Origin of the sequence: Kitasatospora sp. LaBMicrA B282 (genome assembly GCF_050325825.1) — a bacterium.
Lineage (GTDB): Bacteria > Actinomycetota > Actinomycetes > Streptomycetales > Streptomycetaceae > Kitasatospora.
In genome coordinates, this window is the sequence record NZ_JBNQTI010000005.1 from 1 (window position 1) to 115,343 (window position 115,343).

88 protein-coding genes and 3 pseudogenes (1 of these 91 running past the window's edge) are annotated in these 115,343 nt (G+C 72.4%); 45 read left to right on the forward strand and 46 right to left on the reverse strand.

Annotated features, from left to right (window positions below):
* Positions 1–248: 248 nt before the first annotated feature.
* On the reverse strand, positions 249–1,286 hold the full coding sequence (locus tag ACQRUO_RS02490) for a lactonase family protein (RefSeq protein WP_428313997.1): 1,038 nt from the start codon (positions 1,284–1,286) through the stop codon (positions 249–251).
* A 260-nt stretch (positions 1,287–1,546) separates the two neighbouring features.
* On the opposite strand from ACQRUO_RS02490, the gene ACQRUO_RS02495 reads away from it, so the two are divergent.
* Together ACQRUO_RS02495 and ACQRUO_RS02500 are read left to right on the forward strand one after the other, a co-directional pair.
* Entirely contained in the window at positions 1,547–1,912 is a 366-nt protein-coding gene (locus ACQRUO_RS02495; protein WP_428313998.1) for a hypothetical protein, read from the forward strand.
* A 247-nt stretch (positions 1,913–2,159) separates the two neighbouring features.
* Positions 2,160–2,657 carry a methylated-DNA--[protein]-cysteine S-methyltransferase gene (locus ACQRUO_RS02500; protein ID WP_428313999.1) on the forward strand — a complete coding sequence of 166 codons (498 nt, stop codon included), beginning with the start codon at positions 2,160–2,162 and terminating at the stop codon, positions 2,655–2,657.
* A gap of 66 nt (positions 2,658–2,723) precedes the next feature.
* Here ACQRUO_RS02500 and ACQRUO_RS02505 read toward each other — a convergent pair whose 3' ends face one another.
* Positions 2,724–3,917 carry a cytochrome P450 family protein gene (locus ACQRUO_RS02505; protein ID WP_428314000.1) on the reverse strand — a complete coding sequence of 398 codons (1,194 nt, stop codon included), beginning with the start codon at positions 3,915–3,917 and terminating at the stop codon, positions 2,724–2,726.
* A 331-nt stretch (positions 3,918–4,248) separates the two neighbouring features.
* Here ACQRUO_RS02505 and ACQRUO_RS02510 point away from each other — a divergent pair, with 331 nt between their 5' ends.
* Positions 4,249–5,781 carry a multicopper oxidase family protein gene (locus ACQRUO_RS02510; protein WP_428314001.1) on the forward strand — a complete coding sequence of 511 codons (1,533 nt, stop codon included), beginning with the start codon at positions 4,249–4,251 and terminating at the stop codon, positions 5,779–5,781.
* Positions 5,782–6,162: 381 nt separating this feature from the next.
* Here the strand turns inward: ACQRUO_RS02510 and ACQRUO_RS02515 are convergent.
* The 3 genes and pseudogenes from ACQRUO_RS02515 to ACQRUO_RS02525 form a co-directional block, all read right to left on the reverse strand.
* A pseudogene (locus ACQRUO_RS02515) lies at positions 6,163–6,905 on the reverse strand (IS630 family transposase); the annotation flags it as partial.
* An 83-nt stretch (positions 6,906–6,988) separates the two neighbouring features.
* Positions 6,989–7,861 (reverse strand): IS3 family transposase, encoded by an 873-nt coding sequence (locus ACQRUO_RS02520; RefSeq protein ID WP_428314002.1) that lies wholly within the window; start codon positions 7,859–7,861, stop codon positions 6,989–6,991.
* Entirely contained in the window at positions 7,791–8,090 is a 300-nt protein-coding gene (locus ACQRUO_RS02525) for a transposase (RefSeq protein ID WP_428314003.1), read from the reverse strand. The genes ACQRUO_RS02520 and ACQRUO_RS02525 overlap by 71 nt, the downstream gene beginning before the upstream one ends.
* A 482-nt stretch (positions 8,091–8,572) precedes the next feature.
* Between ACQRUO_RS02525 and ACQRUO_RS02530 the strand changes: the two genes are divergently transcribed.
* Genes ACQRUO_RS02530 through ACQRUO_RS02545 form a run of 4 tightly spaced genes read left to right on the forward strand, consistent with a single transcriptional unit; the run spans position 8,573 to position 13,021 of the window.
* The gene (locus ACQRUO_RS02530; protein WP_428314004.1) at positions 8,573–10,012 is read left to right on the forward strand and encodes a prenyltransferase/squalene oxidase repeat-containing protein; all 1,440 of its coding nucleotides are present in this window, start codon (positions 8,573–8,575) and stop codon (positions 10,010–10,012) included.
* Complete coding sequence (uppS, locus tag ACQRUO_RS02535) at positions 10,009–10,701, forward strand: polyprenyl diphosphate synthase (protein WP_428314005.1); 693 nt, start codon at positions 10,009–10,011, stop codon at positions 10,699–10,701. Before ACQRUO_RS02530 ends, uppS begins: the two co-directional genes overlap by 4 nt.
* Entirely contained in the window at positions 10,698–11,684 is a 987-nt protein-coding gene (locus ACQRUO_RS02540) for a terpene synthase family protein (RefSeq protein WP_428314006.1), read from the forward strand. Before uppS ends, ACQRUO_RS02540 begins: the two co-directional genes overlap by 4 nt.
* A complete protein-coding gene (locus ACQRUO_RS02545) occupies positions 11,681–13,021 on the forward strand; it encodes a protoporphyrinogen/coproporphyrinogen oxidase (RefSeq protein ID WP_428314007.1) in 1,341 nt (446 codons plus the stop codon). Before ACQRUO_RS02540 ends, ACQRUO_RS02545 begins: the two co-directional genes overlap by 4 nt.
* Positions 13,022–13,424: 403 nt before the next feature.
* Here the strand turns inward: ACQRUO_RS02545 and ACQRUO_RS02550 are convergent, their stop codons facing one another.
* Together ACQRUO_RS02550 and ACQRUO_RS02555 are read right to left on the reverse strand one after the other, a co-directional pair.
* Complete coding sequence (locus tag ACQRUO_RS02550) at positions 13,425–14,159, reverse strand: restriction endonuclease (RefSeq protein WP_428314008.1); 735 nt, start codon at positions 14,157–14,159, stop codon at positions 13,425–13,427.
* 1,275 nt (positions 14,160–15,434) lie between these two features.
* On the reverse strand, positions 15,435–15,998 hold the full coding sequence (locus ACQRUO_RS02555; protein WP_428314009.1) for a YbaK/EbsC family protein: 564 nt from the start codon (positions 15,996–15,998) through the stop codon (positions 15,435–15,437).
* A 1,024-nt stretch (positions 15,999–17,022) separates the two neighbouring features.
* On the opposite strand from ACQRUO_RS02555, the gene ACQRUO_RS02560 reads away from it, so the two are divergent.
* Both ACQRUO_RS02560 and ACQRUO_RS02565 read left to right on the forward strand, forming a co-directional pair.
* The gene (locus ACQRUO_RS02560; protein WP_428314010.1) at positions 17,023–17,184 is read left to right on the forward strand and encodes a hypothetical protein; all 162 of its coding nucleotides are present in this window, start codon (positions 17,023–17,025) and stop codon (positions 17,182–17,184) included.
* A gap of 20 nt (positions 17,185–17,204) precedes the next feature.
* Complete coding sequence (locus ACQRUO_RS02565; RefSeq protein ID WP_428314011.1) at positions 17,205–17,759, forward strand: GNAT family N-acetyltransferase; 555 nt, start codon at positions 17,205–17,207, stop codon at positions 17,757–17,759.
* Between the two features lie 129 nt (positions 17,760–17,888).
* Here the strand turns inward: ACQRUO_RS02565 and ACQRUO_RS02570 are convergent, their stop codons facing one another.
* From ACQRUO_RS02570 to ACQRUO_RS02580, 3 genes are all read right to left on the reverse strand, one after another.
* Positions 17,889–18,377 (reverse strand): hypothetical protein, encoded by a 489-nt coding sequence (locus ACQRUO_RS02570; RefSeq protein WP_428314012.1) that lies wholly within the window; start codon positions 18,375–18,377, stop codon positions 17,889–17,891.
* Between the two features lie 37 nt (positions 18,378–18,414).
* Positions 18,415–19,266 (reverse strand): alpha/beta fold hydrolase, encoded by an 852-nt coding sequence (locus ACQRUO_RS02575; protein ID WP_428314013.1) that lies wholly within the window; start codon positions 19,264–19,266, stop codon positions 18,415–18,417.
* A gap of 67 nt (positions 19,267–19,333) precedes the next feature.
* Entirely contained in the window at positions 19,334–20,041 is a 708-nt protein-coding gene (locus ACQRUO_RS02580) for an alpha/beta fold hydrolase (RefSeq protein WP_428314014.1), read from the reverse strand.
* A 430-nt stretch (positions 20,042–20,471) separates the two neighbouring features.
* On the opposite strand from ACQRUO_RS02580, the gene ACQRUO_RS02585 reads away from it, so the two are divergent.
* The 3 genes and pseudogenes from ACQRUO_RS02585 (at position 20,472) to ACQRUO_RS02595 (ending at position 22,296) form a co-directional block, all read left to right on the forward strand.
* Positions 20,472–20,984: a CGNR zinc finger domain-containing protein gene (locus tag ACQRUO_RS02585; protein ID WP_428314015.1), complete on the forward strand. Its 513-nt coding sequence runs from the start codon at positions 20,472–20,474 to the stop codon at positions 20,982–20,984.
* Positions 20,985–21,113: 129 nt separating this feature from the next.
* A pseudogene (locus ACQRUO_RS02590) lies at positions 21,114–21,287 on the forward strand (transposase); the annotation flags it as partial.
* A 547-nt stretch (positions 21,288–21,834) separates the two neighbouring features.
* The gene (locus tag ACQRUO_RS02595; RefSeq protein WP_428314016.1) at positions 21,835–22,296 is read left to right on the forward strand and encodes a beta-ketoacyl synthase N-terminal-like domain-containing protein; all 462 of its coding nucleotides are present in this window, start codon (positions 21,835–21,837) and stop codon (positions 22,294–22,296) included.
* Between the two features lie 207 nt (positions 22,297–22,503).
* Here the strand turns inward: ACQRUO_RS02595 and ACQRUO_RS02600 are convergent, their stop codons facing one another.
* Entirely contained in the window at positions 22,504–23,385 is an 882-nt protein-coding gene (locus ACQRUO_RS02600) for an acyl-ACP desaturase (protein WP_428314017.1), read from the reverse strand.
* A 518-nt stretch (positions 23,386–23,903) separates the two neighbouring features.
* On the opposite strand from ACQRUO_RS02600, the gene ACQRUO_RS02605 reads away from it, so the two are divergent.
* The 6 genes from ACQRUO_RS02605 (at position 23,904) to ACQRUO_RS02630 (ending at position 30,875) form a co-directional block, all read left to right on the forward strand.
* A complete protein-coding gene (locus tag ACQRUO_RS02605; protein WP_428314018.1) occupies positions 23,904–24,818 on the forward strand; it encodes an LnmK family bifunctional acyltransferase/decarboxylase in 915 nt (304 codons plus the stop codon).
* A 307-nt stretch (positions 24,819–25,125) separates the two neighbouring features.
* Complete coding sequence (locus ACQRUO_RS02610) at positions 25,126–25,380, forward strand: acyl carrier protein (RefSeq protein ID WP_428314019.1); 255 nt, start codon at positions 25,126–25,128, stop codon at positions 25,378–25,380.
* Entirely contained in the window at positions 25,377–26,594 is a 1,218-nt protein-coding gene (locus ACQRUO_RS02615; protein ID WP_428314020.1) for a beta-ketoacyl-[acyl-carrier-protein] synthase family protein, read from the forward strand. The genes ACQRUO_RS02610 and ACQRUO_RS02615 overlap by 4 nt, the downstream gene beginning before the upstream one ends.
* A 99-nt stretch (positions 26,595–26,693) precedes the next feature.
* A complete protein-coding gene (locus ACQRUO_RS02620) occupies positions 26,694–27,611 on the forward strand; it encodes an acyl-ACP desaturase (protein ID WP_428314021.1) in 918 nt (305 codons plus the stop codon).
* A 63-nt stretch (positions 27,612–27,674) separates the two neighbouring features.
* On the forward strand, positions 27,675–28,886 hold the full coding sequence (locus ACQRUO_RS02625) for a saccharopine dehydrogenase family protein (protein WP_428314022.1): 1,212 nt from the start codon (positions 27,675–27,677) through the stop codon (positions 28,884–28,886).
* Positions 28,887–28,991: 105 nt separating this feature from the next.
* A complete protein-coding gene (locus tag ACQRUO_RS02630) occupies positions 28,992–30,875 on the forward strand; it encodes a cholesterol oxidase substrate-binding domain-containing protein (RefSeq protein ID WP_428314023.1) in 1,884 nt (627 codons plus the stop codon).
* 11 nt (positions 30,876–30,886) lie between these two features.
* Here the strand turns inward: ACQRUO_RS02630 and ACQRUO_RS02635 are convergent, their stop codons facing one another.
* Entirely contained in the window at positions 30,887–32,350 is a 1,464-nt protein-coding gene (locus ACQRUO_RS02635; RefSeq protein WP_428314024.1) for a beta-ketoacyl-[acyl-carrier-protein] synthase family protein, read from the reverse strand.
* On the opposite strand from ACQRUO_RS02635, the gene ACQRUO_RS02640 reads away from it, so the two are divergent.
* From ACQRUO_RS02640 to ACQRUO_RS02650, 3 genes are all read left to right on the forward strand, one after another.
* On the forward strand, positions 32,343–33,344 hold the full coding sequence (locus tag ACQRUO_RS02640) for a 3-oxoacyl-ACP synthase III family protein (RefSeq protein ID WP_428314025.1): 1,002 nt from the start codon (positions 32,343–32,345) through the stop codon (positions 33,342–33,344). The two genes, ACQRUO_RS02635 and ACQRUO_RS02640, sit on opposite strands and share 8 nt — an antisense overlap.
* Positions 33,341–33,613, forward strand: a complete 273-nt coding sequence (locus ACQRUO_RS02645) for an acyl carrier protein (RefSeq protein WP_428314026.1) — start codon at positions 33,341–33,343, stop codon at positions 33,611–33,613. The genes ACQRUO_RS02640 and ACQRUO_RS02645 overlap by 4 nt, the downstream gene beginning before the upstream one ends.
* A gap of 73 nt (positions 33,614–33,686) precedes the next feature.
* Entirely contained in the window at positions 33,687–35,102 is a 1,416-nt protein-coding gene (locus ACQRUO_RS02650; RefSeq protein WP_428314027.1) for a cytochrome P450, read from the forward strand.
* On the opposite strand, the gene ACQRUO_RS02655 is transcribed toward ACQRUO_RS02650, so the two are convergent.
* From ACQRUO_RS02655 to ACQRUO_RS02675, 5 genes are all read right to left on the reverse strand, one after another.
* Entirely contained in the window at positions 35,080–35,814 is a 735-nt protein-coding gene (locus ACQRUO_RS02655; protein ID WP_428314028.1) for an ABC transporter permease, read from the reverse strand. The genes ACQRUO_RS02650 and ACQRUO_RS02655 overlap by 23 nt on opposite strands.
* Positions 35,814–36,563, reverse strand: coding sequence for an ABC transporter ATP-binding protein (locus ACQRUO_RS02660; protein ID WP_428314029.1), 750 nt, complete (start codon positions 36,561–36,563; stop codon positions 35,814–35,816). Before ACQRUO_RS02660 ends, ACQRUO_RS02655 begins: the two co-directional genes overlap by 1 nt.
* A 186-nt stretch (positions 36,564–36,749) precedes the next feature.
* A complete protein-coding gene (locus ACQRUO_RS02665; RefSeq protein ID WP_428314030.1) occupies positions 36,750–38,609 on the reverse strand; it encodes a beta-ketoacyl synthase N-terminal-like domain-containing protein in 1,860 nt (619 codons plus the stop codon).
* A 251-nt stretch (positions 38,610–38,860) separates the two neighbouring features.
* Positions 38,861–40,162 (reverse strand): cytochrome P450, encoded by a 1,302-nt coding sequence (locus ACQRUO_RS02670; protein ID WP_428314031.1) that lies wholly within the window; start codon positions 40,160–40,162, stop codon positions 38,861–38,863.
* Between the two features lie 238 nt (positions 40,163–40,400).
* On the reverse strand, positions 40,401–41,747 hold the full coding sequence (locus ACQRUO_RS02675) for a hypothetical protein (RefSeq protein WP_428314032.1): 1,347 nt from the start codon (positions 41,745–41,747) through the stop codon (positions 40,401–40,403).
* Between the two features lie 389 nt (positions 41,748–42,136).
* On the opposite strand from ACQRUO_RS02675, the gene ACQRUO_RS02680 reads away from it, so the two are divergent.
* Positions 42,137–43,186: a glycosyltransferase gene (locus ACQRUO_RS02680; protein ID WP_428314033.1), complete on the forward strand. Its 1,050-nt coding sequence runs from the start codon at positions 42,137–42,139 to the stop codon at positions 43,184–43,186.
* A gap of 73 nt (positions 43,187–43,259) precedes the next feature.
* Here the strand turns inward: ACQRUO_RS02680 and ACQRUO_RS02685 are convergent, their stop codons facing one another.
* Complete coding sequence (locus tag ACQRUO_RS02685) at positions 43,260–44,669, reverse strand: DUF2079 domain-containing protein (RefSeq protein ID WP_428314034.1); 1,410 nt, start codon at positions 44,667–44,669, stop codon at positions 43,260–43,262.
* Between the two features lie 403 nt (positions 44,670–45,072).
* Between ACQRUO_RS02685 and ACQRUO_RS02690 the strand changes: the two genes are divergently transcribed.
* Together ACQRUO_RS02690 and ACQRUO_RS02695 are read left to right on the forward strand one after the other, a co-directional pair.
* The gene (locus ACQRUO_RS02690; RefSeq protein WP_428314035.1) at positions 45,073–45,996 is read left to right on the forward strand and encodes an NAD-dependent epimerase/dehydratase family protein; all 924 of its coding nucleotides are present in this window, start codon (positions 45,073–45,075) and stop codon (positions 45,994–45,996) included.
* Positions 45,997–46,002: 6 nt separating this feature from the next.
* Positions 46,003–46,881 (forward strand): RNA polymerase sigma-70 factor, encoded by an 879-nt coding sequence (locus ACQRUO_RS02695; RefSeq protein WP_428314036.1) that lies wholly within the window; start codon positions 46,003–46,005, stop codon positions 46,879–46,881.
* Positions 46,882–46,908: 27 nt separating this feature from the next.
* Here the strand turns inward: ACQRUO_RS02695 and ACQRUO_RS02700 are convergent, their stop codons facing one another.
* From ACQRUO_RS02700 to ACQRUO_RS02720, 5 genes are all read right to left on the reverse strand, one after another.
* Positions 46,909–47,835, reverse strand: a complete 927-nt coding sequence (locus tag ACQRUO_RS02700; protein ID WP_428314037.1) for a serine/threonine-protein kinase — start codon at positions 47,833–47,835, stop codon at positions 46,909–46,911.
* A complete protein-coding gene (locus ACQRUO_RS02705) occupies positions 47,832–49,580 on the reverse strand; it encodes an ABC transporter ATP-binding protein (RefSeq protein WP_428314038.1) in 1,749 nt (582 codons plus the stop codon). Before ACQRUO_RS02705 ends, ACQRUO_RS02700 begins: the two co-directional genes overlap by 4 nt.
* A gap of 159 nt (positions 49,581–49,739) precedes the next feature.
* On the reverse strand, positions 49,740–49,871 hold the full coding sequence (locus ACQRUO_RS02710) for a hypothetical protein (RefSeq protein WP_428314039.1): 132 nt from the start codon (positions 49,869–49,871) through the stop codon (positions 49,740–49,742).
* A 131-nt stretch (positions 49,872–50,002) separates the two neighbouring features.
* Complete coding sequence (locus ACQRUO_RS02715; RefSeq protein ID WP_428314040.1) at positions 50,003–50,530, reverse strand: UbiA family prenyltransferase; 528 nt, start codon at positions 50,528–50,530, stop codon at positions 50,003–50,005.
* Between the two features lie 61 nt (positions 50,531–50,591).
* Positions 50,592–51,326 (reverse strand): GNAT family N-acetyltransferase, encoded by a 735-nt coding sequence (locus ACQRUO_RS02720; RefSeq protein WP_428314041.1) that lies wholly within the window; start codon positions 51,324–51,326, stop codon positions 50,592–50,594.
* Between the two features lie 183 nt (positions 51,327–51,509).
* Here ACQRUO_RS02720 and ACQRUO_RS02725 point away from each other — a divergent pair, with 183 nt between their 5' ends.
* Positions 51,510–52,511 (forward strand): AraC family transcriptional regulator, encoded by a 1,002-nt coding sequence (locus tag ACQRUO_RS02725; RefSeq protein ID WP_428314042.1) that lies wholly within the window; start codon positions 51,510–51,512, stop codon positions 52,509–52,511.
* 492 nt (positions 52,512–53,003) lie between these two features.
* Here the strand turns inward: ACQRUO_RS02725 and ACQRUO_RS02730 are convergent, their stop codons facing one another.
* Positions 53,004–53,903 (reverse strand): hypothetical protein, encoded by a 900-nt coding sequence (locus ACQRUO_RS02730; RefSeq protein WP_428314043.1) that lies wholly within the window; start codon positions 53,901–53,903, stop codon positions 53,004–53,006.
* Between the two features lie 342 nt (positions 53,904–54,245).
* On the opposite strand from ACQRUO_RS02730, the gene ACQRUO_RS02735 reads away from it, so the two are divergent.
* From ACQRUO_RS02735 to ACQRUO_RS02750, 4 genes are all read left to right on the forward strand, one after another.
* Positions 54,246–55,250, forward strand: coding sequence for an N-acyl homoserine lactonase family protein (locus ACQRUO_RS02735; protein WP_428314044.1), 1,005 nt, complete (start codon positions 54,246–54,248; stop codon positions 55,248–55,250).
* Between the two features lie 357 nt (positions 55,251–55,607).
* Entirely contained in the window at positions 55,608–57,908 is a 2,301-nt protein-coding gene (locus ACQRUO_RS02740) for a hypothetical protein (RefSeq protein WP_428314045.1), read from the forward strand.
* Between the two features lie 184 nt (positions 57,909–58,092).
* A complete protein-coding gene (locus ACQRUO_RS02745; protein WP_428314046.1) occupies positions 58,093–59,172 on the forward strand; it encodes an ABC transporter substrate-binding protein in 1,080 nt (359 codons plus the stop codon).
* A 57-nt stretch (positions 59,173–59,229) separates the two neighbouring features.
* Positions 59,230–60,246 (forward strand): FecCD family ABC transporter permease, encoded by a 1,017-nt coding sequence (locus ACQRUO_RS02750; RefSeq protein ID WP_428314085.1) that lies wholly within the window; start codon positions 59,230–59,232, stop codon positions 60,244–60,246.
* 22 nt (positions 60,247–60,268) lie between these two features.
* Here ACQRUO_RS02750 and ACQRUO_RS02755 read toward each other — a convergent pair.
* Positions 60,269–60,995: pseudogene (locus ACQRUO_RS02755) on the reverse strand (RNA-guided endonuclease InsQ/TnpB family protein); the annotation flags it as partial.
* A 150-nt stretch (positions 60,996–61,145) separates the two neighbouring features.
* Here ACQRUO_RS02755 and ACQRUO_RS02760 point away from each other — a divergent pair.
* The gene (locus tag ACQRUO_RS02760) at positions 61,146–61,943 is read left to right on the forward strand and encodes an ABC transporter ATP-binding protein (RefSeq protein ID WP_428314047.1); all 798 of its coding nucleotides are present in this window, start codon (positions 61,146–61,148) and stop codon (positions 61,941–61,943) included.
* Between the two features lie 50 nt (positions 61,944–61,993).
* On the opposite strand, the gene ACQRUO_RS02765 is transcribed toward ACQRUO_RS02760, so the two are convergent.
* From ACQRUO_RS02765 to ACQRUO_RS02790, 6 genes are all read right to left on the reverse strand, one after another.
* Positions 61,994–62,938, reverse strand: a complete 945-nt coding sequence (locus ACQRUO_RS02765; RefSeq protein ID WP_428314048.1) for an L-tyrosine/L-tryptophan isonitrile synthase family protein — start codon at positions 62,936–62,938, stop codon at positions 61,994–61,996.
* An 83-nt stretch (positions 62,939–63,021) separates the two neighbouring features.
* Entirely contained in the window at positions 63,022–64,230 is a 1,209-nt protein-coding gene (locus ACQRUO_RS02770) for a cytochrome P450 family protein (protein ID WP_428314086.1), read from the reverse strand.
* Positions 64,231–64,350: 120 nt separating this feature from the next.
* A complete protein-coding gene (locus ACQRUO_RS02775; RefSeq protein ID WP_428314049.1) occupies positions 64,351–65,772 on the reverse strand; it encodes an MFS transporter in 1,422 nt (473 codons plus the stop codon).
* Positions 65,773–65,896: 124 nt separating this feature from the next.
* Positions 65,897–68,185: a heavy metal translocating P-type ATPase gene (locus ACQRUO_RS02780; protein ID WP_428314050.1), complete on the reverse strand. Its 2,289-nt coding sequence runs from the start codon at positions 68,183–68,185 to the stop codon at positions 65,897–65,899.
* Entirely contained in the window at positions 68,182–68,412 is a 231-nt protein-coding gene (locus tag ACQRUO_RS02785) for a hypothetical protein (protein ID WP_428314051.1), read from the reverse strand. The genes ACQRUO_RS02780 and ACQRUO_RS02785 overlap by 4 nt, the downstream gene beginning before the upstream one ends.
* A gap of 100 nt (positions 68,413–68,512) precedes the next feature.
* A complete protein-coding gene (locus ACQRUO_RS02790) occupies positions 68,513–69,280 on the reverse strand; it encodes a sigma-70 family RNA polymerase sigma factor (RefSeq protein WP_428314052.1) in 768 nt (255 codons plus the stop codon).
* Between ACQRUO_RS02790 and ACQRUO_RS02795 the strand changes: the two genes are divergently transcribed.
* Positions 69,279–69,575, forward strand: a complete 297-nt coding sequence (locus ACQRUO_RS02795) for a hypothetical protein (RefSeq protein WP_428314053.1) — start codon at positions 69,279–69,281, stop codon at positions 69,573–69,575. The two genes, ACQRUO_RS02790 and ACQRUO_RS02795, sit on opposite strands and share 2 nt — an antisense overlap.
* 346 nt (positions 69,576–69,921) lie before the next feature.
* On the opposite strand, the gene ACQRUO_RS02800 is transcribed toward ACQRUO_RS02795, so the two are convergent.
* From ACQRUO_RS02800 to ACQRUO_RS02815, 4 genes are all read right to left on the reverse strand, one after another.
* On the reverse strand, positions 69,922–70,704 hold the full coding sequence (locus ACQRUO_RS02800) for a hypothetical protein (RefSeq protein ID WP_428314054.1): 783 nt from the start codon (positions 70,702–70,704) through the stop codon (positions 69,922–69,924).
* A 154-nt stretch (positions 70,705–70,858) separates the two neighbouring features.
* Positions 70,859–71,500: a LutC/YkgG family protein gene (locus ACQRUO_RS02805; RefSeq protein WP_428314055.1), complete on the reverse strand. Its 642-nt coding sequence runs from the start codon at positions 71,498–71,500 to the stop codon at positions 70,859–70,861.
* Positions 71,497–72,930, reverse strand: a complete 1,434-nt coding sequence (locus ACQRUO_RS02810; RefSeq protein ID WP_428314056.1) for a lactate utilization protein B — start codon at positions 72,928–72,930, stop codon at positions 71,497–71,499. Before ACQRUO_RS02810 ends, ACQRUO_RS02805 begins: the two co-directional genes overlap by 4 nt.
* Positions 72,927–73,706 (reverse strand): (Fe-S)-binding protein, encoded by a 780-nt coding sequence (locus tag ACQRUO_RS02815; RefSeq protein ID WP_428314057.1) that lies wholly within the window; start codon positions 73,704–73,706, stop codon positions 72,927–72,929. Before ACQRUO_RS02815 ends, ACQRUO_RS02810 begins: the two co-directional genes overlap by 4 nt.
* A gap of 148 nt (positions 73,707–73,854) precedes the next feature.
* Here ACQRUO_RS02815 and ACQRUO_RS02820 point away from each other — a divergent pair, with 148 nt between their 5' ends.
* Complete coding sequence (locus tag ACQRUO_RS02820; protein ID WP_428314058.1) at positions 73,855–75,564, forward strand: MOSC domain-containing protein; 1,710 nt, start codon at positions 73,855–73,857, stop codon at positions 75,562–75,564.
* Between the two features lie 108 nt (positions 75,565–75,672).
* Here ACQRUO_RS02820 and ACQRUO_RS02825 read toward each other — a convergent pair whose 3' ends face one another.
* The 3 genes from ACQRUO_RS02825 to ACQRUO_RS02835 form a co-directional block, all read right to left on the reverse strand.
* The gene (locus tag ACQRUO_RS02825) at positions 75,673–76,461 is read right to left on the reverse strand and encodes an oxidoreductase (protein WP_428314059.1); all 789 of its coding nucleotides are present in this window, start codon (positions 76,459–76,461) and stop codon (positions 75,673–75,675) included.
* 91 nt (positions 76,462–76,552) lie between these two features.
* The gene (locus tag ACQRUO_RS02830; RefSeq protein ID WP_428314060.1) at positions 76,553–77,128 is read right to left on the reverse strand and encodes a TetR/AcrR family transcriptional regulator; all 576 of its coding nucleotides are present in this window, start codon (positions 77,126–77,128) and stop codon (positions 76,553–76,555) included.
* 103 nt (positions 77,129–77,231) lie between these two features.
* Complete coding sequence (locus tag ACQRUO_RS02835; RefSeq protein WP_428314061.1) at positions 77,232–78,059, reverse strand: SCO6745 family protein; 828 nt, start codon at positions 78,057–78,059, stop codon at positions 77,232–77,234.
* Positions 78,060–78,241: 182 nt separating this feature from the next.
* On the opposite strand from ACQRUO_RS02835, the gene ACQRUO_RS02840 reads away from it, so the two are divergent.
* The gene (locus ACQRUO_RS02840; RefSeq protein ID WP_428314062.1) at positions 78,242–79,609 is read left to right on the forward strand and encodes a radical SAM protein; all 1,368 of its coding nucleotides are present in this window, start codon (positions 78,242–78,244) and stop codon (positions 79,607–79,609) included.
* Positions 79,610–79,625: 16 nt separating this feature from the next.
* Here the strand turns inward: ACQRUO_RS02840 and ACQRUO_RS02845 are convergent, their stop codons facing one another.
* The gene (locus tag ACQRUO_RS02845; protein WP_428314063.1) at positions 79,626–80,285 is read right to left on the reverse strand and encodes a TetR/AcrR family transcriptional regulator; all 660 of its coding nucleotides are present in this window, start codon (positions 80,283–80,285) and stop codon (positions 79,626–79,628) included.
* Between the two features lie 97 nt (positions 80,286–80,382).
* Between ACQRUO_RS02845 and ACQRUO_RS02850 the strand changes: the two genes are divergently transcribed.
* The 5 genes from ACQRUO_RS02850 (at position 80,383) to ACQRUO_RS02870 (ending at position 84,335) form a co-directional block, all read left to right on the forward strand.
* Positions 80,383–80,838 carry a PaaI family thioesterase gene (locus ACQRUO_RS02850; protein WP_428314064.1) on the forward strand — a complete coding sequence of 152 codons (456 nt, stop codon included), beginning with the start codon at positions 80,383–80,385 and terminating at the stop codon, positions 80,836–80,838.
* A 56-nt stretch (positions 80,839–80,894) separates the two neighbouring features.
* Positions 80,895–81,902 carry an SMP-30/gluconolactonase/LRE family protein gene (locus ACQRUO_RS02855; protein WP_428314087.1) on the forward strand — a complete coding sequence of 336 codons (1,008 nt, stop codon included), beginning with the start codon at positions 80,895–80,897 and terminating at the stop codon, positions 81,900–81,902.
* A gap of 426 nt (positions 81,903–82,328) precedes the next feature.
* Positions 82,329–83,240 (forward strand): peptidase, encoded by a 912-nt coding sequence (locus ACQRUO_RS02860; RefSeq protein WP_428314065.1) that lies wholly within the window; start codon positions 82,329–82,331, stop codon positions 83,238–83,240.
* A 74-nt stretch (positions 83,241–83,314) separates the two neighbouring features.
* Positions 83,315–83,812: a DinB family protein gene (locus tag ACQRUO_RS02865; protein WP_428314066.1), complete on the forward strand. Its 498-nt coding sequence runs from the start codon at positions 83,315–83,317 to the stop codon at positions 83,810–83,812.
* Positions 83,813–83,939: 127 nt separating this feature from the next.
* On the forward strand, positions 83,940–84,335 hold the full coding sequence (locus tag ACQRUO_RS02870; protein WP_428314067.1) for a nuclear transport factor 2 family protein: 396 nt from the start codon (positions 83,940–83,942) through the stop codon (positions 84,333–84,335).
* Positions 84,336–84,338: 3 nt separating this feature from the next.
* Here the strand turns inward: ACQRUO_RS02870 and ACQRUO_RS02875 are convergent, their stop codons facing one another.
* The 4 genes from ACQRUO_RS02875 to ACQRUO_RS02890 form a co-directional block, all read right to left on the reverse strand.
* Positions 84,339–87,074, reverse strand: coding sequence for a SpoIIE family protein phosphatase (locus ACQRUO_RS02875; protein WP_428314068.1), 2,736 nt, complete (start codon positions 87,072–87,074; stop codon positions 84,339–84,341).
* A 194-nt stretch (positions 87,075–87,268) separates the two neighbouring features.
* Entirely contained in the window at positions 87,269–87,673 is a 405-nt protein-coding gene (locus ACQRUO_RS02880) for an ArsR/SmtB family transcription factor (protein ID WP_428314069.1), read from the reverse strand.
* Positions 87,673–88,044 (reverse strand): hypothetical protein, encoded by a 372-nt coding sequence (locus ACQRUO_RS02885; RefSeq protein WP_428314070.1) that lies wholly within the window; start codon positions 88,042–88,044, stop codon positions 87,673–87,675. The genes ACQRUO_RS02880 and ACQRUO_RS02885 overlap by 1 nt, the downstream gene beginning before the upstream one ends.
* Positions 88,045–88,181: 137 nt before the next feature.
* Positions 88,182–88,394: a cold-shock protein gene (locus ACQRUO_RS02890; RefSeq protein WP_428314071.1), complete on the reverse strand. Its 213-nt coding sequence runs from the start codon at positions 88,392–88,394 to the stop codon at positions 88,182–88,184.
* A 239-nt stretch (positions 88,395–88,633) separates the two neighbouring features.
* Between ACQRUO_RS02890 and ACQRUO_RS02895 the strand changes: the two genes are divergently transcribed.
* Positions 88,634–88,840 carry a cold-shock protein gene (locus ACQRUO_RS02895; RefSeq protein WP_428314072.1) on the forward strand — a complete coding sequence of 69 codons (207 nt, stop codon included), beginning with the start codon at positions 88,634–88,636 and terminating at the stop codon, positions 88,838–88,840.
* Between the two features lie 87 nt (positions 88,841–88,927).
* Here ACQRUO_RS02895 and ACQRUO_RS02900 read toward each other — a convergent pair whose 3' ends face one another.
* From ACQRUO_RS02900 to ACQRUO_RS02910, 3 genes are read right to left on the reverse strand one after another with little or no spacing between them, the layout of a single operon-like run.
* Entirely contained in the window at positions 88,928–89,566 is a 639-nt protein-coding gene (locus tag ACQRUO_RS02900) for a cysteine dioxygenase (RefSeq protein WP_428314073.1), read from the reverse strand.
* 2 nt (positions 89,567–89,568) lie between these two features.
* Positions 89,569–90,954 carry a cysteate synthase gene (locus ACQRUO_RS02905; RefSeq protein WP_428314074.1) on the reverse strand — a complete coding sequence of 462 codons (1,386 nt, stop codon included), beginning with the start codon at positions 90,952–90,954 and terminating at the stop codon, positions 89,569–89,571.
* Positions 90,955–90,982: 28 nt separating this feature from the next.
* Positions 90,983–91,189, reverse strand: a complete 207-nt coding sequence (locus tag ACQRUO_RS02910; RefSeq protein WP_428314075.1) for an MbtH family protein — start codon at positions 91,187–91,189, stop codon at positions 90,983–90,985.
* A 394-nt stretch (positions 91,190–91,583) separates the two neighbouring features.
* Here ACQRUO_RS02910 and ACQRUO_RS02915 point away from each other — a divergent pair, with 394 nt between their 5' ends.
* From ACQRUO_RS02915 to ACQRUO_RS02940, 6 genes are all read left to right on the forward strand, one after another.
* A complete protein-coding gene (locus ACQRUO_RS02915) occupies positions 91,584–92,870 on the forward strand; it encodes a PLP-dependent aminotransferase family protein (protein ID WP_428314076.1) in 1,287 nt (428 codons plus the stop codon).
* A 91-nt stretch (positions 92,871–92,961) separates the two neighbouring features.
* On the forward strand, positions 92,962–94,053 hold the full coding sequence (gene dpgA, locus ACQRUO_RS02920) for a 3,5-dihydroxyphenylacetyl-CoA synthase DpgA (RefSeq protein ID WP_428314077.1): 1,092 nt from the start codon (positions 92,962–92,964) through the stop codon (positions 94,051–94,053).
* Positions 94,054–94,154: 101 nt separating this feature from the next.
* Positions 94,155–94,826 carry an enoyl-CoA-hydratase DpgB gene (dpgB, locus tag ACQRUO_RS02925; RefSeq protein WP_428314078.1) on the forward strand — a complete coding sequence of 224 codons (672 nt, stop codon included), beginning with the start codon at positions 94,155–94,157 and terminating at the stop codon, positions 94,824–94,826.
* On the forward strand, positions 94,823–96,169 hold the full coding sequence (dpgC, locus tag ACQRUO_RS02930) for a (3,5-dihydroxyphenyl)acetyl-CoA 1,2-dioxygenase DpgC (RefSeq protein WP_428314079.1): 1,347 nt from the start codon (positions 94,823–94,825) through the stop codon (positions 96,167–96,169). The genes dpgB and dpgC overlap by 4 nt, the downstream gene beginning before the upstream one ends.
* Positions 96,170–96,322: 153 nt before the next feature.
* Positions 96,323–97,123, forward strand: a complete 801-nt coding sequence (gene dpgD, locus ACQRUO_RS02935; RefSeq protein ID WP_428314080.1) for an enoyl-CoA-hydratase DpgD — start codon at positions 96,323–96,325, stop codon at positions 97,121–97,123.
* A 316-nt stretch (positions 97,124–97,439) separates the two neighbouring features.
* On the forward strand, positions 97,440–115,343 hold the 5' portion of the coding sequence (locus ACQRUO_RS02940; RefSeq protein ID WP_428314081.1) for a non-ribosomal peptide synthase/polyketide synthase. Its footprint extends 4,104 nt past the window's final position; 17,904 of the gene's 22,008 nt are visible here — the first part of the coding sequence; the start codon lies at positions 97,440–97,442; the stop codon falls past the right edge of the window.

Consider the following 115,343-nt stretch of genomic DNA (forward strand, 5'->3'; position numbering starts at 1 on the left):
CGGCCCGGCGGCGCCGCGCCCGGCGCTGGGCCCGCCGTGCGGCGGCCTCGGCGAGCACGGCCCGCTGCGCGCGGCGCTCCGACTCGTCGCTGTGCAGGAAGTCGGCGAACTCGTCGTCGAAGAAGCCCATGGTCACGCTCCGGTGCTGTCGAAGGGGTGGAGGTCCGCCGAGCGGCCCACCGTCCACACGGTCGCCGAACGGTGGCCCATCCGCACGGTGTCACCGACCGACCCGTGTCGCCGACCGGTCAGCCGCCCACACCCCGCGCCGCCACGCACGCCGGGCTCCCGACCGCCACGCTGCCCACCTGGGCCAGGACGCCGGTGACCCGGTCCGCCGCCAGCACGGAGACCGTGTCGCTGTGCTGGTTGGCGACGTAGAGCCGGTCGCCGATCAGCTCGAAGTGCCGCGGCCAGGCGCCGCCGCAGTCGAACTCGCCGACCGGGCCGAGGTCCGCGGTGCGCAGCACGGTCACGGTGTCCACGCCGCGGTTGCTCACGTAGAGGAAGCGGCGGTCCGCGCTGAACCGCAGGTGGGCGGGGTAGTTGGTCCCCGGGCGTGCGCTGGTCGGCGCCGAGCGGAGCGGCAGTGGCTGCTCGGCTCCGGACGCCCGCCCCGGCAGCACGTGCACCCGGGCGTCCAACTCGCCCACCACGTAGTCCGCCTCCTCGCCGCGGAGCAGCTGGCGCGGGCCGCAGCCGGCGGGCAGCCGGACGGTGCGGCGCAGCCGGGGCACGCCGCCGCTCAGGGTGTACTCGCGGATCTCGTCCGTGCCCAGGTCCACCGCGCCGAACTGGTCGGCGCCCGGGCCGGGGACCGCCATGTGGACGTGCGGGCCCTGCTGGCGGTCCGGGTCGGTCCCCCGCCCGGCGTGCTCGACCAGCGCGGTCCGCCCGGCAAGCGTGCCGTCCTCGGCGAGCGCGAAGACCGCGAGGCTGCCACCGCTGTAGTTGGCGCAGAGCAGGTGCCGACCGTCCGCGGTGAGCGCGAGGTGGCACGGGTCGGCGCCGCCGGTCGGCAGGGTGCCGAGCGGCTGCAGGGTGCCGTCGGCGCACAGGCGCAGGGCGGTGACCGTGCCGTACTCGGTCTCGCCGACCGCGTAGAGCACCGGGAGTTCGGGGTGCCAGAGCAGGTAGGAGGGCGAGTCGAGGGCGTGGCTGCCGCGCGGGTCGAGCCGGCCGGTGGCGGGGTCGAGGGCGAACAGCGTGATGCCCGGGCCGCGGCCGCCGGAGACCGCGGTGTAGGAGCCGACGGCGACGAGGGGGGTGGGGGGTGCTGCCGCCATCGGTGCGGGCCTCCAGTGGGGTGGGCGGTTCTGCCGGACTGCTGCATTCAACACCACGGGCACCGGTCGGCCCCAGGGCTGACGACCCGTCGGGCGGCGCCGCGGGCGCACCGGTGGGCACGTCCGACGCGCCCGACGCGCCCGACGACCCGGGGCACGGCCGTTCGAGGCAGCGCGGGAGGGTCAAAACGGGAGAGAGTCGGCAACCGCCTAGTAAAGTGACCAGGCGGAACATTGCAATCACTGAGAGTTGCCACACCATGGCGGACCAGCCACCCGAACGTCAGGCCGACCACGACGCGCACACCCGGATCCTCCGGATCGACGAGGTCACCGCCCGCCCCACGACCGTCAAGTGCATGGGGCGCACCTACGCCGCGACCGCGGTCGCCGACACCGTGCAGATCCAGGACCTGACCGACATCACCAACCCCCGACCGGTGGGCAGCGCCCGCCCCAGTCCCGGCAACGGGAGCTGGGAGATCCAGGACCCGCGTGGCGCCATCCTGGCCGAGACCGCGGACCTGCTGCACGCGCTGTCGCTGCTCCGCCAGGCCCAGTGGCCGCCGCGCGACCTGCTGTCGGCCGGCGAGAAGCCGGCGCAGCGCAGCGGCGAGGGGCCTTGAAGCGGGCGCCCGTGGAATGTCCGTCGCACCCTCGATGACGCTCTCCCGAGGTCGGTGACCCCCGCCGACATCGAACGGCGCCTTCCCGAGGTCGATGGCGGTTTTCCGCCGGACCGCGCCGGGGTGCGGGGGCGATGCTGAACGGGAGGGCCGGCCACCGACCCTCCCGTCCTGCCGTCCCTGGTCCCCAGGTCCCCCACGGAGCTCGATCGCCAGGCGCACCCGCACCGCCAACCGCGTCCACACGGTGCTGGCCAGCCCCTGCGGCCCCCTCACCCTGGTCGCCGCGGACGGCGTGCTCGCCGGCCTCTACATGACCGACCAGCGCCACCGCCCGCCGCAGGAGTCCTTCGGCCCGCCCGACCCCGCCGAGCCGGCGTTCCGGGCGGCCGCCGACCAGCTCGCCGCCTACTTCGCGGGCGAGCTGCGCACCTTCGACCTGGAGCTGGCGCTGCACGGCACGCCCTTCCAGCAGCGGGTCTGGCAGCAGCTGCGCACGATCCCCTACGGCGAGACCCGCAGCTACGGCGAGCTGGCCGCCGCCCTCGGCTTGCCGAACGCCGCCCGCGCCGTCGGCCTGGCCAACGGGCGGAACCCGATCGGGGTGATCGTGCCCTGCCACCGCGTGGTCGGCGCCGACGGCTCGCTCACCGGCTACGGCGGCGGCCTGCCGCGCAAGCGCCGGCTGCTGGCGCTGGAGGGTGCCATCGGCCACGACACCGCCGGGGCGACGCCGCTCTTCTGATCCCCCCAGCGCTTCTTCTGATCCCCCCAGCGCTCACACTGGTGAGCGCCTGGTCCTCCCCGCCCCTCAGAACCGCACCGGCAGCGCCAGCAACCCCCGGGCCCGCAGCGAGGGCCGGTGCCGCAGCTGCTCGGCCGGGACGTCCAGGGCGAGCCGCGGGAAGCGCCGCAGCAGTGCGGTGAGCGCCACCTCGGTCTCCAGCCGGGCCAGCGGCGCGCCCAGGCAGTAGTGGATGCCGTGGCCGAGCGCCAGGTGGGCGTTGTCGGTGCGGTGCAGGTCGAAGCGGTCCGGGTCGGCGAACCGCGCGGGATCCCGGTGCGCGGAGGCGAGCGCGAGCAGCACGGTCTCGCCGGCCGGGACCGGCACGCCGCCGATCGTCAGGTCCTCCAGCGGGAAGCGGCGGATGGCCACCGGTACCGGCCCGTCGAACCGCGCGATCTCCTCGACGGCCGGGCCGAGCAGGGCGGGGTCGGCGCGCAGCGCGGCGAGCTGCTCGGGGTGCCGGAGCAGGGCGAGGACGCCGTTGCCAATCAGGTGCACGGTGTTCTCGTAGCCGGCGAAGAGGATGACGAAGGCGAGCGAGGTGAGTTCGTCCTCGCTGAGCCGGTCGCCCGCGTCGCGGACCGCGATCAGGTCGGAGAGCAGGTCGTCGCCGGGCTCGGTGCGCTTGCGGGCGATGAGCCCGGTGAGGAAGCGCAGCAGGCTGACCACCGCGGCCTTGGCCTCCTCCGGGCGGCTGCGGTCGGGGGCGACCAGGGCATCGGTCCAGGACCGGAAGTCGGGGCGGGCGTCCTGCGGGACGCCGAGCAGGTCGCAGATCACGGTGATCGGCAGCGGGGCCGCGTAGTCCGCGATCAGCTCCGCCCGGCCGTGCGGGGCCACGGCGTCCAGCAGTTCCTCGGCCAGCAGCTCGACGGGCGTGCGCAGTTGCGCGACCCGCCTGGGAGTGAAGGCCTGCCCCACCAGCCGGCGGATCCGGGTGTGGTCGGGCGGGTCCATGTTGAGCAGGTTGGCCTCCAGCGCGGGCGGCAGCGCGAGGCCCCGATAGTTGCCGGGCCGCGCGTGCCGCTTGTCCAGGGCCAGGCGCGGGTCGGCCAGCGCCGCCCGGACGTCGGCGTAGCGGGTGACCAGCCAGACCGGCAGGCCGTCCGGCCCGGTGATCCGGTGCACCGGGCCGGCCTGCCGCAGTGCCGCGTAGCCCGCGTAGGGGTCGGCGAGGAGCAGGGCGGCCGGGTCCGCGATCGGTTCGGTGGATGACATCCGGCCAGCCTACGAGGCACGCGGGTGGCCTGGTCACCCCGGGTCGCGCTGCGGTACTCGCTCGCACCTCGCGTGTTCCTCGATCGCGCGCCGATCGCACCTCGATCGCACCTCGCGCGGCGACAACTGCGCCGGCCCAGCCGTCCCTTGACCGTTCCGAGAACGAACGGACGCAATGTCAAGCCTTGTCCGCGCCACCGGCGATCCGTGAAGGTTGAGGTCCAGCGATCTCTCATCGACCCCATGAAGCGGAGAGCTGATGTCCGACGACATCGAGCGAGCCGGATCAAACCGGCATGCAATACGGCGAACCAGACGCCTGATCCACCTAGTGACGGCAGCGACCCTGCTCTTCTCGGTCGCCCTGGGCGCCGAGGCCCTGGCCGCCTCCCCCGCCGCCCCGCCCCAGCCGCCCTCCACGGCCCAACAGGAACAGGGGATGCACCCCGGCCGGCCGTTCAAGGACCCGGCCAACGCCGACACCACGGCCACGAAGAACCTGACCATCACCCTGGACGCCGCCCAGACCAGCTTCTCGGTCGGCGGCAAGCAGCTCTACGGCCAGTCCTACAACGGCAGTTACGTCGCGCCGACGATCAACGCGGCCCCCGGCTCGACGCTGACCATCAACCTGGTCAACCACCTGCCGGTCGCCACCAACCTGCACTTCCACGGCCTGCACACCTCGCCGTCGGGACAGTCCGACGACCCCTTCCTGTGCGTCGCACCGGGCGCCCGCCTCAGCTACCGCCTGGTCATCCCCGCCGACCACCCGCAGGGCACCTTCTGGTACCACAGCCACGCGATGGGCACCAGCTGCCCGACTCCGGGCACGGCGGGCATGCCCGGGATGTCCACCGGTGGCTTCATGCCGGGGGACGTGGAGAACCAGGTCTTCGCCGGCCTCTCCGGCGCCCTGGTCATCGGTGACGACCGCACGCTGCTGCCGAAGCCGCTGCGGTCCGTCACCGCGCACACCCTGGTGCTGAAGGACCTGCAGGTCGACGCGACCGGGCACATCCTGCAGAACACCGCCACCGCCACGATCAACTCCGACAACCCGACCGTCCGTACCGTCAACGGCCAGCTCCAGCCGGTGCTGTCGATGAAGCCCGACGAGACCCAGCTGTGGCGGCTGGTCAACGCCGGGGCCGACATCTTCTACCAACTCCAGCTGGACGGCCACCAGTTCACCGTGGTCGGCGAGGACGGCGTGCCGGTCGCCAAGGTGACCACCGCCAACACCCTGCTGCTGCCGCCGGGCAAGCGCTACGACGTCCTGGTCACCGCGGGCCCGACCGCGGGCCGCACCACCCTGCGCACCCTCGCCTACAGCAACGGCCCCCAGGGCGACGCCTACCCGAACACCCCGCTGGCCACGCTCAACGTCACCGGCACCGCCGTGCCCAAGCTGCCGACCGTCAGCGGCGCCATCCCGACCGCCCCCGTCGACCTCAGCACCGCGGCGATCGCCCAGCACCGCAGCGTGCAGCTGTCGGAGAGCAGCGACGGCAACTCCTTCTACCTCAACGGGCAGCAGTACGTGATGGGCGCCGGCTCGATCTTCGCCACCCCGGCCAAGCTGGGCACCGTCGAGGAGTGGACCCTCACCAACGCCAGCGGCGAGGACCACCCCTTCCACCTGCACACCACCGCCTTCCAGGTGATGTCGGTCAACGGCACCCCCCAGCCCTACACCAACCGCCAGGACATCGTGGTCGTCCCCCACGCGACCAACGGCGTCCCCGGCCGGGCGGTGATCCGCATCGAGTTCCACGACTACCCGGGCCGGTGGATGTTCCACTGCCACATCGCCGCCCACGAGGACAACGGCATGATGAGCTACATCAACGTGGTCCCGTAGGCGGCGGTTCACATGGTCTGGCCTGCGGAAACACCCGCAGGCCCTACCACGGAACCAACAGCTCCACCAAGGTGGGGAACCCGATCGACCATCCGGAGTCAGCAAAGAGTCAGCATCAGACCCGGGAGTCGATCGGCCATGGCCACCACGAACCTGATCCGCGGCATGGGGACGTTCTTCAAGGAGTGCGAACACCCCTTGCCGCGGTGGTCCAAGTGCCCCCACGAGTACAAGATCCGCTACCGCGACGCCGGAGGCCGACAGGTCGAGGAGTCCGGGTTCAGCACCCAGGACAAGGCCAAGGCCCGACTTGTCGAGATGTACCAACAGAAGAAGTCCGCACCACTGAGCCGGCGCAAGGCGGAGCGGATCCAGAAGTCGCAGGTCCCGGTAGTCCTGCCAGGTCAGGCCCTTCTTCTCGCCCTTGCGACCGTGGTAGACGTGGAAGCTGTAGAACATCCGCGAGCGCTGACCGCTCTTGTAGCAGCTCAGCCCCGCCATGGAGACCCGACCTGATCCCCGGCCCCGCACCCGCACGACGGGGGTGCACCCGAGCCTGGCCCAGGTCCTGGCGCGCGGCGGCCTCATCGACTGCCCGGCTTCGTCCTCGAAGACGAGCCAGGCACCGCGGGCCGCCGCGGCGCTTTTACCCGCGGCCACATGTCCTTCTTCCACAACTCCACCGCCGCATCGTCGCGTTCGATCGCCCGGCGGGCCGGTTGCTGCCACGACCAGCCGTGCCGCCTGAGCAGCACCCAGGTGCCCTCCACGGTGTAGGAGACGTGGAACAGCCGACCGATCAACGTCTTCACCCGTGCCAGGGTCCACCGCTGGTCCTGCCAGCCGTGGGCCAGCGGACCGCGCTCCAACTCCCGCTCCAGTCGCAGGATCTGCGCGTCAGACAGCTTCGGACGACCGGGCGATCCCTTCGAAGCCACACCTGCCGCACCGCCCTCGCGCCACTGCCGGCGCCAGCGCTCCACCGACCGCACACTCACCCGCAGCGCGGCCGCGATCTCCCGGTTCTTCTCGCCGCCCTTGAAGCGCTCCACGGCCTGCTGCCGGATCCGCTCCCGCGCGGCCCTCTCCGCGTCGGTCAAACCGCCGCCCTGTGCATACCTCACAGCACACGACTACCGGGACCATCCCTCCGCCGGCCGGCGAACGCTACTGCTTCACCCATCCGAGCGACATCACGCATTCAAGTTCAGTAGCGGTGGAGCCAGCGGAACGATTCCAGGCGGGCTTCGCGCTCGTGACCAGCTCTTTCGCCCCGGGAGCGTCTCGCGTTCATAGTCGCGTTCCAGCTCTCCGCCGCGGCGTTGTCAGCGCTCGACCCGACGGCGCCCATGGACTGGATCACGCCGGCCCGGCGGCAGGCGGCGGCGAGGAACCGGCTGCCGTAGTGCGCCCCGTGATCGCTGTGGGACACCGCGCCGGTGACGCTGCCGCGGGTCCGCTCGGCCACGGCCAGGGCGTCGACGACCAGCTCGACGCGCATGTGGTCCGCGATCGCCCAGCCCGCCAGACGCCGCGAGGCGAGGTCGATCACGGTCGCGAGATAGCAGAACCTGAAGCCGCCGACCGGCAGATAGGTGCTGTCGCCGACGTACTTCGTGTTCACCTCCACCGCGGTGAAGTCGCGGCCGATCAGGTCCGGGGCCTTCGCCGTGGCCGGGTCCGCGATCGTGGTCCGCTGCCGTCGCCGGAGCCGGAAGCCGGCGATGCCCGCGGCCTTCATCAGCCGGGCGACCTTCTTGTGGTTCGCCGGACCGACATCGCCCTGGTCGCGGAGTTCGGCGGTGATGCGGGGAACGCCGTAGGTGCCGTCCGAGCTGGCGTGGACGGCGGCAATCCTCTCGGTCAACCTCGCATCCGCCGCCTGCCGGACGGCCCTGGCCGGCGCGGTGGCCTGCCAGTAGCAGAAGCTTGAGCGGGAGACCCCAAGGACCTGGCACAACCGCTTCACGCCATGCTCGGCACGGAGGTCGGCGACACACTGGAAGGGTTCACCAGCGCGTCGCCCCGGCGAAATACTTCGCCGCCTTCTGCAGGATGTCGCGCTCTTCCTCCAGCTCACCCACCCGCCGCCGCAACGCGAGGACCTCCGCCTCCAGCCCCTGAGCCTCCGCGGGGCGGCCTGGCGCGGCGCGGCCGCCCGTGCGCCGGCCGTCCGCCGCGCGTATCCAGTTGCGCAGCGTCTCGGTATTCACGCCCAGGTCCGCGGCGACCGAGTTGATCGTCGCCCCCGGCCTCGATCGGTACAACGCGACCGCGTTCGCCTTGAACTCGGCCGGGTAGTGCTTCATCCCCATCAGTACAGACTCCAGTCCCCGGATCCTCAAGATCCAAGTGTCTCTGGTGTCCAGAGAGGTGGATCAGGCTCCGTTCGTGCTCTTCCTGGGCAGGTGTGCCGGCCGCACTGACCGGCGGGGCCGGGCTCGGCACAGCTGCGGAGATGATCACTCCATCGCATCGCTCGTTCCGCAGGCACCGTCCCTATAGATCAACTGTCGCTCTCCCGTCAGCCGAAGAATCGAATCTTCACCCCCTGGGATGATCTTCTGCTCTCCGACCTAGCCGCTCCTCCCCTCAGTGGGGCTTCCTCATGAGAGTCGGTGATGTCTAACTGGGGGGCGCCATGCGCTTGCTTCGCACGTCCACGACCGGATCGTGGGCGTCTACTCCCATCCCTGCGGACGTGGCGGGGATGCTCCGGGCCCTGGAGACACGAGTGGTCTCCAGGGCCGATGCCGGCGGCGCTGTCCGCGACGCCTGTCGCAGTCGCGCCTTGGAATCGGCGTTGGCGCTGCGGCTGGTCGAGGGGTTCAGCCCGGATGCGCTCTCCGGAGCTCGGCTTCGGGCGTATCTCGAGGTCCAGCTGCCGGGGTTGGACGGCATCGAGCGGATGCTCGCCGAGGCGGCGTTGGGGAGTCGCGGCCAAGCGCAGGACACGGCGCTGGAGTGGCTGGCCAAGGCGCCTGGCTTCACGGCGGCCCGAAAGCGGGCGCTGCTGGAGATGCTGGCCGTGGTCTTCGACGACCGTCATGTGCCGGCGTGGGACGAGCGAGCCTTCGACGAGGCCGGGCTGCACAGTTGGGCGCTGGTGCAGATGACGGCGGTCAAGGTGGTCGTGGCGTTGGCCGCGGGGCGGCCCGAGCGGGTGACGGACGAGGACGTGCGCCGTCTGGTGGACACCCAACGCGCTCCGCACGTGTGGGAGGGCAACGTCCTTCTGCACCTGTCGGTCCTGCACGCCTTGGTGCGGCTTCCGGGTACCGAGAATCTGGTGCTCGCGGGCCTGGGCAAGTTGACCGACCACCAACGAGCCGACGGCGGTTTCCCGTTCGTCTCGGACACCGACACGTGGTGCACTGCGACAGCCGGACTGGCCCTGGCCTCGGCCGGCACGGCCCCGTACGTGCTGCACCGGCTCGCCGGCCACCTGATCGGCCGTCAGTTGCCGGCGGGCGGGTGGTCGTACACGGACCTGTCGTGCCAGACGGATGTGGACGACACCTCGGTGGCCGTGCAGTTCCTCCACGTCCTGGACGCCGAGCGGTACGCCGGGGCGATCAGCCGGGGCATGCGGTCACTCCTGGCGGTCCAGGGCCGCGACGGCGGCTTTCCCACCTACACGGCCGGGGCGCCGTCGGAGGCGTCGATGACCGCCGCGGCCGTGGACGCCCTGACGGTCCGCTCCGGCGCTCACGGCCCGGTGATCGACCGGGCCCTGCGGTTCCTGGCCGGCGAGCAGCGCGAGGACGGATCGTTCCCGCCGGACTGGAGCAGCAGCCGGCTGCACACGGTCTTCCGAGTCCTGCTCGCGGCCCAGCGCACCACGAACCGACCACCGGCGGTCCGACGCATGGTGCAGCGCGCCGCCGAACTGGTGCGCTCGCAGCAGAACGGCGACGGCGGCTGGGGGCAGCAGGCAGGCGATGCCAGCGACGTCATCAGCACGGCCTACGGCCTGACCGCCCTGTGCGCCCTGCCCGGCACCGACCCGCAACCCGCGTTGGCCGCCGCCGACTTCCTGGCGAACCGGCGGACGCCGGACGGCGGGCTGGAGGCCCTCTCGGACTCCATCGGACCGCGGCCGTTCGTCTTCACCGTGCCGGCTCTGCCGGAGATCTTCACCCTGCTGGCGCTGGGGCACCTGTCCGACCGCCTTGCCCCGGCCGCCGACCGCGGGCTGCTGGCCGGAGCCGGTGCGGCGGGTGCGCGATGAGCGCGGAGGCCGCCCCGGTGGCGGTGCCCCGGCACATCGGCTTCATCCCGGACGGGAACCGCCGGTGGGCCCGCCACCGCGGTGTCTCCGTCCTGGAGGGGCACCGCCGCGGCGCCGAGGTCACCACAGCGGCATTGCGCTGGTGCGCACGGGCGGGCGTGGAGCGGGTCACCGTCTGGGCCCTGTCACTGGACAACGTCCTGCGCCGCCCCGAGCTGGCCGGGATGCTCACCGCGATCACCGAGCTGGCCACGGCGCTCGCCACCGAGGACGGCTGGCGACTGCGTATCACCGGCGACCTCGGTCGACTCCCCGACCAGGGATGCGCCGAAGCGCTGCGCGCACTGGAAGCCGCAGCACCCGTCGACGCCGTCCGCGAGGTCGTCCTCGCCGTCGCCTACGGCGGGCGGGAGGAGATCGCGCACGCGGCCAGGGCCGTGCTGGCCGACGACCCGTCAGCCGTGCTGGACGCCGAAGCCCTCACCCGGGAGTTGGAACGTCGTCACCAGAACGACTGCGACCTGGTGATCCGCACCTCCGGCGAGCAGCGCCTGTCCGGGTTCCTGCTGTGGCAGAGCGTCCCGGCGGAGCTGTACTTCACCGACGAGCTGTGGCCGGACTTCACCGAGCACTCCTTCCGACAGGCACTCGCCTCCTACGCCGCGCGCGAGCGCAGGTTCGGCGCATGAGCGGCGGCACCGACACCGTTCGCGAGCTCTCCGTGCAGTCGTTCCGGCACCTGGTGCGCCTCACCCCGCCCGGCACCCCCCATCCGGCGGCCGACGAGGTGGAGGAGCAGCTCCTGGCCTGGGCAGTCGCCGTGGGCCTGTGCGAACCCGGCCGGACCCAGACACTGACCCGGCGCAGGATCGGCCACCTGGCCGGCTGGTGCATGCCGGAGGCGCCTGTCCCGGTGGTCCGCCTCACCGCCCGCTACCTCGCCTGGGTCTTCGCCTTCGACGACGCCGTTGCCGAGGACCAGCAACGCCTGCGCCGGCACGCGGCCATGGACCTGCCCCGGGTCCTGGAGACGGGCGTGCTCCCTTTCGGTCAGCGCGGCTCACTCGTCCCGGCCCTGGTGTCCGTGCACCAGGACATCGTGGACGCGGGCGGCAGGCCGCTGCTGCCGCACCTCGCGCAGGGACTGCGGCAGTACCTCGAGAGTTGCGCGCGGGAAGGCCCCTGGCGCGCCACCGGTACCCCGCCCACCCTGGCCGCCTACCTGGCCGACCGCACCCACACCTCCGGCGGCCACCCGCTCTACCTGCACCTGCTGGCTCCCGACATGCCCCCACTCGACGAACCACTGCCCGGAGCCGTCGTCGCACTGGCCGAACTCGCCTTCCTCATCGGCGCGCTGGCCAACGACCTGCTCGGCTTCGCAGCCGAGGAACGGCAGGGCGACCCCGCCAACGCAATCACTGTCCTCGCCCACGAGTTCACCTACGGCACCGCGGACGCCTACCGGGCCGCCACCGTCCTGCACGCCACCCACAAGCACCGCTTCGACACCGACCACGCCCGCCTGCTGAACGACGAAGGCCTGACCCGACCACAGCGGACGTTCGTGCGCGCGATCGGCGGCTGGGTGGCGGGCAGCGCCGCGGCGATCGAACCGTACCTGCACCACCTGCTGAGCCTTGAGCCCCGATCCCCGAGGAGCACGCCGTGACCCCATCCGCACCCCGCACCGTCCACGTGGTCGGCGGCGGCATCGCCGGACTCAGCGCAGCCTGGCGACTGCAGCAACGCGGCATCACCGTCCGCGTCTTCGAACGCGAACCCGAAGCCGGCGGCCGGATGCGCACCGTCACCCAGGACGGCTACCGCATCGAACTGGGCGCCAGCATCCTGGGCACCAACTACACCCGCATGCTCGCCCTGATCAAGGAACTCGGCATCGCCGACCAGTGGGGCCGCGCCAGGGCCGAATGCGGCTTCTGGCGCGACGGCCAGGTCCACCGCCTGCGCGCCGACTCCCTGACCGACTTCGTACGCACCCCCCTGATCGGCCTGCGCTCCAAGCTCTCCCTCGCCAGGGTCCTGCCCACCCTGATCCGCAACCGCAAGTACCTCGACTGGGACACCACCGACCGCAACACCGAACTCGACCAGGTCAGCGCCTCCGACTACACCCTGGACCGCCTCACCCCCGAGATCCACGACATCCTGTGCGAACCGCTCTTCGGCGGCGGCATCGTCCTCGGTGACCCCGCAGAACTTGCCGCCGCGGACATGTTCTTCTACGCCGCCAAGCTCCTCGTCCCGCACTTCAACTCAGCCCAGGGCGTCGGTCTGCTCACCCGCACCCTGGCCGAACGGCTCCCCGTCACCTGCGACGCCACCGTCACCGCCGTGCACACCACCGACCGGGGAACCGCCCTGACCTGGTCCCACCACGGCGTCCCGCAACCCGACGAGCACGCCGACGCCGTCATCGTCGCCCTCCCCGCACCCCACGTCCCCAGCGTCCTGCCCCAACTTCCGGACGAGGACGCCGCCTACCTGCGCTCGGTCCCCTACTCGCGCGGCCTCGTCGTCTCCTACGGCCTCTCCCGGCGCCCCGCCGAGCCCTCCCCGACCGTCTTCACCGCCCGCGCCACCCACCCGCAGATCGCCGGCATCGAACTGCACCACAACAAGATCGCCCACCGGGTCGAGGCCGGCCAGGGCCTGATCACCGTCCACCCCCGCAAGGAGTTCACCGACCGCTGGTGGGACAAGGACGACACCGCCATCACCCAGGAACTCCTGAACGCCGCAGCCACGATCCTGCCCGGCATCGCGAGCAGCGTGACCACCACCCTCATCAGCCGCCGCGACCCGGCCCTCGTGGTCCGCCCGGTCGGCGGCTACGCCGCCCTGCGCACCTTCAACGCCCGCCGCCGCACCGCCGACCCGCGCATCCAGCTCGCCGGCGACTACTTCGGCCCCTCCAGCACCTACGGCGCACTCCTGTCCGGCGAACACGCAGCAGACCGCACGCTCGACCACCTCACTGCCCCGTAACCAGGGTCGGCGCCGGTGCCGCCGGACACGTTGACGACGCGTTCCGCCGGAAAGACCGAGTCCCCTGCACGAGGCGAACGCTGACCAGCGATGTGCTGGCGCGTACTCGGGGTGTGTCCAGTGACGGGTCCTACAGGATTTCCGTGGGCGGTGATCGCTCGGCCGGGAGTGTCAGCTGAGCAGGATGCGCTGGCGCAGGAGGCGGTGTCCGGCGCGAGGAAGGGTAGGCCTGCGTCCCGGATCCGGGCGATCCAGCCGGTCAGCGCCTCGGCTTGACCGGTGCCGGGGCGAGCGGGACCGCGACATTTGCTCACCGCGGCGGCCAGGACAGCCGAGATGGGGTGCCCGTCAACGACCGTGCCACCAGCCCCAAATCCAGACGAGGGGCGAGCAGGGGCCTCGGCTACAGCCCGGCCGCCGGGTCGTACTCGCCCATCTGCCACAGCGCGAGGCCGGCGCCGTCGACCAGGACGATGCCGACCCGGTCGGCGAAGGTGACCGCGGCCTTGGTGAAGGTACTGGTCGTCACCAGCAGCGCCAGATCCGCGCGGTGCACGGCGAAGCAGGTCCCGGCGAACCGCTGCACGTCCGGGGAACCGACCGACCGCGTGCGGTGGTAGCGCTTGCACTGCACGACGATCCGGGAACCCAGCTCGGTCTCCGCGGAGACGTCGGCGCCGACCCCGGCTCCGCCGGAGCGCTCGACCGCGTGGTGCCCGTCACGGCGCAGCAGCTCGGCTATCGCCTCCTCGAACGCCCCGTCGCCCATCCGGTCGTGGATCGGGTTGTCGAGGTCACGGCCGGCGTTATGCGCCTCGACAGCAACGACGGCGTCACGAGCCTCTCGGAAGGCCTCCAGACGCACGTACGGGGCATCGTTCCCGATGGTGATCGGCGAACCGAACGACTGCCTCGCGGTCTTCTCACACAGCTCGGCGTACATCTCCCGGTGGCGCTCGACGTGCTGCTCGAACTCGCGGCGTAGGCCTTCCTCGTTCGCCCGCCACAGGGCCGGCGGCAGGTCCGCTCGGGTGTAACCGGCTGTGGCCCGGCGGAAGACCGTGAGGGCGTCGAGAATCCGGTCCAGGCCGAAACCGCGCGAGTCGGCGCGGAACGCCTCCAGCTCCACCGTGAACACCTCGACCGGGTCGGGCCCTTGGGGCAGGGACGCGCGCTGCCGTTCACCGTGACGTTCGCCGGGGCCTTCCACACCCCACGCTCACGATCGACCCGGCACCATGCTCCGGCAACCGCGCCCACCGGCGGAACGGGCTGGGCGCCTTCGCCTGCCGGGATCAGCCACGGGTGGTACAGGGCCGCGTGCGCGCTCTGGTCGGCGTCCAGCTTGAACGCCGCCGCCGCGTCGCGGGCCTGCTGGGCGCTGTGGTCCTGGCCGGCATGGAGGATGGCCATCGCCTGGTGGGTCGCCGCGTAGGCGGTCACGGCCCTGGCCGTCTCGCCGGCCGCGTCGGCGCCGCCGTCCCACAGACCCAGCGGCACCAGGATCGTCACATCATCGAAGGCCTCGACCGAGGTCAACACCTCCGGCAGGGCCTTGCCGGCGGTGTTGGCCAGGTAGCAGAAGCCGCCCCCGTTCTCGAAGTACCCGCGCAACAGCACGCCGGTAGCCCCGGAGGCAGTGGTCTCTCCGGCGGCCCGCGGAAGGTCGAGCCAGCTGTTGACCCGGACCACACCCTCGAACGCCGCACCGAAGTCCGCGATGAACACCGGCACGGCACTCGGGCCGGAAGCCACCGACAGGCTCGACGAGGCGTCCTCCTCGATAAGGACGCCGGGGTAGTTCACTGAATCCGCCATCGAACACTCCATCCAGACCACGACAAGACAATGACAGGCCGTCACCCCACCGCCACCATGGCCGAGGCTCCAACCCCTACCGGAGGGTAGCGATCTTGTTGCCCCGAGTGAGCGATTTCCGCGCTTTCACCCCCGCCGCAGAGCAGTTGATGTAAGCGGGTGTTCCGTGATGCTTGTTGGCTTTCTCCGAGTAGGCCGGTGCGGTGAGCACCGGCGACTCGCTTGTCCTGCGGGTCAGCCAGTGCCCCTCGAATCGCCCGGTGCGTCCCGTCCGGCGCCGTGCTGCCAGAGTCGCTCGCCTACACGGTGCACTTGTACATCTGAGTCATGGCGGCATCCTTTCCAGGAGCGGCTGTCACACCGTCACGAGGGCCTTCGGCCAAGTCGTTTGCCCACGCCGTGGTAGGGCTGGAACGGCAGATGTCCTTCGCGCCGGGTGGATCCACTGCCCATCAAAAGCCCCGAACGAGAACACCCAGACGAGGAATAGCGCCACATCTGTTGCACTGGCTAGCCTCGATCGCACCGCCGCCGAGCTGCGCGGACCCTGCTCCTCTATGCCTCACGCCACACTCCAGCCCCGGAGAACCACCCTTCAGCTGGCCAGGCCCGGCAGCACTTCAGCTCCCGGCAGTTGGGCCAGCGCCCACCCAGGGAGGATGAGCTTGCCCCGGCGTCGACCGCTGCCGATCAGGACGTGCGGGGCTGCTGCCACCGCCTTGTCGATGAGCAGCGGCCAGTTGCCGGGCAAGCCGACGGGGGTGATGCCGCCGTACTCCATGCCGGTCAGCTCGACCGCGGTGTTCATGGGGGCGAACGACGCCTTGCGTGCCTCCAGGTGCGTGCGGACCGACCTGTTCACCTCCACCCGGGTCGTGGCGAGGGCCAGGCACGCGGCCAGGGTGACCTCCCCTGCGCGCTTGGCCGCGACCACCACGCAGTTCGCGGAGAGGTCCGGCGGCACGTCGTAGGCCCCGCAGAACACCGCGGTGTCCGCCTTCTCGGGGTCGGTGTCCACATAGAGCACGGACGCGGCCGCTTCCCGTACCTCCCAGTTCTTCAGGGCGTCGGCCACGGGGACGGCGAGCTCGTCCTCAACCTCCAAAGCCGGGCGGGCGGTTGCGAAGGTGCCAAAGGGAGGGCGCACGTAGTCACTCATGGGACGGACTGTAGACCCACAACGGCTGCAGATGCCCCATCTGCGGGCGCTTCGGGCGGGTGGCAAATCCAGGTCATGACGCTGCTTGCCCTTCGAGGTAGAACCCCTAGGTGGACGTCGGGCCAGCCAGCCTTCTGGGTTGGGCTGCTCGCGATTCGACCAAGCTCGCGGACCCGGCTGTGTCACCGGCTGTGTCACCGGCTGCGGCGCCATACCCCCTGACACTCCCCATGGCTCAGGGTGAGGCGGTATCGGCGAGGTAGTCGAGGACCTGTTACACGCGTGAAAGGTCTGACGCCAGCACACACCCTGGCCGTGCAAGAGCAACTTCAACTGCATCGACCTTGCCACCGAGAACGCGGGCGCGCCCCGGCTACGCGGGTGGGCCGGTTCCCGTGCTACCCAACCGAAGTTAGCCGGGTCACACCCCCGCCCAGGCGGCCACCGACAGAATGACGAACGGGCCATGCGGGCAGGCGGGCACACCCCCGACCCAGCGGGGTCGACTTCCCGGCGGACGTGACCGTGAAGTTCGACGGTGGTACACCCCGGCGTGGCTGCTCGACTAGCCGACCGCTCGGTGCGTGGCGCCGATGTCGGGCACACTGTCGCACGACATCGACCGGCCGCATCTGCTCCGGGCCAACCTGATACAGGGCACTCCCCCGGCTGCGCGAGGCGAGGTCGTGGTGTCCGGCCCGGGGACTTCCTTCCCCCGGCGCACCCCCGGCCGCGCGGGGTCTGTCGACGAAGCGGGCCACCCGGAGCACGGGAGGGCGCCAGCACGCCCCCGGCTACGCAGGTGAGGTTCATGGCGTCCGGTGTGCACAACGCCAACACGGTCCCCGACGACTTTCACGTGCTCGTCTTCTGCGCGACTCCCTGGCGCTGCGACCGGGCGGGTGGTCCGAGCGCGTCCGACAGGTGGGCCCGCCAGTGGCTCGGCTCGACAGGTCAATCGGGAAACCGATCGACTGCTGGTAGTCCGTCAGGCTGTCTTCGAGATCTGATCTCGGAGGTAGTCGTGGGGCGTCGTCCCGGCACCGACCACCGCGGCCACGACGATCAGAACCCCGCCATCGCCGCCTACGTCCGCTGGCACAACGCACGCGCCCACCCCAAGAGCAACTTCGCGCCCGGCTCGGTGATCCGCGGCTGGACCGACTACCCCGCCCGGGCCGCCTGACACGGCCCTACGATCTTGGCATGAGCGCCCAGAACCCGGCCAACGAAGAGCTGACAACCGCCCGACTGTCGTTGCGGCGTCCGACCGCGGCCGATATCGACGCCATCTTCGCGATCCACAATGACCCCGCCACCTGTGTCCACAACCCTTCCGACGCCCTTGCCCAGCGTCACGACGCTCAGCAGCTCTACCTGCGTTGGAACGACCAGTGGCAACGCTGCGGCTACGGCTACTGGGTCGTCCGGCACCACGACATGACCCGCCAACTGGGGTTCTGCGGAGTCAAACCCATGGACCTGGCGGGAATGAAGATCCTCAACCTCTTCTACCGCTTCGACGCCTCCACCTGGGGACAGGGCCTGGCCACCGAGGCAGCAACCGCCGTTGCCAGCTGGGCAGCGCGGCAGGCCCCGGACCTCCCGCTGATCGCCCGAGTCCGACCGGACAACATCGCCTCCCAACGCGTGGCGATCCGCGCCGGCCTGAACCGAGCAGAACATCTCGATGGACCTGGCTACGACGGCTTCGACTGGATCTTCGCTGCAAACCTGCCCAACAGTCACACACCCAGATAGCCGTCCAACCTTTCGAGCCGAGCCACTAGCTTGGCTGAAGGCCCGCTAGCTGGCCTCCGATCGATCACGGCGGCGACAGGAAGGGGCCCGGCTCGATGAGCCGGACCCCTTCTCGTGTGCCCTGCTCGGCTACTGGCGGCCGGCCACCAGGTCGAGCGGGCGGATCCGCAGCGCCAGGCGGGCCGGGACCAGGCTGGCGACCAGCGCCAGCACCAGGCAGAGGCCTGCCGAGCCGGCCAGCGTCGACCAGGGGACCTGGTAGGCGGCGTGCTGGCTGGCGTTCAGGATCCGGTTCTCGATCAGCAGCACGGTGGCGTACTGGGTGAGCAGCGTGACGATCAGCCCCAGTGCCGCCGCGATCCAGCCCTTGCGGGTGGTCTGCGCGTTGTGCGCCTCCACCCAGGCGCCGCCGGCGGTGGCCCTCGCCCCGGCCGGGTCGCCGAGCGCCGCGGTGACCTGCTGCGGCCCGGTGCCCGCGGCCACGCCCAGGTAGGCGACCGAGACCGTCGAGGAGCCGGTCACCGCCTCGCGCGGCACCACCAGGTGCTGGCCGATCGCCGAGGCAACGTGGGCCGGCTTCTGCTTGGTCTGGCGCCGGCAAGCCGCCGTGGCTGCCACGGCGGCCTCCGGCTTCATACCGTCCCGGTGAGGACGGTCAGCCCAGGAACTTGGTGATCGCAGCGGCGATCTCCTCGGCGTGGGTTTCCAGGGCGAAGTGACCGGTGTTCAGGAACTGCACGTCGGCGTTGGGGAGGTCGCGCTTGAAGGCCTCGGCGCCGGCGGGCAGGAAGAACGGGTCGTTGCTGCCCCAGACGGCGAGGAGGGGCGGCTGGTGGGTGCGGAAGTACTCCTGGAAGGCTGGGTAGAGGGCGACGTTGCTGCCGTAGTCGCCGAACAGCTCCAGCTGGACCTCGTGGGCGTCCGGGCGGGCCAGGTAGGCGTTGTCGAGGGTGCTGCCGTCCGGTGAGACCGCGGTCTCGTCCGGGGTGCCGTGGGTGTACTGCCAGCGGGTCGTTTCCGGGGTCAGGAAGGCCCGCAGGGCGTCACGGTTGGCCTGGGAGCGGTCCTGCCAGTAGGCACGGATCGGGTTCCAGCCCTCGCTCAGGCCCTCCTCGTAGGCGTTGCCGTTCTGCGAGATGATCGCGGTGATCCGCTCCGGGTGCTTGGCCGCGATCCTGAAGCCGGTCGGCGCGCCGTAGTCGAAGACGTAGAGGGCGAACCGGTTGAGCCCGATCACCTCGGTGAAGCGGTCGATGACGTCGGCGAGGTGCTCGAAGGTGTACTCGAAGACATCGCGGGCCGGCATGTCGGACTGTCCGAAGCCGGGGAGGTCGGGCGCCACGATGTGGACCCGGTCCGCCAGCTTCGGGATGAGGTCGCGGAACATGTGGCCGGCGCTCGGGAACCCGTGCAACAGCAGGAGCGTCGGCGCATCGGCCGGTCCGGCCTCCCGGTAGAAGACGTTCAGGCCGTCGACGTCGACGGTGCGGTAGGCGATGGAAGTCATGATGCTCCTCTTTCTCTGACGAACCGTGTGCGGAGAGGCAGGGCTGAGCTGTCGCTGCGCGGAAGGGTCAGGCTGCGTCGCTCTGGTCCGAGAGGGTGCGGACGGCGTCAAGGACGATGTCGACGACCTCGTCGGGGGCGGTTACCGAAGGGGTGTGGTCGACGGGCTTCGACACCTGTCGTGCGGCCATGCGCTCGGCCATGAAGCGCTGGGTCTCGGGGGCGATCATGCGGTCTTCCTCGGCGATGAGGAACCAGCTCGGGAGATCCCGCCACAGCGGGCGCTTGACCTCGACGGTGATGTTGTCCAGCGATATGGGTCGCTGGACTGCCTCCAGGACCGCCTGCTCCTGCGCGGTGGCTCGATGCGCGAACGCGTTCGCGAAGGCTTCGCCGGGGAGCCAGATCAGGTTGCTGCCGTCGGGGCTGATCGCCGGCGCCTGGGCGTGAGGCTCTGCGCGACCGAACACGGCTGCCACCGTTTCGCCCTCGTCCGGCGCAAGCGCGGCGACGTACACGAGACCTCGCACCTTCGGGTTACGCACTTCGCCGATGACTGCACCGGCGTAGGCGTGCCCCACGAGCACGACCCCGCCTTCAACCCGGTCGATCGTCCGGTTCAGTGCCGCCACGTCGTCGGCCAGCGCGGTCAGCGGCAGTTGGGCCGCGATCACGTTGACGCCAGCGTGTCGCAGAGGGCCGATCACCTTGCTCCAGCTCGAACCGTCCGCCCATGCACCGTGCACCAGAACCACGGACACACCGTTGAAGGACATCTCCCACTCCTCATCGAATCGGTCACCCAGAGGCCCTCTACTAACCTCATTGGCGATAGTTAGAGGTTAGGCATCCTGCTCCTAACCTGTCAAGGGGATGTATCCGGTTAGCCAGGTGGGAGCTGGAGCGCTACTCCCGCCCCCACGAACCACCAGGGCGCGCAATGAGCCAGTGCAGTCACGGCCAGTTCGTCCATTCCATCGGTCACCCTTCGGAAGATCACCGCAACCAGCGCTATCCAAAGCCGAGTTGGGTCCGCCAGTCGACTGCGTGCATCACGGCTGCGCCCACCTCTTTCGAGGCCCGACTCGGGGGCGAAACCTTGAGTCGCCCGCCAAGGCGTGCTAACCAGAGCGAGGGAGTTATATGGTTAGCAGAGGCGGTGGGTGCACGGGATCCCCGCCCGAGGCAACACGACGAGGAGAAGTAGTGAGCGAACGTGAGCGGCAGACCGCACTGCTGGAACTGCTGAACACCACGCCGGTCGAGAACGGAAGCCCGAAGGACCTCCTCGCCGATCGGCGGGCCGCCAGAGCCTGGCAGCAAGCCCACGGAGGAAGCGGCTCGGCAGCTGAAGGCCGCCACCTCATGCAGGTGCGCGACGCGCTCCAGGCGGTGGTGCGCGGCAGTGAACCCGCCGAGTCACTGTCTCCCCTGCTGGAGGGCGTGACCTCTCAGGCACGGGTGTCCTCTTCCGGCATCGCCTGGGCGGTCGACGTTCCGAAGGATCGCGATCTGGCAGTGGAGGCGCTCATGACCTGGGGCTCCCTGCAGGCGACGATGCCGGGGCGGCTACGGCCGTGCGCCAACCCTGAGTGCCGGCTCTTCCTGCTCGACCGCAGCAAGGCCAACCAGGCCCGCTGGTGCTCGATGGCCGTGTGCGGGAACCGGATGAAGGTGCGGCGCCACTACGATCGCTCGCGCGCGGCCGCGGCCACGTAGAAGCCGCCGGCGCACACGGGACGCGAGGACCTTCCCCCAGGAGCGGGACCTGATGCGGCCAAGGCGTGTCTCTTTGATGCATTGAGCAGTTGATCTGACAGGTCTGTCCGGTTGGTGATCAGTGATGCGATGTGGGACCGGATCGAGCCGTTGATGCCGGCCGATCCGGTTCGGGGGCGGCGGTGGGCAGACCATCGGCGCACGCTTGAGGCGATCGCCTGGAAGTACCGTACGTGCGCACCGTGGCGTGACCTGCCGGAGGAACTGGGGCCGTTCCAGACAGCGCACAAGTGGGCGGTCGATATTCCTGTCGTGCGGTATTCCTCACCGGCTCATCCAACCACTGCACAGCGGGCTGCGGACATCGCTTCGGCCTCAGTGGAGGCCCACCCGGCCAGTTCCACGGCACACCGTCCAGTGCCCTCCGGCGGTTCGAATACCGAGGCTCGAGAACGGGCCCGGCATCCAGCTTGCGAACGCCGTTCTGTCCAGCGAGAGCATGCGGGCCGCTACCAGCCGACCTTCCCGCCTGTGCCGTCCTCCCCAGCCAGATCCGTGACGCACATGTCAGGATCCTCCGGCCGAGAGCAGAACAGAATCGGTCAAGGTACGACTCGCGCACCACTGTCATCGGACCGTTGCCAACCTAGGAAAGACCGGTACACGTTCCCACTCCGGACAACCGATAGGGCAACCATCTAACGCCACAATACGGAGGAAACCGTTCCTGTATGCGGTCATTCACATGAGACCGATAACCGCCCCTGGCTCCGAACCACCACTGAATGATCGTGGTCATGACGACACTGCGTGAGCGCAGGTCAGTCACGTCATCACGAGAGGGCGGGGTATGACGGTGCCGCAGCGACATGCGGGTGAGCCGATCGCGGTTGTGGGGATGAGCGGGCGCTTCCCGGGGGCTCCCACGGTGGAGGCGTTGTGGGAGGTGCTGCTCGAGGGCCGGGACGCGGTGACCGAGGCCCCGGCGGAGCGGCGGTGGATGCACGAGCTGCACCAGCCGCAGCCGGGCGTTCCCGGTAGCGTGCCGACGACGCGGGGCGGCTTTCTGCCGGGGCTGGACCTGTTCGACGCGGCGTTCTTCGACATGTCGCCGCGCGAGGCCCGTCGGGCCGACCCGCAGTTGCGGCTGATGCTGGAGGTGGCCTACGAGGCGGCCCAGGACGCAGGCATTCCGATGCGGCGGCTGGCCGGGGGTCGCCGAGGCGATGCTGATGGCCAAGCGTGTGTTCGCCGAGCAGGGCCTCAGCGTCGAGAAGCCACAAGGGCGCTCACGATACCGGGGTCCACCTGATGAGCGCTGAAGGTTGGCGGAGTCCAGCGGATCACTCGACACGCAGCTCCACAGGATTGGAGCCTTGATCGCGGGATTCCGCCGCCCGCAGGCTTCCGAATTCACTGGAGAGCGGACCGGGTCGCTGTCCGCGGCTCGGTGGCCTGGGGCTCCCGCAGTGCGTCCCGGAGACGAGCAGCGGCGGGCCACCACCGCCGCAGGACGGGCTCAGGCCCCCGCCGGACTCCGGACCGACTGCCGCTGAGCGCTGCCCGTGCGTTCGAACCGCTCGGCGCGGGCCGCCGAGGTGCCGACTGCGGCGGCCAGCCGCTCGCGGGCCTGTTCGCCTCCTGGGCCGAGGCGGTCGACCTCGAAGACCTTGAGGAAGCGCAGGATCGGCAGGACGACCTCTTCATGGTGCATCGTCGGGGTGTAGATCCCGGAGAGCACCATGGACACGGCCATCTTGGCGAATCCCGGCGCCGCGTGTCCGGGTGCGCGAAAGGTGCCGAGGACACGGGCGAGTGCGTCGGTCAGACGCATCGGGTCGATCTCCCAGGCCGCTTGGAGGACGGTCCGGTAGAAGATCATGTGCCGGTTCTCGTCCTGGGCGATGTGCTTCAGCAGGGCCTCGCAGCCGGGTTCGCCACACATGGTCCGCATGGTTCGGTAGGAGACGCGCGTGGCGAGTTCCTGGAGAGTGACGTAGACGAGGGAGGCAAGTGCGTCACCCCGGTAGTCGAGGTCATAGCCGTGCTGAACGTGACGGGAGCGGGCGTCCTCCAGCGCGACGGGGTCCACGGCGCGGGTGACGAGGAGGTAGTCGCGCAGCGCCATGCCGTGGCGGCCCTCCTCGACCGTCCAGCGGTTCACCCAGGTACCCCAGGCCCCGTCCCTGCTGAAGGCTTCGGCGATCACCCGGTGGTAGCTGGGCAGGTTCTCCTCGCTGAGGAGGTTGTGGAGCAGCCCCGCACGGACCGCCGGACTCAGAGCCTGCTCGCCCTCGGTCCAGGGCTCGCCCCGGTAGACGCCCTCGAAGTCGCGGCCCTGGCTCCACGGCACGAACTGGTGGGGATACCAGTCGTCGGCGGCCTTCAGGTGAGCGTCCAACGCGCGGGCGACCGTCGGTTCTAGCTCCTCCAGGAGCCGCCTGTCCCGAGGGTCTACCGGTGCTGCTCCCACTGACTGCCTCCCGTCGCGTCCGATGCGCAGGCCTTCCGCTCCGTTGATCTGAGTAATCATCAGTTCTTCGGCCGATACACCGGTTTGTCTACCCCTCGTCACCGTTCGGGGCCAGCCTCACACACGAGCAGTCCTCCGGGCGGGGAGGCGGGCCGGTGCGTTCACCCGTCCGGCCAGCCGAGCACTGAACTCGAGGCGACAAGGCGGCCACTCGGGCGACCCGCCCGCCGAATCACACCCCCTGGTCGCCCAATGTGCGACATCGGTTGCCATCTGTGACATTCTCCGTGATCGGGTGCCCCGAACTCGCATGACACCACCTGCCCATGGGGCCCCGTGCATCTGATGATCAGTGAGGACTTCCAGGCGATGCTCAGGATTTGGCGGCTCCGGCGCCGCGCTGTCGGCGGAAGCGGTCACAACCGCGGCACGGGAGGCGCGCCGACGTGAACGTCAGCACGATGGTTCGGCAGGTCACGGTGACGCCCGCGATGTCGGGGTTCAACGCGCAGTTGTACGCACAGATCGGCGACTGGACCTGGCACGCGGTGACCCGCGCGTGCACGACCGATGTCCTGACCGCGCGAACGGCCGCGGGAGAACCCACCTACCTGGCGTTCTACTACATCCACCTGCGCGGTACGGGAGCGATGCACCCGTACCGACTGTCCTTCGGGGACCGGGTCGATGTGGTCTCGTGCGTCTTCAACGCCGGTGGCGAATCGGCCCAGACGCTGCACCGCCTGTCCCCGGCCGGGACGGTGGACCCCGGGGGCTTCGACTGGCGGGAGTTCTACGAGCGCCCTCTGCCGGGCTGCCTGTACGTGGAGAACTTCAACCGCTGGGTCGCGCGGCACGGCCAGAGCGGCAACAGCGGGCTGCAGCGCTCCACTCCAGGTGACTACACGCACGGCCACCTCCCCGTGGTGCCCCGGCAGTACCACCCGTCCCGGGCCTGTCTGGTGGCGCGTGACCGCGGCACCTTCCATCCGTGGGACGACTCCCGCTACACCGTGCTGCTCGAGGCCTTCACCGTGCGCCGCCCGGTCGACGTCGCCCGGGACTTCAACGCGGTGGGACTGATGTACTTCGCCGCCTACATCTCGGTCGTCGACACCGCACTGTGGGAGTTGTGGCGTGCGCTGGGCCGCGACAGCGCCAGCTTCCTCGCCCGTCGCATCGTCGACCAGCGGATCAACTACGCCGGGAACGCCGGCCCCGACGACGTCCTGGACGTCACGCTCTGCCTCAGACGCGCAACGGACGACCCGTGCCGGGAAGTGCTGGACGCGACGGTCCAGGTGGGCGAGCGGCTGATCGCCGTCGCCACGGTGATGTTCCGCCACGACCGCGCACTCTGAGGCTGCGGCATGCAGGTGACAGTTCGGCGACGCGCCGGATCGAACCTCGCTCGGTGCGGTTGCGCTGTCAGGATTGTCGACACAATGTTTGCCGTCGAACCACCCTGCGGGGGCGGGCTCCCACCACGACGCCCAACGTTCGGCCGACTGGGCAGGATCCGCAGCAGACCGCTACCGCCTCGGACGGATCAACCGGCTTCGCCCCAGGCCTGGAATCCCTGACGCGAAATCCGGCCCGTGCGAAGCGCTGCTCCACCGGTCCGCCCCGGACCGGCTGGAACCACTCCTCACGAACCAGGACCCCCATATGACGCCCGTACTGCCACTGGTCACCTCCTGCCTCGTCGACCACTTCGGCCGTGATGCCGCAGACATCGGCCCCCAGAGCACCTTCGAGAAGCTGGAGATGGACTCTCTGGCCCTGGTGGAACTGCTCACCATCCTCCACAGTGACCACGGCCTCCACATTCCCGAGGACTTCTCGGCGCTCGACGCCGACGCCAGCCTGGCCGACGCCGCCGCGTTCATCGAGGCCGCGCAGCCCCAGCCCGCTGCCTCGTGAGTGCCGTCGCCGTCACCGGTCTGGGCCTGGTCACCCCGGCCGGGAGCGACACCACCGCCACCTGGGATCGTCTCTGCCAGGGGCGCTCCATGGCCCTGCTGGACCCTGAACTCGCCGACTGCGCCGTCCCGTTCTCCTGCCGCGCGGCCGATTTCGCCCCCGAGCGACTGCTGGGGCGCGGCCTGACCTGGCGCATCGACAGGTTCATCCAGATGGCGATGGTGGCCGCCCGCGAGGCAGTCGGCCACGCGCGCCTGGGACCCGGTCAGTGGGACCCGGCTCGGGTCGGTGTCGTCCTCGGCGTCGGTACCGGCAGCGGCGACACCAGCATCTCCACCTACGCCAAGCTGAGAAACGGCCAGCACCAGGGCGTGTCCCCGACGTTCATCCCCCGCAGCGCCCCCAACATGGCCGCGGGGGAGATCTGCATCGATCTCGGCCTCCAGGGCCCGAGCATGGCGGTCGCGACGGCTTGCGCATCGGGCGGCACTGCCCTGGTCATCGCCGACCAGCTCCTCCGCTCCGGCACCTGCGACGTCGTCCTGGCCGGCGGCAGCGAGGTGGCCCGGCACCCGCTCTCCGCGGTGACCTTCGACAAGATGGGCGCGCTGTCCCGCCGGGTGCGCGACCCCGAAGGCGCCAGCCGGCCGTTCGACTCCGGCCGTGACGGCTTCGTCCTCGGTGAGGGCGCAGCCGTCCTCGTGCTGGAGCGGGCCGAGCACGCTCGCGCCCGCCGCGCGCCCGTCCTCGCCCGGCTCGCCTCGGCCGTCGCCACCACCGACGCCCACCACCCCACCGCTCCGGTCCCCGACGGCAGCAGCGCGGCCCGCACCATTCGCGCCGCCTTGGAAAAGGCCGACCTGTCGCCCGCCGACATCGGTCACATCAACGCCCACGGCACCTCCACCAAGCTCAACGACCTGGCCGAAGCACGGGCCCTGCGCACGGTCTTCTCCTGCCCTCCCCCGGTGACCGCGACCAAGAGCGTGATCGGTCACGCGATCGGCGGAGCGGGTGCCATCGAGGCCGCCGTGAGTGTCCTGTCGCTGATTCACCAACGCATCCCGCCCACCGCGAACCTCGACCGCATCGATCCCGACATCGACCTGGACGTCGTCACCAAGCAGCCGCGCGAGGCACGGCTGAGCGCCGTGGTCAGCAACTCGTTCGGCTTTGGTGGTCAGAACAGCGTCCTCGTCCTCACCTCTCCCTGAGCAGCCCGTCGCGGCCTGGACACCACGCCGGTGCGGGCCCGGGCGCTCCCGACCGGGCGGTGACGCCCCCCACCATCGGCCCTTCTCCCGGAGCCCACGATGACCACGACCACCCGCTTCACCGACACGGACCTCCTCAAGGAACTCGAACCCACGGCGGCCCGGTTGCTGGAGCGTCATCTCGCCACTGCGCGGGAGTGGATGCCCCACACCTACGTCCCCTGGAGCGCCGCCGACGACTACGACGGCCCGCTCGCCGGCCGTCCCTGGGCTCCCGAGCAGTCCACACTGGCGCCGGCGGTGCGCGACGCGCTGGTCGTCAACCTCCTCACCGAGGACAACCTGCCGAGCTACCACCTCGAACTCGCCGTCAGACTGGGCATCGACGGGACCTGGGGCACGTGGATCCATCGCTGGACCGCCGAGGAAGGGCGCCACGCCGACGCCCTGCGTGCCTACCTGCACGCCTCCCGCGCCATCGACCCCGTCGCTCTCGAACGCGACCGCATGCGCCAGGTCGGCACCGGTTACGCCTTCGCCCGACCGGAAATCCTGCACAGCATGGCCTACACCACCCTGCAGGAGCTGGCCACCCGCGAAGCCCACCGCAACGTCGGCAAGGCCTGCGGTGACCCGCTCGGCGAACAACTGACCGCACGCATCGCGGCCGACGAGAACCTGCACATGCTCTTCTACCGCGACCTGTTCGCAGCAGCTCTGGAGCTGGCGCCGGACGCGGCCACCGCCGCCCTCGCCGACGTGATCTGCGACTTCGAGATGCCCGGCACCGCGATCCCGGGCTTCCGCTCGAGAGCCCTGCGCATCGCGGCAGCCGGCATCTACGACCTCGACATCCACCGCGAACAGGTCCTGCTGCCCGTTCTGCGGGCGCTGGGCATCATGACCCGCGGCGACCTGGGCCCCGCCGGGGAGGAGGCACGCGAGCGGATCGGCCGCCACCTGGAGGAGCTGCGTGCGACCTCGCTCCGATTCCAGGACCTCTACGCACGGCTGTGAGGGAGCGCCCCGCCACCGGCGACGAGCGTCCCGACCGAACCCCATCGACCAGCAGGGAAGAACATGGCCGCCGAGCGCCCCTATGACCTCGTCCTCTTCGGTGCCACCGGCTTCACCGGCCGCTTGACGGCCGACTACCTCGCCCACGCGGTTCCCGAGGGCTGCCGGTGGGCGCTGGCCGGACGCGACCTCGCCGGATTGTGCTCGGTCCGCGACCGCCTCGCCGCCACCGATCCGCGGTTGGCGCAGCTTCCGGTACTCGTGGCCGACGCCGCCGACCGCGCCGCGATGCGCGAGGTGGCCGCTTCGGCCAGGGTGGTGATCTCCACCGTCGGCCCCTACCTGCACCACGGCGAACCGCTGGTGGCCGCCTGCGCCGACACCGGCACCGACTACCTCGACCTGACCGGCGAGTTCGAGTTCGTCGACCGGATGTACCTGCGGCACCACGCACGGGCCAAGGCGACCGGCGCCCGGCTGGTGCACTCCTGCGGCGCCTCCGTCACGCACGACCTCGGCGTGTTCTTCACCCTCGGCCAGCTGCCCGCCGCCGCCAGGAACGCCCCGGTGTCGGTGAGCGGCTTCCTGCGGGCCGAGTTCCGGTCCTCGGGCGGCACCCTCGCCTCCGCACTCACCGTCCTGTCCCGCCCGCGTGCCGCCGCCCGGGCCGCCCGGGAACGGCGGGCGATCGAGCAGCCGCCGGCGGGCCGGCGGATCCGCACCGACCCGGCCCGGCCCACCTGGTCCCCCGAGGCGCAGGCCTGGGCCTGGCCGCTGCCCACCATCCACGCGCAGGTGGTCGCCCGCTCGGCCGCCGCCCTGCCCCACTACGGCCCGGACTTCCACTACCGCCACTACGCCGCCGTGAAGCGCCTGCCGATCGCGCTCCTCGGCATCGCCGGCGTCGCCCTGCTGGCGACGGCAGCCCAGCTTCCCGTCACACGCAGGACGTTGAGCGCGCTGCTCAAGCCCGGAGAGGGACCGAGCGCCGAGCGGCGGGCAAAGTCCTGGTTCACCGTCAGGTTCGTCGCGGACAGCGGCGAGGCCCGGGTCCGCACCGAGGTCAGCGGGGGCGACCCCGGCAACACCGAGACCGCGAAGATCCTGGCCGAGTCCGCGCTCTGCCTGGCCTTCGACGACCTGCCGGTGACGGCCGGCCAGGTGACCCCGGCGGCGGCGATGGGCGCGACGCTGATCGAGCGGCTGCGCACGGCCGGGATCCGGTTCACCGTGCTTGCCGAACGGCCGAGCACCGCCCCGAGCCGGGCGGTGTGACCCCGCCCGTGGCCGGCTCCGCGACCACCCGCCCGACCAACGGCCCCGACCAACGGCCCCGACCAGGTCGGGCGTACCTGCTCGCCGAACCAGCCGGGAGGCTTCATGACATCCGCGGCACCAGACTCGCACGACGGCCGCGCCCACGCAGGCAGCCCCGTCTCCGCATCGCCGGACGGACTGACCCGCCGGCGGCTGCTGGCCGGCTCCGTCGCGCTCGGCGGCGCCGCCTGGCTGCTGCGCGGAACGCTCACCCCGGACGACGCCGAGGCCGCCACCGGGGTGCCGACGCCGGCCGCCCCGCCCGCCTTCCCGGCCGGCATCGATCTCCACCGCGAGACCTACGAGAACTGGGCCGGCGAGATCCGGGCCGACCAGCTGTGGACCTGCGTCCCGCGGACTCCGCGGGACGTGGTCACCCTCGCCAACTGGGCGCACGCCCAGGGCTGGCGGCTGCGCGCCGTGGGGTACCGGCACACCTTCGCGCCGCTCACCGTTGCCGACGGTGCCCCGGCGAGCAGCCGGATCGTCCTGGTGGACACCACCCGGCACCTCACCACGGTCAGCCCCGCCGGGACCGCGGACGCGCCCGCCGTCCGGGCGCAGGCCGGTGCGGACATGGAGACGCTGCTCGCCCACCTGGCGGACCGCGGCCTCGGGGTCACCCACTGCCCGGCTCCCGGCGACCTGACCGTGGGGGGTGTGCTGGCCGTCGGCGGGCACGGTGCCGGCGTCCCGGCGGTCGGTGAGACCCCGCCTGCGGGTCACGGCCACGGCTCGATCAGCGACCTGGTCACCGAGCTGACCGCCGTGGTCTGGGACGACGTCGCCGGGCGGTACGCGCTGCGCACCTTCGCGCGCAGCGAGCCGGACAGCGCCGCCCTGCTGGTCCACCTGGGCCGCTCCTTCGTCACCGAGGCGGTGCTGCGGGCCGGCACCGACCAGAACCTGCGCTGCCTCAGCCTGGTCGACGTCCCGGCGAACCGACTGTTCGCCGCGCCGGGTGCCACCGGCGGCCAGGGCCTGGCCGACTTCATGGAGCAGAGCGGGCGGGTGGAGGCGATCTGGTTCGCCTTCACCGAGTCCCCCTGGCTCAAGGTCTGGAGCGTCGCACCCGAGCGCCCCGCCTCCTCCCGCGTCGTCAGCCGGCCCTACAACTACCCGTTCTCCGACGAGATCCCGAAGCCGGTCGCCGACCTGGTCGACCGGCTGGTCAGCGGCTCCTGGTCGCTCGCCCCGACCTTCGGGCAACTCCAGTACCTGGTCACGGCGATCGGCCTCACCGGCGACCTGACCGATGTGCTGGCTTCCGGCACCCTGCTGCAGGACCTGCTCAGCCTGGACGTGGTCACCCACCTGTTGGCCGCCGGTCTGCACTCCGACCTCTGGGGACCGTCCCGCACCCTGCTCCACTACGTACGCCCCACCATGCTGCGGATGACCGCCAGCGGCTACGCCGTGCTGACCCGGCGCAGCGACGTCCAGTGGGTGGCCCACCAGGTCACCAGCGGCTACCGCCGGCTGCTGATGGACTATCAGGCACGCGGCCGGTTCCCGATCAACGGCGGCCTGGAGATGCGGGTCACCGGTCTGGAGGACCCGTCCGTCTGCGGGGTCCGCGGTGCCCGGGCGCCGCTGCTCTCCGCGGTCCGGGCGCGCCCGGACCACCCGGAGTGGGATGTCGCGGTCTGGTTCGACGTCATCACCCTTCCCGGCACCCCGGGCATGTTCGAGTTCGGCCGCGACCTGGAGCAACTCCTGGTCGCCACCTTCGACGGCAGCCGGGCCGCACTGCGGGTCGAGTGGTCCAAGAGCTGGGCCTACACCGCCGACGCCGCCTGGGCCGACCCCGATGTGCTGGGCCGCGTCATTCCGGAGAGCCACCGGGCCGGCGGCGGCCCCGGCTGGGACGAGGCGGTGGCGGTGCTCGACCGCCTCGACCCCGCCCGGATCTTCGGCAACGCCTTCCTGGACCGGCTCGTGCGCTGAGCGGCGGCCGCCTACGACGCGGTGAACACCGCCGCGGCCGTGTGCCCCCCGAAGCCGGAGGACTGGGTGAGGGCCGCCCGGATCCGCGCCTGCCGTGGCTCCTTGTGGACGATGTCCGCCTCGACGCCCGGGTCCGGGCTGCAGAAGTTCGCCGTCGGCGGGATCACCTGGTCGCGCAGGGTGAGTACGGTACAGACCGCCTGAATTCCGCCGGCGCCGCCCAGGGCATGACCGACCACGCTCTTGATCGCGGTGACGGCCGGCGGATCGCGGAAGACCGCACGGAGCGCGGTGAGTTCGGCCCGGTCGCCCAGGACGGTCGCGGTGGCGTGCGCGTTGACGTGGTGGATGTCGGTGTCCGCGAGATCGGCCTCCCGAAGCGCCTGGCGAGCGGCGTCGACGAAGCCCCGGCCGGCCGGATGGGGCGCGGTGAAGTGGTGCGCCTCGGACGCACAGCCGAAGCCGGCGAAGCGTGCCCTCGGTCGGGCTCCGCGGGCACGGGCATGCGCGGCACGCTCCAGGACGAGCACCCCCGCGCCCTCGCCGAGGACGAAGCCGTCCCGGCCGCGGTCGAACGGACGGCAGGCTCCCCCGGGGTCGGCCGCACGGGTGGACAGCGCGCCCAACTGCCCGAAGGCCGCGGCGTAGAAGCGCGGATCCGGTGATTCGGCGCCGCCCGCGAAGACGACGTCGCACCTGTTCGCCAGCAGGAGGTCCCGGGCCGTGCCCAGGGCGACCGTGCCCGACGCGCAGGCGGCGGCCACAGCGAGGACCGGCCCGCGCGCGCCGAGGTCGAGTCCTGCCTCGGAGGCGGCCGAACTCGGCAGGCTGCGCGGCACGATGAGGGCGGAGACGGCTTCGGCCTCGCCACCGGCCAGCAGCGCGAACTCGTTCGCGAGGTGCTGCAGGCTGCTGCCCGACACACCCAGGACGACACCGACGCGCTGGGCGTCCCACTGCTGCGGATCGAGGGCGGCGTCCCGACACGCCTCTCTGACCGCAATCAGCGCGAAGAGCGCGCCCGGGTCGAGGCGTCGCACCAGGCGGCCGTCGACGCCGCTCTCGAACTCGGGCACCCGGCAGCGGAAGTCGACCGACAGCCCCGCCATGTCCGGGTCGGTGGCGGCTGCGGACACGCCGGTGAGCAGGCCCTTCCAGGACGACTCGACGCCGACGCCGACCGGTGTGACGAGACCGAGACCGGTGACGACGACGTCCTCCCCCGCTTTCAGACGATCGTTCACGGCTAGGCCCTCCCGGCACTGCGCGCCACAGCGGCGCATGAACTCGGAAACACTGCGAACCCGATCATCCGACGGCGAAGCACGGCTGCCCGCGCAACCTCGGGAAAGGAGCCGGAGATTCACCCGTTCGAGCCGGAATACTCGGAGATGCACGACACATCTTCGGACACGCACCGCCATAGAATCAGCAGGCGAATCATCGATACCAAGCCTCTGGGAAAAGATGAACATCAACTTCTCTCTGATCGGTACGGGCCATTGCTTCGGCTCGCGCGTCGTCAGCAATGAGGAAACCTCGCTGGCACTCGGCCGACCCGCGAATTTCCTGCAGCAGCGCACGGGCATCATCGAGCGACGGCTTCCCGCCGACGGGGAGACCGTGACCAGCCTGTCCGCGAACGCGATCCGGCGGGCCTGCGACGACGCCGGGCTCGAACTCTCCACCCTCGGCAACGAAACCGTGCTCCTGCACGTCCAGGCCGGACGCGACCACCTGTTCCCGCAGAGCGGTGTCGTGGTGGGCGGGACGCTCGGGCTCGACTCCGTGCGCGTGCTCAGCGTCGAGGCCGGGTGCGCCGAGATCATGTCCAGCCTGGACATCGCCCTCGCACTGCTGGAGACCGGGCGGTGCGAGCGGGTCATCCTCTGCGGCGCCGGGGACATCAGCGACCAGATCGACCCCCGCGACGAGGACACTGCCGGACTCTTCGGCAGCGGGGCAGCCGCAGTGATCCTCTCGACCCCTGGCGCCGGCGGCACCAACTGCCGGCTGCGGGCCCTCCGGTGGGAGACGCACAACCAGCTCTGGCGCCTGGGGCACACCTGGCGAACCGGCGGGTCACGGCGCGAGAACGGATTCGCCGTGGAGTACGACCACTACCGCATGGCGGGCACGGCGCAACTCGAAGCGGGCAGCGAGCTGCTCCCCCGCCTCCTTGATCAGGTGCTGGACGACGCCGGGTGGAAGGCCGGCGACGTCGACCTCGGCATCACCCACCAACCCAGCCGGCGCATCATCGACATGATGGTCCGCTTCTGCGGAATCGACCCCGCCGTGGTGCCGCCGCACGTTCATCTCCTGGGGAACATGGGGCCTGCCAACATTCTGTCCGGGCTGACGCTCGGGCGGGAGAGCGGCAGGTTGACCCCGGGAGCCAAGGTGGTCATGTTCGCCTTCGGCCTGGGCTTCACCGCCGGTGCCGCCGCCATCGACATCCTCCGATGACGGCCCCTCGGACCAGCGCCGCGGATCGGCCCCGCACGGACGACCTGCTGGAGCTCTCGAAAAAGACCCTGATCGTCGACCTCGGGGTCGATGAGGCCCGCATCGTTCCCGGCGCTTCCATGACGGACATGGGAATCGACTCCGTCTGCCTCATCGAACTGAAAGTCATGCTGCAGCGGCTCCTGGGAATCAGGATCCCCGTGGAACTCCTGGCATTCGACGACACCCTGGAGCGGTTCGTCAAAAAGGTGTCCGACTGCATGGAGTAGACAGATCCGGCGATCCGGCAGCAGCTGCCCAGCCCACCGGATCGCCCCGTCCCGTGGACCGTCAAGACAGGAGATGTTCGTGCCAGGACTGAATGAGATTCCTTGGGCGCCCGGGCACCGACCACTCGTCGGCCACCTCTCCCTGCTCCGCTTGGGCATCCCCACGGCGCTGGAACGCGTGCAACAGGCGGAGCCCCTCTCGCGTGTCCGGCTCGGGCCCGTCACCGTGTACGCCGTCAACGACGCGGCCTTGGCGCACGAGGTCCTCGTCACCAAGGCCGACGCGTTCACCAAGGGACGCCAGGGCAGGGGCCTGCGTTCGGCGACCGGATCGGGAATGCTCACCCTGGAGGGGGCTCCTCACGAGGAGCGGCGCAAGCTCGTCCAGCCCGCGTTCAGCCGCCAGCGCGTGAGCGCCTTCGCCCCGACGGTGCGGGAACTGGCCCTGGACTGCGCTCGGTCATGGCCGCTGGACACCGACGTGCACGTGGACGAGCGGATGATCCACCTGGCGGGGCAACTGGCCTGCCGCACTCTCTTCGACTACAAGGGTGCGGAGGACTTCCACGAGGTGAGCCGAATGATCGCGTCGCTCTCCCACGGGATCTTCCTACGCGGTCTCCTGCCGGCCTGGTACTCCGTACTCCCCACCCCGGAGAGACGACGCTACCGACACCTCATCGCCTGGACCCGCAAGGCACTCGAAGCCATGTACGCGCAGGCCGAGCCCACCGACACCACGCGCTCACTGCTCACCCAGCTGAAGCTGGCCAGGCAACCGAACCCGACGAGCGCGCCCTTGACCCACAAAGACGTCATCGACGAGATGGCGACCTTCTGGTACGCGAGCATGTCCACCACGGCCTCGGCCCTGTGCTGGACCTGGCTGGTGCTGGCCGACCACCCCGACGTCGAGGCCGCCGTGCACCAGGAGGCGGACGCCGCGTTCGCCGACGGGACGACCGTGCCGGAGAACATCCCCGAGGCTCTCCCCTACACCAGCCGGGTCGTCGCGGAGGTGCTCCGACTCCACCCACCGGCGCCGCTGCTGGTGCGGGAGAGCAGGCGCACAGTGGAACTGGGCGGATACACGCTTCCGCCCGGCACCACGGTCGCACTCAACATCCAGGCCATGCACCGCGAACCGACGGTCTATCCCGACCCCCACACGTTCGCCCCTGACCGATGGCTGCCGGAGAACGCCAAGGCCATCCCACGCCATGCCTATCTGCCCTATGGTGCGGGGGCCCACCGCTGCACCGGGGCCTCCCTCGCCGGCATGGGCACACCGGTCGCCGTGGCTGCCATCGCCTCGCGCATCCGGATCCTCCCCGTCACTCCGCGCCAACCGGTGCGGACCATGCTGGCGGCCACCTCCCGCCCCCACAAGCTCCGCATGACGGCAGAGCCGCGCCTGCGCACCACCGCCTCCGTCCCCGCGGTACCGGCCCGGGCGGTTGACGCCGCTACGACCGGCGGCGCAGCGTAGCCGCTCCCACCAGCAGTACCAGGACCACCCAGGCGGCAACGAAGGCCAGGTCACGTCCGAAGGCGACCGTGAGGTCCGGGTGCAGCCGGACCTCGGCCTCCGCGTCGACGACGCGCGAGATCGGCGACCAGTCCGCGACGGCGCGCACCACGGACGGCATGCTCCCCCGTGGCACCAGCAGCCCTGACACGAGGATCTGCGGCAGGAGCACCGCCGGCGCGAACTGCAGCGCCTGGTACTCGGTGACGGCGAACGCGCTGACCGACAACCCCAGCGCGATGCCGAGCAGCGAGGCCCAGAGGGCGACAAGCAGCAGCAACCACACCGGACCGGCAACACGGACCCCGAGCACGTGCACCGCGAGAGAGGTGGCGAGCGCCACCTGGAGCACGGCGACGACGGCGAAGGCGAGGGCGTAACCCACGACCAGATCGGCCTTGGCCAGCGGCAGCGACAGGAGCCGCTCCAGGGTCCCGGAGGTGCGCTCCTTCAGCGTGCTGACGGACGTCACCAGGAACATGGTGTTCAGCGGCAGGACCCCGAGCAGGGCGGAACCCACGCGGTCGAAGGTCTGCGGCGAGGCGTCGTAGACCCACGACAGCAGAGTGAGCAACAGACACGGAACGCTGAGCATCAGGACGACCGTGCGGGGATCGTGGGCGAGCTGGCGGAGCACGCGGCGCGTGGTGACGAGGGTGCGGTACGCGGTCATCACACCGCCTCCTGCCGGAGCCCGGAGTCTCCCACCAGGCGGAGAAAGGCCTCCTCCACGGTTGCCGTGCCGGCGCTCTCCTTGAGCGCCTGCGGGCCGCCGCCGGCGATGATCCGCCCTGCCCGCATGAGGAGCAGGTCCGCGCACCGCTCGGCCTCGTCCATGACATGGCTCGACACCAGGAACGCCGTGCCGCGCTCGGCGGCCAGGCGGTTGAACAGGGCCCACAGTTCGAGCCGCAGCACCGGGTCGAGACCCACAGTGGGTTCGTCGAGGACGACCAGCTCGGGTCGGCCGAGCAGTGCGACGGCGAGTGACACCCGGCTGAGCTGCCCACCCGACAGACGCCCGACCAGGACTCCCGCGTGTTCGCCGAGGCGGACGTCCTCGATCGCCGAGGCGACGAGTTCACGACGCGCAGAGCGTGACCGGAACCCGAGGATCGATGCGAAGTAGTCCAGGTTCTGTCGCACCGTCAGGTCACGGTAGACGGCGAAAGCCTGCGCGGCGTACCCGACCCGCGAGCGCAGCGCGGGGTGTCCCGCGGACAGCCCCAACACCTCCAGCTCACCGGACACCCGCGACTGGGACCCGACAATCGCCCGCATCAGGGTCGATTTCCCGCAGCCGCTGGGCCCGAGGACGCCCGTGACGCTCCCATGCCCGATCTGGAAGTCGAGCCCGTCCAGAACGACCCGCCCACCCCGGACCACCCGTAGCCCGGTCGCCCGAACCGCGACGTCTGCCATCCGATTCACCCGCAGCTACTCCTCAGCCCTGGCCCGGACTCGCGGCCGCGCCGAGAACACGGCGACCCGGTAGTACCTGTACATACTCTGCCGTGCATGGAGGTTACCGGCACCGCGCCCCGGGCTCGTTGACAACACGTGGGTGATCCCGGACCAGCCCCCCAGGTGGAGCGAGCGGTGGAGCCGTCACTGACAGATGATCGACGGGCCGCGAACAGTCGGGGACTCCCCTGCCTGCGCGTCGTCGGCCACCGACCAGCCCAGGTGCGGTCGCAGGGCCTCGTCTACGGCCCGTACCTCCGCGGCGAAGTGCCGGTCCACGGACAGCAGTTCCCGCCCCATCCCGACCCACTGGGCGCCGGCGCCCGCGAAGGCGAACGCCACCCGTCCACGGCCGACGGCTCGCTCCACGGCCACCGTCGCGGCACCGTCCGGTCCCGGCCCCCCGCCGGCCGCCAGGGCGCGCAGCGCCGTCGCGGCCTGTCCGGCGTCCTCGGCCCACACCGCGGCCCGCTCGCGGTGACCGGTGCGCCGACAGGCCGAGGTGTAGGCGAGGTCGTCGAAGGCGGGGCGGTCGGCGGGGTCGAGGGCCTCGAGGCGGTCGGCCCAGTCTCCCGCTGCCTGGGCGAGGGCGGCCGGGGTGCGTGCGCTGATCACAAGGGGCCGACGGCGGTCCTGCGCCGCACCGGCGGACGGTACCTCGCCCGGGGCCGGCGTGGCCGGCGGCCGGTGGTCCTGGGCGTCGGCCGCGAGCACCAGGTGGACGTTGGTGCCGCCGAAGCCGAAGGAGTTCACGCCCACCAGGGGGCCCTGCCCGTGGTCGACGAGCGGCTGCTCGCGGGTCACCGGTGCCAGCCCGAGGGCAGCGAAGTCGATCGCCGGGTTCGGCACACCGGCGTGCAACGTGGCCGGGATGCGGCCCCGTTGGGCCACCAGGATCGCCTTCAGCAGCCCCGCGATCCCGGAGGCCGCCTCCAGGTGCCCGAGGTTCGACTTGACCGAGCCGATCGGCAGCGGCCGTCCGCCCCGCGCCATCCCGAGCACCTCGCCCAGCGACGCGCACTCCACCGGATCCCCGGCCGGCGTGCCGGTCCCGTGCGCCTCCACGTAACCCAGCGCGGCCGGGTCGATCCCGAAGTCCGTGTACACCCGGCGCAGCAGATCCGCCTGCGCGCGGGCGCTGGGCAGGGCGAGGCCGGGCGTGCGCCCGTCCGCGTTGGCGCCGCCGGCCACGATCACCGCGTGGATCCGGTCCCCGGCCGCGCGTGCTCGGGACAGGGCCTTGAGCACCACGATGCCTGCGCCCTCGGCCCGCACGTAGCCGTCGGCGTCGGCGGAGAACGGCCGGCAGCGGCCGGTCGGCGAGAGCATCTGCGCGGCCGCGAACCCCTGGTAGGCGAGCGGCCCCAGGATCACCGAGGCGCCACCGGCCAGGGCCGTGGCGCACTCGCCGGAGCGGATCTTGTGGCACGCCTCGTGCACGGCCGTCAGCGCGGAGGCGCAGGCGGTGTCCACCGCGTAGGACGGACCGCGCAGGTCGAGGAAGTGCGAGAGGCGGTTGGCGACGTTGCAGCCCGCATTGCCCAGCATGGTGTACGGGTTGACGGACTGTGGATCCCGGCCCTGCAGCGCCAGGTATTCTCCGGCCGAGCTGCCGACCACCACGGCGGTGTCGGTGCCCGCCACTTCCCCCGCCCGGATTCCGGCATCGTCCAGGGCCTCCACCGCACACTCCAGCAACAGGCGCTGCTGCGGGTCGAGACGGGAAGCCTCCTTGGGGGAGATCCCGAAGTAGTCCGCGTCGAAGAGCGCGAGGTCCTCCTCCAGGAAAGCGCCCGCGGCGGTGTAGGTCGTTCCCGGACGGGGTGCTCCCGAGGGCGTACGCGGCGCCGTGATCGCGGCGGCGTCGAACCTGTCGGGCGGAACGCTGCCGACCGCGTCGGTCTGCGAGACCAACAGTCGCCACAGGTCGTCGAGACCACGTACGCGCCCCGGCAGTCTGCACCCCACACCGACCACGGCCACCGCTTCGACAGTCTCGCCCACCACACGTCCCTTCCGGCGCAACGGATGCCTGGCAGGATCGGTGCTGCTCGGCAGCCCGCGCAAGATCCCCAACCGGCATTCGGGTGGCGCCGGTTGAGCCGATCGAGCGACCGACGACGGGACGGCGCCCGCCACCGTGGGCAGACACCGCAGCAGGGGAAACGATCCACCGCCGGTCCACCGCGGAGGTTTCGGCACCCGGACGGAAATCCCCCGACCGGCCCAACCGCCCCGGGACCCTCGGTGGGTGCTCAGGCGACGTCGACGGGCAGCTCCCGCAGCCCGTGAATGGTCGTGCCCGGGTGACCCACGGGGGCGCCGGCGAGCTCGATGTCGTGGTAGGTGGCCAGCAGCCGGGTGAAGACGATCTCCGCCTGCAGTCGGGCCAGGTGCGCCCCGATGCAGTAGTGCGGGCCCGCCGCGAAGGCCAGGTGCGCACCTGCGCGCCGACGGATGTCGAAGCGGTCCGGGTCGCGGTACCGGTCGGGGTCACGGTTGGCCGCACCGATCAGGCAGATGACCTGCTCGCCGGCCTCCAGCACCAGGCCCGCCAGCGTGGTCCGACGCAGCGTCTCGCCCGGCACCGTGTGGACGGGAGCGTCGTGGCGGAGCATTTCGTCCACGGCCTGCGGGGTCAGCGCGGGGTCGGCCCGCAACGCCCGCAGTTGGTCCGGTGACCCCAGCAGCGAGTGCAGACCGTTGCCCAGCAGGTTGGCGGTGGTCTGGTAGCCCGCCACCGACAGCACCGTGGCGGTGGTCGCCACGTCGGCGTCATCGATGCCGTCCTGGACGCCTCGGGCGGCCATGCGGCCCAGCCCGGTGTCACCACGGCGTCGGCTCCCGTCACGAAGCAACGCGGCGAAGTACCTGCTCAGGCCCCGCCAGGCGGCAACCGCACCGGCCGGATCGTGGCCGAGCAGGTTCGGCGTGAGCAGCGTGAAGGCCGAACGGGACAGGGCGCGGACCTCGGCCACGTCGCCGGCGGGAACTCCCAGGAGTTCGCCGGTGGCGAGGGCCGGCAGCGGTTCCGCGACAGTGGCGACGAAGTCCCCGTTGGCGGGCAGCTCGGCCAGCAGGGCATCGACGAACGAGGTGATCGCCGCACGCAGTCTCGGCAGGTCCTGGAAGGCCACGGACGCCAACCGGCGCAGGCGGGTGTGGTCGGGCGGGTTGACGAAGGCCAGCAGGCCGCTGGGAGGGGTGAACGAGTCCTCACCCGCGCCGGCCCGCCGGGCGACCGTACCGTTGGGAGAACCGGCGGACGGCTGGAATTCGCCCTTCCCGAGGCCGCGATGGTGCAGGGCCTCCGCACAGTCCCGGTACGTACTGAGGATCAAGGCCCCATCGGCGGTGCGCAGTCGGGGTGCCACCTCACGCAGCCGGCGATAGGCGGCGTACGGCGGCCGCCCCAGGGGGTCGCACAGCGTGGCACGGTAGAGGGCCTCGGCCTGGTCGTTCACGGGCAGGTCGCGCAGGGACGGGCCCGTGCCGCCCCTCCCCCGCCCCTCGGCCACGGTCAGTGCGCCGACATCCCCCTGTGCACCGGTCCGCATGCGCTCCGCCTCTCGCCTGACCGCCAGGCCCGCTCGGCACGTCACGATCACCGGGCACGGCGGGCAGGGGCAGCCTGCACGCTCCCCGCGGACCTGGGCAAACCGGGTTCCGGCATTCGAGTGGTACTCCCGCGAGCACTGTGCCGACGAGCAGCCACCGAGCCACCGGTCCCACCGGTTCGACCCGTCTGCCCCGGCGCGAAGGCCGGGGGCAGACGGGTCACCGGGGCAGGCTGGCTCAGAAGGTACGGCGGACGTACGGCTCCCAGTTCACCTTGACCGAGCGGTGCCGCTCGGTCGGGCCGGGCCGGAAGGGCTCGCCGACGCCGAAGGGCGGGGCGGAGCGCCGCGGCGCGTTCGGCTGGGCGGTGACCAGCGTCCAGCCCGGGTTGCCGGTGATGCAGTCCACCGCGGTGGAGTCGTGCGCGAAGGCGCAGGTGGTCATGTAGACCTGGTTGGTCGTGGTGACGGTCTCCACCACGATGGTGTTGCCCTGGTCCGCGACGGCCACGCCGCAGGCGGGCGTGGCGCCGGTGGGCAGCGCCGGGGTGTTCGACCAGGTGGCGGTACCGGCCGACGAACTGTTGAGCGCGGCGCTGCCGACCTGGACGGCGCCGTTCTTGACCACACCGGTGTAGAGGAACTGGCCGTGGACGACCGAGTCGATCGAGTTGCACGGCCCGGCCGCACCGGTGGGTCCGGTCGATCCGGTGTTGCCCGTCGCACCGGTCGCACCCGTGGGGCCCTGGGCGCCGGTGTCGCCCGTCGCGCCGGTAGGACCGGTCGGACCCGTGGGCCCGGTCGGTCCGGTGCTGCCCTCGGCGCCGGTGTTGCCCGTCGCACCCGTGTCGCCCGTCGGACCGGTCGGACCGGTCGGACCAGTCGGACCCGTGGGCCCGGTGACGCCGGTGCTCGACCCGGCGGGTCCGGTCGGGCCGGTGACGCCCTGGGCGCCGGTGTTGCCCATTGCACCCGTGTTACCGGTCGCACCCGTGTTGCCGGTCGCACCCGTCGGGCCGGTCGGGCCGGTGGACCCGGTTCCCGTCCCGGCGGGGCCGGTCGGGCCGGTGGGGCCCGTCACGCCGACGCCGGTCGGGCCGGTCGGGCCGGTGGAGCCGGTTCCCGTCCCGGCAGGGCCGGTCGGGCCGGTGGGACCCGCCGGGCCGGTGGGGCCGGTCGGGCCCACGCACTCCATGTCGTGGCCCTTGCCGTGGTCGTCACCGCCGCCCTCCATGCCCTGCGGGAACCCGTAGTGCCCGCCACCGCCCCGGACCGCCCGGTCCTGGCCGTCCTGCTGGAACACCGATCCGGCGAGCTGGTGCACCATCTGGTGGACGTCGTCGGCGGACGCCTGCCTGCCGTCGCCCGACATCACGTCGTCCATCGGCCGGCAGTGGTCCTTGTCGTGGCCGCCCCCGTCCCCCATCAGGTGGCTCAGGTGCGGGCGGTAGATGAACACCCCGCCCGCGACCGCGGTGCCGCTGCTCGACACGACGGCCGCGATGAGCAGTGCCGCACCCACCGCGGCTTGTTTCCGGCGGTTCGGCACCGCCGCCTTCGGGATCTGCGTTCCACGTGAAGACACCCAGGACTCCTCATCCGTCGGACGGGCGGCAGGGCGGAGCACCCCGCCTCTCGCCCGCCATTGATGTCGACGCGGTGCGCGGTTCAACCGGCGGCGGACCGGAATGTCACTGAACCGGCCCACACCGACCACGCGGATGGCCCGGCCGCTGCGGCGGGGCGCCGTGTTGCAGCACGGCCCCCGGCCGTGCGCGAACTAGCATCGGCAGCACGCTGGGTGCCCCGGGCAAGCCCTACCCGCTCCGCACCGTTCCCCGCAGCCCATCGCCCGCCCCCCGAGAGGCAGTTGTGGCACGACCTGACAATTCCCCGGCCCGCCCGGCTCGTTCCGGCGTCTCCCGCCCCCGCAGGCCGGACTCCGGCGGCCGGCGGGCCACCGTCTGCCTGTGCATGATCGTCAAGGACGAGTCGAAGGTCATCGAGCGCTGCCTGGCCTCGGTGCGCGGGCTCATCGACACCTGGGTGATCTCCGACACCGGCTCGACCGACGGGACCCAGGAGCTGGTCCGCCGCGCCCTGTCCGGGATCCCCGGCGAGCTGCACGAGGAGCCCTGGGTCGACTTCGGGCACAACCGCACGCTCAACATCCGGCACGCCCGCGGCAAGGCGGACTACCTCCTGCTCGTCGACGCCGACATGGTGGTGCGCCAGGACGGCCCGCTGCCCGAGCTGACCGCCGACTCCTACCTGGTGCGCCACGCCGCCGACCTGGAGTACCGGATCAAGCGGCTGGTCCGCGGCAGCATCGACTGGCGCTACCAGGGCGCCACCCACGAGTACCTGACGACCGATCAGCAGGACCGGGCCGCCGACCTCGACGCACTGGTCATCGAGCACTTCGCCGACGGCGGCTCCCGCTCCGACAAGTTCGAGCGGGACGCCCGCCTGCTGCGCGCGGAGCTGGCGCGTGACCCCGACAACTCGCGCGCGGTCTTCTACCTCGCGCAGACCATGCGCGACCTCGGCCGCACCGCCGAGGCGGTCGAGCTCTACCGGCGGCGCGCGCTGATGGGCGGCTGGGCGGAGGAGGTGTACTACGCGCTGCTCCAGGTCGGCGTGCTGACTGCGGAGAGCGGCGACTGGCCGGCCGCCATGGACGCCCTGCTGCAGGCCTGGGAGAGTCGCCCCCAGCGACTCGAGGCCTGCTACGAACTCGCCTGCCGGCTCCGGCAGATGGGCCGGTACCAGGCCGCGCACGCGTTCGCCGGGGCCGGCCTGGACCGGGAGGCGCCGGGCGACTGGCTCTTCACCCAGCCCTGGGTCTACCGCTGGGGACTGCTCTTCGAGTACTCCATCACGGCCTACTGGACCGGCGACCCGCGCGCCTCGCTGGCCGCCTGCGACCGCCTGCTGGCCACCCCCGACCTGCCGCTCCCCTACCGCGAACAGACCGCGGCCAACCGCCGGTTCGCCGAGCAGGCCGTGCTGGTCAGCTCCTGACCCTACCGGCCCCGTACCCGCCGGCCCCGCACCCACCGGGCCCCGCACCCGCCGGGCCCCGCTGCTCAACGCCTCAGCCCGTCCGTTCCAGCAGCACGTAGCCGTCCTCGTCCGCCACATCGTGGTAGCCGTGGGCGCGCTGCCAGTTCAGCCGGTTCCGCTCGATCTCGACCGTCAGCGGCCAGCGCTTGTACGCCGGTGTCCAGGTGTCCACCAGGATCCACTGCGAGTCGGGCCGGCTGGGCTCCCAGCCGAACAGGCCGACGGTGGTGCGGTTGGTGAGCTGGGGCACCAGCAGGGTGGAGGCCTGGACGGTGGCGCCGTCCGGGATGCGGTCCATCAGCCGGCGGGCGACGGCGAGCCGGGGGTCGGTGCGCCAGGTGGCCGGCTGGACCAGCTGCCAGAACGGGTACTGCGGGAGCAGCAGCAGGCAGACCCCCGCCGCGCCCAGCAGGTACCGCCGCACACTGCCCTCCCGCGCGCGCCGGGCGGCCAGCGCCTCCACGAAGGCGGCGAAGACGATCGGCATCAGCACCAGCGAGTAGTGGTAGGCGGTGCCCCAGTGGACCGGGTCGGTGGAGGCGAACCGCCACACCAGCGTCGGCACCGCAGCCCAGAGCAGCGAGGAGCGCAGCGCCAGGAAGAGCGTGGGGGCCAGCAGCAGCACCACCGTGGTCGCCTTGGCCTCGGGCGTGACCAGCCCGATCGTGCCCTTGTACAGCAGACCCGCCAACACCGTCCCGCCGCTCGCGTCGCCGGAGCCGGAGCCGGTCCCGCCGGCCGCGCCGCCGAGGTAGGACCAGTAGGCGAAGTCGCCGCCCGGGTTGAAGGCCGGCAGCACCACCAGGATCGTCAGCAGCGACCCGGCCACCCCGGCGGCCGCCGTCCCCAGCCCCAGTCGCCGCGCACCGCGCCTGGCGACCAGCAGGCCGATCACGGCCACCGTGAGCCCGAGGTCCTCCTTCACCAGTAGCAGCGGCAGCGCCCAGCAGACCGCGGCGCGCGGTCTGCCGTCGCCGAGCGCGGCCAGCGAGAGGGCCAGCAGCGGGGCGGCGAAGGCCACTTCGTGGAAGTCGAAGCCGATCGCGCTGGCGACCCCCCAGGACAGGCCGTAGCAGGCGCCGACCACCGCGGCCGCCCCGTCGCCCAGCAGGCGGCGGGCCCAGCGGACCAGCGGCACCATGCTGCCCGCGATCAGCGCGGCCTGCGCCACCAGCAGCGTCACCGGGGTGCGCCAGAGCCGGTAGGCGGGCGCCACCAGGGCCAGCACGGGCGAGAAGTGGTCCCCCAGCACGGGGAAGCCGGGCGCCTTCAACTCGGAGACCGGCAGGTGCCCGTCCGCGTAGGAGCGCACCACCTGCTCGAAGATGCCCAGGTCGTAGCTGTTGGAGAGGATCCGCTCGTGGATCCGCACGGACAGCGCGATGTAGAGGGCGAAGAGCACCGCGGCCATCGCCCAGACCCACCACGCGCTGCCCGGCACCGGCGGAAGGAGGTACGGCTGCCGCGCCTGCCGCCCGCCCGCCCCGGGTCCGGTCCCGGCTCCGGTCCCGGCTCCGGCCTGCCGGGGCGGCCGCGGGGCCGGTGTCGGCGTCGGCATTGGTTTCGGCGTCGGCTTCGCTGTCGCGTGGTCGACCGCTGCTCGTCCGAAGCGCTTCCCATGGATCAGTGGCACCGAACGAGGATGGGCCGACGGAGCGGCGGAACGCGGGGCCTGCGGCCCCGCCGCAACGCTGGCCACTCCTTCGAGTGCCGCGCTACCCCCAAGTGGACGCACGCAGTGACCCAGATCACGCGTCCCGGTGTCACGTTCGTCGCCGCTCGCCTGTCCCATGGGCGACTCCGACACACGGAGCCGAACACGACGACAGGGAAGCGAGACGGTCATGAAGGTGCTGCTGGCGGGGGCGAGCGGTCTGCTGGGTCGGAAGATCACCCGGGAGCTGCGGGCGGCTGGGCACGAGGTGGCCGGGCTCGGGCGGGGCGAGGGCAGTGCCGTGCGGGCGGACCTGCTGGACCCTGAGGCCGTGCTGCGCGCGGTGGACGGGCTCGGGTTCGACGTCGTGGTGCACGCGGCGACCGCTCTGCAGGGCAAGTCGATGATGCGTCACCAGGACATGGCCGCCACCAACCTGCTGCGCACCGAGGGCACCCCGAACCTGATCGCCGCCGCCCGGGAGACCGGAGCCCGCCGGATCGTGGTGGAGTCGATGATGTTCGGCTACGGCTACGGCGACCACGGCGACCGGCCGCTCACCGAGGACGGCGACGCCTTCGGCCCCGCCCAGCCCAACCCCTGGCTGGAGCGCCACGTCGGCGCGATGCGCACCAAGGAGGAGCTCGCGTTCACCGCCGAGGGCCTGGAGGCGGTCAGCCTGCGCTTCGGCATGTTCTACGGCGCCGGCGTCACCGAGACCACCGTGCTGCCGATGCTGCGCAAGCGCGCCCTGCCGGTCGTCGCCGACCAGGGCCGCGCCCTGTCCTGGGTGGACGCGGACGACGCGGCCCGCGCCGTCGCCGTCGCGGTCGAGGGCGGCCGCGCCGGCCAGGCGTACAACATCGTCGACGACGCCCCACTCGGTTTTGGCGCCCACGTGCGCGCGGTCGCCGAGGCCTTCGGCGCGCCGGCACCGATGACCATTCCGCTGTGGCTGCTGCGCCCGGCGCCGCTGGCGCACACCATCATGGCGACCAACCTGCGCCTGGCCAACGCCAAGGCCAGGGCCGAGCTCGGCTGGGCGCCGACCCACTCGAGCAGCGTGGACGGGCTCAAGGCCCTTGCCGAGCCTCCCCTGGTGGTGGCAGCCTGACCCTCCATGATCAACACGTCTGCGACCGTCGAACCCCTGGACGCCTTCACCGAGCACCGCCGGCTGCTGTTCGGCACCGCCTACCGACTGCTCGGCAGCGTCGCCGACGCCGAGGACGTGCTGCAGGACGCCTGGCTCAAGTGGAGCCAGGCCGACCGCGAGACCGTGGCCAACCCGCGCGCCTACCTGGTGCGCACCGTCACCAACCTCTCGCTCAACCGCCTCACCTCCGCCCGGGCCACCCGCGAGTCCTACGTCGGACCGTGGCTGCCCGAGCCGCTGCTCACCACCCCCGACGTCGCCGAGGAGGCGGAGTTGGCCGACACCGTCTCCACCGCGATGCTCGTCGTGCTGGAGAGCCTGACCCCCGTCGAGCGGGCGGTCTTCGTGCTGCGCGAGGCCTTCGGGTACTCGCACGCCGAGATCGCCACGATCCTCGACCGCAGCGAGGCGACGGTCCGGCAGACCGCGCACCGCGCCCGCGAGCACGTCCGGGCCCGCCGCCCGCGCTTCGATGCCGACCCCGCGCAGCGACGCGACGTCACCGACCGCTTCCTCGCCGCCTGCACCGGCGGCGACCTGAACGCGATGATGGAACTGCTCGCCCCGGACGTGACCGCCTGGTCCGACGGCGGCGGCAAGGTCACCGCCGCCCGCCGCCCCCTGCACGGCACCGACCCCGTCGCCCGCTGGATGCTGGGCGTCCTGGCCAAGCCCGAACTCCAGGGCATGGCCTGGCAACCGGCCACCATCAACGGCGAACAGGGCGTCCTGTTCACCATGGGCGGCCACCCGGTCGGCGCACTCAGCTACGACCTCGCCGACGGCCGCATCCAGCACCTGCGGTTCCAGGTCAACCCCGACAAGCTCCGCGGCCTGGCCTGACCGGCTGCCCGGAGCCGTCGCCATCAGTCATCGCCGTGAGTGTCCCGTCTCCTTCGATTCGGCGACCGGCGCTCTCGGGGCGTGGCGTCCCTGGGGTACCAACAGGTTGAGCGTCCGGGTGAGTTCGTCGATGGAGGGACGGTCCCGGGGGTCGGGGCGCAGGCAGGCGTCGATCGCCGTCGCCAGGTCGGCGGGCAGCCTGCGGCGGGCTGTCACCGGGGGTGCCGGGCCCTCCAGCTGCGGGTACCAGTCGTCCGTTCCGGTGCTGTCCGAGGCGTCGTCGCCGGAGTCGACGCTCTCGCCGGGGTCGAAGGGGAGTTCGCCGGTCGCGGCCTCGTACAAGGTGATGCCGATGCCCCAGACGTCCGCCGCCGGGGTGAGCATCCCGCCGCCGGCCTGCTCCGGCGAGAGGTAGCAGAAGGTGCCGACCCCGCGGGGTCCCCGGCCGGGTGGGCGGGCGATGCTGAGGTCGAGGACCTTGGCGCGGCGGCAGTCGATGACGATGTTGGCGGGCTTCAGGTCGAGGTGGAGCAGTGGCCGGGTGTGCAGGTAGTGGACGGCGGAGCAGAGGTGGAGGCCGAGTTGGGCCAGGTCGGTGGCGGCCAGGCGACGACGGCTGCGCTCCAGCAGGCGGGCGAGCGTCTCGCCGGTGAGGGTCTCCAGCACGACGTGCGGCACGGGCGACTCCCGCGTCTCGTAGGCGCGGACCAGGTGCGGGTGGGTGAACGCCTGGAGCCAGTGACCCTCTTGGAGGAGTCGGTCGCGCAGGTGCTGGTCATGGCTGCGGTCGGGCCGCAGGACCTTCACCACGCACCGGCAGGCGCGCTGCTCGCTCCAGGCGTCGTAGAGGTCCAGCCAGCCCGTGCGGCACAGGTGGGCGAGGACCGGGTAGCCGGGGGCGACGAGCGTGCCGGCCGTCAGTGGGGGCTGTTGCTGCGTCTTGGTGCGGCTCATGCTCCTGCCCTCCTCGGCGCGCCGTGCAGCTGGTTCAGGCGCGCGTAGCCGTCGCTCTGGGCGAGCAGCTGGTCATGGGTGCCGCAGGCGGTGGCCCGGCCGTCCTGGAGCAGCACGATCCGGTCGGCGGCGCGGACGGTGGGCAGGTTGTGGGAGATGATGATCGTGGTGCGGCCGGTCATCAGCAGGCGCAGCGGTTCGAGGATGCGGGCGCCGGATTCCGCGTCGAGTCCGGTGGTGGGTTCGTCCAGGATGAGGACGGGTGCGTCGCGGATCATCGCGCGGGCGATCGCCAGGCGTTGGCGTTGACCGCCCGACAGCAGGCGGCCGCGCTGGCCGACGACGGTGTCGTAGCCGTCCGGCAGGCGGCGGATGAACTCGTGCGCGTCGGCGGCGCGGGCCGCGGCGACGATCTCGGCCTCGGTCGCGTCCGGTCGGCCGTAGGCGATGTTCTCCCGGACGGTGCTGTGGCTGACCAGGGTCTCCTGCAGCAGCACGGCGATGTTGTCCCGCAGGTCGCCGAGGCGCAGCTCGCGCAGGTCACGGCCGTCGATCCGGATCACCCCGGACTCGGGGTCGTAGAAGCGCAGCAGCAGCTTGGCGACGGTCGACTTGCCGGCGCCGCTGGTCCCGACCAGCGCGAGCGTCTCGCCGGGTTCGACCCGGAAGGAGACGGCGTGCAGCGCGCGGTGGTCCGTTCCCGGGTAGCGGAAGCAGACGCGGTCGAAGGCGATGGAGCCGCGGGCCCGCCGCAGCCGACCGCAGGAGGCGGTTTCGGCCACCTGGGGCTGCTGGTCGAGCAGCTCGATGATCCGCTCCGCCGCGGCGGACGCCGAGGAGAAGGTGTTGCTGAGCCGGGAGGCGCCGCGGATGGGGCTGTAGAGCCGGCTCAGCAGGGCGATGAAGACCATCAGCCCGCCGAGCGTGAGGCGTCCGTGCGCCAGTTCCCAGGCACCCAGCCCCATGACGATCAGCACGCCCGCCAGCTCCAGGACGTCCACGATCGGGCCGAACAGGGCACGGATCCGGGTGGCGGCCATGGCGGCCCGGTACCGGCCGAGGTTCTCGCTGCGGAACCGTTCCTGCTCCCAGCCCTGCCGGTTGTACGCCTGGACCAGCGCGATGTTGCCGAGCGCCTCCTCGGTGACCGCGCTGAGCGAACCGCTGCGCCGGCGGCGCTCGCGCGAGGCCGCCTTGACCAGCCGGGAGAAGTGCCGGGCCGTGATCCAGAACAGCGGCGCCACGACCAGCGCGACCAGGGTCAGGTCCCAGCGCAGGTAGAACAGCACCGCGAGGAAGATGCCCAGCTCGGCGGCGTGCGAGACGGCCGCGACGATGCCGGACAGCAGGAAGGTCTCGACCGCGTCGACGTCCCCGGTCAGTCGGGCCAGCACGTCACCGAGCCGGCGCCGCTCGAAGAAGCCGAGCGACAGGCCCTGGACGTGCCGGAACAGGTCGGACCGCAGGTCCACCAGGAACCGCTCGCTGACCCAGGTGGAGAGCATCGCGTCGACGAAGCTCACGGTCCCGGCCAGCACGGTCAGACCCACGTAGGCCAGGGCGATCGGCAGGAACAGGGCCGGCCTGCGCGGGACCAGCACCTCGTCGATGACGATCTTGAAGAGCCAGACCGCGGCGGCATCGAGCAGCGGACCGAGCACGACGAACACCAGCAGCAGGGCCAGCCAGCGCCGTCCGCCGCGGGTGTACGGCCAGAACCGCCGGAACACCTCGCGCAACGGCACGGGAGGAGCGGCGGCGACGGCGACCCTCTCGTCCCCGTCCCCGCTCGCACCCGCTCCGGCACGAGGCCGGTGCAGCGACCGCACGGTCCGCTACCTTTCTCGTCGCGCTCGAACGGCCGGGCCACGGGCCCGGCCGTCGATGCCGGCCGACAGTCACCGTCAGTGCCGCGAGTGCTTGCTGCGGCGGTGGCGACGGTGCGCGGTCTGCGAGGTCCTGGTCGGCTTGTCCGAGGAGTCGGTCTGCTTGCGCCGACTGCCTTGGGCCGGAACCAGGTTGATCAGCATGCCCATGGCTATCAACCTTTCTCTCGCCCCCTGTCCGGAGGTACGGCTGCCGGCGCGGAAGCGCTCAACCGTCCGCGGACTTTTTGCCGCACCGACCGGAGCCGGGTCCACTACGCTGCGTGGTGGGCGCTTACAGGTCAGGCCGGTCCGGTTCCGCGCACCAGGAGCAGTGCGACGGCGGTGGCGGCCATCGCGAGGGTGGCGAGGAAGGGCAGTCGGCTGTGCGGGTGACTGCGGGCCGGCAGGACCACCGCCAGGGACAGCGCCCCGGTGACGGCGAGTGCGGCCCAGCCCACGCGTCCGACCGGGCCCGGCGGCCCGAGGACCAGGAGCGCGGACGCGGCGAGCAGGAGCAGGGGAGCCAGCGCGAGGGCCCTTCTCCGGCCCAGGCACTGCGGCAGGCCGCGGACGCCTGATGCCAGGTCAGCCCCGATGTCCGGAAGGACGTTGGTGACGTGCGCACCCACACCCAGCAGGGCCGCTGCGCCGATCAGCCAGGCCGGGGGCCAAGGCTGCCCGGGTGAGCCGAGAGTGACGAAGGCCGGCAACAGGCCGAAGCCCACCGCGTACGGCAGCCACGAGGCGAGGGTCCGCTTGACGCCGAGGTTGTAGCCCCAGGCGGCTGCGACGCCGGTCAGGTGCGCGGCGCCGGCGAGCACGGTCACGATCGTAGGGCCGCCCCCGATCTGCAGGCAGCCTTGAGCGCGCGGCCTTCAGCGGCCGGTGTCAGCGCTCGTCCGCCACGGCCGGGGTGCGGACCAGACGGAAGTCCACCTGCCGGCGCACGGTGAAGCCGATCGACTCGTACAGGCGGACGGCATCGGCGTTCGCGGCGGCCGTGTGCAGGAACGGGGTCGCTCCGCGCGCCCGGATGCCCGCCGCGACGGCGCGGATGAGCCGGGTGGCCAGGCCCCTGCCGCGGTGGTCCGGGTCGGTGCAGACCGCGCTGATCTCGCCCCAGCCGGGCGGACGCAGCCGCTCGCCGGCCATCGCCACCAGCCGCCCCTCGTGGCGCAGGCCGAGGTAGCCGCCGAGCTCGACCGTGCGGGGCCGGAACGGGCCGGGCCGGGTGCGGGCGACCAGGTCGAGCATCTCCGGCACGTCCGCAGGCCCGAGGCGGACCGCCTCCGGCGCGGGTTCGGCCCGCAGGGCGGTGTCGACCAACTGCACGCCCACGATGATGTCCACCACCTGCCAGCCGGCGGGCGGCTCGGTCAGGCCGGGGACCATGGTCGGCGCGTCGGGGCCGACCAGTGCGGCGAGGTCGGCCCAGGCCCGCGGGTCGGCCGGATCGGCGAGCGCGGCGAACGGGCAGACGTCCGCCGGGTAGCGGGCGGCACGGCCGAGGCGCTCGGCGAGGCCGGCGTGCGGGCCGGTGAGCGCGGTCCACGCAGGGTTGTCGAGGACGTGCGCCAGGGGCGGGCGGTGCGCCGCGGAGGCCGGGTGGGTGCTGCTGGACACGGGACCGCCGATCGGGAGGAGGACAGGGGACGCACCATGATGTACCGGGGCAGGGCAGAAGCGTCGGCCGGCGGGCATGAGGCGGGCCGGCCCGAGGACGCGGCAGACTACACCCGGAGAGAACCCGGGAAGAGCCCTGGGAAGCTGGAGAGGGAGCCGAGCGTGGCCGCGACGCCTGGGGGCGTGTTCCGGAGTGAAGGACTGTCCGGGAAGGAGCAGTTCGACCACTGGCGCGAGCTGGTCGGGCGCAGCCGGGCCAGCGAGGTGACCAGCGACCACACCGACGACTTCAGGGCGCAGATGCGGCGGCTGGAGCTGGGTCCGGTGACGCTGCTGCGGACCTCGTTCCCACCGGCGCGGTTCCGGCGCAGCGCGCGCATGGTGCGGCGCACGGACCCGGAGGCGTACCACCTGACGCTGCTGCTCGACGGGGGCCTGGCGCTGACGCCCGGGGACGGTCCGACGGCCGCCTTCGGGCCCGGGGACCTGCACCTGGTCCACAGCTCCGATCCGTTCGACCTACGGGCCTTCGACGCCCGGGCCATCGGCCCGCAGGAGCGCCGCATCGACGCGGTGGGCGTCGACTTCCCGGCAGCACTGCTGCCACTGCCGCCACGGCAGTTGCGCGACCTGCTGGGCCGCGGGTTCTCGGGGCGCGAGGGCACGCCCGCGCTGCTCGCGGAGTTCCTGGTCGGACTGGACCGCCAAGCCGCCCTGTTGGGCCCCGGCGAGGCGCCCCGGCTGGGCACGGTCGTGGTCGACCTGGTGGCCGCCTGGCTGGCCCGGGAGCTGGCGGCCGAGGCCACCCTGCCGGAGGAGGCCCGGCGGCGGGCGCTGTTGGGGGAGGTCCGGGCGTTCATCCGGCGCAACCTGCACGACCCCGAGCTGTCGCCCTCCGTGATCGCCGGCGCGCACCACATCTCCGTCAGCTACCTGCACCGCGTCTTCACCCAGGAGTCGCAGGGCGAGACGGTCGCCGCGTGGATCCGCCGGCAGCGGCTGGAGCACGCGCGCCGCGACCTGGCGGACCCCGCGCTGCGCGCCGTGCCGATCCAGGCCGTCGCCGCCCGCCGGGGCATGCCCCGCGCTGCCGACTTCAGCCGCGCCTTTCGGGCCGCGTACGGCCTGCCGCCGAGCGAGCACCGGCGGCAGGCGTTGTCCGCAGGCGGCGGAACGGGCGAGTAGACGCAGCGCCAAGGAAGTGTCGACGCAGCGACAACACGGCCGCCCCGCGCCCTGACAACCTGGCGGGGAACACCACCTCGAACGGAGCAGCCGTGAGCACCATCCCCCGACCCGCATCGCCCGCCGCCTTCGTCGGCACCCCCGCCTCACCGTCCGTCGCAGCTCCGCCCTCCCGCCTCCCCGGCCGCGCGGAGCCGCTGCCCACCGTCTGAGGGCGGGTCTTTGGGATCACGTCGGATCAGCGGTCAGCATCAGACCCCGGGAGTCGACCGGCCATGCCACGACGAACCTGATCCGCGGCACGGGGACGTTCTTCAACGAGTGCGAGCACCCCGTGCCGCGGTGGTCGCCGCGGTCGCCGTCATCCAGCTCGGCCGACGCCGGCACACCGATCAGGCGTGACCACGCCGAGCCCTGCGGTCGTCCTACTCGACCGGGCGGATGCCCCGGGCCGGCTCGACACGCTCGGGCCCGGCGAGGACGCGTCGCCGGTCATCGCGGAGCGCGCGCGACCTGACCCGGCAGCACCAGGCCGGGCAGCCGGGTGATCTCCCGGTACTTCTCGGTGGCCGGCACCGCGCCGAGCGTGTGCTCGACGGCGGGCGGCAGCGAGTCGGTCAGCTGCTCCCGGCCCGACAGTGAGCCGGTCAGCTCCTCGGCGGCGGCACTCACCTTGCCGGTGTCGGGGATCTGGGTGCCCAGACCGTGGGTGGCCGGGACCCGGGTGGTCAGCTGCCGCACGCCGTCGACCGGGTTGTCGCTCAGCAGCTCGCCGTTGAGCATCCGGTCCAGACCGCCGGTCGCCTTGTCGAGGGCCTCGGACACCTTGGCACCGGTGTCGATCTTCGGCGCGCCGACCACGGGCTTGCCGGAGACGCCCGGCATCCCGGGAGCGCCGGACAGGCCGGGGGCCGACATCGGCATCGAGCGGTTGGCCGAGGCGGCGTGCAGCGGGCCCTGCGCGGCCGGGGCGAACTTGCCGACCGCGTCGGTCAGCTCACCGGTGGCGGCGGTGGTGTCGCCCTGGCCGCTGCCCTGGCTGGTGCCCTGCTTGGTGTGGTCGGCGACGAGTTCGGCCGGGCCGCCGAGGCTCGAGGTGGGGTCGGCCAACAGACCGTTGGCGGCCGTGCCGGCGGCGCCGGTCGCCATGGGCAGCACCATGCCGGTCAGCACCGAGCCGGTGGTACCGAGGGCGCGGGTGGCCGAGTGCGCCTCCCCCGTCACGGTCGAGGTCGACGTGACACCGTCCAGCTTGCTGACGCCCGCGCCGAGGTCGGTGCCGGGCTTCGCCAGCTGGTCGGCGGAGGCCGCCCCGGCGGCGACCAGCGGGGTCGCGCCGGCCGCGACGAGCAGCGCGGCCTGGGCGATCCGGCGGGAGAGGGGGAGGGACATGGTGCTCCTAACGAGACGACGACACGGCAGGCACGCCGGGCGGACGTCGTGATTACCGCGCCAGGAGCGAGAAGGTTTCGCTGTTCCCAGGTAAGAGTGATTAACGACCTGGTGCGTGATTGTGTAGGAGATGTGACCGGCAGCCTTGCAGTCGGCACAATGTCAGCAGATGAGCACGGGCAGCCCGGGTGGCATGTCGTGGCGATCCACGGCGAGCCGACGGACCGTGGCGGGGATCGGCCCGTAGCTCCACCCACTCCACCCGAAGCACCGATCTGACATACCGTCACATACCGCCACGGCCCCTTGTGGCAGCGTCCCTGATGGCGGAAGGCTGACCGCATGATCAAGGTGTTCTCACTGAGGCTCGGGTCCACGAAAGTCCCCTTCGGGCAGTTCTACGGCGGTCTGGACGGCTGGCGCGGAGCGCGGGCGGTCTACAGGTTCGCGACCGACAAGAAGCACTTCATCATCGTCCCCATCCACGCATACCTCATCGATCACCCCGAGGAGGGCCTGATCCTGGTCGACGCCGGCATCAACTGGCGCCAGACGCACGAGCACGGCGACTACTACAAGGGCATCGCGCACTACCTGTTCGACGACGACGAGTACCAGCTCACCCGCGACGAGGAACTGCCCGCCGCACTGGCGAGACTCGGCTACCGCACCGACGACGTCCGCAAGGTCGTGGCGACCCACCTGCACGAGGACCACATCGGTGGCCTGTCCTACCTCCCCGACGCCGAACTGGTCATCAGCAAGGCCGAGTACGACAACCGCGACTGGAAGCTCTTCGGCTTCCTCCCGATGGTCTACCAGCCCTCGCTGGCCGCAGCCCGGAAGATCACCACGATCGACTACGGCTCCGGCACCTTCCAGAACTTCGCGGCCAGCCACAACCTGACCGCCGACGGCACGGTCAAGCTGCTGCCCACCCCCGGCCACACCCCCGGGCACCTCTGCGTCCTGGTCCAACTCGACGGCTACCAACTGCTGATCACCGGCGACACCCTCTACACCCTTCGCCACCTCGCCAACGACGACGTCCAGGCCTTCGGCGCGGGCGACTGGGTGCCCAACCAGAACGCCTCGATCCGCCAGATCGCCGAACTGCGGCGCCGCATGCCGGAACTGGTCCTGGCGCCGGGCCACGACCACTCCGACTACCAGTTCAAGCACCTGGCGCCCGGCCTGGCGAAGGGCGGACTGACCCCCGAGGAGCTGACCGGGCTGCGGGCGTACGAGGAGACCGTCTTCACCGCGGACGGAAGGCTCCACCCCGAGGCCGTCCCGCGCTTCGTCCCCGGCGGGAGCGCCGACCACGTCGGTCGGGTCACCGGCTGAGTCCGAGTGACCTGAAAGGGCTCAGGGGTACCGGTTCGCCCACCGGTACCCCGGTCGGTCCGCACCAGTTCGAACGCCTCCGCATCGCGATTCTGAAAACGGTGAGAATCGTTCTCAGTTCAGCGGTCGAAGTCGTCGGCAACGGGCGGCACGCCCATTCGTTCGCATGCCATCCGCTGAGCGCGATCCGGCAGCACCCGTCAGCGAATCTGCGTATACGTCATTGACAGATACACGGCGCCCGCAAACGGTCGGGAACGACGGTTCGGGACAATCCTTGAGAGATTTCCTGTTATTCGGTCACCGTTGGATTGAGATTGAGACGCCCGCCCAGCACTCCGGGAAGCATCGGCTCCCATGAGACGAAAGAAGGGCACTGCCCCGGGCGGCAACATGTTCCGCTCGCTCCCGTTCATCGGGCTGGCCGTCGCGACCGTCATGTTCGGTCTGGCCACCATCCGTCCGGCCTCGGCCGCGACCTCCCGGGTGGACCTGAACGTGCTGGTGGTCACCGACGGCAACCCGTGGGACGCCGCCATCCAGACCGAGTTGGCCACCGAGGGCGTCCCGACCACGGTGGTCGACCTCACCAGCAGCAACCGCGCCACCATCACCGACGCCTTCCTGGCCGACACCCTGCCCGACGGCACGCCGCACGGGCACTTCGAAGGCGTGGTGCTGCCGAGTGACGCGCCCTCGGAGCTCTCCGCGGCCGAGCTGGCCTCGTTGGCCGGCTACGAGGAGTCCTACCACGTCAGGCAGGTCGACTCCTACGTGTGGCCCGGCGCCGACGTCGGGCTGAACGCGCCGCAGTGGTCGGGGTCCCTGGACGGCACCACGGCGACCGCGACCGCTTCCGCCCGGGCCGACGCCTTCCGCTACCTCAACGGGCCGGTCGCCTTCGAGGGCACGGCCGGCGGCAACGGCTCGTACGGCTACCTGCCCACCGCGCTGCCCGACAACCCGGCCACCGGCTCGCACTTCGAGCCCTTCCTCACCGAGACGGTGCCCGGCACCACGACCCAGGGCGTCCTCGCGGGCACCTACACCAGCGGTGGGCGCGAGCAGTTGGTGCTCACCTTCGCCTACAACTACTACCAGCAGCAGTTCCACCTGCTGGCGCACGGCATCGTGGACTGGGTGACCCGGGGCATCCACCTGGGCTACTGGCGCAACTTCTTCTCCGCGCACATCGACGACCTCTTCAACGCCAACTCCCGGTGGAGCCAGAGCGGCAAGTGCACCCCGGGTGAGGGTGACTGCGGCCCGGGCGTGCCGGCGACCACCGAGATCCGGATGACCCCCGCGGACGTGACCAACGCCGTGACCTGGGAGCAGCAGAACAACTACCAGCTGGACTTCCTGTTCAACGGCGGCCCCAGCGTCGACTACCAGAGCTCGCAGGGTGGCGTCGACCCGCTGACCAACGCGCTGCTGGCCGCCAAGAACAGCTTCTGGTGGCTCGACCACACCTACGACCACACCTTCCTGGGCTGCGTGCAGGACTTCTCGGTGATCCCGTGGAAGTGCCAGACCGACGCCGCCGGCAACATCCTCTACGACAGCCAGGCCGACATCAGCTCCCAGATCACCCAGAACATCCAGTTCGCCGAGACCAACGGACTACCCTTCCGGCCGAACGAGCTGGTCGCGGGCGAGCACTCGGGCACGGTGATGCTGCCCCAGCAGCCCGACGACAACCCGAACTTCCTCGCCGCACTCACCCAGAACAACATCCAGTGGCTGGGCGTCGACGCCTCGCGCGAGACGGGCCAGCGGCAGATCGGCTCGGCGCTCGGCACGCCGCGCCACCCGATCAACGTGTTCTACAACGTGTCCACGCAGGCCGACGAGGTGAGCGAGTACAACTGGCTCTACGGCTCCAAGGCGGACGGCGGCAGCGGGAACTGCGAGATCAACCCGGCCACCACCACCTGCATCGCGCCGCTGGACCTGAACACCGGCTGGTCGAGCTACATCCTGCCGCTGCAGACCAAGATCACGCTCGGGTACGTCCTGTCCAACGACCCGCGCCCGTTCTTCATGCACCAGTCGAACCTGACCGACGACCGGCTGGCGCTGCAGACGCTCAGCAGCATCCTCTCCACCTACCGCACCTGGTTCACCACCGACACCCCGGTGGTCGACCAGACCCTCACGGACAGCGGCACCGTCCTCAAGAACCAGACCGCCTGGCAGCAGACCGAGAACGCGGGGACCGTCAGCGCCTACGTCCAGGGCGGCGTGGTGACCGTGCAGGGCCCGGCCGGTACCACCGTCCCGGTCACCGTGCCGGCCGGCACCTCCGTGACCGGCGGCACCGCCTTCGGCACCGCGTACGCCGACGAGCAGTCCGACTACACCACGATCGGCGCCGCACCCACCAGCCTCACCCTGCCCAGCGGCGGATTCGGCGTCGTGAGCTACTCCAGCCCCAGCCCGGCCCTCAAGGCCGAGCTCGCCGGTTACACCAAGGACTCGTCCGCGACCTACGCGAAGGGCTCGCCGCACCGGGTCCACCGCACCGGCGGTGCCGTGACGATCACCGACCCGTTCGGCACCCACCTCATGCCCAAGCTGGCCGCGCTGCCGGAGGAGCAACTGCACGTCGGCGAGGTGGTGCACCGCCACGGTGCTGCCGCCCCAGCGGTGAAGTAACCGCAGCCAGGTCCGCCGTGCGGTGCCGCTGCCGTGGCACCGCACGGCGACCGTCGACTCGACACAGGCTCGGTCGGGCGGCGGATTTCCGGTACGGCGCGGGAACCCCGGCGGGGGTCCGCCCGACTACCTGGGCGGGCTCGCGACGGCGGTCCCAGCGAAACCGGATCACCAGGAGAGTTCCATGCGTTCTCGTGTGTTGTGCGGTCTGGGCGCCGCGGTCGCCCTGCTCGCCGCGGGCTGCGGCAGCAGCGCGTCGTCGGGCGGGTCGGCCGCCCCGGCCGGGTCGAGTGCCGCCGCGGGAGCGGCCTACCCCGTGACGGTGGCGGACTGCGCCGGGAACGGGACGACGTTCACGTCCGCGCCCAAGAAGATCGTCACCAGCAACGCCGCCAGCCTGGAGATGCTCTTCTGGCTCGGCGCGGGGGACAAGGTGATCGGCACCGGGTTCCCGCCCGGCGCGGGCACGATGCCGGCCCAGTTCGCCGCCCAGGCCGCCAAGGTGCCGGTGCTGGGGCAGACGGTGATCCCCAAGGAGAAACTGCTGGGCTCCGGCGCCGACCTGTACGTGGACACCTTCGCCTCGATGGGGTCGATGGGCGGGGCACTGGGCTCGGCACCCACCGAGCAGGAGTTCGCGGCGGCCGGGATCAAGCACGTCTACCTGCACTCCACGGCCTGCGCCAAGACCCTGAAGGGGCCGATGCAGGACCTCTCCCCGGTCGAGGGCGACATCAGGACGCTGGGCGCGGTCACCGGCACCGGTGCCAAGGCCGACCAGCTGGTGGCGGGAATGGAGCAGAAGGTCGGCGCCGTGCGCAAGGACCTCGCGGGCCTGGCCCCGGCCCAGGAACCGTCGTACTTCTTCTTCGACTACGACGCCGGGACCAAGCAGCCGATGGCCGAGTGCGACAAGCAGGTGGCCAACGCGGTGATCACGCTCGCCGGGGCGCGGAACGTCTACGGCGACTGCGACGGGGACTTCAAGCCGGTCTCCTGGGAGGACGTGGTCGCCAAGGACCCCGACTGGATCCAGCTCGGCGTGCGCAACCGGGGCAGCGACGCGGCCACCCGGCAGGCGTTCGACCAGGCCGAGCAGTTCCTGAAGACCTTCCCCGCCACAGCGGGGCTGAAGGCCGTGCAGCAGGGCCACTTCGTGCGGATCGGCTCGGAGGTGACCACCATCGCCGGGGTCCGCAACGCCGACACCGTGCAGCAGATCGCGCACGTCATCCACCCGGACCTGGTCAAGGACGGGCAGTAGGTGGTCACCGTGACGGCGCCGGCAACCGACCGTCGGCCCGAGCGGAGCAGGCGGGGCGTGCGCGCGGGCCTGGCCGCCGCCGCGCTGGCCCTCGCCCTGCTGGTCGCGCTCACCGTGGCGGTGTCGCTGGGCGCGGTGGACATCCCGGTGGGCGAGGTGTGGACGGTGGTCGGGCGCCGGCTGGCCGGGGCACCGCCGCAGCCGGGTACCCGGGACCTGATCGTCTGGCAACTGCGGGCCCCCCGCGCCCTGCTGGCAGCCGTGGTGGGTGCCGGGCTCGGCCTGGTCGGCACCACGGTGCAGGCCCTGGTGCGCAATCCACTGGCCGACCCCTACCTGCTCGGCATCTCCTCGGGAGCCTCGCTGGGCGCGGTCGCCGTGATCGTGCTCGGGGTCGGGGCGGGCTCGGCGCTCGGGTTCGGGGTCTCGGCGGCGGCCTTCGCCGGGGCGCTGGGCGCCTTCACGCTGGTCTGGCTGATCGCGCGGCGTGGGGGCTCCTTCGCGCCGCTGCGCCTGGTGCTGGCGGGGGTGGGGATCGGGCAGTTCCTGTCCGGGTTCACCAGCTTCCTGGTGCTCCAGGTGGGCGACGACCAGCAGACCCGCGGGGTGCTGTTCTGGTTGATGGGCAGCCTCGGCGGCACCACCTGGAGCCAACTGCCGCTCCCGGCGGCGGCCGTGCTGCTCGCCCTGGTGCTGCTCCAGGCGCGGGCCCGCGGCCTGAACGCGTTGCTGATGGGCGACGAGACGGCCACCGCGCTCGGCGTGGACGTGGCCCGACTGCGGCGCGAGCTGTTCGCGGTGACCAGCCTGCTGACCGGTGTGCTGGTGGCGGTGTCCGGGGCGATCGGGTTCGTCGGGCTGCTGGTGCCGCACGTCTGCCGGCTGCTGGTCGGCGGCGACCACCGGCGGCTGCTGCCGCTGTCGGCGCTGGCCGGGGCGGTGCTGCTGGTCGTGGTGGACACGGTCGCCCGCACCGCGCTGGCCACCCAGGAGGTGCCGATCGGCGTGGTGACCGCGCTGCTCGGGGCACCCGTCCTGCTCTTCCTGCTGGATCGCCGCCTGGAGCGTTCTTGACATCCTCCCGGCCCTGCATGGTCGGGATTCCTGGCTCACGCCGCCGCAGCGTCCGTCGGACGGTGCGGGCTTACACGATCAGCACCAGCCGGGTTGAGACCAGCCCGGACGAGCATCACGCGGGCGGAGTTCTTGTCCCTGGGGGACGAAACTCCGCACGCGGTGCACGAATAGGTCCTCTGAGAGAGCGGGAGACGGTGCTTGGCTCTCACACCGCAGTGCGCACAGTCCATCGTGGTGTGCGCGGGGTTGACGAAATGGACAGTACGTCCGTGCTTGCGGCCCATCTCGCTCAGAGCGGCCTTGGTCGCGCCGATCGCCGCGTCGGCGGCCTTCCGGGCCAACGTGGACTTGGCGAGGAAGCGCGGCTTGAAGTCCTCCACCGCGAGGACGTCATGGTCGCGGACGACGGCCTTCGCCCACTTCCGAGCGGTGTCGGTCCGTTGGTTCGCGATCTTCCGGTGCACCTTGGCGGCCTGCCGTTGGGCCTTGTGGTAGCCCTTGGTCTGCGCCTTCCCCTTTGGCTGACGACGCCGGGCCATCTGCCGCTGGTAGTGCGCGAGCTTCTGCGCGGCGCTCTTCCCGTACTCCGGGTGCGGCAGGTCGTGGGCCTCGGACGTGGTGGTGGCGATCTCCTTCACACCCCAGTCGATGCCGATCACCGCGCCGGTCGCGGGCAGCGGCGCGACACTGGCCCCGACGACGAACGAGGCGTACCAGTGCCCGAGAGCATCCTGATAGACGCGTACCGGACCCCACCGACAACGAGAGAGGTCACCCCGGATGTGCAGAGAACACCGCCGCTTCGCGGCTCCGGCCCAAGAACCCTCCCCCACCCTCCGGGCGGGGGGACCCCCATCTCCCCGGGCTGATGCCCGCGGCTTCCTGGGAGAAGTCAGGTGAACATCGCCGTCGAGGACCTGACCGTCACCCTGGCCGGGCGGGACGTGCTCTGCGGTGTCGACCTGCTGGCCGCCGAGGGCGAGATCGCGGGGCTGGTGGGCCCGAACGGCAGCGGCAAGTCGACGCTGCTGCGCACCGTCTACCGGCACCTGCGGCCGTCGGCGGGCCGGGTGCTGCTGGCCGGGCGGGACGTGCGGTCGATGACGCCGGTCGAGGCCGCCCGGCGGATCGCCGCGCTGCCCCAGGAGCGCGGCAGCGACTTCGAGTTCACCGTCCGGGAGATCGTCGCGATGGGCCGCGCCCCCTACCAGCGGGCCTTCGCGGGCGAGGACGCCACCGACCGCGAGGTGGTGGCCGCGGCGCTCGACCAGGTCGGGCTGGCCGGGCACGAGGGGCGGGCGTTCGCCGCGCTCTCCGGCGGCGAGCGGCAACGGGTGCTGCTGGCCCGGGCGTTCGCGCAGCAGCCGGAGGTCCTGGTGCTGGACGAACCGACCAATCACCTCGACGTGCGCCACCAGGTCGAGCTGCTCGCCCTGCTGCGGGCCCGGCGCCGCACCACGCTGATCTCGCTGCACGACCTGAACGCCGCCGCCTCGCTCTGCGACCGGCTGCACGTCCTGCACGACGGGCGGCTCATCGCCTCCGGGCCGCCGCGCGAGGTGCTCACCCCCGAGCTGCTGGCCGAGGTGTTCGGGGTGCGCGCGACCGTGCTGGAGCACCCACTGACCGGCGACCCGCTGATCGCCTTCGACCACCGCGCCGCCGTCACGCGCCAGGACCAGGCCCGGGTCTGAGCCGCCTGAGCCCGACGCCCGCCTCTTCGGTGGGCGCCGGGCTCAGGTGTTCAGCGGGCCACGAAGTGACTGGGGCGGCCGTCACGCAGCACCAGACGGCCGAGCCGCTCGGCATCGGCGCGTCGCATCAACTCCCATCCACCGTCCGAGCGGCGCAGCACGGCGGAGTGCCACGGGGTGGTCCAGGCGTCTCCGGCCTCCAGCAGCCGGATGCCGAACTTGGCCGTGCCCGGACGCTGCGGGTGGATGGACAGCCGAACCGAACGCGGGTGGTGGTCGGCGATCAGTGCGCCCCAGGCCCGGCTGCGCTGGATGACGCCGTAGGCGCGCCGCCGGCAGTCGCGTTGCAGGGCCGACCTGGTGCCCTCGAAACCGGTGGTGTCCTCGGTGAGGAAGCGGGTGATGCCGCAGTAGAGGGCTCGGGTCGCCTCGTCCGTCCGCACCTCGGCGCGCAGCTCCTCGACGGTGGGCGCGTAACGGGCGTGCACGCGGGCACGCTTGTCGTCGTGCGGGAGGTCGCCGAGGACGTCACGCAGGTCGAACACCGAGAGGTGGTCGAGGCGTTCGCGCGTGATCATGGCGGCGAGCTCGTCGGCGTAGGCGTCGATGTGCTGGTCGGGGACCTGGATCAGGTCGCCGAAGACGTGCCCGTCCGAGCAGATCACCATCCGGGCGCCGGGCGGGTACACCCGCTCGACGGCCGCGCAGAGGTCGTCCAGGAAGCGGAGGGAGAGGCGTTCGCCCTCGTCGGGGAGGTGGCCGAGGACCTTGGCGGGGCTCGGGGACTTGCACGGGAAGCCGGGCAGCGTGAAGACGATCGGCTCGCCGGCCTCGACGAACTCGGCGAGCTGCGCCAGCTGTTCGGGGAAGGCTTCGACGGGCGCCGGGGTGTGCGGGGCGGCGGCTCGGCGGTGGGGCAGCAGCAGGGACAGGATCGCCGCGCAGGTGCGGGCGGCGGTCGCCGTGTGCGGTTCTCTGGTGCCGACGGGCGGCATGCGGGTCCTCCACGAGGGCATGGCGGGGTCGGGCCCCGGCGGTTCGCGCGGCCGGGGCCCTCGGGCGGTGGGTCAGGCGGACGTCAGACGCGCTGGTCGTAGCCGACGGGCAGCTGGTTGACGCCGCGGGCCAGCACGGCGGGGATCCAGGTCAGTTGGTCGAGGTCACCGGCCGGGCGCAGGCCCGGTAGGCGGGCGAGCAGGGTGCCGACGGCGACCTGGAGTTCGGTGCGGGCCAGGGCGGCGCCGGGGCAGAAGTGGATGCCGTGGCCGAAGGCGAGGTGGGCGTTGGGGGTGCGGTCCAGGTCCAGGGTGTCGGCCGCCGGGAACCGGTCGGGGTCCCGGTTGGCTGCGCAGAGCGAGACGATGACCGAGTCGCCGGCCGGCACCCGGGTGCCGTGCAGGTCGCTGTCCTCGGCGAAGAACCGCCAGGTGGTGAGCTCGAAGGCGCTGTCGTAGCGCAGGAGTTCCTCGATCGCCCGGGGCAACAGTGCGGGGTCGTCCCGTAGCCGCAGCAGCTGGTCGGGGTGGCGGAACAGGGTGACCAGCATGGTGGTGATCTGGTTGGTGACCGGCTCCTGGCCGGCCACCAGGAGCTGGAAGATCATCGAGTCCAGCTCCTCCGTGCTCAGTTCTCCGCAGGCGCGGGCCGCCACCAGGCGGCCGAGCAGGTCGTCGGACCGGTGTGCGCCCTTGTGGGCGACGACGTCGGCGATGTAGGCCTGCAGGGCGCGCAGCCGCGCCTCGTAGACCGGACGCGCGGGGTCCAGGGGGCCGACCGGCTGGACCACCTTGCCCCAGTCGCGGTCGAAGCGCACCGCCAGCTCTGGTGGCAGGCCGATCACCTCGGCGAGGACCCGGAACGGGTAGTGCGCGGCGAAGCCGGCCACCAGGTCGGCGCCGCCCGCGGCCGGCAGGGCGTCGACCAGGTCGTCGGCCAACTGCTGGAAACGCGGGCGGAGTTCCTCGATCCGGCGCGGCGCGAAGGCGTCCAGCACCAGGCGGCGCATGGCGGTGTGCTTGGGCGGGTCCTGGTGCAGCAGGTGGACCTGGAGCTGGGAGTGCTGTGGCTCGGGCATGATCGAGGCCAGGCTGCGCCAGTAGTCGTTGCCCAGCGCGTGGTTCTTGCCGAGCCGCGGGTCGTTCAGGGTGTGGTGGGCGGCGTCGTAGCCGGTGACCAGCCAGGCGGCGATGCCGCTGGGGAAGCGCACCCGGTGGACCGGGCCGGCCGCGCGCAACTCACGGTAGAGGTCGTAGGGGTCACTCTTGTAGGCGGCGCCGAGCAGCGGGATCGGTTCGCCGGCGGTGGCGCCGGTGACGGGGCAGCGGGCCTCGGCGGCGGGGGCGTGGTCGGGTGGGGTCACGGGAGCATTCCTCCAGGGTGCGCAGGAAACGGGCGGGGTGCGGGGGTCTCAGGCCGGCGCCGGCGCCGGCCCGCGGCGGCGGTGCAGGGCCAGCAGACCGACGGCCAGGCAGGCGGCGCCGGCCGCCGTGCCCAGTCCGGCGCGGATCCCGGCGGTGTCGCTGCCGGCCAGGCCCCAGACGGCGGTGGCCAGGGCCGGGCCGAGGGTGAAGCCGAGGTTGCGGGCGAGCTGGACCGCCGATCCGGCGGTGGCCAGGCGCCCGGGCGGGGCCGCGCTCATCACCAGGTTCTGGACCGGCCCGCCGTACAGGCCCATGCCGCTGCCGGCCAGCGCCAGCCGCCAGGCGAGGCCGGGCAGGGACCAGTGCGTGTCGAGCGGAAGCAGCAACAGGCCGAGCGCGGTCAGGCCCGCGCCGGTCACGGCGACCCGCCCGGCGCCGAACCGGTCGGCCAGGCGCCCGCCGAGCGGCCCGGCCAGGCCCATGGCGAGGGGGAAGCAGAGCAGGGTCAGACCGGTGGCGGTGGCGCTCACCGCCTCGTCGCGCTGCAGGTGCAGGGCGAGCAGGTAGCGCATGGCGGCGAAGGCCGCCGCGACGGCCAGGACGGCCCCGTGCACCCCGGCGGTCCGCGACGAGCGGAGCACCTGCAGCACGGGCTGCGCACCGGGGCCGCGCCCCCACCGGACGGCCGGCGGTACGGCCAGCCCGGCCAGCAGCAGCCACCCGGGGTGCCCCGGGGCGAGGGTCAGGGCCAGCAGCAGTGCCGTGACCGCGGCCCCGATCAGCGCGGCGTCCGCCAGCGCGGCGCGGTCGGGCCGCCGCAGCGCGCCGCCGCGCGGGGCGTACCGGTGGGCGATCAGCAGGGCGGCGGCGCAGACCGGCAGCTTCACCAGGAAGATCGCCCGCCAGCCGAGGTGGTCGAGCAGCAGACCGCCGACCGCCGGCCCGGCGACCGCGCCGAGCGGTCCCAGGGTGGCGGTCACGCTCATCGCCCGCCCGCGCAGCTCGGGCCGCACCGACCGGGCGGCCAGCACCGGCATCAGCACGAACAGCACCGCGCCGAAGACGCCCTGGAGCAGGCGGGCGGCGATCAGAGCGGCCGCCCAGGGGGAGGCCGCCGCGGCCGCGCTGCCGAGCGCGAAGCCGCCGACCGCCGTCAGCAGCGCGGGGCGGGTGCCGACCTGGTCCAGCCAGCGCCCGGCCGGCAGCAGCAGGGCCACCACGGGAAGTTGGTAGCCGAGTGCGGCCCACTGCGCGCTCGCGACGGAGACGCGGAGGTCGCGGGAGAGGTCGGGGAGGGCCACGTTGACGATGTTCATGTCGAGCATGACCACGAAGGAGAGCAGCCCCGCGACCGCGACCAGGCTCCACCGGTCCGCGGTGACGGCCCGTTCGCCTGGCCCGGCGGGGTCCACGGCACCGCCGCCGGGGGCCGGTGCCGGGCCGTGCGGACGCCCGTGGTCCTGCTGCATGGTCTGCCCTTCCGGTGTGCCGGGCGCCGTCGGGTGACGGAGCCCGGCACACCAGTCGGCCGCGGGCCGCCGGAAGTTCCGAACGCATGACTGATTCTTCGGGCGAACTTCACGGCGGCCGGCCTCAACGGCCGAACCGGGCGCCGCCCTGCCTGCGCCTGGCGGGCTGCCAGGTGCGCAGGCGCAGGCTGTTGGCCACCACCAGCAGCGAGCTCACCGACATGGCGAGCGCGGCGATCATCGGGTTGAGCAGCCCGGCCGCCGCCAACGGGATCAGCACGGCGTTGTAGCCGAACGCCCACACCAGGTTGGCCCGGATGGTGGCCAGGGTCCGCCGGGCCAGGCGCACCGCCGTCACCAGGGACTCGATGTCGCCGCGCACCAGCGTCAGCCCGGCCGCCCCGATCGCCGCGTCCGTGCCCGAGCCCAGCGCGATGCCCAGGTCCGCGGCGGCGAGCGCGACGGTGTCGTTCACCCCGTCCCCCACCACCGCCACGCTGCGCCCGACCGCCCGCAACTCGCCGACCAGCTCGGCCTTGCGCTCGGGCGAGGCACTCGCGTGCACCTCGCTGATCCCCAGCTCCTCGGCCACCGCGCGGGCCGCGCCCGCCCGGTCGCCGGTGGCCAGCACGGTCGTCAGGCCCATCCCGCGCAGCCGGTGCACCGCACGGTAGCTGCCCGACCGCAGGGTGTCCCCGACCGCGAGGAGGGCGGCCGCCCGTCCGTCCACCTCCACCACCACCGCGGTTCGGCCGACCGCTTCGGCCTGGGCCAGCGCCTCGCGCAGCTTCGCCGGCAGGACACCGCCGTCCGCGCCGGCGTCCGGTCGCACCACCGCGACCCGCCGGCCCTCGACGGTGCCGGCCACCCCGAGCCCGGGGGTGGCCCGGAAGTCCGTGACGGCGGGCAGCGGCTGCGGCGCGGCGGCGGTGAGCGCCCGCGCGAGCGGATGCTCCGAGCGCTGCTCGACCGCGGCAGCCAGCCGCAGCACCTCGGCGCGGTCGAACCCGTCCGCCGCCGTGCTCGCCGCCAGGGTCATCCGACCGGCCGTCAGGGTGCCCGTCTTGTCCAGCACCACGGTGTCGATCCGGCGCAGGCTCTCCAGGACCTCCGGCCCCCGCACCAGCACCCCGAGCTCCGCGCCCCGCCCGGTGGCGGCCAGCAGCGCGGTGGGCGTGGCCAGGCCGAGCGCGCACGGGCAGGCCACCACCAGCACCGCGACGGCAGCCGTGAGCGCCCGCGCCGAGCCGGCCCCGGTGCCCAGCCAGAACCCGAGCACGCAGACGGCGATCCCCAGCACGACGGGCACGAACACCCCGGCCACCCGGTCGGCCAGCCGCTGCGCCCGCGCCTTGCCGGCCTGCGCCTCGGTCACCAGCGCGGTGATCCGGGCGAGTTGGGTGTCGGCGCCGACCGCGGTGGCCCGCACCAGCAGCGTGCCGCCGACGTTGATCGTGCCACCGGCCACCCGCTCCCCCGGGCCGACCTCCACCGGGACGCTCTCGCCGGTGAGCAGGCTCAGGTCGAGCGCCGAACCGCCCTCGACCACCACGCCGTCGGTGGCCACCTTCTCCCCCGGCCGGACCACGAACTCCCGTCCGGGCAGCAGCTGTTCGATCGGGACCAGGCGCTCGCCGCCGTCCTCGCGCAGGCAGACCTCCTTCGCACCGAGCTCGGCCAGCGCCCGCAGCGCCGAGCCGGTGCGGGCCCGGGCCCGGCCCTCCAGGTACCGGCCGCAGAGCACGAACAGCGGTACCCCGACCGCAGCCTCCAGGTAGATCTCGGCGCCGCCGCCCGGGGTGGCGCCGAGCGTGAACGGCATCCGCATCCCGAGCGCGCCGGCGCCGCCGAACAGCAGCGCGTACGCCGACCAGCCGAAGGAGGCCAGCACGCCGAGGCTGACCAGGGTGTCCATGGTCGCGGTGCCGTGCCGCAGCGCGCGCCAGGCCCGCTGGTGGAAGACCGCGGACCCGATCGTCACCACGTAGGCCGCCAGGGCGAAGCAGGACCACTGCCAGCCGCGCACCTGAAGGGCGGGGACCATGGACACCACGATCACCGGCACCGCGTGCACCGCGACCATCAACAACAGCAGCCGCTCGACCGGGTCCTCGGCGGCCGCGGCCACGACGGCGCCTTCGGTCACCGGCTCGGCCGTGTACCCCGCACCCTCGACGGCAGCCACCAGCCGGGCCACCGGCAGGTCGGCGGGGTGCAGCACCCGGGCCCGCCCGGTGGCCAGGTTGACCCCGGCGCGCACCCCGTCCAGCCGGGCCAGTTTCTTCTCCACCCGTGACACGCAGGCGGCGCAGGTCATGCCGCCCACGGCCAGGTCCGTCGTGACCAGCTCTGTGGTCGTCTCCTCGGCACCGGTGCCGGCACCGGCACCGGGGGCGGCGGCGGGCCGGCTCATCGCGACACCGTCGCAGCGACCAGCGGCGGCAGCGGAGCCATCCGCATGCCGGGCCGGTCGGTACTCGTCGACCCGCCGGCCGGCCGCGCCGGCCCGGAGGTGGTCGGGCCCACCCAGCGCCCGACCGCGTACGAGGCGGCGAAGAGCAGCACCAGCAGCAGGGCGAAGCCGAGCAGGACCCGGCCGGTGCGCGCCCCGGCGCCGGCGCCGGGCACGGATGTGGTCATGGAAGTCAAGGCGTTCTCCAGATCGGGGTCCGCCGGCAGGCCACCGGCGGACGGAGCTCGGATGTCGTGGGAAGGGGAAGGGCAAGGGGAAGCGGCGCGGTCAGGCGGCCAGGGCCGACGTGCCCACCCGGCGGCCCCCGGGGCCCGGGCTCGGGCCGCCGGAGGCCTGGGCGTCGGTGGCCTGGGAGTCGGTGGGCTGGGAGCCGGTGGGCTGGGCGTCGATGGCCCCGGCGTCGGTGACCTCGGAGTCGGACTCGGCCGAGCGCAGCAACGCGACGAGTTGGTCCCGGGCCCGGGCCACCCGCGAGCGCACCGTCCCGATCGGGCAGCCGGTCACGGCGGCCGCCTCCGCGTAGCTGAGCCCGACCACCTGGGTCAGGACGAAGGGCTCCCGCCGCTCGGCGGGCAGCGAGTCCAGCAGGTCCGTCAGCGCGATGCGCTCCTCGAAGCCGGTCGTCGACGCCGGCCGGAGTTCCGCCGCCACCTGCCAGTCGGCCAACGCGGCGCACCGCGGCCGGGCCGCCGCGCTGCGGTAGCGGTCCACCACCGTGCGCCGGGCTATGGCGAGCAGCCAGGTGCGCGCGGAGGAACGGCCGGCGAAGCTCGGCAGGCCGCGCAAGGCCCGCAGGAAGGTCTCCTGGGCCAGGTCGTCCGCGGACTCCACGTCCGTGAGGTACGCGACGAACCGCCAGACGTCCTGCTGGGTGGCCCGGACGAACGCCTCGACGTCCGCCGGGCACCCCTGCCGCGCCGCCAGGGCCAGGGCGGTCAGCTGCTCGTCATCCACGGCCCGCCTCCGTGCCCGGCGTGCGGTCGGCGGCCGACGTCGCTGTCGCGTCCGCCGGCGGGTGCGGGAGCATGGGCCCATGAGCTGCGCAGACTTCCGTTCCTCGATGTCCGCCGAACTGGATTGCGAGGCCGGGGACGAGAACCACCGCAGGCCGCCGGACCGCGCGCACCTCGCACGGTGTGCCGACTGCGCCCGCTGGCTGGCCGACGTCCGCCGGCTGCGGGAGGTGACCCGCACCGCTGCGGGGCCGACCGCGCAGCAGGAGCAGCGGCTGCTCTCCGCCGTGCTCGACGCGCTCGGTACGCAGGGGTGGGCGGAGCGTGACGGTGTCGCGGGTGGCGACGGTACTGCTGATGCTCATCAAGGATCCTGACGGCAGGAACGGGGACGGCGCCGCGCGGGCGGAACCGTCGAAGGGGTCAATGCCGGCCGACACCCCACACCGCTGACCGCTCGGCGGGAACGGGCATCACGAAGCGGCCCTGGGCGTCAGGGCGCGCCACCGACGGCGGGAGCCGGCCGAGGCCGGGTACGCGGCGGGGTGACGGGGTGCGGCGGCCTGCCCCTGGGCGTCGGCGCGACACGGCGGTCGGCTGCGCAGGGGCGACCAGCCCGCGGACCCACCGGACGGCGTCTCCCCCGGCAGACGGCCGGGGGGCAACCCCGGGCGACGCCGAGCGGCGTGGCCCGAGCGATCGGGTCCGGGTGGGGCGGGCGCTTCAGGAAGTCAGGGCGAGCAGCGGCGGTCCACGCCGGACCACGGCGTGCGACAGCGCCACCAGGCGGGGCAGCCGGGTGCGGGTGGGTCGCCGACGCACCCGCGCGGGAGCTTCACCGTCGAGCGGGGACAGCACGAGCAGCACGAACACCGGCAGAACGGCCCCGGCCAGCGCGCGCAGCGCCTCGAACAGGCCGACCAGCGCGCTCTCGCCCCGCCACAGCAGCAGGGCGCAGGCCAGCGCGGCCAGCAGGTGGGCGGCCAGCATCCCGAGGGACATCCCGGCCACCGACGGCCCCCAGTCCAGGCCCGCCACGACGTGCCCGCCGCCCATGCCGCTCATCCCGGCCATGCCGCTCATGCCCGGCATGGTGCCCGAGGACAGCGTCCCGGGGTCCATGCCGGCCATCACGGCCAGCTGACTCGGGGTCATCCCGGGCGGGTTGGCCCCGCCGGGGGTGCAGAGCAGCAGGTTCACCCAATCGGGTGTGCCGCGCAGACCTTGGACCGGCCCGGCGGGCACCCGCGCGGTGGCCTCGAACAGCAGGTGCAGTGCCGCCTGCAGGCAGACCATCCACCCACCGATCACCACCGCCCCGCGCCGCTGCCCGGCCAGCAGCCAGGTCGCGCCCACCGTCGCGGCGAACGCCCCGGCCAGCACCGGACCGGGCGCCACGGCCCCGGACATGCTGACGTGCGCCGCGGCGGCCAACGCCACGCACAGGGTGGCGAAGACCACGGCGCGCAGCATGCGGATCTGCCGGGTCGTCACAGTGCCGCCCATCCTCGCACCTGCTTATGCCGGCTGTCCGGGCACCTGCCGGATGTGGACCTCCGGAACCGCCGGCGGCGGACTCCATCCTGCCGTACCGCAGCTGCGCCTCGGGGCTCGGGCCGCTGGAGAATCGACTGGCTGATGGGCAGTCAGAACCTGGCGATCAGGTGCGTCGAGGACCGACCAGCAGGACGGTCAGGCGCCGGGGGCCATGAACGCCCTGGACACGGATCATCTCGATGTCGGCCGTCGCGGAGGGGCCGCTGATCCAGGTCAGCGGCCGTCGAGGGTCAAGGCGCTGCACGGCCTCCGGCAGGGATGAGACCACCTGGTCGGCGGTGACCACACACACGTGCCAGTCGGGCAGCAGCGTGGCGGCACGCCGACCCTGACCGGGGCCGGCGTCCAGCACGAGGGTGCCCGAGTCCGCGATGCCCACCGCGCAGGTCGTCAACACCGCTTCCAGCGTGTCGAGTCGGGTGTCGGGAAGTGGCGGCTCGTCGGCCACGGCTGCGCCGGTCCACTCCCCCAGCCACGTGCCGGGAAAACCCGCAGGTACCAGGACCGGCCCGCGGGGCAGCGTTGCGGCGAGGGTCGAGGCCACCTCGGCGGTGGTGGTGTGGTGGACGGCGGCACCGTACTCCGCCAGCCGCTCGGCGAAGAGGGCCAGCACCGCACTGCGGTCACCGGGATCGGTCCCGGGAGCGGTGCGCAGGTAGGCGCGCGGCACCGGAACCGGATCCGTGGGCAGCGCAGCGGTGGCGGTCCGGATCCGGGCCAGGATCTCGTCACGGGCGCTGGTCACTTGGTGCCTCCGTCCGTGCGCTTCCACCAAGCCCGGAAGGACTCCTTGGGGATGTCGGGGACCGCGCGGCTGTCGGTCCAGCCGCCGAGTGGCCCGGGCAGCTTCTTCGGCACCAGCGGGCGTGCCCTGCCCGTCGCCCGGACAGCCGTGTTCCATGCGGCGGGGTGCTCCATCACTGCGCCGACGGCCCGCAGGGCGGCCTTCTCGCCGGGGTGCTTGATCCTGGCATCGCCCTCCGCGACCTGGTGGCGCAGTTCCAGCAGGACGTCGGTGAAGCGGATGCGCACGGGGCAGACGTCGTTGCAGGCGCCGCAGAGCGAGGAGGCGTAGGGCAGGGAGGCGGTCTGGGCGTCGTCGGGGCCCTTGAGCAGCGGATTGAGGATCGCTCCGATGGGGCCCGGATAGACCGAGCCGTAGCTCTGGCCGCCGGTGCGTTCGTAGACGGGGCAGATGTTCATGCAGGCGCCGCAGCGGATGCAGCGCAGGGCCTGGCGCCCGACCTCGTCGGCGAGGGCGCGGGTTCGGCCGTTGTCGACCAGGACCAGGTGGAAGGTCTGCGGGCCGTCGCCCGGGGTGGTTCCGGTCCAGGTGGTGGTGTACGGGGACATCCGCTCGCCGGTGGCGTTGCGGGCCAGCAGCTGCAGGAAGACCTCCAGGTCGCGCCAGGTCGGTACCACCTTCTCCAGCCCCACGACGGAGATGAGGGTGTCGGCCAGGGTCAGGCACATCCGCCCGTTCCCCTCGGACTCGACCACGACGGCGGTGCCGGTCTCGGCGACCAGGAAGTTGGCGCCGCTGACGGCGACCTTGGCCTTGAGGAACTTCTCCCGCATGTGCAGGCGGGCGGCCTCGGCCAGCTGCTGCGGGTCGTCGCTCAGGCCCTCGGGGGCGGGCCGGCCGTGGCGACCCATCTCCCGGACGAAGATGTCGCGGATCTCGGCCCGGTTGCGGTGCAGCGCGGGCACCACGACGTGGGAGGGCAGATCGTCGCCGAGCTGCACGATGGCGGCTGCCAGGTCGGTCTCCCGGGCGTCGACCCCGGCGACCGCCAAGGCGTTGTCGAGGCCGATCTCCTCGGTGAGCATGGACTTGACCTTGACGATCTCGCGCTCTCCGGTGGCGAGCACCAGGTCGGTGACGATCCGGTTCGCCTCGGCGGCGTCGCGCGCCCAGTGGACAGTGCCGCCGGCGGCGGTCACCTGCTCCTCGACCTGGAGCAGGTAGGTGTCGAGGTGCGCCAGGACGTCGTCCTTGAGCGCGGCGGCGGCATCGCGCAGCTCTTCCCAGTCGGGTCGCTCGGCGACGAGCTTGGCCCGCTTCGCGCGGATGGTGCCCGTGGCGCGCGCGACGTTGGCGCGCAGCTGCTCGTCACGGGTGGCGGCGGCAGCGGCCTGCGGGAAGGCGGGCCAGCCCACGAAGGTGCGGCTCATCGGGCCGGCTCCGGCGTCGAGCGGGGAAGGTCGTCGACCGGACCGTCCGCGGGGGTGCGGGCCAGGATCTCCACCAGGTGCATGGTGCGGACGGCGTGCCCGTCCTTGGTGAGGCGGCCGCCGATGTTCATGAGGCAGGAGTTGTCGACGGCGGCGAGCACGCTCGCGCCGGTCTCCAGGACGTGGCGGGCCTTGTCGGCGTTCATCGCCCCGGAGACGGCCGGGTTCTTCACCGAGAACGTGCCGCCGAATCCGCAGCACTCCTCCTGCGCGGGGAGTTCGACGAACTCGATCCCGGCCACGGCCCGCAGCAGACGGTACGGTCGGTCACCGACCGGAGCAGCACGCAGGCTGTGGCAGGTGGGGTGGTAGGTGACTCGGTGCGGGAAGTACGCTCCGACGTCCTCGACGCCGAGCGCATCCGTCAGGAACGTCGTCAGTTCGTGGACCCGGGGAGCGAGCTCACGCACGGCGCGGGCCAGGCCCGTGTCGCCGACGGTCTCGGCAACGCGTTCGTACGCCTCGGCCGGCATCCCGCCGCAGGAGGCGGACGGGACGACGATGGCGTCGTACCCACCGAAGACGTCCACGAAGTGCCGGGCGAGGCGGGCGGTCTCGGCGCGGTAGCCGGTGTTCCAGTGCAGCTGCCCGCAGCAGCTCTGCCCGGGCGGGAACTCCACCTCCACCCCGAGCCGACGCAGCAGGGTGACGGCGGCCTGTCCTGACCGCGGGAAGAGCGCGTCGTTCAGGCAGGTCACGAAGAGCGCGGTGCGCACAGCTTGGCCTTTCGCGAGTGGTCCACCGATGATATTCGCAGTTGCGATGCCAAGACACGAAAAGGCCAATGGGCTCCACCGGCTCGGGCGATCACGAGCGTGGAAAACTTGGAGGATCCGGGCCGGTCGCATCACGTAGGAGACCATGATGGGGACGCTGCTGTCGGTCAACGTGGGCCTGCCCGCCGATGTCACCTGGCAGGGTCGGAGCGTCCGTACCGGGATCTGGAAGTCCCCGGTGTCGGGCCCGCGGATGGTGCGCCGCCTCAACATCGAGGGTGATGGTCAGGGCGATCTCGGCGGGCACGGCGGCGAGATCAGGGCCGTACTGGTCTACCAGGCCCAGTCCTACACCTACTGGACCAGGACGCTCGGCCGCGACGACCTGACCTTCGGCACCTTCGGTGAGAACTTCACCGTCGACGGCCTGCCCGACGACGAGGTGTGCATCGGGGACCGCTACCGGGTCGGCGAGGCCGAGTTCGAGGTCACCCAGCCCCGCGTCACCTGCTACCGCGTCGGCATGCGCCTCGGGCGAGCCGACATGGCCTCACTACTGGTCTCGCACCACCGTCCCGGCTTCTACCTGCGCGTGCTGACCGAGGGCCGGGTGCAGGCAGGGGACGAGATCGTCCTCCTCGGCAAGGGCCCCGAGCAGCTGAGCGTGGCCGCCACCGACGCCCTGCTCTACCTTCCCGGCCGGGACCCCGACACCCTGCGCCGGGCCCTGAACGTCCCTGCGCTCAGCCCGGGGTGGCAGCAGTCGTTCAGGGAACTGCTCGAGCGCCCCGAACCCGCCCGGCCCAGCGGCTGGCCGGGCTTCAGACCCATGCGCGTCGCGTCGATCGTCCAGGAGACCACCACCGTCTCCTCGATCAACTTGGTGAGCACGGACGGCAGCACCCTGCCCCCGGCGCAGGCCGGGCAGTTCCTCTCCGTCCGTGTCCGGCCCGGCAACGAGGCGCCGGCCGTGCGCAGTTACTCACTCTCCTCGCCGCCGGGAGCGGACGCCTACCGGATCAGCGTCAAGCGGGAACCGCACGGGCTGGTCAGCGGCTGGATCCACGCGACGCTGCGGGCGGGCGACGTCGTCGACGTCGCGAGCCCCCGCGGCAGCTTCGTGCTGGAGGCCGGGAGCAGGCCGGTCGTCCTGCTCTCGGCGGGCATCGGAGTCACCCCCGTGCTGGCCATGCTGGCGCAGCTGGCCGCCACGCGGGACCCGCGTCCGGTGTGGTGGATCCACACGGCCCGCGGACGAGCCCAGCACGCCTTCGCCGACGAGGCGCACGCGCTGCTCGGACAACTCCCCGACGCCCACGAGCACGTGCGCTACACCGCTGCCGGGCCCGGCCTGCCACCCCACGTCACTGCGGGGCGCCTGACTGCGAAAGCCCTGGCCGACATGGGCGTCCCCCAGGACGCCGACGCCTACCTGTGCGGGCCGGCCGGCTTCATGGACGCCCTCACCGAACACCTGACCACGCACGGCCTGGCACCCGAGCGGATCCACCGGGAACTCTTCAGCGCCCTGCCCCCGGTCAACCCGGGCGTGACCTCGGTGAGCGCGGTCCGCCCCCACCCACCCGCGGGAGCACCGGGCACCGGCCCACTGGTGACCTTCGCCCGCAGCGGCATCACCACCCCCTGGCCCCAGGAGCAGGACTCGCTGCTCACCCTCGCCGAGGCGTGCGACATCCCCACCCGGTGGTCGTGCCGCACCGGCGTCTGCCACACCTGCGTGACGCCGCTCGTCTCCGGCGGGGTCGACTACGTCGCCGAGCCGCTCGAAGCCCCCGAGCCCGACGAGGTCCTGATCTGCTGCAGCAGACCGACCACGGAGGTCGTCCTGGATCTGTAAAGGCGAACGGGCGTCGGCACTGGTCAGCCCCCCCAACCCGCTCTGTGGCGGAGGAAGGCGTTGTGGGACAGGGCCGCAGTCGCGTCCGGTTGGCCAACCAGCCCCCGGTCAGGCGGTCTTGAGGGTGCCGCCGTCGATGACGTGGTCGGCGCCGTGGATGTTGGCGGCACGGTCGGACAGCAGGAAGGCGACCAGGTCCGCCACCTCCGCGGGCTCGCTGAGGCGCCCCGAGGCGACGCCGAACTGCCCTGGCAGGCTTGCGAGCAGCTCGTCGTGGCCCACTCCGGACGCGGCGGCCACCCTGCCACCGAATCCCTCCGGGTCGGTCCACAGCGGGCTGGCGACGACGCCCGGGGAGACGGTGTTCACGCGGACGCCGCGCGGCGCCAGCTCCTCGCTGAGCCGCTTCCCGAACTGGGTGAGCGCCGCCTTGGCCTCGGCGTATCCGACCGGCGAGCCGCTGGGCATCCGGGCGTTGATCGAGGAGATGTTCACGATCGCGCCCTGGCGTTCCAGGATGCTCGGCAGCGCCGCCTTGGTGGTCCACACCGCGCTGAACAGGTTGAGGTCGAAGATCGTCTGCCACTGCTCGTCGTCGACGTCCAGGAACCCGCCGAGGGACAGCCCGTCCGGGTCGCCCGCGCCGACGTTGTTGACCAGGAAGTCGATCCCGCCGACCGTGGCGAGCGTCCGGTCGACGATCGACCGCGCGCCGTCGCGGGTGCTCAGGTCGACGGAGACGGCCGCGGCGGCGACCTTCTCCAGCTCGGGGGTGACGGTCCGGGCGGCACCCACCACCCGGACGCCCTCCGCGGCGAGGGTCTGTGCGATCGCGAGGCCGATGCCACGACTCGCTCCGGTGACCAGCGCGGTCCTTCCGCTGATGCCGAGGTCCATGATCTCCCCTTCGTGGATGACTGATTCTTGAACTAGAGGTCTAAAATGAGGGCGCGAAAAGCCGCCGGACGACCGGACGAGGCGTCGAGCCTCAGAGACCCGCCAGGGCCGTGTCGATGATCTGCAGCAGGACCGGCCGGTCGAACGTCTTGGCCATGACCCGCAGCCCCGCCAGGGTGGTCTGGAGGAAGAGTGCCTGCGCCCTGACGTCGACGTCCCGGTCGACGTCACCGTCCCGCTGCCCCTGCGCGATGCGGGCCGCGAACAGCTCGATCATGCGCTCCTCGATGCGGTGCACCTTGCGGGTGACCTCCGCATCCCGCCCACCGAACTCCTCGACCGTGTTCTGCGCCAGGCACCCGCGCCGGACCGGCCCGTCCAGGTCCATGTCCACGAGCAGCACGAAGTAGGCGCGGATCCGCTCCTTGGCGGTACCCGGCTGCGCGAGGAACTCCTCGGTCACCTCCGCCCCCATCCGGCCGTAGCGGTCCAACGCCTTGGTGAACAACTCCCGCTTGGAGCCGAAGGAGTGGTAGAGGCTGCCCTTGGCCACGCCGGTCGCCTCGGCGAGGTCGGCGGGGGACGTGCCGGCATAGCCGTTGGTCCAGAACGTCTCCATCGCCTGCGCGATGACCACGTCCGGTTCGAAGCTCTTCGGCCTGCCCATGGCCCTACCGTAGTGAGTATTTGTCCTGTGGGTCAAATACTCGGACCGCCGGCCGGCCCCGCCGTCCGTCGAGCGATTCCGCGCCCCCGTCAGGCGCAGCTCGTCACCGCGACCCTGCGGCCACGAGCTTCGCGGTGATGGGTTCGAGCTCGGTGACCAGTTCGTCGAGCTCGGCGGGCGACAGCGCGTCGTACGGCGGGGCGGCGAGTTCGTCGGTGAGCGCCTCGATGCGTTGCTTGAGCTCGCGGCCCGCCTCGGTGAACCGGCCGTCGGCGTCGACCAGCCCGCGCTCGCGCAGGCCGGCCATGACCGCGGCCAGCCGGAGTTTCGGCAGGTGGTGGAGGCGCCCGAACGACTCCGGCGGGTGGATGCCCTGCGCCAGCGCCTCCAGCACGTGGGCCTGCGTGCCGCCGATGCGCGCACCGAGGAGAGCCGCGACGTGCCCGTCACCACGGTGCTCCCGCAACATGGTCGCGGAGTGCCACAGCCGGGCGACCGGGTCGCTCGGCACCGCCACGGTGCGCATCCCGGCGTACATCACCCGGCCGTCCATCGGCGCGCCCGTCGCGGCCTTGGTGGTCAGGTCGGCGGCGCGCAGCAGGCCCGGGGAGCGGGCCAGTTCGTCGCCGAGGATCCGCCGCACCGAGGCCGCACTCCCCCGCTCCCGCGCGGCGAGCGACGCCTCGGGCGGGATCGTCTCCCACGCGCTCGGGATGTGCCGGGCGGCCTCCCCGTCGGCGAAGCTGTAGAAGGCCGCGTGCACGACCTGCGCCGGCACCCGCCCCAGCGGCGCGGCGCGGCTGGCGAAGTAGCCGTCCCAGTAGGTGCGGTGGCCGAGCGCGGCCAGCTCCTCGTTGCACTCGTCGGCGAAGAAGGTGACCAGGCAGATCGGCTCCAGGAGCTCGAACATGCGGCGGGCGGTGTGGGTCATGACCGCCATCATGCCCGCGGTCACGCCTCGTGGAGCGGTACGGGCACGATGACGCGCGGCGGAGCGGCGGAGCGGGGAGGGCGGGGGGCACGACCCGTCCGCGGTCACCTCCCTCGCTCCGCCGGCCGGACGCCGTGGGATAGTCGAGTCCCAGCCGGAACAGGTGGAAGGCGAGGTCGAGGATGGCTGTCGAGGACACGGTGGACGGCTCGGCGACGACGCGCGAGTTGGAACGCATGATGGCCGCCTTCCCGGACCTGCCGCCCGAGGCCGTGGTCAAGCAGGACATCCTGCGCCAGGGGCTGGCGTTCAGCCCGGACGCCCTGCGGGTGGCCAGCGGCTACAAGCCGAAGGACTACTTCATCTTCACCTTCGACCTGGTGCCGGTCGCCGAGATGGCCGATCACGCCGCGTTCCGCGCGCCGGAGGAGATCCGGATGACCGGTGGCCCCTACGACCTGCGGCGGACCGTGGTCTCGACGCGGGTTGCACCGGACAGCCCGTACCGGGTGGAGCTGCGGGACGGGAAGCTCACGCTGAGCTGCGAGGGCCGGTACCTGGCGGACCTGGAGTTCCCGCCGATCCCCGCCTACTACGGGCAGGTGCTGTCCTCGGGGCGGAAGATCAGCGAGATCGCCCCGGCGATCGAGTGGGGGTACCTGGTCTACCTCACCGTCTACCGGCTGTGCCAGTACTGGGGCCGGGACGAGGAGTGCCGGTTCTGCGACCTGAACGAGAACTTCCGTCAGCAGCGGGCCAACGGCCGGGAGTACACGGCCGTCAAGGAGATCGACGACATCGTCGAGGCGATGACGCTGATCAACGCGCACGACGAGGTGACGAAGGCCTACACCGTCACCGGCGGCTCGATCACCCGCAAGCTGGACGGCATGCGCGAGGGCGAGTTCTACGCTCGCTTCGCCGAGGCCATCGAGTCCCGGTTCCCGGGCCGCTGGATCCCCAAGGCCGTCGTCCAGGCGCTGCCGCTGGACGAGGTGAAGATGCTGCACGACGCCGGCTATCGCATCTACCACCCGAACTACGAGGTCTGGGACGCCGAGCTGTTCAACTGGATCTGCCCGGGCAAGGACCGATACGTCGGTCGGGACGAGTGGGTCAAGCGCATCCTGGACGCCGCGGAGGTGTTCGGCCCGACCCACGTCATCCCCAACTTCGTCGGCGGCGTCGAGATGGCGCGCCCGCACGGCTTCACCGACATCGACCGTGCGATCGCCTCGACCACCGAGGGCCTGGACTTCTTCATGCGCCGCGGCGTGGTCCCCCGGTTCACCACCTGGTGCCCGGAGCCCACCAGCAACCTCGGCCGCCAGGACGGGCCGCCGCTGGAGTACTTCGTGAAGCTGCTGCGGGCCTGGCGCGACACCTTCGAGCACTACGCCCTCCCCGTCCCGCCCGGCTACGGCAGGCCCGGGGTGGGGAACGCGGAGTTCTCGGTCAGCGCCTTCATGGACGTGATCCGCACGGACGTGATCCGCACGGACGTGACCCGCACCGACGTGACCCGCACCGACGTGCCGCGCAAGGCGTGACGGCTCCCCGCGGGCGTCACGCCGTGGCGCGGGGGTAGCGGCGGACGAAGGTCTCGATCAGGAAGCGCGCCAGGTCGGTGAGCCGCTCCGGCGGGTAGGTGACGGGGTCGTGCAGCAGCAGCCGGCCGCCGTCCTCGAGCGTGGTGAGCAGGAGGTGGGCGAGGAGTTCGACGTCGACGGTCTCGGTGCCGGGGCGGTCCCGGAGGAAGCGTCGGGTGATCTCGGCGAAGCGCGCGCGGACGGTGGCGTCGACGCTCTCCTTGTACCGGCGCACCGGCGCCGGTGAGGTGTCGACGGGCAGCAGGATGGCGCGCCAGCGCGCCGGGTTGGCGAGGACGGCGTCGAAGAAGCCGCGGGCGACGCCGGTGAAGGCGTCGGTGGGGTCGGCCGTGTCGGCGTCGGTCAGCTCGGTCGGGATGACCGCGACGAGCTGGGCGAGGGCGCGTGCCCCTTCGCGTTCGAGCAGGTCGCAGAGGATGTGGTCGGAGTCGGTGAAGAGGCCGTAGACCACCGGGCGGGTGACGCCGGCGAGGCGGGCGACCGCGTCGACGGACACGGCGGACACGCCGTCGGTGTTGATGATCTCCAGTGCGGCGTCGAGCAGTTGCTCGTGGCGCTCGGCGGGTGGCAGCCGCGGAGCGTAGGGCCGCTTGGGGGTGCGCTGCGCTCGGGCCATGCCCCGGATTCTAGCCTTGGCAAAGCGATACGGCTGAAGCTACGGTACTGAAGCTACAAGCCTGTAGCTTTTCCGCGAGCCCCGGAGCCCGACGCGCATGCCCGAGCAGACCACGACCGTGTTCCCCCAGCCGACCCTGGACGAGTGGGCCGCCGCGGGCATCGACCTGCCCGTGCTCTTCACCACCGGCCCGCTCTGCGACCGCATGGGCATCCGGATCCTCCAGGCCTCAGCCGAGCGCGTCGTCGGCACGCTCCCCGTCGAGGGCAACACCCAGCCCTACGGCCTCCTCCACGGCGGCGCCTCGGCCATCCTCGCCGAGACCCTCGGCTCGACGGCGGCGGCCCTGCACGGCGGCCCGACCCGGTACCCCGTCGGCGTCGACCTCAACTGCACCCACCACCGCGGCGCCCGCTCCGGCCTGCTGACCGGGGTCGCCACCGCCGCCCACCTCGGTCGCACCTCGGCGACCTACGAGATCGTCATCACCGACGCGACGGGCAAGCGCGTGTGCACCGCCCGACTCACCTGCCAGGTGCGGGACGCCGGCTGACGGCGGCCGCCCCGCCGTGACGTCGCCAACACCCAGCCAGGGAGCCCCCCGTGACGATGACCCGCCGCCTCATCTCGCCCCGCCGCTGGACCCCGCCCCCGGCTCCCGCCGACGAGGGGCGGACCCCCGCCACGGGTCGCCTCTCGGTGGCCCGGCGGGTGGCGACCGGCGGCCACGGCCCCGAGGACGTGATCTTCGACGGCGAGGGCCGCGTCCTCGCCGGCCTCGGTGACGGCAGCGTCATCCGCATCGACCTCGCCACCGGCGCCCGCACCCTGCTGGGCAACACCGGAGGCCGGCCGCTGGGACTCCAACCCTCCACCGACGGCAGCGTCCTGGTCTGCGACCACGACCGGGGCCTGCTGCGCCTGTCCGCCGACGGCACGGTCCAGGTCCTCGTGGACACCGTCGCGGGCCGGCCCCTGGTCTTCGCCAGCAACGTGGTCGAGGGCCCCGACGGCACCATCTGGTTCACCGTGTCCACCCGCCGCTGGGACGTCGAGCACTACCTCGGCGACATCGTCGAGCACTCCTGCACCGGCATGCTCGTCCGACGCGACCCGGACGGCACCGTCACCGTGCTGCGCGACGACCTCAAGTTCGCCAACGGCCTGGTGCTCGCCCCCGACGCCTCGTACCTGCTCGTGGCCGAGACCGCCGGGTACCGGGTCAGCACCTTCCGGCTCACCGGCCCGAAGGCCGGCACCATGGAGCCGTTCGTCGAGAACCTCCCCGGCCTGCCCGACAACATGAGCCTCGGCAGCGACGGGCTGCTCTGGGTGGCGATCGCCGCGCCCCGCAACGCGCTGCTCGACCGGCTGCTCCCCCGGGCCGGCTTCCTGCGCGTCCTGCTGTGGAACCTGCCCGAGGTGGTGCGCCCCAAGCCCACCCCCGTCACCTGGGCGATGGCCTTCGACCTCGCCGGCCGCCCGGTCCACGACCTGCGCACGGACGACGGCTCGTACGGCTTCCTCACCAGCGTCGCCGAGCACCACGGAACGGTGGTCGCCGGCAGCCTGAACGAGGACGACATCGTCGTGCTCGCCCCCGCCCGACCCCACTGACCTGCGCACCCGCCCGCCGCCGGACGGGCACTCGGGGCGAATGGTGGTGCACCGTTCCCTGGCACTGCCGCGGCGCGGATCACCCGGCCCACCGGTGGGGTAGGCCCGGACGATCAGCTCGGGTTCGCGTCGGTGGACAAGGCGGCGGGACGAGTTGGGTGTCCGCGCCGGCACCGGCCTGCGCCCGGCGGGTGCGGTCGAGGTCGCCTTCCCGCGGAGACCGGTAGTGCGGGCCACGGACGGGCGGCGTCGGGCTCCCGATCGCCCCTCGTGGCCCACCCACCTGGCTCGGCTGCCCCGATTCCGTCTTCCGGGTGGTTTCGACCGGATCCGCTCCGGCCGATGCCTGCATCGTGTTCCATCCGCAGGGTGGCAGGTACCGGCCACCAGGTACGGGCAACAGTGCGGCACAGAACAGGGGATGGGATGTTCTTCGAGCAGAGCCGGGAATGGCTGCGCGGGTTCGGGGTGCCCGACCGCGACCCGGACACCAACACCCTGGTGTCGGGCGCAACCTTCGCCGACGGCTGCCACTGGCGCATCGAGGCCCCCACCGTCAACACCGTCCGAGCCGTCGAGACCCTGCTGTCCGAGAGCCGGAAGCGCGGGTTCACCGTCAACCGGATCACCGAGACCTTCGGCCTGAGCCGGCACACCCTCGACGAGGTCCGCGACTACGTCGCCCTCGGGCACGAGTACGGGGCGCAGATCCTCATGTCCGTCGGCCCGCGCGCCGTCTACGACATCGGCGCCACCGTGCAGACCCCCGAGGGCGCCCGGGTCGGCTACCGACTGCGCGGCCAGGAGCAGTTGGTCCGGGCGCTGGAGGACGTGCGGCGCGCGCTGGAGGTGGGGGTGCGCGGCTTCATCCTGCACGACGAGGGCCTGCTGGCGGTGCTGGGGCGGCTGCGGGAGGCGGGCGAGATCCCGGCGGACGTCCACCTGAAGGTCTCCGCACACTGCGGTCTCGGCAACGGCGCCGCCGCCCAGGTGCTGGAGCGACTGGGCGCCGACAGCCTCAACCCGGTGCGGGACCTGACCCTGCCGATCATCGCCGCGCTGCGCCAGTCGGTGCGGATCCCCCTCGACGTGCACGTGGACAACACCAGGACCTCCGGCGGTTTCATCCGCACCTACGAGGCCCCCGACTTCGTCCGTGTCGCCTCACCCGTCTACCTCAAGACCGGCAGCAGCGCCCTGGCCGGCCACAGCACCCGGGCCACCCCGGAACAGACCGAGGGCATGCTGAGGCAGCTGGAGATCACCGCCGAGTTCATGGCCCGCCACTACCCCCAGGCCCGCCAGAGCCCAGCCCGGGCAGCCGGCGCCGCGGGATGAGAGGGGGCGTGACTCCCGGTGTGCTCCGATCGATACCTCGGCGGCTGTCAGTGGGCCCGGATACCGTCCGGCCCATGACTGACACTGAACTGACGACGCTGCTCGGCGTCCTGACCAGCAAGCGCGCGCACGTCCTGGGCATCCTGGAGGGCCTGGACGAGGAGGCGCTGCGGCGCCCGGTGCTGCCGTCCGGGTGGACGTGCCTCGGGCTGGTGCACCATCTCGCGGTGGACGACGAGAAGTTCTGGTTCCGGGCGGTCGCGGCCGGCGACGAGGCGGCGATCGAGGAGATCCTCGGGTCCGAGGAGGACGCGTGGCAGCCCGCTCCGGAGCTGAGTGCCGCGGAGGTCTTCGCCCGCTACCGCCGGGAGTGCGAGCTCGCGGACGCCTTCCTGGCCGGTGCCGACCTGGACGCGGCCCCCGGTTGGTGGCCGGAGTTCTTCGGTGACTGGCGGTACGACAACCTGCGCGAGGTCGTCCTGCACATGATCACCGAGACGGCCACCCACGCCGGCCACCTGGACGCCGTGCGCGAACTCATCGACGGACGGCAACGCCTGGTCGTCGGCTGAGTGCTGTCGGCTCCCGAGGTGCCCCGGGTGGACCGGCCGGGTGGCCGGTGACAGGGTGGGTCTCATCAGCAAGCCCGAGTCCCTGCTCGTCCAGGAAGCCGGGAAGCCAGGAAGGCGGCGAAAGGTCATGGCTGAACACCCACATGCCGCGCTGATCCGCAAGGGGTACGAGGCGTTCTCCCGGGGTGACATGGAGACCCTCAGAGGCATGATGACGACCGACTGCACGCAACACGTCCCGGGGAGCCACAAGCTGTCCGGCGACTTCAAGGGCGTGGACGCGGTGCTCGGCTACTACGGCGAGCTCGCGGCGGAGACGAACGGGACCTTCTGGGTCCGGATGCAGCACCTGTTGGTCGACGGTCGCGGTCACGTGATGGCGGTGCACCGGTTCGGCGGCGAGCGGGCCGGCAAGCGGCTGGACACGATGGGCGGCATCGTGTTCCGCATCGTCGGCGAGAAGATCACCGACCTCGACGAGTGCGTCGAGGATCTGCGGACCACGGACGACTTCTGGGCCTGAGGCTCACGAAGACGGCAGCGGAACGGCGTGCGGGGGTTCGTGCCGTTGCGGCCCCAGGCTGCGGACCGAGGCGGGGAAGGCCTGTTCCGCCCAGATGACCTTGCCGTGCGGGGTGTAGCGGGTGCCCCAGTGCTCGGTGAGCTGGGCCACCAGGAACAGGCCGCGCCCGCCCTCGTCGGTGCTCGCCGCATACGTCAGGTGCGGTGAGGTGTTGCTGCCGTCGGAGACCTCCAGGATCAGGCTGCGGTCGCGCAGCAGCCGGACCCGCACCGGCTCCGAGCCGTAGCGGATGGCGTTGGTGACCAGCTCGCTCAGGGCCAGCTCGGTGGCGAAGGACAGCTCTTCCAGGCCCCACTCGTCCAGCGTCGCGGCGCTCCACGCGCGGATGTCGGCGACGGCGGCCGGGTCGGAGCGCACGTCGCACTCGGCGACCCGGTCCGGGCCGAGCACCCTGGTCCTGGCGATCAGCAGGGCCACGTCGTCCTGCGGGTGCTCCGGCAGCAACGCGTCCAGCACCGCCCGGCAGTTCTCCTCCGGCCCGCGGTCGCGGTGCGAGAGCGCCGTGCGCAGCAGGTCCATGCCGACGTCGAAGTCCCGGGTGCGCTCCTCGATCAGGCCGTCGGTGTAGAGCACGATCTGGGTGCCCTCGGCCAGCTGCACCTGGGTGGTCTCGTACGGCATCCCGCTGGCGCCGAGCGGTGGGCCGGTCGGCAGGTCCGGGAAGACGACCGTGCCGTCGGGCTCGACCAGTGCGGGCGGCGGGTGGCCGGCAGTCGCGATGGTGCAGAGCCGGGAGGTCGGGTCGTAGATCGCGTACAGGCAGGTGGCACCGGTGACGCCGGTGCCGGCACCGCTGTCGGCCTCCTCCTGGTCGATCCGGTTGACCAGTTCGTCGAGGTAGCCGAGCAGTTCGTCGGGCGGCACGTCCAGGGCGGAGAAGTTGTGCACGGCGGTGCGCAGCCGGCCCATGGTGGCGGCGGCGTGCAGCCCGTGGCCGACCACGTCGCCCACCACCAGGGCGACCCGGCTGCCGGGCAGCGGGATCACGTCGAACCAGTCGCCGCTCACGCCGGACTGCGCGGGCAGGTACCGGTGGGCGACCTGCAGCGCGCTCTGCTCGGGCAGGGCGCGCGGCAGCAGGCTGCGCTGCAGGGTCACGGCCATGGCGTGCTCGCGGGTGTAGCGGCGGGCGTTGTCGATGCTGACGGCGGCCCGCGCGACCAGTTCCTCGGCCAGCGAGCGGTCGTCGTCGTCGAACGGCTCGGGCTTCTGCGACCGCCAGAAGTTGACGACGCCCAGGATGATGCCGCGGGCCTTCAGCGGGGTGGTGATCAGCGTGTGGACGCCGAAGTCCATGATGTGCCCGGCCCACTCCGGGTCCTGGGCCTGCCAGCCGTGCGCGACCGCCAGGTCGGGGAGGACCTGCGAGCGGCCGCTGTCGAAACCGCGGGCCATCGGGGAGGACGGGATGAAGGCGGTCAGCCGGCCGCGCGGGTAGAACGGGTGGTCGTCACGGATGCCGTGGACGGCGGTGCGGCGCAGGTTCACGGCGCCGCCGGTGGGCTCGTCGCCCTGCAGCACCGGGTCGGCGAGGTCGACGGTGACAAAGTCGGCGAAGCCGGGCACCGCGACCCGGGCCAGCTCCTGGGCGGTGCGCTCGACGTCGAGGGTGGTCCCGATGCCGACGCCGGCCTCGTACAGCAGGGCGAGGCGCCGGCCGGCCACCTCGGCCTTGCCGGAGAGGGCGAGCAGCTCGGTGGAGTCGCGGATGGTCGCGACCGTGCCCATGGCGCGGCTGTGCGGGTCGGTCGGCCGCTGGTTGACCGCGATGAGCCGGCCGCCGACCTGGAGCAGTTCGTCGGTGACCGCCCGGCCCGACAGCAGCAGCTCGGTGGTCTCGGGGGTGAGGCCCTCGATGTCGCCCAGGTGGCGGCCCTCGGCCTGGGCGGGCAGGCCCAGCAGTTCGCGTGCCTCGTCGTTGGCCAGCAGCAGCTGCCCGTCCTGTCCGACGATGACCACGCCCTCGCGGACCGCGTGCAGCACGGCGTTGTGGTGCTCGTACATCCGGGCCAGCTCGCCCGGGTCCATGCCGCGGGTCTGGCGCTTCACCCGGCGGGCGATCAGCGCGGTGCCGGTGGTGGCGACCACGACGGCGGCGGCGCCGGTGCCGAGGATCAGCGGCAGCTGCCGGTTGTCGGCGGCGGTGACGTTGTTGACCCGGAGCCCGGCCGACACCAGGGCGGGTATCGATCCGTCGGGGGCGAAGACCGGGACGGTCGCCTGGACCTCGTGGCCCAGCGGGCCGTGCACACTCTCGGTGTAGACCTGGCCGTGCAGGGAGGGGCCGATGGTGCCGACGAACCGCTGGCCGATCTCGCTCGGCAGCGGGTGGGTGTAACGGATTCCCTGGTCGTTCATGACGACGATGAAGTCGACACCGGCGACTTTGCGGGTGGCCTCGGTGATCGGCTGGAGAATCGCCGACGGATCGGGCGATTTGAGCGCGGCGAGCAGGCCGGGGGAATGGGCGAAGGTTTCGGCGACCGCGATCGACCGGTTCTTGGCCTCGGTGTCGCTGCTCCGCCGCGACTGCAGGACCTGCGCCAGGATCGCCCCGAGCACGAGCAGGACCACGACCACGAGTTCCAGAACGAAGACCTGAGTGGCGACGCTCCGACGGTTTCTCGCGATCAGTGGCTTTCTGGGTACGATCCGCGATCGGCCGGTCTGTTCGACCATGTTGTCATTTCTAGCACTATGCCCGGGTTTTTCCGCCAGGTCGCTGCATCGTCTCGTTCCTCGGATGACCGCGGTCCGCGCGATCGACCTCGAACGATCACGCTCGGTGACGAGGCGACGGCCCGGACCGGCACCGGGGCTGTGCCGCTGTGGCCGGGCGTCCACCCGGCCGCAGCGGCACTGCCCGGCCGGTCTCAGCCGGCCCGCCCCCGCTCCTCGTGCGGCTCGGGCTCCGTGGCCACCCCCGCCACCACGGTGAACGGGACGCCGTCCTCGGTGTCGCGCAGCTGCGCCAGCACCTCCTCGCGGCCGCTGAGCAGGACGGTGAGGATCCGACGGGCGGAGCGGAGCAGCTCCGAGACGTCGGCGCCGGCCAGGCTGTAGAGCACCGTGCCGCCCTCGCGGACGGAGACCACGATGCCGGCGCGTCTGAGCACCCCGAGCTGCTGGGACAGGCTGGACGGCTCGATCTGCAGGTCGGCCAGCAGGCTGCGGACCGGCAGCGGCCCGCCCTGCAGCAGTTCCAGGACCCTGATCCGCACGGGATGGCCCAGCATCCGGAAGAACTCCGCCTTGACCTCGTAGAGCGGACGGTGCATCACATCTCCAGCGAGGTCTCGATCTGCTTGAGCCGGTGCCGGGCCATCGCGAGGTTCGCCCGGGACCGGTCCAGCGCCAGATAGAGGAAGAGTCCCTGGCCGCTGCGCGAGGTGAGCGGGCGGATCACGTGGTACTGACCGCTCAGCGTCACCAGGATGTCCTCGATCGCGTCGTCCAGTCCGAGCATCTCCATGGTGCGCAGCTTCGCCCGGACCAGGTCCGTGTTCCCGGCCGCCGCGATCGTGAGGTCCAGCCCGAGGCCACCGCCCAGCAGCCCCAGTGCCATGCCACTGCCGTAGTCGACCAGCGCCACCCCCAGGGCGCCCTCGATCGCCATGGCTTCCTTCAGTGCAACATCTGTCTCTGCCATGCCCGTGAAGCTAGGACAGGCACCGTCGCACGGAATCGCGAATTTCAAAAATCTGCAACTCGTCGAGCCGGATCCCCTAGACTCCGCCCCGCAACAGTCGGGCCGGACCGACCGCGGCCCGGCCCGACTCGGCTGCCCTAGTCCTCGACGCGCACCCGGTCGGCCTGCATCCCCTTCTGGCCCTCGACGGCCTCGAAGCTGACCTTCTGCCCCTCCACCAGCGACTTGAAGCCCGCCCCCTCGATCGCCCGGAAGTGGACGAACAGGTCGGGGCCGGACTCCGGGCTGATGAACCCGTACCCCTTCTCCTCGTTGAACCACTTCACCGTGCCGTGCTGACGCTCTGCCATGTCTTCCCCTTGCCGGACCCGAACCGCTGTACACCGGGATCATGTCACGTTGGGCAGCGAAACGGGCACCGATGGTCACGGCCGATCGGCTGACCGCCCAGCGCCACGGGGGTGCCGCCCGCTCCCCCGGTTCCACGGACGGCGGACAGCCGCGCATCCCGGGGACGCCCGGGCTCGTTGGCTCACCGCGCGTGCTGCGACGACCGGTCACAGGCGCAGAGCGAGGAAGGAAGAACGAGATGGCCCAGGGCACGGTGAAGTGGTTCAACGCGGAGAAGGGGTTCGGGTTCATCGAGCAGGACGGTGGCGGTCCGGACGTCTTCGTGCACTTCTCGGAGATCGTGGGTTCCGGCTACCGGGGCCTCGACGAGGGGCAGCGGGTCGAGTTCGAGATCGGCCAGGGCCAGAAGGGGCCGCAGGCCCAGCAGGTGCGGCCGATCGGCTGATGGACCGGGCCACTGACGGACCGATCGACTGACGGACCGGGCGACTGCCCGCCGGTTCCGTGTCCCGGCCGACACCCGCGGGCACCGTCACGGGGCGGCGGCACCCACCAGGCGGTCCTCGCCGGCCGGGACCGGAAGGATCGGCAGGTCGTAGACCCGGCGGATGCTCGTGCCGCGGGCGCTCACGTCGGTGCCGTAGACGTGCAGCGAGACGACCTTGCCGGTGGTCGCGTTGCGCACCAGGTGGATGTCGCCGGGCGGGGTCAGGTGGGTGACCGTGCCGGCCGGCAGGACGGTGGTGGCGACCGGCTCCAGTACGGCTCGCCCGTCCCGGTCGGCGAGCCGGAAGGCGGTCTCCTGCTCGGCGCCGAGGTAGGTGCCGACCACGCACCAGGCGGTGTGGTCGTGGATCCGGGTGGCCTGGCCGGGCAGCCAGACCAGGGCGACCACCGAGAAGGAGCCGTCCGGCTCGACGTGCAGCAGGTGCTGGCGGTAGGCGTGCGGGTCGGGCTCCAGCTGGGCGGGGGTGAGCAGGTCCGGGTGCGGCAGGAAGGGTGCCAGGGCGGCGGCGACCCGGGCGGCCACCGGGTCGGTGCTGCCGGTGGGGCGCAGTTCGGCGCGGATGGCGGCCGTGAGCTCCCCGAACCGCGGGGTCACGGTGGGCGAGGTCTGCGGAGGGCACTGGGTCGGCGGGGTGGCCGAGCGCGGCCCGGTGTGCGTGGTCATGGTCAGACGACCGCCGGTCGCAGCTCGCGGGAGCCGAAGCCGGCACCGAGGCCTGCCCCGGCGCCGGCACCCGTGCTCGCGCCGATTCGGGCGCTGAGGCGGGCCGCGAGTTCGCCGACCTCGCCGGGGCGCTGGGCGGCCTCGCGCGGGACCAGCAGGGCGGGCTCGTGTCCGACCAGCCGGTGGTCCAGGGCCAGCCGGGCCCGGCCACCTCCGGTGATGTTGAGCAGGACCCGGGCGTCGGGCGCCAGCCGGCCCTCGCGCACCGCGTCGCGCAGTGCGGCGAGCGCGACGCCGGCGGCCGGTTCGATGTCGACGCCCTCCAGGTCGTGGAAGGCGTCCATCGCCGCGCGGGCCGCCGCGGCGTCGGCGGTGCGGACCTGGCCCGCGCTCTCGGTGAGCACCTCGTGCAGGCCGCCGCGCAGGTCGTAGGGCGGGCGCCGGTTGGTCAGTTCGGGGGCGAACGCCCGCTCGGCGGCGGCTCGTTGGTCCTGCTCGCCGCCGGTCAGCCAGGGGCGCTCGCCGGTCTGCCAGGCCTGCTGCACCGGGGCGTAGCAGGCGTTCTGGGCGAGCAGCAGGCGGGGCAGCGGTTCGCTCTCGTGGCCGGGGCGACATCGCAGCCGCAGCGCGGCCTCGTGCACGGCGAGTGCGCCGGCACCGCTGCCGATCGCCTGGACGTAGTGGTCGGGCAGCGAGCCCATCGCTTCGACGGCGGCCAGCAGGACGGTGGCCAGCCCGTCCCGGCGGCCCACGTTCTTGGTCCCGCCCTCGGGGGTGAACCCGGGCTGCTGGGCCAGCGCGTCGCCGAGGGCGATGGCGTCGGCGTAGTCGGCCCCCTCGACCGCGACCACCTGGACGAGCTCGCCGCCCGGGGTTCGGGTGCGCAGCCTTGGCAGGGCGCTGGCCGGGACCACGATCACCACCGGGACCCGGTGCCGGGCGCAGAGTTCGGCGAAGGCGGCAGCGGTGTTGCCGGCCGAGGTCACCACCAGGGTGCCGGCGTCCTCGGGGATCCGGCCGAGCACGGTGGCCGCTTCCAGCTCCTTGAAGCTGCCGGTGGTCAGGTCGGCGCCGCGTTCGGGCCAGTAGCCGTTGAAGGCGATCCACAGCTCGCGCAGGCCCAGCGAGGCGGCCAGCCGCTCGCTGCGGTGGACCGCGGTGCGGCCGGTGCCGGGCAGCGTGCGGCGCACCGGCAGCCAGTGGTGGTAGCGGAACACGCCCTGCTGCGCGGTGTCGGGGGTGAAGGCGGTGTCCTGGTACTCGGTGCGCAGCAGGCCCGGTGCGTGCGGCTCGGGGCAGCCGAGTGCCAGCCCGTCGTCGGGTCGGCGCTGCCCGCAGACGGTGCAGCGCAGGCGGTAGTGGGCGGGGTGGCACTCGGCGTGGTGCATCAGTCGCGTCCCGGGGGGTGAGGGGCGGTCAGGCCATCGCGCGGGCGAGGCTCGCCGGGCGCATGTCGGTCCAGGTGGCGGTCACGTGGTCCAGGCAGTCCTGGCGGCCGGCCGGGCCGTGGGTGACGGTCCAGCCCTGCGGCACCTCGGCGAAGGCGGGCCACAGCGAGTGCTGACCCTCGTCGTTCACCAGCACCAGGAAGGTGCCTTCGGCGTCGTCGAACGGGTTGGTCATCGAGTTGGTCCTCTCTCAGGTGCGCACGGGCGCAGGGGTGTTGGGCGCAGGGCGGGGATGCGTGGGATGGCGGCAGGGGTCCGTCGGGCGCTCCGCGGACCGCAGCTTCCCGGGCCTGCCCGCCCCGGCGTCCGGGCGGTGGTGGGCGAGTGGGGAGCGGCGCATCGTCCGGCCCGCCTCCGGCGACCGGGGTGCCGGTCCGCGGGGCTGCACTCGCCGGGTCCGAGAGTGACCTGCGGCCGGGAACACAAGATCGCCGAGAAGCGAACCGAAGATGAACTCGCCATACGTTCCGGTGGGTAATTCGACGCAATCCCCAGCTCACCGGACGTCAGTTGTCCTGTGGCGGCCAGTGTGATTACCTGCTCCCCGCACGACCAGAGAGCACGAGGCCATGGAACTTGAGCTGACGGGTCTTCATGAAGCGCTGACCGCACCGGTCAGCGAATCCATGAACTTCCTCAACGAGATTGCCCACAGATTTCCCGACGCCATTTCGCTGGCTGCCGGACGCCCCTTCGAGGGGTTCTTCGACCCGGCCGACGTACCCCGGTATTTCGAGGCTTTCCGCGCGTACCTGACAGAACGTCTGGCCGGCGACGAGAGCGCGGTGCGCCGCACCCTGCTGCAGTACGGCCGGACCAAGGGCATCATCCACGAGCTGATCGCCGAGCACCTGCGGGTGGACGAGGGCATCACCGCGGACCCGCAGGCCCTGGTGGTCACCGTCGGCTGCCAGGAGGCGCTCTGGCTGACGCTGCGCGCGCTGCGCCGCGACGAGCGCGACGTGCTGCTCGCGGTCACCCCGAGCTACGTGGGCGTGCACGGCGCGGCCATGATGGTGGACCTGCCGGTGCTGCCGGTGCGCGAGGCGGCCGACGGGATCGACCTCGACGACCTGGTGGCCGTGGTGCGCCGGGCCAGGGCGGCCGGCCGCAACCCGCGGGCCTGCTACGTGATCCCCGACTTCGCCAACCCGAGCGGGGTGCGGCTGGACCGCGCCAAGCGCGAGCGGCTGCTGGCGATCGCCGCCGCCGAGGACCTGCTGCTGCTGGAGGACAACCCCTACGGGCTGTTCGGCGACCCGGCGGGCCCGCCCACCCTGAAGGCCCTGGACCGCGGCGGCCAGGTCGTCTACCTGGGCTCCTTCGCCAAGACCGGCCTGCCCGGGGCCCGGGTCGGCTACGTGCTGGCGGACCAGCGGGTGACCGGCGCACCGGCCGGGCAGCCGCTGCTCGCCGACCAGCTGGCCAAGCTCAAGAGCATGCTGACGGTGAACACCTCGCCGATCGCGCAGGCCGTGATCGGCGGCAAGCTGCTGGCGCACGGGCACAGCCTGCGGGCCGCCAACGCCCGGGAGACCGAGACCTACCGCGGCAACCTGGCCCGGGTCCTGGCCGGGCTGGAGCGGCGGTTCGCCGACCTGCCCGGGGTGAGCTGGAACGTGCCGGAGGGCGGCTTCTTCCTGCTGCTCACCGTGCCGTTCCCGGCCGGTGACGACCTGCTGGCGCGCTGCGCCGCCGAGCACCGGGTGCTCTGGACACCGATCCACCACTTCTACGCCGACGCCACGCCGCGCAACGTGCTGCGGCTCTCCTTCAGCCACCTGCGCCCGACGGAGATCGAGGACGGACTCGATCGCCTCGCGGAGTTCATCCGCGCGCAATCCGCCGGAAATTGAGGAAACGTTACCGGCCCGCTCCGACGAGAAAGACCGTACAATCCATGAGTGCCTGCACGCCGCTGCTGCGGAGCAAGCCCAGAAGTTGGGGATGGACCTACCGATGACCATGGCCACCGCCCCCCTCGCCCGAATGGTCGGAGTCGGCACGGCCGTCCCCGACAACTCCTATTCCCAGCGGGAACTGCTGGACATCTTCGGAATTCAGGACCAGCGGGTCAGGTCCGTTTTCCTCAACAGCGCCATCGAGCGCCGATTCCTCACCCTGCCGCCGCAGGGACCGGACGGCGCCCGGGTCATGGAGGTCCAGGGCGAGCTGCTGGCCAAGCACAAGGCGCAGGCCGTCGACATGGGCGTGCGCGCCGTCGAGGACTGCCTGAAGGAGACCGGCGCCGACCTCTCCGACATCGGCTACCTCTGCTGCGTCACCACCACCGGCTTCCTCACCCCGGGCCTGAGCGCGCTGATCATCCGCGAGCTGGGCATCGACCCGCACACCAGCCGCCTCGACGTGGTCGGCATGGGCTGCAACGCGGGCCTCAACGCGCTGAACGCGGTGACCGGTTGGGCCCACGCACACCCCGGCAAGCTGGCCGTGATGGTCTGCGCGGAGGCCTGCTCCGCCGCCTACGTCTTCGACGGCACCATGCGCACCTCGGTCGTCAACAGCCTCTTCGGGGACGGCTCCGCCGCGCTCGCGGTGCTCTCCGGCGAGCCGGAGCTCCCGCTGCCGCAGGCGAGCGGTCCGAGCCTGCTGAAGTTCGCCAGCTACATCATCACCGACGCGATCGACGCGATGCGCTACGACTGGGACCGGGACCAGGACCGGTTCAGCTTCTTCCTGGACCCGCAGGTGCCCTACGTGGTCGGCGCGCACGCCGAGCGGGTGGTCGACCGGCTGCTGGCCGGCACCGGGCTGCGGCGCAGCGACATCGGCCACTGGCTGGTGCACTCCGGCGGCAAGAAGGTGATCGACGCGGTCGGCGTCAACCTCGGCCTGACCCGGCACGACGTGCGCCACACCACCAGCGTGCTGCGCGACTACGGCAACCTGTCCAGCGGCTCGTTCCTCTTCTCCTACCAGCGGCTGCTGGCCGAGCGGACCGCCGAACCCGGTGACCACGGCGTGCTGATGACCATGGGCCCGGGGTCCACCATCGAGACCGCCCTGGTCCGTTGGTGACCAGCGCCGGCCGCCGCCGCGCGCACCGCCCGGCACACCGCACCGCAGCTCCGCACCGAACCCCCCGCCCGTACCGGGCCGGCACGTAAGGCGACACCACCATGAACCACTCCCCCGAGCTGCAGCTCGACCTCGACGGCCGTGCGCCGCTGTCGCCCGACACCGTCGCGGCCCTCAACGCACTCTGCGACCGGGCCGAGGACGCCGCAGCCCACGCCGACGCTCACGCTCAGGCTCACGCCCCGGTCGTGCTGACCGTCACCGGCGCCCCCACCGTCGCCCCCGCCGGACCGCTCCCGCTGGTCAACAAGTGGGAGCGGGCGCTGCGCCGGCTGGAGCGCCTGGACGCCCCCACCGTGGCCCTGGTCACCGGCGACTGCGGCGGCGTGGCACTGGAGGCGCTGCTCGCCACCGACCTGCGGATCGCCCGCCCCGGCACCCGCCTGCTGCCGGCCGCCGGCCCGCGCGGCGTCTGGCCCGGCATGGCGCTGTACCGGCTGGCCAACCAGATCGGCGTCGCCGCGACCCGCCGGACCGTGCTGCTGGGCACCCCGGTCACGGCCGAACGAGCGGTCACGCTGGGCCTGTTGGACGAGCTCGCCGAGGACCCGGCCGCCGCGCTCGCCGACCTCGCCGCGACCCTCACCGGCACCGGCGAGGGCCCGGCGATCCGCCGCCAGCTACTGCTGGACGCGACCACCACCAGCTTCGAGGAGGCGCTCGGCCGCCACCTGGCCGCGTGCGACCGCACGCTGCGCGAGGTGGCGCGGTGACCACCCTGCCGCCCGGCGCGGCGGCCCCGGACGCACCCCCGGCGATCGGCGCCGACCTCGCCTTCGCCCGCCGGGTGGTGGCCGAGACCGCCGAGCGGACCGCCGACCTGCTCGCCGCGCTGCCCGAGCCGGCCCACCGCACCCCCGAGCAGCGCGAGCGGGCCGGCGAGGCCAAGAACCTCGCCCGCGCGGTGCGCAGCCGCTTCATGACCCGGCACGGCGAGGCGGTCTACCGGGAGCTGACCGCCGACCACGTCCTCGACCTGCGGCTGCCCGAGCTGGTCGCCGGCGCCGCCGCGGCCTTCCCCGGGCTGGTCCCGTCCGCCGAGCAACTGGCCGTCGAGCAGGGCCGGTTGCAGGCCGACAAGGAGGGCCTGGAGATCGACCAGGGCATCTTCCTGCGCGAGGTGCTGCGCTCCCCCACCGCGGGCCGCCACCTGATCGACGCGATGGCCCTGCCCACCGACCGCGCGCTCGCCCTGCTGCCGGAGTTCCGCCGCACCGGGCAGCTGGACCTCGGCTCGGTGCGCCTGGAGCGCCGTGGCAGCGCCGCCCACCTGACGATCGTGCGCACCGACTGCCTCAACGCCGAGGACAACCGGCACGTCGAGGACATGGAGACCGCCGTCGACCTCGCGCTGCTCGACCCGGGCGTGTCGGTGGGCCTGCTGCGTGGCGGCGAGATGACCCACCCGCGCTACCAGGGCCGGCGGGTCTTCAGCTCGGGCATCAACCTGAAGAGCCTGCACGCCGGGCAGATCTCGCTGGTCGACTTCCTGCTGCGGCGCGAGCTCGGCTACATCAACAAGCTGCTGCGCGGCCTGCGGGTGGACCACGCCGGGGCCTGGCACACCCCGGTGATCGAGAAGCCCTGGGTGGCGGCGGTGGACACCTTCGCGATCGGTGGCGGCGCCCAGCTGCTGATGGTCTTCGACCGGGTGCTGGCCGCCAGCGACTCCTACGTCAGCCTGCCCGCGGCCCAGGAGGGCATCGTGCCCGGCGCGGGCAACCTGCGGCTCGGCCGGCTGGCCGGCGGCCGGATCTCGCGCCAGGTGGTGCTCTGGGGCCGCCGGATCCACGCCACCGAGCCGGACGCCGGGTACCTGCTCGACGAGGTCGTCGAGCCCGACCGGCTGGACGCCGCCGTGGCACGGTCGCTGGACCGGCTGGACAGCCCGGCCGTGGTGACCAACCGACGGATGCTCAACCTGGCCGAGGAGCCGCCGCGGCTCTTCCAGCAGTACATGGCCGAGTTCGCGATGCAGCAGTCACTGCGGCTGTACAGCGAGGACGTCATCGGCAAGGTCGGCCGCTTCACCGCCGCCGCCCACCCGCACGCCTGACCGGTGGGCGGGCCTGCGCGGCCCGCCACGGACGCCCGCCCACCACCGCCTGACCGCGCTCCGGCACGACCGCGCTCACGTCCCCCCGACCGCACTGCGGCGGCGCCCCGACCCGCGCCGCGAACCGCGCCCGAGCCGAACGGACCCCCGACCATGGACCTCACCAGGATCCGCTACGAGAAGCGCGACCGGGTCGCCCACGTGACCCTCGACCGGCCCGACCGCCGCAACGCCATGGACCTGCGCATGCACGAGGAACTCGCGCGGGTGTGGGACGACTTCGAGGCCGACGACGACCTCTGGGTGGCCGTCCTCACCGGCGCCGGCGACCGGGCCTTCTCGGCCGGCCAGGACCTCAAGGAGCTGGCCGCCCGGATCGAGGGCGGCACCGCCGCCCCCTCGACCTTCGGCAGCCGCGGCAAGCCCGGCTGGCCCCGGCTCACCGAGCGCTTCCAGCTCGCCAAGCCGGTGATCGCCCGGGTCAACGGCCACGCCTTCGGCGGCGGCTTCGAACTCGCCCTCGCCTGTGACGTGATCGTGGCGGCCGACACCGCCAGCTTCGCGCTGCCCGAGGCCAAGCTCGGCCTGATCGCCGGCGCGGGCGGCGTCTTCCGACTGACCCGGCAGGCGCCGTACCGGGTCGCGCTCGGCCACCTGATCAGCGGCCGCCCGATGACCGCCGCCCGGGCCTACGAGTTGGGCCTGGTCAACGAGGTCGTCCCGGCGGCCGAGCTGGACGCCTGCGTGGCCGGCTGGGTCGCGGACGTGCTGCGCTGCGCCCCACTGGCGGTGCGGGCCGTCAAGCAGGCCGCGGCGGCCGCGGCGACCATGCCGCTGGAGCAGGCGTTCGCCACCCGGTTCCCCTGGGAGGAGCGCCGGATGCACAGCGAGGACGCCGAGGAGGGCCCGCGCGCCTTCGTGGCGAAGCGCGAGCCGCGCTGGCAAGGGCGCTGACACCGGGTCGGCGGGACGACCCGCAACAGGCTGCCCCGCCGACCCGCCTTTTCGGCCGCAGGCCGCTGACCTCCGGGAACGCGTGCCGTCGCACGAGCCGCGAAGACGTGAGTTGTTCGATGCTTTACCCCGTGTTCAGCCGCCGGGCCCTGGAAGTGACATTCGCTCAGGCAGCGTGACGCCCGAGCATGATCCGCGTCGCCGGCGGCTGCTCCCACCCCCTCATACCGTCCTCGGACCGTGCGCGGCCGAGGGCGATGTCCCCCTGCGCCGACGCCCCAGCGCGCGGCCGTTGCGAAACGAACCGGAGCACACCATGTCGGACACCCAAGCCGTCACCTGGCCCCTGACGACCGGACAGTCCGGAGTGTGGTTCGCCCAGCAGCTGGACCCGGCCAACCCCGCCCACCGGATCGCCGAGTGCCTGGAGATCCACGGCCCGGTCGACCCGGCGCTCTTCGAGGCCGCGCTGCGACAGCTGGCCACCGAGGCCGAGATGCTCCGGCTGCGCTTCCCGGAGCAGGACGGCCAGGTCCGGCAGACGGTCGTCCCGCTCGCCGAGACGCCGGTGCTGGTGCACGACGTGAGCGACCAGGCCGACCCGTGGGCCGCCGTGCAGGCCTGGATCGAGCGGGACCTGGCCCGGCCGGACGACCTGGCGCACGGCCGGACCGGCGTGCTGGCGATGTTCCCGGCCGGCCCGGACCGGCTCTTCTGGTACCAGCGCGCCCACCACCTCGCCGGCGACGGCTACAGCGGCGCGCTGCTCGCCGGCCGGGCCGCCGAGATCTACACCGCCCTGGTCGAGGGCCGTCCCACCGGCACCCCGTTCGCGCCCTACGCCGACCTGCTGGCCGAGGAGGACGCCTACCGCGCCGGTGCGCAGTTCGCCGCCGACCGCCGGTACTGGACCGAGCGCTTCGCCGACCGCCCCGAGGCGGTCAGCCTCGCCGGCCGCTTCGCCCCCGCCTCGCACACCCACCTGCGGCACACCGTCGACCTCTCCGCCACCACCGCGGAGCGGCTGCGGGCGGCCGCGCGCGGCCTGCGCACCAGCCTGCCCGTGCTGCTGGCGGCCGCCGGCGCGCTCTACACCCACCGCCTGACCGGCGCCACCGACATCGTCCTCGGCCTGCCCGTCACCGGCCGCGCCACCCCGCTGCAGCGCAGCACCCCCGGCATGCTCGCCAACGTGCTGCCGATCCGGCTGACCGTGCGCCCGGAGACCGGCCTCGCCGAGCTGGCCCGCCAGGCCAGCCGCACCATGCGCGAGGGCCTGCGCCACCAGCGGTACCGCTACGAGGAGTTGCAGCGCGAGCTGAACCTGGTCGGCGGCGGCCGGCTGTTCGGGCCGACCGTCAACGTCATGTCCTTCGACTACGACCTGCGGTTCGCCGGGCTCCCCGTCACCGCGCGCAACCTCTCCAACGGCTCGGTCGACGACCTGGCGTTCGTCCTCTACGACCGGCAGGGCGGGGACGGCGTCCAGCTGGTGGTCGACGCCAACCCGGCGGTGTACCGGGACCGGGAGGTCGTCGAGCACGCCGAGCGGTTCGCCCGGCTGCTGGGCAGCCTGGCCGAACTCGGCGACACCGCCGCTCCGTTGGGGCAGGTCGGCCTGCTCGGGGCGGCGGAGCGGGAGCGGGTGCTGCGGGAGTGGAACGACACCACGGCGGAGGTGCCCGCCGGCACGCTTGCGGACCTCTTCGAGGCCCAGGCGGCGCGGACGCCGGAGGCGACGGCGGTGGTCTTGGAGGGCGTCGAGCTGTCGTACGCGCAGCTGAACGCCCGGGCCAACGGCGTGGCGCGGGCGCTGGTGGAGCGCGGGGTGGGGGCGGAGTCGCGGGTGGCGGTCAGCCTGCCGCGGTCGGTGGAGTTGGTGGTGGCGCTGCTGGCGGTGGTCAAGGCGGGCGGGGCGTACGTGCCCGTCGACCCGGAGCTGCCGGCGGAGCGGATCGCGTACGTGCTGGCGGACTGCGCGCCTTCGCTGGTCCTGACCGACGTCGAACTTGCCACTGAGGTACCGCAGTTGCTGGTCAGCGAGATCGCTGCTTCCGACGCGGTGAACCCGTCCCGCGAGCTGCTGCCCGAGCACCCCGCCTACGTCATCTACACCTCGGGCTCGACGGGGCGCCCGAAGGGTGTGGCGGTGCCGCACCGCGGCATCGTCAACCGGTTGGCGTGGATGCAGGCCGAGTACGAGCTCACCGCCGCTGACCGGGTACTGCAGAAGACACCGTTCGGATTCGACGTCTCGGTGTGGGAGTTCTTCTGGCCACTGCTGGAAGGCGCCACGCTGGTGGTGGCACGTCCGGGCGGGCACCGGGATCCGGCGTACCTGGCCTCGGTCATCCAGCAGGAGCGGATCACGGTGGCGCACTTCGTGCCGTCCATGCTCCAAGCGTTCGTGCAGGAGCCGGCTGCAGCCGGCTGCACGGGCCTGCGCGCGGTGCTCTGCTCGGGCGAGGCCCTGCCCGCCGAACTGCGCGACCGATTCTTCTCGGTCCTCGACGTCCCGCTGCACAACCTCTACGGGCCCACCGAGGCCTCGGTGGACGTCACCGCCTGGGACTGCCGAACCAACAGCACCACCGTCCCGATCGGCCGACCGGTCTGGAACACCCAGCTCTACGTGCTCGACGCCGCCCTCCAGCCGACGCCGGTGGGCGTGCCCGGCGAGCTGTACCTGGCGGGCGTCCAGCTCGCCCGCGGCTACCTCGGACGCCCCGACCTCACCGCCGAACGCTTCATCGCCAACCCCCACGGCCCCGCCGGCTCACGGATGTACCGCACCGGCGACCTCGTCCGCTGGACCACCGACGGAGCGCTGGAGTACCTCGGCCGCACCGACTTCCAGGTCAAGATCCGCGGCCTGCGCATCGAACTCGGCGAGATCGAGCACGCGTTGACCACGCACCCCGGCGTCGTCCAGGCCGCGGTCCTGGTCCGTGACGAGCGCCTGGTCGCGTACCTGGTTCCCGCGGAGGGGCTCGATGGGGCCGACCTGCGGGCGCACCTCGCCACCGTGCTGCCCGACTACATGGTTCCGGCCGCGTTCGTCGCGCTCGACTCGCTGCCGGTCACCGCCAACGGCAAGCTCGACCGGAACGCCCTGCCCGACCCCGAGTTCACCACCACCAGCGGCTACCGCGCACCCACCACCCCGCGAGAAGAACTGCTCTGCGAGGTCTTCGCCGAGGTCCTCGACGTCCCGCAGGTCGGCGTGGACGACAACTTCTTCGAGCTGGGCGGCCACTCGCTGCTCGCCGTCACGCTGGTGGAGCGCCTGCGGGCCCGCGGCGTGCAGATCGACGTCCGGACGCTCTTCGCCGCACCGACCGTCGCCGGGCTGGCCGTCGCCGCGACCACGGCCGGCCTCGTCGTACCGCCGAACCGGATCCCCGCCGGTGCCGAGGCGATCACCCCGGAGATGCTGCCGCTGGTCGGGCTCACCACCACGGAGATCGCGGCGATCACCGCGGAATTCCCGGGCGGCGCCGGCAACATCGCCGACATCTACCCGCTCGCCCCGCTCCAGGAAGGGATCCTCTTCCACCATCTGATGGGTGCGGAGACCGGTGGCGGAGACCTGTACGTCCTGCCGACCACTCTGGCCTTCGACTCGCGCGAGCGCCTCGACGGCTTCCTCGCCGCCCTCCAGCAGGTCGTCGACCGCCACGACATCCTGCGCACCGCCCTGCTCTGGGAGGGCCTGCGCGAGCCGGTCCAGGTGGTCGCGCGCCGTGCCGTGCTGCCCGTCGAGCAGGTCGAACTCACGTCCACCACCGACGTGGTGGGACAGCTCGCCGCCGCCGGTGCGGCCCCGATCGACGTCCGCCGGGCACCACTGTTGCGCGCGTACTTCGCCGCCGAGCCGGAGGGCGACCGCTGGCTGCTGCTGCTCCAGTGCCACCACCTGGTCACCGACCACACGGCCATCGAGGTGATGCTCGCCGAGATCCGCGAGATCACCGCCGGCCGCCAGGACGAGCTGCCCGCGCCGCTGCCGTTCCGCGACTTCGTCGCGCAGGCCCGGCTCGCGGTGTCGCGCGAGGAGCACGAGCGCTACTTCGCCGAGCTGCTGGGTGACGTCGACGAGCCCACCGCGCCGTTCGGCCGGCTGGAGGTGCACGGCGGCGCCGGTGACGTGGCGGAGGCCCGGGTGTCCCTGGACGCCGACCTCGCCGCGCGGCTGCGCGAGCGGGGTCGAGCACTGGGCGTGAGTGCGGCGACGCTCTTCCACGTGGCCTGGGCGCGGGTGGTGGCCGCGACCTCGGGCCGCGACGACGTGGTCTTCGGGACCGTGCTCTTCGGCCGGATGAACGCGGGCAGCGGCGCCGACCGGGTGCCCGGCCTCTTCATCAACACCCTGCCGGTGCGCGTTGCCACGGCCGGAGTGGACGTGCTGGAGGCGACGCGCGCGATGCGCGGACAGCTCGCCGAGCTGCTGGTGCACGAGCACGCCCCGCTCGCCCTCGCCCAGCAGCACAGCGGCATCGGCGGCGGCGCACCGCTGTTCACCGCGCTGCTCAACTACCGCCACGGCCAGGGTGTCGCCATCGACGCGGCCGCCGAGCTGGGCCTGCACGGCGTCGAGATCCTGCACGTGCACGAGCGCACCAACTACCCGCTGACGCTCTCGGTCGACGACCTCGGTACCGGGTTCGTCCTCACCGCGCAGACCCTCGCCCCGGTCTCCGCGGCGGCGGTCTGCGAGCTGACCGCCACCACGCTGCGGAACCTGGTCACCGCGCTGGAGTCCGAGCCGGCCACGGCCCTGGAGCGCGTGGCGGTGCTGGCCGACGCGGAGCGGGAGCGGGTGCTGCGGGAGTGGAACGACACCGCGGTTGACGTGCCCGCCGGCACGCTCGCGGACCTCTTCGAGGCCCAGGCGGCGCGGACGCCCGAAGCGACGGCGGTGGTCTTGGAGGGCGTCGAGCTGTCGTACGCGCAGCTGAACGCCCGGGCCAACGGCGTGGCGCGGGCGCTGGTGGAGCGCGGGGTGGGGGCGGAGTCGCGGGTGGCGGTCAGCCTGCCGCGCTCGGTGGAGCTGGTGGTGGCGCTGCTGGCGGTGGCCAAGGCAGGCGGGGCGTACGTGCCCGTCGACCCGGAGCTGCCGGCGGAGCGGATCGCGTACGTGCTGGCGGACTGCGCGCCTTCGCTGGTCCTGACCGACGTCGAACTTGCCACTGATGTACAGCAGTTGATCGTCGGCGAGATCACGGCCTCCGACGCCGTGAACCCGGAGCGCGAGCTGCTGCCGGAGCACCCGGCGTACGTCATCTACACCTCGGGCTCGACGGGACGCCCGAAGGGTGTGGCGGTGCCGCACAACGGGATCGTGAACCGGTTGGCGTGGATGCAGGCCGAATACGGTCTCACCGCCGCCGACCGGGTGCTGCAGAAGACGCCGTTCGGGTTCGACGTCTCGGTGTGGGAGTTCTTCTGGCCGCTGCTGGAAGGCGCCACCCTGGTCGTCGCCCGTCCGGGCGGGCACCGCGATCCCGCCTACCTGGCCTCGCTCATCCAGCAGGAACGAATCACGGTCACGCACTTCGTGCCCTCCATGCTCCAAGCGTTCGTCCAGGAGCCGACGGCTGCCGACTGCACGGGCCTGCGGGCGGTGCTCTGCTCGGGTGAGGCACTGCCGGCCGAACTGCGCGACCGGTTCTTCTCGGTCCTCGACGTCCCGCTGCACAACCTCTACGGGCCCACCGAAGCCTCAGTCGACGTCACCGCCTGGGACTGCCGCCACAACAGCACCACCGTCCCGATCGGCCGACCGGTCTGGAACACCCAGCTCTACGTGCTCGACGCCGCCCTCCAGCCGACGCCGGTCGGCGTGCCGGGTGAGCTGTACCTGGCGGGCGTCCAGCTCGCCCGCGGCTACCTCGGACGCCCCGACCTCACCGCCGAACGGTTCATCGCCAACCCCCACGGCACCGCCGGCACCCGGATGTACCGCACCGGCGACCTCGTCCGCTGGACCACCGACGGCGCCCTCGAATACCTCGGCCGCACCGACTTCCAGGTCAAAATCCGCGGCCTGCGCATCGAACTCGGCGAAATCGAACACGCCCTCGGCGCCCACCCGAACGTCGCACACGCCGTCGTGCTGGTCCGCAACGAGTTGCTCGTCGCCTACCTGGTCGCCACGGGCGAGCTCGACCAGACCGACCTGCGCGCGCACCTCGCGACCGTGCTGCCCGACTACATGGTCCCGGCGGCCTTCATCGCGCTCGACTCGCTGCCGGTCACCGCCAACGGCAAGCTCGACCGCAACGCCCTGCCCGACCCCGAATTCACCACCACCGACGCCTACCGAGTCCCGCGAACCCCCCGCGAAGAACTTCTCTGCGAGATCTTCGCCGACGTCCTCGACGTCCCGCAGGTCGGCGCAGACGACAACTTCTTCGACCTCGGCGGCCACTCGCTCCTCGCCACCCGCCTGGTCAGCCGCATCCGCACGACGCTGAATGTCGAGCTGCCGATTCGCGCGCTCTTCGAGGCCCCCACCGTCGCCGGCCTGGCCGCTCGCCTCGACGGTGCGGGCCACCGGCGCCCGGAGCTGGTCGCCGGTCCTCGTCCCGAGGTGCTGCCGGTCTCCTTCGCGCAGCAGCGGCTCTGGTTCCTCGGTGAGCTCGAAGGCCCGAGCGCCACCTACAACCTTCCGATGGCCGTTCGCCTCACCGGCACCCTCAACGCCGAGGCGCTCCAGGCGGCGCTGCTCGACGTCCTCGCCCGCCACGAGGTGCTCCGCACCGTCTTCCCGACCGTCGATGGTGAGCCGCAGCAGCGGGTGATCGCGGCCGAATCCGTCGACTCCCTGCTCACTGTGGTCGACGGATTCGACGAGCAGGAACTGGCCCGCGCCGGGCGGCACGCTTTCGATCTCGCCACTGAACTCCCACTGCGGGCTTGGCTGTTCACCGAGTCGTCCGACGCCCACGTGCTGCTGCTGGCCGTGCACCACATCGCGGGCGACGGCTGGTCGCTCGCCCCGCTGGCGCGCGACCTCTCCACCGCCTACACCGCCCGCCTGGCCGGCCACGCCCCCGCCTGGCAGGCCCTGCCCGTCCAGTACGCGGACTACGCCCTCTGGCAGCGCGAGCTGCTCGGCTCGACCGACGACCCGGAGAGCGTCCTCAGCCAGCAACTCGCCCACTGGCAGGCCGCTCTGGCCGACCTGCCCGAAGAGCTCGCCCTGCCGACCTCGCGTCCCCGCCCCTCCGTGGCCAGCCACGACGGCGGCACCGTCGACCTCACCATCCCCGCCGACCTGCACACCCGGCTCACCGAGTTGGCCCGCCGCGAGGGCGTGACGCTGTTCATGGTGCTGCAGGCGGCACTCGCCGTCCTGCTCTCCCGCCTCGGCGCCGGGACCGACATCCCGATCGGCACCCCCATCGCCGGACGCACCGACGAAGCCCTGGACGACCTGGTCGGCTTCTTCGTCAACACCCTCGTCCTGCGCACCGACCTCTCCGGCGCCCCCACCTTCAGCGAGCTGCTGGCGCGCGTCCGGGAGACCGACCTGGCCGCCTTCGCGCACCAGGACGTCCCGTTCGAGCGCCTGGTGGAGGCCCTGACCCCGTCGCGCTCGATGGCCCGGCACCCGCTCTTCCAGGTCATGCTGACGCTGCAGAACAACGCCGAGGCGGAACTTGAGCTGCCCGGCCTGGCTGCCGCGGTGCTGCCCACCGGCGACCTGCCCGCCAAGGTCGACCTGGCCATCGAGCTGGGCGAGACGACCGACGCCGCCGGCGCGCCGAACGGCCTCCACGGCATGCTGACCTTCGCCCGCGACCTCTTCGACGCCGACGCGGCCGCCTCCCTCGCCGAGCGCTTCGTGCGCGTCCTCGACACGGTCGTCAGCGCCCCCGAGCAGCCGCTCGCCGGCGTGGCGGTACTGACCGAGGCCGAGCGCCACCGGATCCTGGTCGACTGGAACGACACCGCGACCGAGGCGCCTGCCGGCACGCTTGCGGACCTCTTCGAGGCCCAGGCGGCGCGGACGCCGGAGGCGACGGCGGTGGTCTTGGAGGGCGTCGAGCTGTCGTACGCGCAGCTGAACGCCCGGGCCAACGGCGTGGCGCGGGCACTGGTGGAGCACGGGGTCGGACCCGAGTCGCGGGTGGCGGTCAGCCTGCCCCGCTCGGTCGAGCTGGTCGTCTCCCTCCTCGCGGTCGTCAAGGCCGGCGGCGCGTACGTGCCCGTCGACCCGGAGCTACCGGCGGAGCGGATCGCCTATGTCCTCGAGGACTGCGCGCCCGCTCTGGTTCTCACCGAGGCCGAACTGCCGACCGCCGTAACCCAGCTGCGGGTCGCTGACATCACGATGGCGGACGCGGAGAACCCGAAGCGCGAGCTGCTGCCGGAGCACCCGGCGTACGTGATCTACACCTCCGGGTCGACGGGGCGCCCGAAGGGTGTGGCGGTGCCGCACCGCGGCATCGTCAACCGGTTGGCTTGGATGCAGGCCGAGTACGGGCTGACTGCTGCCGACCGGGTGCTGCAGAAGACGCCGTTCGGGTTCGACGTCTCGGTGTGGGAGTTCTTCTGGCCGCTGCTGGAAGGCGCCACGCTGGTGGTGGCGCGTCCGGGCGGGCACCGCGATCCGGCGTACCTGGCCTCGGTCATCCAGCAGGAGCGGATCACGGTGGCGCACTTCGTGCCCTCGATGCTCCAAGCGTTCGTCCAGGAGCCGACCGCTGCCGGCTGCACCGACCTGCGCGCGGTGCTCTGCTCGGGTGAGGCTCTACCGGCCGAGCTGCGCGACCGGTTCTTCTCCGTGCTGGACGTCCCGCTGCACAACCTCTACGGGCCCACCGAGGCCTCGGTGGACGTCACCGCCTGGGACTGCCGGCAGAGCGGTTCCACCGTCCCGATCGGCCGACCGGTCTGGAACACCCAGCTCTACGTCCTCGACGCCGCCCTCCAGCCGACGCCGGTCGGCGTGCCCGGCGAGCTCTACCTGGCCGGCGTCCAGCTCGCCCGCGGCTACCTCGGCCGCCCCGACCTCACCGCCGAACGCTTCATCGCCAACCCCCACGGCCCCACCGGCACCCGGATGTACCGCACCGGCGACCTCGTCCGCTGGACCACCGACGGAGCGCTGGAGTACCTCGGCCGCACCGACTTCCAGGTCAAGATCCGCGGCCTGCGCATCGAACTCGGCGAGATCGAGCACGCGTTGACCACGCACCCCGGCGTCGTCCAGGCCGCGGTCCTGGTCCGTGACGAACGCCTGGTCGCGTACCTGGTTCCCGCGGAGGGGCTCGATGGGGCCGACCTGCGGGCGCACCTCGCCACCGTGCTGCCCGACTACATGGTCCCGGCCGCGTTCGTCGCGCTCGACTCGCTGCCGGTCACCGCCAACGGCAAGCTCGACCGCAACGCCCTGCCCGACCCCGAGTTCACCACCACCGACGCCTACCGAGCCCCGCGCACCCCGCACGAAACCCTGCTCGCCACGCTCTTCGGCGAGGTGCTGAACGTTCCTCAGCCGAGCATCGACGACAGCTTCTTCGACCTCGGCGGCCACTCACTCCTCGCCACCCGCCTGGTCAGCCGCATCCGCACAGCCCTGGACGTCGAGCTGCCGATCCGCACCCTCTTCGAGGCCCCCACCGTCGCCACGCTCGCCGAGCGCCTCGACACCACCGACCGCCGCCGCCCCGCCCTCACCGCCGCCACCGCCCACCCCGATCAGCTGCCGCTCTCCTTCGCCCAGCAGCGCCTCTGGTTCCTCGGCGAACTCGAAGGCCCAAGCACCACCTACACCATCCCGATGGCCGTCCGCCTCACCGGCACCCTCAACACCGAGGCGCTCAACGCGGCACTGCTCGACGTCCTCGCCCGCCACGAGGTGCTCCGCACCGTCTTCCCGACCGTCGACGGCGAACCCCGCCAGCAGGTGATCCCGGCCGGGGCCATCGGTTCGCTGCTGACCCTGGTCGACTCCTTCGACGAGAAGGCGGTCGCCCGCGCTTCGGAGCACTCCTTCGACCTCGCCGCAGACGTTCCGCTGCACACGTGGCTCTTCGCGTCCGGGCCGATGGAGCACGTACTGGTCGTGGTGCTCCACCACATCGCCGGTGACGGCTGGTCGCTCGCCCCGCTGGCCGCCGACCTCTCCACCGCCTACACCGCCCGCCTGGCCGGCCACGCCCCCGCCTGGCAGCCACTGCCCGTCCAGTACGCGGACTACGCCCTCTGGCAGCGCGAGCTGCTCGGCTCGACCGACGCCCCGGAGAGCGTCCTCAGCCAGCAACTCGCCCACTGGCAGGACGCTCTGGCCGACCTCCCCGAAGAGCTCGCCCTGCCGACCTCGCGTCCCCGCCCCTCCGTGGCCAGCCACGACGGCGGCACGGTCCACCTCGAGATACCGGCCGAACTGCACTGCCAGCTGGTCGAGTTGGCTCGCACCGAGAGCGTGACGCTGTACATGGTGCTGCAGGCGGCACTCGCCGTCCTGCTCTCCCGCCTCGGCGCCGGGACCGACATCCCGATCGGCGCCCCGATCGCGGGCCGCACCGACGAAGCCCTGGACGACCTGGTCGGCTTCTTCGCCAACACCCTGGTGCTGCGCACCGAAATCACTGGCGACCCCACCTTCAGCGACCTCCTCGCCCGAGTCCGCAACGCGAGCCTGGCCGCCTACTCGCACCAGGACATCCCCTTCGAACGCCTGGTGGAGACCCTCGCGCCGTCCCGCTCGATGGCCCGCCACCCGCTCTTCCAGGTCATGCTCGCCCTGCAGAACACCACGCAGGCCGTCCTCGACCTCCCCGGCCTGGCCGCCACCGTGGTGCCGACCGGCGACCTGGCCGCCAAGTTCGACCTGGCCATCGAGCTGGGCGAGACGACCGACGCCGCCGGCGCGCCGGCCGGCCTCCACGGCACGCTCACCTTCGCGCGTGACCTCTTCGACGCGGCAGACGCCGAGCAGCTCGCCGAGCGGCTGATCCGGGTCCTGAACAACGTCGTCGCCGAACCGGGCCGTCCGGTCCAGGCCATCGACGTGCTGGACCCGGCCGAGCGCCGTCGCGTCCTCACCGACTGGAACGACACCGCGGCCGAGGTGCCCGCCGGCACGCTCGCGGACCTCTTCGAGGCCCAGGCGGCCCGGACGCCCGAAGCGACAGCGGTGGTCTTCGAGGGCGTCGAGCTGTCGTACGCACAGCTGAACGCCCGGGCCAACAGCGTGGCGCGGGCGCTGGTCGAGCACGGGGTCGGACCCGAGTCGCGGGTGGCGGTCAGCCTGCCGCGCTCGGTCGAGCTGGTCGTCTCTCTCCTCGCGGTCGTCAAGGCCGGCGGCGCGTACGTGCCCGTCGACCCGGAGCTACCGGCGGAGCGGATCGCCTATGTCCTCGAGGACTGCGCGCCCGTACTGGTCCTCAGTGACAGCGAACTTTCCACTGATGTACCGCAGTTGCTGGTCGGCGAGATCGCGGCTTCCAACGCGGTGAACCCGGAGCGCGAGCTGCTGCCCGAGCACCCCGCCTACGTCATCTACACCTCGGGCTCGACCGGCCGGCCCAAGGGTGTGGCGGTGCCGCACCGCGGCATCGTCAACCGACTCGCCTGGATGCAGGCCGAGTACGGTCTCACCACCGCTGACCGGGTACTTCAGAAGACACCGTTCGGGTTCGACGTCTCCGTCTGGGAGTTCTTCTGGCCCCTGCTGGAGGGCGCCACGCTGGTGGTGGCGCGTCCGGGCGGGCACCGGGATCCCGCCTACCTGGCCTCGCTCATCCAGCGCGAGCACATCACCGTCACCCACTTCGTGCCCTCCATGCTCCAGGCCTTCGTCCAGGAGCCCACCGCCGCCGACTGCACGGGCCTGCGCGCGGTGCTCTGCTCGGGTGAGGCCCTGCCCGCGGAGCTGCGCGACCGGTTCTTCTCCGTGCTGGACGTCCCGCTGCACAACCTCTACGGGCCCACCGAGGCCTCGGTGGATGTCACCGCCTGGGACTGCCGCCACAACAGCACCACCGTCCCGATCGGCCGACCGGTCTGGAACACGCAGCTCTACGTGCTCGACGCCGCTCTCCAGCCGACGCCAGTCGGCGTACCCGGCGAGCTGTACCTGGCGGGCGTCCAGCTCGCCCGCGGCTACCTCGGCCGCCCCGACCTCACCGCCGAGCGTTTCGTCGCCAACCCCCACGGCCCGGCAGGTTCGAGGATGTACCGCACCGGCGACCTCGTCCGCTGGACCACCGACGGCGCCCTCGAATACCTCGGCCGCACCGACTTCCAGGTCAAAATCCGCGGCCTGCGCATCGAACTCGGCGAAATCGAACACGCGCTGACCACGCACCCCGCCGTCGTCCAGGCCGCAGTCCTCGTCCGCGACGAACGCCTGGTCGCCTACCTCGTCCCCACGAACAACCTCGACCAGACCGACCTGCGCGCCCACCTCGCCACCACCCTGCCCGACTACATGGTCCCGGCCGCCTACGTCACCCTCGACGCCCTCCCCGTGACCGCCAACGGCAAGCTCGACCGGAATGCTCTCCCCGCCCCCGAGTTCACCACCACCGACGCCTACCGAGCCCCGCGCACCCCGCACGAAACCCTGCTCGCCACGCTCTTCGGCGAGGTGCTGAACGTTCCTCAGCCGAGCATCGACGACAGCTTCTTCGACCTCGGCGGCCACTCACTCCTCGCCACCCGCCTGGTCAGCCGGATCCGCACGGCCCTGGACGTCGAACTGCCGATCCGCGCCCTCTTCGAGGCCCCCACCGTCGCCACGCTCGCCGAGCGCCTCGACACCACCGACCGCCGCCGCCCCGCCCTCACCGCCGCCACCCGCTCCGGGGAGACGCCGCTCTCCTTCGCCCAGCAGCGCCTCTGGTTCCTCGGCGAGTTCGAAGGCCCGAACGCCACCTACAACATCCCGATGGCCGTCCGCCTCACCGGCACTCTCGACACCAACGCACTGGAGACCGCACTTCGCGACGTCGTCACCCGGCACGAGGTACTCCGCACCGTCTTCCCCACCGTCGACGGCGAACCCCGCCAGCAGATCCTGGCGCCGGAAGCGCTGGGCTCGATGCTGACCGTGGTGGACGCCCTGGACGAGCGGGCGATCGGCACGGCCAGCGCTCACTCCTTCGACCTCGCCACCGAACTCCCCCTGCGGGCCTGGCTGTTCACCGAGGCACCGGATGCCCAGGTGCTCGTCGTGGTGCTCCACCACATCGCCGGTGACGGCTGGTCGCTCGCGCCGCTGGCCGCCGACCTCTCCACCGCCTACACCGCCCGCCTGGCCGGCCACGCCCCCGCCTGGCAGCCACTGCCCGTCCAGTACGCCGACTACGCCCACTGGCAGCGCGACCTGCTCGGCACGACCGACGACCCCGACAGCCTGCTCACCCAACAACTCACCCACTGGCAGCAGGCCCTGGCCGACCTCCCCGAAGAGCTTGCTCTCCCGACCACCCACCCCCGCCCCGCCGTGGCCAGCCACGACGGCGGCACCGTCGACCTCACCGTCCCCGCCGACCTGCACACCCGCCTCACCCAGTTGGCCCGCGCCCAGCGGGTGACCCCGGCCATGGTGCTCCAGGCGGCGCTCGCCACCACGCTCTCCCGCCTCGGCGCGGGCACCGACATCCCGATCGGCACCCCCATCGCCGGACGCACCGACGAAGCCCTGGACGACCTGGTCGGCTTCTTCGTCAACACCCTCGTCCTGCGCACCGACCTGTCCGGCGACCCCACCTTCACCGAGCTGCTCGCCCGGGTCCGGGACATCAATCTCGCCGCCCACGCCCACCAGGACATCCCCTTCGAACGCCTGGTGGAGACCCTCGCGCCGTCCCGCTCGATGGCCCGCCACCCGCTCTTCCAGGTCATGCTGACGCTGCAGAACAACGCCGAGGCGGTGCTCGACCTCCCCGGCCTGGCCACCACCGTGCTGCCGACCGGCGACCTCCCGGCCAAGTTCGACCTGGCGTTCGCGCTGGAGGAGACCACGGACAGCACCGGCGCACCGGCCGGCCTACGCGGCGCACTGACCTTCGCCCGCGACCTCTTCGACACCGAGGCCGCCGCTGACCTCGCCGAGCGCTTCGTCCGCGTCCTCGACACGGTCGTCAGCGCCCCCGAGCAGCCGCTCGCCGGCGTGGAGGTACTGACCGAGGCCGAGCGCCACCGGATCCTGGTCGACTGGAACGACACCGCGACCGCTCTCCCCGAAGGCACGCTGGCCGAGCTGTTCGCCGCCCAGGTCGCCCGCACCCCGGACGCGGTGGCCGTGGTCGCCGAGTCCGGCACGCTGACCTACCGCGAGCTGGACCGGCGCGCGGCCGCACTGGCCCACCGTCTGGTGGCGCACGGCGCACGCCCCGAGACGGCCGTGGCGGTGCTGATGGAGCGCTCCGCCGACCTGGTGATCGCGCTGCTCGGCGTGATGAAAGCAGGCGCCTACTACGTTCCGCTGGACGCCCGCTACCCGCAGGCCCACCGCGAACTGATCGTGGCAGAGACCGGCGCCGAGCTCGTCCTCACGGACACGGCCCTGCAGGCCGAAGCCGAGAAGCTCCCCGTCACCGTCCTGAAGCTCGCGGACCCGGACACGCACGCGGACGTCGACCAGGCCGACTTCCCCGTCCCGGCAACCCACCCCGCGCAGCTGGTGTACGTGATGTACACCTCCGGCTCCACCGGCCGCCCCAAGGGCGTCGCCGTCACCCACGCCGACGTGGTCGCGCTGACCGCGGAGCGGCGGTTCGCCGGCCCGATGGAGCGGGTGCTGCTGCACTCGCCGCACTCCTTCGACGCCTCGACCTTCGAGCTCTGGGTGCCGTTGCTGAACGGCGGCGAGGTGGTCGTGGCACCCGCCGGCGACCTCACGCCCGAGCTGCTGGGTCGGCTGGTCACCGAGCACCGGATCACCGGGATCTTCCTGACCATCGGCCTCTTCGTGCTCGCCGCGGACGAGGACCCCAGCTGCTTCACCGGTGTCCGCGAGGTGTGGACCGGCGGTGACATCGTGCCGCGCTCCGCCGTCGCCCGAGTACTGGCCGCCTGCCCCGGCACCGGCGTGATCAACGTCTACGGCCCGACCGAGACCACCACCTTCGCCACCGCACACACCGTCACCGACGGCCCGGGCGCGCTGCCGATCGGCGGTCCGCTGGACAACCTGCGGGCCTACGTGCTCGACGACGCGCTGCGCCCGGTGCCGGTGGGCAGCACGGGCGAGCTGTACCTGGCGGGCACCGGCGTGGCCCGCGGCTACCTCGACCGTCCGGGTCTGACCGCCGAACGCTTCGTCGCCGACCCCTACAGCCCGGCCGGCACCCGGATGTACCGCACCGGCGACCTGGTCCGCTGGACCCGCGGCGGTGAGCTGGACTTCGTCGGCCGTGCCGACCAGCAGGTCAAGATCCGCGGCTTCCGGATCGAGCTCGGTGAGGTCGAGGCGGCGCTGCTCGCCCACCCGGCCGTGGCCCGGGCGAACGCGGTGGTCCGCGAGGACACCCCCGGTGACAAGCGCCTGGTCGGCTACCTGGTGGCCGCGGCCGGCGCCGAGCCGGACCCGGCGGCGCTGCGCGCCGACCTCGCCGCCACCCTGCCCGCCTACCTGGTGCCGTCGGCGATCGTCGTGCTGGACACCATGCCGCTGACCGTCAACGGCAAGCTCGACCGCAAGGCGCTGCCCGCCCCGGTCTTCGCGCCGGTCGCCGCCCGTACCCCGCGTACCCCGCGCGAGGAGGTGCTGGTCGGGCTCTTCGCCGAGTTGCTCGGGGTGCCGGATGTCGGCATCGACGACAGCTTCTTCGACCTCGGCGGCCACTCGCTGCTCGCCACCCGGCTGGCCGGCCGGATCCGCACGGCGCTGGACGTCGAGCTGCCGATCCGGGTGCTCTTCGAGGCGCCGACGGTCGCGGAGCTGGCCCAGCGGCTGGACGGCGCCGGGCAGGCCCGCCCCGCGCTGACCGCGGGACCGCGCCCGGAGCGGGTGCCGGTCTCCTTCGCCCAGCAGCGGCTCTGGTTCCTGGGTGAGCTGGAGGGTCCGAGCGCCACCTACAACATCCCGCTGAAGCTGCGCCTGACCGGCACCCTGGACGTCGCGGCGCTGGAGGCCGCGCTGCAGGACGTCGTCGCGCGGCACGAAGTGCTGCGCACGGTGTTCCCGGCCGTCGACGGCCGCCCGCACCAGCAGGTGCTGCGGCCCGGCGAGTTCGGCGCGCTGCTGACCGTGGTGACGGGCACCGACGAGCAGGCCGTCACGGCATCGGCCCGGCACACCTTCGACCTGCGCAGCGAACTGCCGCTGCACGCCTGGCTGTTCAGTGAGACCCCGACCGAGCACGTGTTGGTCCTGGTCGTGCACCACATCGCCGGTGACGGCTGGTCGCTGGCCCCGCTGGCCCGTGACGTCTCCGCCGCCTACACCGCCCGCCTGGCCGGCCGCGCGCCCGCGTGGCAGCCGCTGGCGGTCCAGTACGCCGACTACGCGCTCTGGCAGCGTGACCTGCTCGGCTCGGCCGACGACGCCGACAGCCTGCTCGCCGGTCAACTCGCCTACTGGAGCACGACGCTGGCCGAGGTGCCGGAGGAGCTGGCGCTGCCGACCACGCGTCAGCGTCCGGCGGTGGCCGGCCACCAGGGCGGTACGGTCGACTTCGCCGTCCCGGCCGAGCTGCACGCCCACCTCGCCGCGTTGGCCCGCGCCCAGGGCGTGACCCCGTTCATGGTGCTGCAAGCGGCGCTGGCCACCACGCTGTCGCGCCTCGGCGCCGGGACCGACATCCCGATCGGCACCCCCATCGCGGGCCGCACCGACGAAGCCCTGGACGACCTGGTCGGCTTCTTCGTCAACACCCTGGTGCTGCGCACCGACCTGTCCGGCGGCCCGACCTTCGCCGAGCTGCTGGCGCGCGTCCGGGACGTCAGCCTCGCCGCCTTCGCCCACCAGGACGTCCCGTTCGAGCGCCTGGTGGAGGCCCTGGCGCCGTCGCGCTCGATGGCCCGGCACCCGCTCTTCCAGGTGATGCTGTCGCTGCAGAACAACACCGAGGCGGTCGTCGAGCTGCCGGGCGTCGCGGTGACCGCGCTGCCGGCGGACCCGGGCGCGGCCCGCTTCGACCTGGCCTTCACGCTGGCCGAGGCGTTCGCGGCCGACGGCGCCCCCGCGGGTCTGCGCGGCACGCTGACCTTCGCCCGTGACCTGTTCGACGCCGAGGCCGCCGCCGACCTCGCCGAGCGCTTCCAGCGAGTGCTGCACGCGGTCGTCACGGACCCGGCCCGGCCGGTCGGAAATGTCGAGGTGCTGGCCGAGGCCGAGCGTCGGCGGATCCTGGTCGACTGGAACGACACCGCGCACCAGGTACCCACCGGCACCCTGACCGCCCAGATCGAGGCCCAGGTCGCCCGCACGCCGGATGCCACCGCCGTGCTGTCCCAGGGCGTCGAGCTGAGTTACGCCGAGCTCAACGCCCGAGCCAACCGACTGGCCCGCCACCTGGTGACCCGCGGCATCGGCCCGGAGTCGGTCGTGGCGGTCCTGATCGAGCGCCGCGTCGAGTTGATCGTCGCCCTGCTCGCCGTCCTCAAGGCCGGCGGTGCCTACCTGCCGATCGACCCCGACTACCCCACCGACCGCATCGCCTACATGCTGACCGACGCCCACCCGGCCGTCCTCCTGACCACCCGGCAGACTGCTCACCTCACCGACCAGGAGCACCTCCTGATCGACGAGCTCGACCTCGCCGGGCCCGACACCTCCGCGAACCTCGACGTCGCCGTGCTGCCCCAGCACCCGGCCTACGTCATCTACACCTCCGGCTCCACCGGCCGCCCCAAGGGCGTCGTCCTGCCACACGCGGGCCTGGTCAACTACATCTCCCGCGCCGTGATCGCCTACCCGGAGCTGACCGGCAGCACCCTGCTGCACGCCTCGATCTCCTTCGACGCCGGCGTCACCGCCCTCTACGGCGCCCTCACCTCCGGCGGCCGCATCCACATCGCCCCGCTCGACGACCACCTGCCCAACGCCCTCGGCACCGACCGACTCAGCTTCCTCAAGACCACCCCCAGCGGCCTGGCCTACCTCGACGCCCTCACCGACCGACACATCCCCACCGGCCGTCTGATGGTCGGCGGCGAAGCCGTCAACGCCGCCCAACTCACCGACTGGCGCCACCGCAACCCCGGCATCGCCGTGGTCAACCACTACGGCCCGACCGAGGCCACCGTCGGCTGT

What these genes read in the sequence shown, in the direction of transcription:
- ACQRUO_RS02850 (WP_428314064.1), top strand. Translation starts at nt 80,383, where the DNA reads ATGCCCGAGCAGACCACGACCGTGTTCCCCCAGCCGACCCTGGACGAG.
- ACQRUO_RS02610 (WP_428314019.1), top strand. Translation starts at nt 25,126, where the DNA reads ATGACGCCCGTACTGCCACTGGTCACCTCCTGCCTCGTCGACCACTTC.
- ACQRUO_RS02490 (WP_428313997.1), bottom strand. Translation starts at nt 1,286, where the DNA reads ATGGCGGCAGCACCCCCCACCCCCCTCGTCGCCGTCGGCTCCTACACC.
- ACQRUO_RS02830 (WP_428314060.1), bottom strand. Translation starts at nt 77,128, where the DNA reads ATGGGCAGGCCGAAGAGCTTCGAACCGGACGTGGTCATCGCGCAGGCG.
- ACQRUO_RS02735 (WP_428314044.1), top strand. Translation starts at nt 54,246, where the DNA reads ATGATCAAGGTGTTCTCACTGAGGCTCGGGTCCACGAAAGTCCCCTTC.
- ACQRUO_RS02645 (WP_428314026.1), top strand. Translation starts at nt 33,341, where the DNA reads ATGACGGCCCCTCGGACCAGCGCCGCGGATCGGCCCCGCACGGACGAC.
- ACQRUO_RS02625 (WP_428314022.1), top strand. Translation starts at nt 27,675, where the DNA reads ATGGCCGCCGAGCGCCCCTATGACCTCGTCCTCTTCGGTGCCACCGGC.
- ACQRUO_RS02810 (WP_428314056.1), bottom strand. Translation starts at nt 72,930, where the DNA reads ATGAGCCGCACCTTCGTGGGCTGGCCCGCCTTCCCGCAGGCCGCTGCC.
- ACQRUO_RS02505 (WP_428314000.1), bottom strand. Translation starts at nt 3,917, where the DNA reads ATGTCATCCACCGAACCGATCGCGGACCCGGCCGCCCTGCTCCTCGCC.
- dpgB (WP_428314078.1), top strand. Translation starts at nt 94,155, where the DNA reads ATGAACCACTCCCCCGAGCTGCAGCTCGACCTCGACGGCCGTGCGCCG.
- ACQRUO_RS02580 (WP_428314014.1), bottom strand. Translation starts at nt 20,041, where the DNA reads ATGTCCTTCAACGGTGTGTCCGTGGTTCTGGTGCACGGTGCATGGGCG.
- ACQRUO_RS02540 (WP_428314006.1), top strand. Translation starts at nt 10,698, where the DNA reads ATGAGCGGCGGCACCGACACCGTTCGCGAGCTCTCCGTGCAGTCGTTC.
- ACQRUO_RS02875 (WP_428314068.1), bottom strand. Translation starts at nt 87,074, where the DNA reads ATGGTCGAACAGACCGGCCGATCGCGGATCGTACCCAGAAAGCCACTG.
- ACQRUO_RS02905 (WP_428314074.1), bottom strand. Translation starts at nt 90,954, where the DNA reads ATGCACCACGCCGAGTGCCACCCCGCCCACTACCGCCTGCGCTGCACC.
- ACQRUO_RS02835 (WP_428314061.1), bottom strand. Translation starts at nt 78,059, where the DNA reads ATGACCCACACCGCCCGCCGCATGTTCGAGCTCCTGGAGCCGATCTGC.
- ACQRUO_RS02765 (WP_428314048.1), bottom strand. Translation starts at nt 62,938, where the DNA reads ATGCCGCCCGTCGGCACCAGAGAACCGCACACGGCGACCGCCGCCCGC.
- ACQRUO_RS02635 (WP_428314024.1), bottom strand. Translation starts at nt 32,350, where the DNA reads ATGTTCATCTTTTCCCAGAGGCTTGGTATCGATGATTCGCCTGCTGAT.
- ACQRUO_RS02695 (WP_428314036.1), top strand. Translation starts at nt 46,003, where the DNA reads ATGATCAACACGTCTGCGACCGTCGAACCCCTGGACGCCTTCACCGAG.
- ACQRUO_RS02860 (WP_428314065.1), top strand. Translation starts at nt 82,329, where the DNA reads ATGTTCTTCGAGCAGAGCCGGGAATGGCTGCGCGGGTTCGGGGTGCCC.
- ACQRUO_RS02915 (WP_428314076.1), top strand. Translation starts at nt 91,584, where the DNA reads ATGGAACTTGAGCTGACGGGTCTTCATGAAGCGCTGACCGCACCGGTC.
- ACQRUO_RS02870 (WP_428314067.1), top strand. Translation starts at nt 83,940, where the DNA reads ATGGCTGAACACCCACATGCCGCGCTGATCCGCAAGGGGTACGAGGCG.
- ACQRUO_RS02880 (WP_428314069.1), bottom strand. Translation starts at nt 87,673, where the DNA reads ATGCACCGTCCGCTCTACGAGGTCAAGGCGGAGTTCTTCCGGATGCTG.
- ACQRUO_RS02800 (WP_428314054.1), bottom strand. Translation starts at nt 70,704, where the DNA reads ATGGGCGGCACTGTGACGACCCGGCAGATCCGCATGCTGCGCGCCGTG.
- ACQRUO_RS02565 (WP_428314011.1), top strand. Translation starts at nt 17,205, where the DNA reads ATGAGCGCCCAGAACCCGGCCAACGAAGAGCTGACAACCGCCCGACTG.
- ACQRUO_RS02910 (WP_428314075.1), bottom strand. Translation starts at nt 91,189, where the DNA reads ATGACCAACCCGTTCGACGACGCCGAAGGCACCTTCCTGGTGCTGGTG.
- ACQRUO_RS02865 (WP_428314066.1), top strand. Translation starts at nt 83,315, where the DNA reads ATGACTGACACTGAACTGACGACGCTGCTCGGCGTCCTGACCAGCAAG.
- ACQRUO_RS02825 (WP_428314059.1), bottom strand. Translation starts at nt 76,461, where the DNA reads ATGGACCTCGGCATCAGCGGAAGGACCGCGCTGGTCACCGGAGCGAGT.
- ACQRUO_RS02680 (WP_428314033.1), top strand. Translation starts at nt 42,137, where the DNA reads ATGATCGTCAAGGACGAGTCGAAGGTCATCGAGCGCTGCCTGGCCTCG.
- ACQRUO_RS02900 (WP_428314073.1), bottom strand. Translation starts at nt 89,566, where the DNA reads ATGACCACGCACACCGGGCCGCGCTCGGCCACCCCGCCGACCCAGTGC.
- dpgA (WP_428314077.1), top strand. Translation starts at nt 92,962, where the DNA reads ATGGACCTACCGATGACCATGGCCACCGCCCCCCTCGCCCGAATGGTC.
- ACQRUO_RS02650 (WP_428314027.1), top strand. Translation starts at nt 33,687, where the DNA reads ATGTTCGTGCCAGGACTGAATGAGATTCCTTGGGCGCCCGGGCACCGA.
- ACQRUO_RS02840 (WP_428314062.1), top strand. Translation starts at nt 78,242, where the DNA reads ATGGCTGTCGAGGACACGGTGGACGGCTCGGCGACGACGCGCGAGTTG.
- ACQRUO_RS02845 (WP_428314063.1), bottom strand. Translation starts at nt 80,285, where the DNA reads ATGGCCCGAGCGCAGCGCACCCCCAAGCGGCCCTACGCTCCGCGGCTG.
- ACQRUO_RS02790 (WP_428314052.1), bottom strand. Translation starts at nt 69,280, where the DNA reads ATGGGCCCATGCTCCCGCACCCGCCGGCGGACGCGACAGCGACGTCGG.
- ACQRUO_RS02595 (WP_428314016.1), top strand. Translation starts at nt 21,835, where the DNA reads ATGACGGTGCCGCAGCGACATGCGGGTGAGCCGATCGCGGTTGTGGGG.
- ACQRUO_RS02740 (WP_428314045.1), top strand. Translation starts at nt 55,608, where the DNA reads ATGAGACGAAAGAAGGGCACTGCCCCGGGCGGCAACATGTTCCGCTCG.
- ACQRUO_RS02670 (WP_428314031.1), bottom strand. Translation starts at nt 40,162, where the DNA reads ATGCGGACCGGTGCACAGGGGGATGTCGGCGCACTGACCGTGGCCGAG.
- ACQRUO_RS02820 (WP_428314058.1), top strand. Translation starts at nt 73,855, where the DNA reads ATGGGGACGCTGCTGTCGGTCAACGTGGGCCTGCCCGCCGATGTCACC.
- ACQRUO_RS02690 (WP_428314035.1), top strand. Translation starts at nt 45,073, where the DNA reads ATGAAGGTGCTGCTGGCGGGGGCGAGCGGTCTGCTGGGTCGGAAGATC.
- ACQRUO_RS02700 (WP_428314037.1), bottom strand. Translation starts at nt 47,835, where the DNA reads ATGAGCCGCACCAAGACGCAGCAACAGCCCCCACTGACGGCCGGCACG.
- ACQRUO_RS02885 (WP_428314070.1), bottom strand. Translation starts at nt 88,044, where the DNA reads ATGGCAGAGACAGATGTTGCACTGAAGGAAGCCATGGCGATCGAGGGC.
- ACQRUO_RS02655 (WP_428314028.1), bottom strand. Translation starts at nt 35,814, where the DNA reads ATGACCGCGTACCGCACCCTCGTCACCACGCGCCGCGTGCTCCGCCAG.
- dpgD (WP_428314080.1), top strand. Translation starts at nt 96,323, where the DNA reads ATGGACCTCACCAGGATCCGCTACGAGAAGCGCGACCGGGTCGCCCAC.
- ACQRUO_RS02895 (WP_428314072.1), top strand. Translation starts at nt 88,634, where the DNA reads ATGGCCCAGGGCACGGTGAAGTGGTTCAACGCGGAGAAGGGGTTCGGG.
- ACQRUO_RS02795 (WP_428314053.1), top strand. Translation starts at nt 69,279, where the DNA reads ATGAGCTGCGCAGACTTCCGTTCCTCGATGTCCGCCGAACTGGATTGC.
- ACQRUO_RS02775 (WP_428314049.1), bottom strand. Translation starts at nt 65,772, where the DNA reads ATGCAGCAGGACCACGGGCGTCCGCACGGCCCGGCACCGGCCCCCGGC.
- ACQRUO_RS02620 (WP_428314021.1), top strand. Translation starts at nt 26,694, where the DNA reads ATGACCACGACCACCCGCTTCACCGACACGGACCTCCTCAAGGAACTC.
- ACQRUO_RS02525 (WP_428314003.1), bottom strand. Translation starts at nt 8,090, where the DNA reads ATGAAGCACTACCCGGCCGAGTTCAAGGCGAACGCGGTCGCGTTGTAC.
- ACQRUO_RS02785 (WP_428314051.1), bottom strand. Translation starts at nt 68,412, where the DNA reads ATGACCACATCCGTGCCCGGCGCCGGCGCCGGGGCGCGCACCGGCCGG.
- ACQRUO_RS02630 (WP_428314023.1), top strand. Translation starts at nt 28,992, where the DNA reads ATGACATCCGCGGCACCAGACTCGCACGACGGCCGCGCCCACGCAGGC.
- ACQRUO_RS02855 (WP_428314087.1), top strand. Translation starts at nt 80,895, where the DNA reads ATGACCCGCCGCCTCATCTCGCCCCGCCGCTGGACCCCGCCCCCGGCT.
- ACQRUO_RS02495 (WP_428313998.1), top strand. Translation starts at nt 1,547, where the DNA reads ATGGCGGACCAGCCACCCGAACGTCAGGCCGACCACGACGCGCACACC.
- ACQRUO_RS02575 (WP_428314013.1), bottom strand. Translation starts at nt 19,266, where the DNA reads ATGACTTCCATCGCCTACCGCACCGTCGACGTCGACGGCCTGAACGTC.
- ACQRUO_RS02890 (WP_428314071.1), bottom strand. Translation starts at nt 88,394, where the DNA reads ATGGCAGAGCGTCAGCACGGCACGGTGAAGTGGTTCAACGAGGAGAAG.
- ACQRUO_RS02780 (WP_428314050.1), bottom strand. Translation starts at nt 68,185, where the DNA reads ATGAGCCGGCCCGCCGCCGCCCCCGGTGCCGGTGCCGGCACCGGTGCC.
- ACQRUO_RS02730 (WP_428314043.1), bottom strand. Translation starts at nt 53,903, where the DNA reads ATGTCCCTCCCCCTCTCCCGCCGGATCGCCCAGGCCGCGCTGCTCGTC.
- uppS (WP_428314005.1), top strand. Translation starts at nt 10,009, where the DNA reads ATGAGCGCGGAGGCCGCCCCGGTGGCGGTGCCCCGGCACATCGGCTTC.
- ACQRUO_RS02660 (WP_428314029.1), bottom strand. Translation starts at nt 36,563, where the DNA reads ATGGCAGACGTCGCGGTTCGGGCGACCGGGCTACGGGTGGTCCGGGGT.
- ACQRUO_RS02710 (WP_428314039.1), bottom strand. Translation starts at nt 49,871, where the DNA reads ATGGGCATGCTGATCAACCTGGTTCCGGCCCAAGGCAGTCGGCGCAAG.
- ACQRUO_RS02640 (WP_428314025.1), top strand. Translation starts at nt 32,343, where the DNA reads ATGAACATCAACTTCTCTCTGATCGGTACGGGCCATTGCTTCGGCTCG.
- ACQRUO_RS02555 (WP_428314009.1), bottom strand. Translation starts at nt 15,998, where the DNA reads ATGAGTGACTACGTGCGCCCTCCCTTTGGCACCTTCGCAACCGCCCGC.
- ACQRUO_RS02745 (WP_428314046.1), top strand. Translation starts at nt 58,093, where the DNA reads ATGCGTTCTCGTGTGTTGTGCGGTCTGGGCGCCGCGGTCGCCCTGCTC.